The 115,343-nt window shown below is 34.5% G+C and carries 96 protein-coding genes, 2 tRNA genes and 1 pseudogene (1 of these 99 running past the window's edge); 32 read left to right on the forward strand and 67 right to left on the reverse strand.

The features are described from left to right. Positions 1–186 precede the first annotated feature (186 nt). The 4 genes from K5R64_RS15770 to mutS all read right to left on the reverse strand — a co-directional run bounded on the left by K5R64_RS15770 (position 187) and on the right by mutS (position 3,689). Positions 187–534 (reverse strand): DUF1508 domain-containing protein, encoded by a 348-nt coding sequence (locus K5R64_RS15770; RefSeq protein WP_220764821.1) that lies wholly within the window; start codon positions 532–534, stop codon positions 187–189. 115 nt (positions 535–649) lie between these two features. Then, positions 650–735, reverse strand: a tRNA-Leu gene (locus tag K5R64_RS15775). A 129-nt stretch (positions 736–864) separates the two neighbouring features. Beyond that, positions 865–937: transfer RNA gene (locus K5R64_RS15780), tRNA-Gly, on the reverse strand. A gap of 145 nt (positions 938–1,082) precedes the next feature. Next, the gene (gene mutS / locus K5R64_RS15785; RefSeq protein WP_220764822.1) at positions 1,083–3,689 is read right to left on the reverse strand and encodes a DNA mismatch repair protein MutS; all 2,607 of its coding nucleotides are present in this window, start codon (positions 3,687–3,689) and stop codon (positions 1,083–1,085) included. 166 nt (positions 3,690–3,855) lie between these two features. On the opposite strand from mutS, the gene K5R64_RS15790 reads away from it, so the two are divergent. Further along, a complete protein-coding gene (locus K5R64_RS15790) occupies positions 3,856–4,311 on the forward strand; it encodes a DUF1573 domain-containing protein (RefSeq protein WP_220764823.1) in 456 nt (151 codons plus the stop codon). Between the two features lie 66 nt (positions 4,312–4,377). Continuing rightward, entirely contained in the window at positions 4,378–4,911 is a 534-nt protein-coding gene (locus K5R64_RS15795; RefSeq protein WP_220764824.1) for an RNA methyltransferase, read from the forward strand. A 23-nt stretch (positions 4,912–4,934) separates the two neighbouring features. Here the strand turns inward: K5R64_RS15795 and folK are convergent, their stop codons facing one another. After that, positions 4,935–5,444 (reverse strand): 2-amino-4-hydroxy-6-hydroxymethyldihydropteridine diphosphokinase, encoded by a 510-nt coding sequence (gene folK, locus K5R64_RS15800; protein WP_220764825.1) that lies wholly within the window; start codon positions 5,442–5,444, stop codon positions 4,935–4,937. A gap of 133 nt (positions 5,445–5,577) precedes the next feature. On the opposite strand from folK, the gene sppA reads away from it, so the two are divergent. Both sppA and K5R64_RS15810 read left to right on the forward strand, forming a co-directional pair. Then, entirely contained in the window at positions 5,578–7,338 is a 1,761-nt protein-coding gene (gene sppA / locus K5R64_RS15805) for a signal peptide peptidase SppA (RefSeq protein ID WP_220764826.1), read from the forward strand. A gap of 142 nt (positions 7,339–7,480) precedes the next feature. Beyond that, positions 7,481–10,132: an AsmA-like C-terminal region-containing protein gene (locus K5R64_RS15810; RefSeq protein ID WP_220764827.1), complete on the forward strand. Its 2,652-nt coding sequence runs from the start codon at positions 7,481–7,483 to the stop codon at positions 10,130–10,132. A gap of 110 nt (positions 10,133–10,242) precedes the next feature. Here K5R64_RS15810 and K5R64_RS15815 read toward each other — a convergent pair whose 3' ends face one another. Next, on the reverse strand, positions 10,243–11,037 hold the full coding sequence (locus K5R64_RS15815; protein ID WP_220764828.1) for a DUF2797 domain-containing protein: 795 nt from the start codon (positions 11,035–11,037) through the stop codon (positions 10,243–10,245). A gap of 88 nt (positions 11,038–11,125) precedes the next feature. Here K5R64_RS15815 and K5R64_RS15820 point away from each other — a divergent pair, with 88 nt between their 5' ends. Beyond that, a complete protein-coding gene (locus K5R64_RS15820) occupies positions 11,126–12,652 on the forward strand; it encodes a GH3 auxin-responsive promoter family protein (RefSeq protein ID WP_220764829.1) in 1,527 nt (508 codons plus the stop codon). A gap of 352 nt (positions 12,653–13,004) precedes the next feature. Here K5R64_RS15820 and serB read toward each other — a convergent pair whose 3' ends face one another. The 4 genes from serB to K5R64_RS15840 form a co-directional block, all read right to left on the reverse strand. After that, on the reverse strand, positions 13,005–14,243 hold the full coding sequence (serB, locus tag K5R64_RS15825; protein WP_220764831.1) for a phosphoserine phosphatase SerB: 1,239 nt from the start codon (positions 14,241–14,243) through the stop codon (positions 13,005–13,007). 201 nt (positions 14,244–14,444) lie between these two features. Continuing rightward, positions 14,445–15,677: an ATP-dependent Clp protease ATP-binding subunit ClpX gene (gene clpX / locus K5R64_RS15830; RefSeq protein WP_220764832.1), complete on the reverse strand. Its 1,233-nt coding sequence runs from the start codon at positions 15,675–15,677 to the stop codon at positions 14,445–14,447. Positions 15,678–15,787: 110 nt separating this feature from the next. Then, positions 15,788–16,462 (reverse strand): ATP-dependent Clp endopeptidase proteolytic subunit ClpP, encoded by a 675-nt coding sequence (clpP, locus tag K5R64_RS15835; protein ID WP_220764834.1) that lies wholly within the window; start codon positions 16,460–16,462, stop codon positions 15,788–15,790. Between the two features lie 234 nt (positions 16,463–16,696). Next, positions 16,697–18,022 (reverse strand): trigger factor, encoded by a 1,326-nt coding sequence (locus tag K5R64_RS15840; RefSeq protein WP_220764835.1) that lies wholly within the window; start codon positions 18,020–18,022, stop codon positions 16,697–16,699. 370 nt (positions 18,023–18,392) lie between these two features. Here K5R64_RS15840 and K5R64_RS15845 point away from each other — a divergent pair, with 370 nt between their 5' ends. Further along, positions 18,393–20,804 (forward strand): PAS domain S-box protein, encoded by a 2,412-nt coding sequence (locus K5R64_RS15845; RefSeq protein ID WP_220764836.1) that lies wholly within the window; start codon positions 18,393–18,395, stop codon positions 20,802–20,804. Further along, entirely contained in the window at positions 20,791–21,183 is a 393-nt protein-coding gene (locus tag K5R64_RS15850; RefSeq protein ID WP_220764837.1) for a response regulator, read from the forward strand. The genes K5R64_RS15845 and K5R64_RS15850 overlap by 14 nt, the downstream gene beginning before the upstream one ends. 118 nt (positions 21,184–21,301) lie before the next feature. Here the strand turns inward: K5R64_RS15850 and K5R64_RS15855 are convergent, their stop codons facing one another. The 9 genes and pseudogenes from K5R64_RS15855 to K5R64_RS15895 all read right to left on the reverse strand — a co-directional run bounded on the left by K5R64_RS15855 (position 21,302) and on the right by K5R64_RS15895 (position 30,931). Then, positions 21,302–22,129, reverse strand: coding sequence for an MOSC domain-containing protein (locus K5R64_RS15855; protein WP_220764838.1), 828 nt, complete (start codon positions 22,127–22,129; stop codon positions 21,302–21,304). A 116-nt stretch (positions 22,130–22,245) separates the two neighbouring features. Beyond that, positions 22,246–24,570 (reverse strand): multicopper oxidase domain-containing protein, encoded by a 2,325-nt coding sequence (locus K5R64_RS15860; protein ID WP_220764839.1) that lies wholly within the window; start codon positions 24,568–24,570, stop codon positions 22,246–22,248. A 4-nt stretch (positions 24,571–24,574) separates the two neighbouring features. Further along, positions 24,575–27,061 (reverse strand): heavy metal translocating P-type ATPase, encoded by a 2,487-nt coding sequence (locus K5R64_RS15865; protein ID WP_220764840.1) that lies wholly within the window; start codon positions 27,059–27,061, stop codon positions 24,575–24,577. A 1-nt stretch (position 27,062) separates the two neighbouring features. Then, positions 27,063–27,872 carry a hypothetical protein gene (locus tag K5R64_RS15870; RefSeq protein ID WP_220764841.1) on the reverse strand — a complete coding sequence of 270 codons (810 nt, stop codon included), beginning with the start codon at positions 27,870–27,872 and terminating at the stop codon, positions 27,063–27,065. Beyond that, on the reverse strand, positions 27,872–28,384 hold the full coding sequence (locus K5R64_RS15875) for a heavy-metal-associated domain-containing protein (RefSeq protein WP_220764843.1): 513 nt from the start codon (positions 28,382–28,384) through the stop codon (positions 27,872–27,874). Before K5R64_RS15875 ends, K5R64_RS15870 begins: the two co-directional genes overlap by 1 nt. A gap of 268 nt (positions 28,385–28,652) precedes the next feature. Next, positions 28,653–29,003, reverse strand: a pseudogene (locus tag K5R64_RS17275) (heavy-metal-associated domain-containing protein); the annotation flags it as partial. A gap of 330 nt (positions 29,004–29,333) precedes the next feature. Next, entirely contained in the window at positions 29,334–29,708 is a 375-nt protein-coding gene (locus K5R64_RS15885) for a hypothetical protein (RefSeq protein WP_220764847.1), read from the reverse strand. Positions 29,709–29,780: 72 nt separating this feature from the next. Next, positions 29,781–30,122, reverse strand: coding sequence for a phage holin family protein (locus K5R64_RS15890; protein WP_220764849.1), 342 nt, complete (start codon positions 30,120–30,122; stop codon positions 29,781–29,783). 44 nt (positions 30,123–30,166) lie between these two features. Next, the gene (locus K5R64_RS15895) at positions 30,167–30,931 is read right to left on the reverse strand and encodes an alpha/beta fold hydrolase (RefSeq protein ID WP_220764852.1); all 765 of its coding nucleotides are present in this window, start codon (positions 30,929–30,931) and stop codon (positions 30,167–30,169) included. A 166-nt stretch (positions 30,932–31,097) separates the two neighbouring features. On the opposite strand from K5R64_RS15895, the gene K5R64_RS15900 reads away from it, so the two are divergent. Continuing rightward, complete coding sequence (locus tag K5R64_RS15900) at positions 31,098–32,423, forward strand: hypothetical protein (RefSeq protein WP_220764854.1); 1,326 nt, start codon at positions 31,098–31,100, stop codon at positions 32,421–32,423. Positions 32,424–32,467: 44 nt separating this feature from the next. On the opposite strand, the gene K5R64_RS15905 is transcribed toward K5R64_RS15900, so the two are convergent. The 3 genes from K5R64_RS15905 to K5R64_RS15915 form a co-directional block, all read right to left on the reverse strand. After that, the gene (locus K5R64_RS15905; RefSeq protein ID WP_220764856.1) at positions 32,468–33,316 is read right to left on the reverse strand and encodes a DUF4249 domain-containing protein; all 849 of its coding nucleotides are present in this window, start codon (positions 33,314–33,316) and stop codon (positions 32,468–32,470) included. Positions 33,317–33,319: 3 nt separating this feature from the next. After that, positions 33,320–35,503: a TonB-dependent siderophore receptor gene (locus K5R64_RS15910; protein ID WP_255580407.1), complete on the reverse strand. Its 2,184-nt coding sequence runs from the start codon at positions 35,501–35,503 to the stop codon at positions 33,320–33,322. A 497-nt stretch (positions 35,504–36,000) separates the two neighbouring features. Then, complete coding sequence (locus K5R64_RS15915; RefSeq protein WP_220764857.1) at positions 36,001–36,714, reverse strand: pyridoxine 5'-phosphate synthase; 714 nt, start codon at positions 36,712–36,714, stop codon at positions 36,001–36,003. Positions 36,715–36,925: 211 nt separating this feature from the next. Here K5R64_RS15915 and K5R64_RS15920 point away from each other — a divergent pair, with 211 nt between their 5' ends. The 8 genes from K5R64_RS15920 (at position 36,926) to murI (ending at position 45,482) form a co-directional block, all read left to right on the forward strand. Then, the gene (locus tag K5R64_RS15920; protein ID WP_220764858.1) at positions 36,926–37,582 is read left to right on the forward strand and encodes a CBS domain-containing protein; all 657 of its coding nucleotides are present in this window, start codon (positions 36,926–36,928) and stop codon (positions 37,580–37,582) included. A 56-nt stretch (positions 37,583–37,638) separates the two neighbouring features. Further along, positions 37,639–38,523: an NAD kinase gene (locus tag K5R64_RS15925; protein WP_220764859.1), complete on the forward strand. Its 885-nt coding sequence runs from the start codon at positions 37,639–37,641 to the stop codon at positions 38,521–38,523. 179 nt (positions 38,524–38,702) lie between these two features. Further along, a complete protein-coding gene (locus K5R64_RS15930; protein ID WP_220764947.1) occupies positions 38,703–39,386 on the forward strand; it encodes a DUF6089 family protein in 684 nt (227 codons plus the stop codon). A 3-nt stretch (positions 39,387–39,389) separates the two neighbouring features. Then, a complete protein-coding gene (locus K5R64_RS15935) occupies positions 39,390–40,130 on the forward strand; it encodes an isoprenyl transferase (RefSeq protein ID WP_220764860.1) in 741 nt (246 codons plus the stop codon). After that, positions 40,063–42,828 carry an outer membrane protein assembly factor gene (locus K5R64_RS15940; RefSeq protein WP_220764861.1) on the forward strand — a complete coding sequence of 922 codons (2,766 nt, stop codon included), beginning with the start codon at positions 40,063–40,065 and terminating at the stop codon, positions 42,826–42,828. Before K5R64_RS15935 ends, K5R64_RS15940 begins: the two co-directional genes overlap by 68 nt. Positions 42,829–42,856: 28 nt before the next feature. Beyond that, a complete protein-coding gene (locus tag K5R64_RS15945; RefSeq protein WP_220764862.1) occupies positions 42,857–44,065 on the forward strand; it encodes an OmpH family outer membrane protein in 1,209 nt (402 codons plus the stop codon). 25 nt (positions 44,066–44,090) lie between these two features. After that, positions 44,091–44,591 carry an OmpH family outer membrane protein gene (locus K5R64_RS15950; RefSeq protein WP_220764863.1) on the forward strand — a complete coding sequence of 167 codons (501 nt, stop codon included), beginning with the start codon at positions 44,091–44,093 and terminating at the stop codon, positions 44,589–44,591. Positions 44,592–44,699: 108 nt separating this feature from the next. Next, on the forward strand, positions 44,700–45,482 hold the full coding sequence (gene murI, locus K5R64_RS15955) for a glutamate racemase (RefSeq protein ID WP_220764864.1): 783 nt from the start codon (positions 44,700–44,702) through the stop codon (positions 45,480–45,482). Between the two features lie 14 nt (positions 45,483–45,496). Here the strand turns inward: murI and K5R64_RS15960 are convergent, their stop codons facing one another. Together K5R64_RS15960 and K5R64_RS15965 are read right to left on the reverse strand one after the other, a co-directional pair. Continuing rightward, entirely contained in the window at positions 45,497–46,012 is a 516-nt protein-coding gene (locus K5R64_RS15960; RefSeq protein ID WP_220764865.1) for a gamma carbonic anhydrase family protein, read from the reverse strand. Positions 46,013–46,027: 15 nt separating this feature from the next. Beyond that, a complete protein-coding gene (locus tag K5R64_RS15965; RefSeq protein WP_220764866.1) occupies positions 46,028–47,026 on the reverse strand; it encodes a type IX secretion system membrane protein PorP/SprF in 999 nt (332 codons plus the stop codon). A gap of 149 nt (positions 47,027–47,175) precedes the next feature. Between K5R64_RS15965 and K5R64_RS15970 the strand changes: the two genes are divergently transcribed. Then, on the forward strand, positions 47,176–48,069 hold the full coding sequence (locus K5R64_RS15970; protein ID WP_220764867.1) for a NifU family protein: 894 nt from the start codon (positions 47,176–47,178) through the stop codon (positions 48,067–48,069). A 125-nt stretch (positions 48,070–48,194) separates the two neighbouring features. After that, positions 48,195–49,022, forward strand: coding sequence for a mechanosensitive ion channel family protein (locus tag K5R64_RS15975; protein ID WP_220764868.1), 828 nt, complete (start codon positions 48,195–48,197; stop codon positions 49,020–49,022). Positions 49,023–49,025: 3 nt separating this feature from the next. Here the strand turns inward: K5R64_RS15975 and tsaB are convergent, their stop codons facing one another. The 3 genes from tsaB to K5R64_RS15990 are packed head-to-tail and all read right to left on the reverse strand — an operon-like array spanning position 49,026 to position 52,387. Next, positions 49,026–49,694, reverse strand: a complete 669-nt coding sequence (gene tsaB / locus K5R64_RS15980; RefSeq protein WP_220764869.1) for a tRNA (adenosine(37)-N6)-threonylcarbamoyltransferase complex dimerization subunit type 1 TsaB — start codon at positions 49,692–49,694, stop codon at positions 49,026–49,028. A 39-nt stretch (positions 49,695–49,733) separates the two neighbouring features. Further along, positions 49,734–51,011, reverse strand: coding sequence for an efflux RND transporter periplasmic adaptor subunit (locus tag K5R64_RS15985; protein ID WP_220764871.1), 1,278 nt, complete (start codon positions 51,009–51,011; stop codon positions 49,734–49,736). Between the two features lie 2 nt (positions 51,012–51,013). After that, positions 51,014–52,387 (reverse strand): TolC family protein, encoded by a 1,374-nt coding sequence (locus K5R64_RS15990; RefSeq protein ID WP_220764873.1) that lies wholly within the window; start codon positions 52,385–52,387, stop codon positions 51,014–51,016. Between the two features lie 614 nt (positions 52,388–53,001). Here K5R64_RS15990 and K5R64_RS15995 point away from each other — a divergent pair. Then, the gene (locus K5R64_RS15995; protein WP_220764874.1) at positions 53,002–54,399 is read left to right on the forward strand and encodes a DUF4403 family protein; all 1,398 of its coding nucleotides are present in this window, start codon (positions 53,002–53,004) and stop codon (positions 54,397–54,399) included. Positions 54,400–54,403: 4 nt separating this feature from the next. Here K5R64_RS15995 and K5R64_RS17295 read toward each other — a convergent pair whose 3' ends face one another. From K5R64_RS17295 to K5R64_RS16045, 10 genes are all read right to left on the reverse strand, one after another. After that, positions 54,404–54,550, reverse strand: a complete 147-nt coding sequence (locus K5R64_RS17295) for a hypothetical protein (protein ID WP_308443165.1) — start codon at positions 54,548–54,550, stop codon at positions 54,404–54,406. A gap of 106 nt (positions 54,551–54,656) precedes the next feature. After that, on the reverse strand, positions 54,657–55,199 hold the full coding sequence (locus K5R64_RS16005) for a DUF420 domain-containing protein (RefSeq protein ID WP_220764876.1): 543 nt from the start codon (positions 55,197–55,199) through the stop codon (positions 54,657–54,659). Between the two features lie 8 nt (positions 55,200–55,207). Further along, complete coding sequence (locus tag K5R64_RS16010; protein ID WP_220764877.1) at positions 55,208–55,894, reverse strand: SCO family protein; 687 nt, start codon at positions 55,892–55,894, stop codon at positions 55,208–55,210. A 1-nt stretch (position 55,895) separates the two neighbouring features. Further along, entirely contained in the window at positions 55,896–56,546 is a 651-nt protein-coding gene (locus K5R64_RS16015) for a hypothetical protein (protein WP_220764878.1), read from the reverse strand. A gap of 178 nt (positions 56,547–56,724) precedes the next feature. Next, positions 56,725–57,075, reverse strand: coding sequence for a cytochrome C oxidase subunit IV family protein (locus K5R64_RS16020; protein ID WP_220764879.1), 351 nt, complete (start codon positions 57,073–57,075; stop codon positions 56,725–56,727). A 22-nt stretch (positions 57,076–57,097) separates the two neighbouring features. Continuing rightward, positions 57,098–58,081 carry a cytochrome c oxidase subunit 3 gene (locus K5R64_RS16025; protein WP_220764880.1) on the reverse strand — a complete coding sequence of 328 codons (984 nt, stop codon included), beginning with the start codon at positions 58,079–58,081 and terminating at the stop codon, positions 57,098–57,100. A gap of 42 nt (positions 58,082–58,123) precedes the next feature. Beyond that, positions 58,124–58,711: a cytochrome c oxidase subunit 3 gene (locus K5R64_RS16030; protein ID WP_220764882.1), complete on the reverse strand. Its 588-nt coding sequence runs from the start codon at positions 58,709–58,711 to the stop codon at positions 58,124–58,126. A 2-nt stretch (positions 58,712–58,713) separates the two neighbouring features. Then, on the reverse strand, positions 58,714–59,616 hold the full coding sequence (gene cyoE, locus K5R64_RS16035) for a heme o synthase (RefSeq protein WP_220764948.1): 903 nt from the start codon (positions 59,614–59,616) through the stop codon (positions 58,714–58,716). Positions 59,617–60,307: 691 nt separating this feature from the next. Beyond that, positions 60,308–61,144, reverse strand: a complete 837-nt coding sequence (locus K5R64_RS16040; RefSeq protein ID WP_220764884.1) for a hypothetical protein — start codon at positions 61,142–61,144, stop codon at positions 60,308–60,310. A gap of 98 nt (positions 61,145–61,242) precedes the next feature. Beyond that, positions 61,243–62,256 carry a protein-glutamine glutaminase family protein gene (locus tag K5R64_RS16045; protein WP_220764885.1) on the reverse strand — a complete coding sequence of 338 codons (1,014 nt, stop codon included), beginning with the start codon at positions 62,254–62,256 and terminating at the stop codon, positions 61,243–61,245. Between the two features lie 258 nt (positions 62,257–62,514). On the opposite strand from K5R64_RS16045, the gene K5R64_RS16050 reads away from it, so the two are divergent. Beyond that, positions 62,515–63,045 carry a hypothetical protein gene (locus tag K5R64_RS16050; protein WP_220764886.1) on the forward strand — a complete coding sequence of 177 codons (531 nt, stop codon included), beginning with the start codon at positions 62,515–62,517 and terminating at the stop codon, positions 63,043–63,045. Between the two features lie 292 nt (positions 63,046–63,337). Here the strand turns inward: K5R64_RS16050 and K5R64_RS16055 are convergent, their stop codons facing one another. The 18 genes from K5R64_RS16055 to K5R64_RS16140 form a co-directional block, all read right to left on the reverse strand. After that, on the reverse strand, positions 63,338–64,141 hold the full coding sequence (locus K5R64_RS16055; RefSeq protein WP_220764887.1) for a DUF5677 domain-containing protein: 804 nt from the start codon (positions 64,139–64,141) through the stop codon (positions 63,338–63,340). Between the two features lie 351 nt (positions 64,142–64,492). Continuing rightward, positions 64,493–66,589: a gliding motility protein RemB gene (locus K5R64_RS16060; RefSeq protein WP_374758139.1), complete on the reverse strand. Its 2,097-nt coding sequence runs from the start codon at positions 66,587–66,589 to the stop codon at positions 64,493–64,495. A 106-nt stretch (positions 66,590–66,695) separates the two neighbouring features. Continuing rightward, positions 66,696–67,082, reverse strand: coding sequence for a VanZ family protein (locus tag K5R64_RS16065; protein ID WP_220764888.1), 387 nt, complete (start codon positions 67,080–67,082; stop codon positions 66,696–66,698). Continuing rightward, complete coding sequence (gene gcvH / locus K5R64_RS16070; RefSeq protein WP_220764889.1) at positions 67,075–67,455, reverse strand: glycine cleavage system protein GcvH; 381 nt, start codon at positions 67,453–67,455, stop codon at positions 67,075–67,077. Before gcvH ends, K5R64_RS16065 begins: the two co-directional genes overlap by 8 nt. Positions 67,456–68,360: 905 nt before the next feature. Further along, positions 68,361–75,539: a cell surface protein SprA gene (gene sprA, locus K5R64_RS16075; protein ID WP_220764890.1), complete on the reverse strand. Its 7,179-nt coding sequence runs from the start codon at positions 75,537–75,539 to the stop codon at positions 68,361–68,363. A gap of 22 nt (positions 75,540–75,561) precedes the next feature. Continuing rightward, positions 75,562–76,143 carry a Holliday junction branch migration protein RuvA gene (gene ruvA, locus K5R64_RS16080; RefSeq protein WP_220764892.1) on the reverse strand — a complete coding sequence of 194 codons (582 nt, stop codon included), beginning with the start codon at positions 76,141–76,143 and terminating at the stop codon, positions 75,562–75,564. A gap of 54 nt (positions 76,144–76,197) precedes the next feature. Continuing rightward, entirely contained in the window at positions 76,198–78,477 is a 2,280-nt protein-coding gene (locus K5R64_RS16085; protein ID WP_220764894.1) for an NADP-dependent malic enzyme, read from the reverse strand. A 150-nt stretch (positions 78,478–78,627) separates the two neighbouring features. Continuing rightward, a complete protein-coding gene (locus tag K5R64_RS16090) occupies positions 78,628–79,062 on the reverse strand; it encodes a CBS domain-containing protein (RefSeq protein WP_220764896.1) in 435 nt (144 codons plus the stop codon). 175 nt (positions 79,063–79,237) lie between these two features. Beyond that, a complete protein-coding gene (gene queG / locus K5R64_RS16095) occupies positions 79,238–80,161 on the reverse strand; it encodes a tRNA epoxyqueuosine(34) reductase QueG (protein WP_220764950.1) in 924 nt (307 codons plus the stop codon). A gap of 94 nt (positions 80,162–80,255) precedes the next feature. After that, positions 80,256–81,278 (reverse strand): Holliday junction branch migration DNA helicase RuvB, encoded by a 1,023-nt coding sequence (ruvB, locus tag K5R64_RS16100; protein WP_220764898.1) that lies wholly within the window; start codon positions 81,276–81,278, stop codon positions 80,256–80,258. A gap of 81 nt (positions 81,279–81,359) precedes the next feature. Further along, entirely contained in the window at positions 81,360–83,156 is a 1,797-nt protein-coding gene (locus tag K5R64_RS16105) for a cbb3-type cytochrome c oxidase subunit I (RefSeq protein WP_220764900.1), read from the reverse strand. Positions 83,157–83,186: 30 nt separating this feature from the next. After that, positions 83,187–84,335, reverse strand: coding sequence for a cytochrome c oxidase subunit II (locus K5R64_RS16110; RefSeq protein ID WP_220764902.1), 1,149 nt, complete (start codon positions 84,333–84,335; stop codon positions 83,187–83,189). A 19-nt stretch (positions 84,336–84,354) separates the two neighbouring features. Continuing rightward, positions 84,355–85,704: a quinol:cytochrome C oxidoreductase gene (locus K5R64_RS16115; RefSeq protein ID WP_220764903.1), complete on the reverse strand. Its 1,350-nt coding sequence runs from the start codon at positions 85,702–85,704 to the stop codon at positions 84,355–84,357. Between the two features lie 27 nt (positions 85,705–85,731). Next, positions 85,732–86,277 (reverse strand): cytochrome c, encoded by a 546-nt coding sequence (locus tag K5R64_RS16120; RefSeq protein WP_220764904.1) that lies wholly within the window; start codon positions 86,275–86,277, stop codon positions 85,732–85,734. Between the two features lie 7 nt (positions 86,278–86,284). Then, the gene (locus K5R64_RS16125; RefSeq protein WP_220764905.1) at positions 86,285–86,809 is read right to left on the reverse strand and encodes a DUF3341 domain-containing protein; all 525 of its coding nucleotides are present in this window, start codon (positions 86,807–86,809) and stop codon (positions 86,285–86,287) included. Then, positions 86,802–88,205 carry an NrfD/PsrC family molybdoenzyme membrane anchor subunit gene (gene nrfD, locus K5R64_RS16130; protein WP_220764906.1) on the reverse strand — a complete coding sequence of 468 codons (1,404 nt, stop codon included), beginning with the start codon at positions 88,203–88,205 and terminating at the stop codon, positions 86,802–86,804. Before nrfD ends, K5R64_RS16125 begins: the two co-directional genes overlap by 8 nt. 37 nt (positions 88,206–88,242) lie before the next feature. Then, complete coding sequence (locus tag K5R64_RS16135) at positions 88,243–91,299, reverse strand: TAT-variant-translocated molybdopterin oxidoreductase (RefSeq protein WP_220764907.1); 3,057 nt, start codon at positions 91,297–91,299, stop codon at positions 88,243–88,245. Between the two features lie 84 nt (positions 91,300–91,383). Beyond that, positions 91,384–92,706: a c-type cytochrome gene (locus K5R64_RS16140; RefSeq protein ID WP_220764908.1), complete on the reverse strand. Its 1,323-nt coding sequence runs from the start codon at positions 92,704–92,706 to the stop codon at positions 91,384–91,386. A 216-nt stretch (positions 92,707–92,922) separates the two neighbouring features. Between K5R64_RS16140 and K5R64_RS16145 the strand changes: the two genes are divergently transcribed. Then, a complete protein-coding gene (locus K5R64_RS16145) occupies positions 92,923–93,312 on the forward strand; it encodes an SPOR domain-containing protein (RefSeq protein ID WP_220764910.1) in 390 nt (129 codons plus the stop codon). Between the two features lie 57 nt (positions 93,313–93,369). Here the strand turns inward: K5R64_RS16145 and K5R64_RS16150 are convergent, their stop codons facing one another. The 3 genes from K5R64_RS16150 to K5R64_RS16160 are packed head-to-tail and all read right to left on the reverse strand — an operon-like array spanning position 93,370 to position 95,977. Then, a complete protein-coding gene (locus K5R64_RS16150) occupies positions 93,370–94,893 on the reverse strand; it encodes a glycosyltransferase family 39 protein (protein WP_220764912.1) in 1,524 nt (507 codons plus the stop codon). Between the two features lies 1 nt (position 94,894). Next, complete coding sequence (locus tag K5R64_RS16155; RefSeq protein WP_220764914.1) at positions 94,895–95,272, reverse strand: GtrA family protein; 378 nt, start codon at positions 95,270–95,272, stop codon at positions 94,895–94,897. Between the two features lie 9 nt (positions 95,273–95,281). Beyond that, a complete protein-coding gene (locus K5R64_RS16160) occupies positions 95,282–95,977 on the reverse strand; it encodes a phosphatase PAP2 family protein (protein ID WP_220764915.1) in 696 nt (231 codons plus the stop codon). A 245-nt stretch (positions 95,978–96,222) separates the two neighbouring features. On the opposite strand from K5R64_RS16160, the gene K5R64_RS16165 reads away from it, so the two are divergent. Then, complete coding sequence (locus K5R64_RS16165; protein ID WP_220764916.1) at positions 96,223–97,395, forward strand: MFS transporter; 1,173 nt, start codon at positions 96,223–96,225, stop codon at positions 97,393–97,395. Here the strand turns inward: K5R64_RS16165 and K5R64_RS16170 are convergent, their stop codons facing one another. From K5R64_RS16170 to K5R64_RS16190, 5 genes are all read right to left on the reverse strand, one after another. After that, a complete protein-coding gene (locus tag K5R64_RS16170) occupies positions 97,396–98,808 on the reverse strand; it encodes a metallophosphoesterase (RefSeq protein WP_220764917.1) in 1,413 nt (470 codons plus the stop codon). It lies immediately after the preceding gene. Then, positions 98,808–100,214 (reverse strand): YHYH protein, encoded by a 1,407-nt coding sequence (locus K5R64_RS16175; RefSeq protein ID WP_220764918.1) that lies wholly within the window; start codon positions 100,212–100,214, stop codon positions 98,808–98,810. Before K5R64_RS16175 ends, K5R64_RS16170 begins: the two co-directional genes overlap by 1 nt. 3 nt (positions 100,215–100,217) lie before the next feature. Then, entirely contained in the window at positions 100,218–100,763 is a 546-nt protein-coding gene (locus tag K5R64_RS16180; RefSeq protein WP_220764919.1) for a YbhB/YbcL family Raf kinase inhibitor-like protein, read from the reverse strand. Positions 100,764–100,941: 178 nt separating this feature from the next. Further along, positions 100,942–102,486, reverse strand: a complete 1,545-nt coding sequence (locus K5R64_RS16185; RefSeq protein WP_220764920.1) for a ribonuclease E/G — start codon at positions 102,484–102,486, stop codon at positions 100,942–100,944. A gap of 380 nt (positions 102,487–102,866) precedes the next feature. Beyond that, positions 102,867–103,157 carry an HU family DNA-binding protein gene (locus K5R64_RS16190; RefSeq protein WP_108739332.1) on the reverse strand — a complete coding sequence of 97 codons (291 nt, stop codon included), beginning with the start codon at positions 103,155–103,157 and terminating at the stop codon, positions 102,867–102,869. A gap of 134 nt (positions 103,158–103,291) precedes the next feature. Between K5R64_RS16190 and mutY the strand changes: the two genes are divergently transcribed. Genes mutY through gldD form a run of 4 tightly spaced genes read left to right on the forward strand, consistent with a single transcriptional unit; the run spans position 103,292 to position 106,723 of the window. Continuing rightward, complete coding sequence (gene mutY, locus K5R64_RS16195) at positions 103,292–104,326, forward strand: A/G-specific adenine glycosylase (protein ID WP_220764922.1); 1,035 nt, start codon at positions 103,292–103,294, stop codon at positions 104,324–104,326. Between the two features lie 49 nt (positions 104,327–104,375). Further along, the gene (locus K5R64_RS16200) at positions 104,376–104,816 is read left to right on the forward strand and encodes a single-stranded DNA-binding protein (RefSeq protein WP_220764924.1); all 441 of its coding nucleotides are present in this window, start codon (positions 104,376–104,378) and stop codon (positions 104,814–104,816) included. Between the two features lie 23 nt (positions 104,817–104,839). Continuing rightward, a complete protein-coding gene (locus K5R64_RS16205; RefSeq protein WP_220764926.1) occupies positions 104,840–106,135 on the forward strand; it encodes a gliding motility-associated protein GldE in 1,296 nt (431 codons plus the stop codon). Positions 106,136–106,159: 24 nt separating this feature from the next. After that, positions 106,160–106,723, forward strand: a complete 564-nt coding sequence (gene gldD, locus K5R64_RS16210; protein ID WP_220764927.1) for a gliding motility lipoprotein GldD — start codon at positions 106,160–106,162, stop codon at positions 106,721–106,723. Between the two features lie 73 nt (positions 106,724–106,796). Here gldD and K5R64_RS16215 read toward each other — a convergent pair whose 3' ends face one another. After that, positions 106,797–107,177 (reverse strand): heavy-metal-associated domain-containing protein, encoded by a 381-nt coding sequence (locus tag K5R64_RS16215; protein ID WP_220764928.1) that lies wholly within the window; start codon positions 107,175–107,177, stop codon positions 106,797–106,799. Positions 107,178–107,269: 92 nt separating this feature from the next. Here K5R64_RS16215 and K5R64_RS16220 point away from each other — a divergent pair, with 92 nt between their 5' ends. Continuing rightward, positions 107,270–108,139 carry a DMT family transporter gene (locus K5R64_RS16220; RefSeq protein WP_220764929.1) on the forward strand — a complete coding sequence of 290 codons (870 nt, stop codon included), beginning with the start codon at positions 107,270–107,272 and terminating at the stop codon, positions 108,137–108,139. 42 nt (positions 108,140–108,181) lie between these two features. Here the strand turns inward: K5R64_RS16220 and K5R64_RS16225 are convergent, their stop codons facing one another. Next, entirely contained in the window at positions 108,182–109,597 is a 1,416-nt protein-coding gene (locus K5R64_RS16225; protein WP_255580408.1) for a pitrilysin family protein, read from the reverse strand. Positions 109,598–109,608: 11 nt separating this feature from the next. Beyond that, positions 109,609–110,934, reverse strand: a complete 1,326-nt coding sequence (locus tag K5R64_RS16230) for a pitrilysin family protein (RefSeq protein ID WP_220764930.1) — start codon at positions 110,932–110,934, stop codon at positions 109,609–109,611. 245 nt (positions 110,935–111,179) lie between these two features. Between K5R64_RS16230 and rplU the strand changes: the two genes are divergently transcribed. Both rplU and rpmA read left to right on the forward strand, forming a co-directional pair. Then, positions 111,180–111,605: a 50S ribosomal protein L21 gene (rplU, locus tag K5R64_RS16235; RefSeq protein ID WP_220764931.1), complete on the forward strand. Its 426-nt coding sequence runs from the start codon at positions 111,180–111,182 to the stop codon at positions 111,603–111,605. Between the two features lie 24 nt (positions 111,606–111,629). Then, positions 111,630–111,896, forward strand: coding sequence for a 50S ribosomal protein L27 (gene rpmA / locus K5R64_RS16240; RefSeq protein ID WP_035656880.1), 267 nt, complete (start codon positions 111,630–111,632; stop codon positions 111,894–111,896). A gap of 191 nt (positions 111,897–112,087) precedes the next feature. Here the strand turns inward: rpmA and K5R64_RS16245 are convergent, their stop codons facing one another. Next, positions 112,088–113,227: an acyl-CoA dehydrogenase family protein gene (locus K5R64_RS16245; RefSeq protein ID WP_220764932.1), complete on the reverse strand. Its 1,140-nt coding sequence runs from the start codon at positions 113,225–113,227 to the stop codon at positions 112,088–112,090. A 159-nt stretch (positions 113,228–113,386) separates the two neighbouring features. Between K5R64_RS16245 and K5R64_RS16250 the strand changes: the two genes are divergently transcribed. The 3 genes from K5R64_RS16250 to K5R64_RS16260 all read left to right on the forward strand — a co-directional run. Beyond that, entirely contained in the window at positions 113,387–114,454 is a 1,068-nt protein-coding gene (locus tag K5R64_RS16250) for an anhydro-N-acetylmuramic acid kinase (protein ID WP_220764934.1), read from the forward strand. 138 nt (positions 114,455–114,592) lie between these two features. After that, positions 114,593–115,297, forward strand: coding sequence for a MotA/TolQ/ExbB proton channel family protein (locus K5R64_RS16255; protein WP_220764936.1), 705 nt, complete (start codon positions 114,593–114,595; stop codon positions 115,295–115,297). Positions 115,298–115,299: 2 nt separating this feature from the next. Further along, positions 115,300–115,343: the 5' end (the start) of a biopolymer transporter ExbD gene (locus tag K5R64_RS16260; protein WP_220764937.1), read on the forward strand. The gene runs 349 nt beyond the window's last position; the window shows 44 of its 393 coding nt (coding positions 1–44); the start codon lies at positions 115,300–115,302; its stop codon lies off the right edge, out of view.

A 115,343-nucleotide genomic window follows, 5' to 3' on the forward strand; every position in this document is an offset into this window, starting at 1 on the left:
TAGAGCGCAATTTAGAGGTGTTAGAAAAATTGATTTTTTCCTGTTTAGATTATCCAATCTTTTTGCCTAATCCCCAACTTTTGAACTTGATCCCCAATCTTTTTGCCTAATCCCCAACTTTTGAACTTGATCCCAAAAAAAAGAGAACCAAAGCCCTCTTCACATTACCCACCTCAACCCCATCTTTTAGTCATCAAACTCTACCTCATGAGCAGCAAAATCCAAAATCTCTGCTCTCGCACCATATTTCACAATTTCATCTATTCCTTTCTGCGCCATTAAAATCGTGCTATATTTACGACTTACCGCCATCAACGCATCATTCAATACCACTTTGAAGTAAAATTTACCTTTAGCGGTTTTATATTTCAAAAAAGAACAAGAATCAAACTTTGAACGCAACAATTCTGCATCAGCTTCACAATCCATTCGCAACTCATACGGTGCACTAGTAAAAATAGGCTTCCCTTTCCTTGAAGTATATTCAAACTTATAATCCCCACTAAAACGCTTACTTATCACAAAAGACCCCATAGACTAACATCATTATTTTTACAAACCTAAAAATACAACCTTTAATCAAAAACAGCACCCAAAAAGAAGCTTGAGTTATAAACAAAAAAAAGCCTCTTCAAAAGAAGAGGCTTTGTACTCAGAGCGGGACTTGAACCCGCACGAACATTGCTGTTCACTGGATTTTAAGTCCAGCGTGTCTACCAATTTCACCATCCGAGCGTTATGCTTTAAAAGTATGATTTTTAATTTTTTATAAAAAATTAATTAAACCAAACCTATCCGAGCGTTTTATTTTCAAAGATACTGTTTAATTTTCAAAAACAAAATCTTTCGAGCTTTTACGCTTAGAGCGAAAAACGGGGCTCGAACCCGCGACCTCGACCTTGGCAAGGTCGCGCTCTACCAACTGAGCTATTTTCGCATTTTCAATCCTTAAAAAGAACCGCGATACTTGTTCTGTATTGCGGATGCAAATTTAAGACATTTATTGAGTTAAACAAGCAGTTTTTAAATATTTTTTCAAATTATTTTATAACCTTCTGATAACCTAAACTTTAAATATGAAATTATTTTCTGGTCAGCATCCTTTTTAATTCATTTAACTTCATCAAAGCCTCAACAGGGGTTACCGAATTAATATCCAAACTCAATATCTCTTCTTTTATCTCCTCTAACAAAGGGTCATCAAGATTAAAAAAGCTCATTTGCATTTCTTCTTTTTCCGCTTTTATTCCATTCAACGCATCGCTTGAATGATCTTTCTCTAATTTTTTCAATAGCTTTTGAGCTTTCTGAATTACTATTTGAGGCATTCCAGCCATTTTGGCAACATGTATCCCAAAACTATGTGCGCTTCCTCCTTTAACTAATTTTCGAATAAACAAAACCGAATCCTTAAGCTCTTTTACAGAAACATTATAATTTTGTATTCGAGGCAACAATTCATTCATCTCATTCAATTCATGGTAATGGGTAGCAAAAAGCGTTTTGGGTTGCGTAGGGTGTTCATGCAAATATTCAGCAATAGCCCATGCAATAGAAATCCCGTCATAGGTACTCGTTCCACGACCAATCTCATCCAACAACACCAAACTTCTATCTGAAAGATTATTCAAAATAGAAGCCGTTTCATTCATTTCAACCATAAAAGTCGATTCACCCATCGAAATATTGTCGCTTGCCCCCACTCGAGTAAATATCTTATCGATAATTCCCATACGTACGCTGTCTGCAGGAACAAAACTACCCATTTGAGCCAATAACACAATCAAAGCCGTTTGACGCAAAATAGCCGACTTACCAGACATATTAGGCCCTGTTATCATAATCAATTGCTGTGTTACCCTATCCAGAAACACATCATTGGCAATATAAGGCGTTCCTACGGGCAATTGTTTTTCAATAACAGGATGGCGTCCATTTTTTATTTCGAGCTCAAAAGTCTCATCTAATTGTGGACAAACATATTGGTTTTCGATTGCCAGCTGCGTAAAAGAACACAAACAATCCAACTGAGCTACCAAATTAGCATTTAACTGTACCGGCTTAATATAAGTGGTTATCCAAGCTACTAATTGCTCAAAAAGCTCCGATTCGATTTTTTGAATCTTTTCTTCCGCTCCCAGAATTTTAGACTCGTATTCTTTTAATTCTTCTGTAATATAACGCTCGGCACTGACTAAAGTTTGCTTTCGAATCCATTCTGCTGGCACTTTGTCTTTATGTGTATTTCTTACTTCAATATAATACCCAAAAACATTATTGAAAGAAATTTTTAATGAAGAAATGCCCGTTCGTTCAGATTCCCTAGCTTCAATTCCTTCCAGAAATTCTTTTCCAGAGGTAGATATAGCACGCAACTCATCTAATTCATCGCTCACTCCTTTAGCAATTGCATTTCCTTTCGAAATAGCCACAGGTGCATCTTGATTTAAAGTAGTTTTGATTTTTTCTCGTAACAACTCACAACTATGCAAACTATCACCAATAACCTTCACTGCTTCTTGCGGACTTTCCAACGCTAAGGTTTTGATTGGAATAATCGCATCTAGCGATTCTTTCAAATACACCACTTCACGCGGAGAAACCTTTCCTGCCGCAATTTTCGAAATCAAACGTTCCAAATCTGAAATCTGCTTGATTTGATATTGCATTTTTTGCAACACTTCTTGATGTTCTTTCAAATAAGCTACTACCTGATGGCGATTTTTTATCTTATTAATATCTTTTAATGGCAATGCTAGCCAACGTTTCAACAAACGCCCTCCCATTGGGGATAACGTTCTATCCATCACATCTAACAAGGTAACTGCGTTTGGATTATAACTGTGATACAACTCCAAATTGCGAATGGTAAAACGATCCATCCATACGTAGGCATCCTCAGCAATTCGCTGAATCGATGTAATATGCTGTACTTTGTTGTGTTGGGTTTCAGACAAATAATATAAAATAGCCCCCGAAGCAATAATTCCTTCTTTCAACTCTTCAACTCCAAAACCCTTTAACGACACGGTTTGAAAGTGTTTTATTAAGGTTTCAAAGGCATAATCTTCCTTATAAATCCAGTCTTCTAAATAGAAACAATGAAAATCATCCCCAAAATGCTCTTTAAAATTATTTTTGTGTTGTTTTTGAATCAAAATTTCTGCCGGTCCAAAATTTTGCAACAACTTATCAATATACTCCCCATTTCCTTGTGCTGTCAAAAATTCACCCGTAGAAACATCTAAGAAAGACACTCCTATTGTTTTGGCAGCAAAATACACTGATGCCAAAAAGTTATTGGATTTTGAACTCAGCACTTCATCATTCATCGAAACACCGGGAGTTACTAATTCTGTAACGCCTCGTTTTACGATTGTTTTGGTCATTTTGGGATCTTCGAGTTGGTCACAAATAGCCACACGCAAACCCGCTTTTACTAATTTTGGCAAATAAGTATTTACAGAATGATGCGGAAAACCCGCCAATGCCGTTTCACTATCCGATCCAGCACCACGCTTAGTTAAGGTAATTCCTAAAATTTTAGAAGCCCTAATGGCGTCTTCCCCAAAAGTTTCGTAAAAATCCCCCACTCTAAACAACAAACAGGCATCTGGATACTTGCTCTTGATTTCGTTGTATTGCTTCATTAAGGGAGTCTCTTTTACTACTTTATCTTTAGTTGCCAAAATATATTTTTTTTATTTGTGATTAATTATGAAACCGAAGCGAATTTATAGATTTAAATGCTAAAATGGAATTAGTAAAAAAATAAACTTTACTTTTAAGGAAATTTTATAGTATTGGCATGATTTTTTCTTTAGATTTGTTTATCAATTTAAAAAATGGGAAAAAATGAAAAAAATAGTTTTACTTGCCTTATTAACCGTATTTGGAATTGCTAGTTCTAATGCACAAGAAACATCAAAAAAATCAAAAATAGCTCCAAAAACTGCAACTACAAAATTACCTAAAGTTGAAGGTGCAGGAATGGTATTTGAATCAGAAACAATTGACTATGGTACAATTGCACATAACTCAGATGGTAACCGTCAATTTGTATTCACTAATAATGGAACAAAACCATTAATTATCACAAACACTACAGGTTCTTGTGGCTGTACTGTACCTACCACTCCAAAAGAGCCTATCGCTCCAGGAGCTAAAGGAGTTATCGGAGTAAAATACGCGACTGACAGAGTGGGGCCATTTACTAAAACAGTAACCGTAACTTCAAATGCAGAAGGTCAACCAACAAAAACTTTAACAATTAAAGGAACAGTATTAGCTGATGATGCAAAAAAGAGCTAATTTTGACACCTAAAACATACTAAAGCTTCCATTTTGGAAGCTTTTTTTATATTTAATTTTTAAAAAATGAGAAAGCTTGCCAACAGTGAACTAGAACGAAAATCAGTGGAAGATTTTAAAAAATCAGAAAAAACACCTCTCATTTTGGTCTTAGATGATATTCGAAGCCTCCATAACATAGGCTCTGTTTTTCGTACTGCCGATGCTTTCTTAATAGAAAAAATCTACCTCTGTGGTATAACAGCCACCCCACCTAATAAAGAAATTCACAAAACAGCACTTGGCGCTACTGAAACAGTAGCATGGGAACATCATGAAAACGTTTTGGATGTTATTGCGAATCTAAAAAAAGAAAATATTCTCACACTCGCCATAGAACAAGTAGAAAGTGCCACCTTCTTACAAGATTTTCAAATCCAAAAAAACCAAAAGTACGCACTCGTATTTGGGAATGAAGTTTTTGGAGTTTCGCAAGATGCAGTAAAACTATGTGATGGCTGTATTGAAATTCCGCAATTGGGCACTAAACACTCCTTAAATATTTCGGTTAGCGCTGGTATTGTTGTTTGGGATTTATTTAAAAAAATCAACAATGACTAATGCTTACACTTTGAAGTAGAAAATTAAACAAAATCAATATCCTGAACCACAACACAATCGCTATTATCTACACATTTCTCTAGCATTTGTACTAGAGTTAACTTCAATATAGGATGTTCCCACTGCAAGTCTAAATCAGAAATAGGTAACAAAACAAACTTTCGATCCTGCATCAACGGATGAGGGATTTGAAGTTGCTCATTGTGAATAATTTCGTTTTCACAAAAAACCAAATCGATATCAATAATCCGTGATTGGTAACCTGACTGCTCAACCCGAACACGTCCCATTTCTTTCTCAATCAACAAAGCGTTATTTAAAACTTCGATAGGTCTTTGAGTTGTTACGACTTCCAAAGCACAGTTATAAAAAGCATCACCATCAAACCCCCAAGCAGGCGTTTCATACAACTTAGACACCTGAGTGACTGTTCCTATTTTTTCTTTTATCAATTGGATACAAAACAAAATGTTTCCCAATTTATCCCCTTGATTTGTTCCTAAGGACAAAACAACCTTATGACCTAACTCCATTTTTCGATTGATGTGTTTTAATTAACCCCAAATTAACTAAATCCTTTTTAGAATTAAGGATATATTTGCATAAATTAAAGTGCACAATCTGTATCATTGTATAATATTTCTTCTTCTTATAAAAAATAACAATATGAAATTTCTAGGAAATGTTGCCGCAACCATAGTAGGTTTATTTGTTTTTTGTTTACTATTCCTTTTTGGAATTGTTTTTATCTCCGCTGTTTTTAATGATGATTCCGAAAGCACCCTTGTCAAAAAAAATTCGGTTATCGAGCTTGATTTAGCCGAAATTGAAAATGATTACGGTGGCAAATACAAAGACCCTTTGATGACTTTTTTCTCAGACAACGATGAAATAGGACTAACAGATGTGTTAAACGCAATTACTAGCGCCAAGACAGATGAAAACATCAAAGGAATTTCAATTGTAAACAGCCATTCATTACTAGGCATGGCACAAAGTAAAACTTTGCGAGATGCTTTGGAAGATTTTAAAAAATCAGGCAAATTTATCATGGCCTATTCCAATTCGTATTCACAAAAAGAGTACTACCTCAATTCGGTAGCCCATACTATTTACCTCAATCCTGTGGGAAACATGGACTTCAAAGGTTTGTCATCCGAAATCCTGTTCTTCAAAGATTTACAAGAAAAATCAGGAATCAAAATGGAAGTGATTCGACATGGAAAATACAAAAGTGCCGTCGAACCCTTTTTGGACAACAAAATGAGTGAAGCCAATAGAGAACAGATAGAAGCGCTACTAACTTCTATTTGGAACACGGTTGTAACTGATATTTCCAAAAGCCGAAATATTGCTATTTCACAACTTAATACTATTGCCAATAACCTTCAGGCTAGAACTCCATTATTAGCAAAGCAAAACAAATTAATTGATGTAATTGCTTATGAAGACCAATACCACGATGCTGTTAAAAAAGCATTAAAAGTAAAAAAAGACGAAGACTACCACCGTATTTCCATCGAGAATTACACCAAAAAAATATTACTCGACAAAGAATTTGAAGAAACTGATGATGCGATTGCCATACTCTATGCGCAAGGCGAAATCCAGTCTGGGGAAGGTGACGTCAACACCATTGGCGAATTATCAATGAATCGTTCATTGCAAGAAGCCCGTAAAGACAAAAACATTAAAGCCATTGTGTTACGAATTGATAGCCCAGGAGGAAACGCCTTAACATCGGATTTAATTTGGAGGGAAATTGAACTGACCAAAAAAACAAAACCCGTAGTAGTATCCATGGGTAATTATGCCGCTTCTGGAGGCTATTATATTGCTTGTAATGCCAATCAAATTTTTGCCGAAAAAAACACCATCACCGGCTCCATAGGCGTTTTTGGAATTTTACCTAATTTCAATCAATTAGCCACTAAAATAGGCATTGATGCCGAACAAGTAAAAACCCATCCTAATGCATCAGAATACAGTCCTTTTGTTCCTCTTGACGATACTTTCAAGGCTGTAACCACCGAAAATGTAGAACACATTTACAACACCTTTGTCGCTCATGTAGCCCAAGGACGTAAAATGACATTTGCCCAAGTAGATGCCATAGCTCAAGGTCGCGTATGGACTGGGAGTGATGCACTTAAAATAGGTTTAATAGACAAAATAGGAAGCTTAGATGATGCTATCAAAGCCGCGGCAACACTAGCCAAAACAAAGAAGTATTCCACCAAAAGCTTCCCTGAATTTGAAAAAAGTTTTGATGCTATGTTTAACGAGCTACCTTTTGGTCAATCCAAAACAGCATTTATAAAAGAAGAAATTGGTATTGAGAACTACAAAATCATTCAACAAATCAAACGGATGCAAGCACGTAAGGGAATTCAAGCTATTTTACCTTATGAAATTTCCATCCAATAAATCCCTTAAAAATCCGTTTTTGAATTATTAGAAACGGATTTTTTTTATGCCTAACAACCATTTCAAACTGTAAATTCGTATATTCACTTATCAATTACGGCAGTATTTTTGATAGTATTGCTATAAAATAAAATTTCATGCTATGTTAAAAAAAATCGCACTCATAACTGGAGGATTCCTACTGCTGTTAGCCGGAAGTTTATTTGCTATCCCGTATTTTTTTAAAGACCAAATCCAAGCTAAAATCACAGCTGCTATCAATAAAAAAGTAGATGCCAAAGTGGCTTTTGCTAATGCCGATTTGAGTTTGTTCAAAAACTTCCCCAATGCCACAGTGACTATTGACTCATTGAGCATCATCAATAAAGCTCCATTTGAAGGTGATACGCTAATTGCTTTAGGTGAATTGCAATTAAAAATGTCCGTCAAAGAACTTTTTAAAGAAAAAAATGAATCGATCGCTATTCAGGGAATCACTTCAAAAAATGGCTTGATTAACATCATCTTTAACGAAGACGGCCTTGGAAATTATGATATCGCTTTGAAAGAAGACAACCCGCAAGACGATAATGGAAAGAGCGAGCCGTTAGCCTTAAAAATCCAAGAATACGCCATTGCTAATTTTCAATTTCGATATACGGACAAAGCCTCAAAAATCAAAATGGTTATTGACAGTTTAAACCATAAAGGTACAGGAGATTTTGCTACTTCAAAATTGGATTTAGACACTCATTCTACTGCTACCATTTCATTAGATATGGACAAAGTCAATTACATGAAAAATGTAGCATTGACTTTAGACGCAATTCTAGGAATTGATTTAGATCAGAACAAATATACCTTCAAAGAAAACAAAGCTTTAATCAATCAATTACCTTTAGAATTTGATGGTTTTATTCAGATGGTTGAAGCTGGTCAAGAATACGATTTGAAATTTAAAACTCCAACTTCGTCCTTCAAAAACTTTTTAGGCTTAATTCCTGCTGCTTACTCCTCTAGTCTAGACAATGTGAAAACGACAGGAGATTTTACTGTTGCTGGGTTTGCCAAAGGTACTTATACGGATACAACTGTTCCTCAATTCAATATTGAAATCGCTTCTAACAATGCATCCTTTCAGTATCCAAACTTACCTAAATCAGTTCAAAATATTATTATAGACACCCAAATTGTTAACACAACGGGAATTTTGAATGATACTTATGTCAATTTGGACAAATTATCCTTTACTATTGACCAAGATGTTTTCAATGCCAAAGCTACAATTCGCAATATTACTCAAAATGCATTGGTGGATGCCATGCTAAAAGGAACTATTAATCTCAGCAACTTATCCAAGGCCTACCCAATCAAGCTTGACAAACCTTTGGCAGGGATTTTAAAAGCGGATGTAGTTACTAATTTTGATATGGCTTCAGTTGAAAAAAGCGAATACCAAAACATCCGAAATTCAGGAACGATGAGTCTTTCTGGTTTCAAATATACTGATGAAAATGGCAAATCCATGAACATCAGTACGGCTTTGATACAATTCAACCCTAATCAAGTTAATTTAAAACAATTTAATGCGACTACTGGAAAAAGTGACCTTAGCATCACGGGAGTTCTGGATAACTTCTATGGTTTTATTTTCAAAAACCAAGAACTAAAAGGAAATTTCGCATTACAATCGAATCAATTGGCCGTTAATGACTTCATGACGGCAGAGGAACCTGTAAAAACAGCAAACGAAACTAAAAAACCCGCTGAGGCAATGAAAATCCCAGCCTATTTGAATTGTTCGCTTACCGCTAAAGCCAATACGGTTTTATACGATAATCTGACCTTAAAAGAAGTCTCGGGTAAACTCATTGTTAAAGACGAAAAAGTAACGATGGAGAATGTCAAAACTGCCATTTTTGGTGGAACTATCGGCTTGAATGGTTCTGTTTCCACCAAAGGAAAAACACCCGTTTTCGACATGAGTTTAGGATTAACTCAGGTAGATATTGCGCAATCCTTCACCCAATTAGACTTACTTAAAAAAATTGCTCCCATTGCAGGAATCATCAACGGAAAATTAAATTCTTCAATTAAACTCAACGGAAACCTAACTAATGACATGAGTCCCGATTTAAAAACCCTTACAGGTGACTTGATAGGACAATTGCTAACTTCCACTATTAATCCAGAAAAATCAACTTTATTAACCGCTTTAACTTCAAATATTAAATTCATTGACTTAGACAAAATCAATTTGAATGATTTAAAAGCTGCTATTAGTTTTGATGATGGTAAAGTTAACATCAGGCCTTTTGACATCAAATACAAAGACATTAAGGCGACTATTGGAGGTTCACATGGATTTGACCAAAGCATGAATTATAGTTTAAAATTTGATGTTCCTGCTAAATATCTAGGGGCGGAAGCTAATGCTCTAATTGCAAAATTAACACCAGCGGATGCAGCAAAATTGGAGAACATTCCAATTAATGCTATCATGACTGGAAATTTTTCAAACCCAAAAATTTCTACCGATATGAAAACCGCTGTGACTAATTTGACCAATCAATTAGTACAACAACAAAAGGCAGCTTTAATCAATAAAGGGACGTCAAAACTAACTGACCTCATCAATAAAAACAAACCCGCTGGAGACACCTCTAAAACCGTGGTACCAACTACTAAAGCGGAAGTACAAGAAAAAGCCAAAGAAGAGGTAAAAACTAAAGCAACCGACTTAATAAAAGGTTTTTTAAACAAGAAAAAACCAGCGGAAGAAGCTAAACCTACTGAAACCAAACCCGTTGAATAAGACACAAGAAGTGCCTAACACTTGGAAAGCATTCTCGTATTAAGCACTTCTTTTAAATTACATTATCAACAATTAACTAGATAAAAGTATCCAAAATCAAAGTCCCAATACTAAAGATTTATTTGTACCACATACCCTTCGGAACCACGAACATTAAAAACGGTTCCGTCTTCAAACATCAAGTATTGCCCTTTAACCCCTATTAATTTCCCTTTATAAGTTGGTGTTTTATCCAGACTTAAACTTTTTACTTTGTTAGGATAAACCAAAACAGGATATTCCATTTGATACAAATCGTATTTATCTAAAACAAAATAATCTTTAACCTCATCGGGAATTAGGGATTCTAATTTCATTCGTTCACCAACTAAATCAACAGGCTCAATGGCATTGGTCAACATTTTACGCCAATTGGTTTTATCTGCGTAATGGTCTTTGAGGGCAACCTCAGTAATTCCTGCCAAATAGCGATTTGGCACTTCTACAACAGCAATGGCTTCATTAGCCCCTTGATCAATCCAACGTGTGGGCACTTGTGATTTTCTCGTGACTCCTACCTTGATTTCGCTTGACAGCGCTAAATATACAATATGAGGTTGCAATTGTGCTTTTTGTTCATAAACCAAATCCCTATCAGCTATACCCAAATGCGCTGTACTCAATTCTGGTTTCATAATCCAATCCCCTACTGCAGCACTCGAATAAAAACAGTCGTAACAAAACCCTTGACGGAATATTTTTTTCTTCTTATTGCAATTTAAACATTGATACCCAATCAATTGAATTTCTAGTTCTTGATTCAACACTTGGTTCATATTGAGAAAACTATCTTCAAAAACTAAATAATATTGGATTGGATTGCCAAATTCAGTTTGCATTTTTGCTAGTACACCTTCGTATTGCATGGAATTATGGTTTGATATATGACTATTTTTTCTATTTTTGGTAAAGTTATCATTCGTAATGCATAATTCATAATACCATTTTTAAAAAATGCCACTAACTATTATCAATGCATTTGCTTCTTGGGTTTTAAAACAACGAATCCACCAAATAGAACTTTTCTTGAAATACCCTAACGAGGTACAAGAAGAGCTACTGATGAATTTGCTTCAATCAGCCAAATATACTGCTCTAGGAAAACAATACGGATTTGATTCTATCCTTTCATACAAAACCTTTTGCGAAAGGGTCCCTATCAGCAGTTATGAAGAAATTCAACCACTTATTGAACGGACACGAAATGGGGAACAAAATTTGTTTTGGAATACCACTATCAAATGGTTTGCTAAATCTAGTGGCACAACAAATGCCAAAAGCAAATTTATCCCCGTAAGTAATGAAGCGCTTGAAGACTGTCATTACAAAGGAAGTAAAGATTTATTGTGCATGTACCTCAACAACAACGAAGATTCGGAAATGTTTTTGGGCAAAAGTCTTAGACTTGGAGGTAGTTCTCAAATCTATGAAAACAACAACAGTTATTTTGGTGATTTATCAGCCATATTGATTGAAAACATGCCTATTTGGGCTGAGTTTAGTAGTACTCCCAGCAACAAAACCTCTTTAATGAGCCATTGGGAAACTAAAATTGCTGCCATTATCAATGAAACTAAAACAGAAAATGTGACCAGTTTTGCCGGTGTTCCTTCTTGGATGTTGGTTTTGATGAACAAAATGATGGAAGAAACAGGCAAAACCAATTTACTAGAAATCTGGCCTAATCTTGAGGTGTATTTTCACGGTGGCGTGAGTTTTGAGCCTTATCGCGAACAGTACCAATCAATTTTACCCAAAAAAGATTTTAAATATTACGAAATATACAACGCCTCCGAAGGTTTTTTTGCCATTCAAGACCTTAACTACTCCAATGATTTATTGTTGATGCTGGATTACGGCATCTTTTACGAATTCATTCCGATGGATGTCTTTGGCACCGAAAATCAATTTGCGATTCGGCTATCAGATGTTGAATTACATAAAAATTATGCCATTGTCATTACCACCAATTCGGGTTTATGGCGCTATCTTATAGGTGACACCGTACGTTTTACCTCATTAAATCCTTTCCGAATTAGAGTTACAGGTCGAACCAAACATCATATCAATGTTTTTGGTGAAGAATTAATGATTGAAAACACAGATAAAGCATTAGCCGAGGCATGTAAATTGACTCATGCTGAAGTAATTGATTATACCGTAGCGCCTATTTTCATGAAAGAAAAAGAAAAAGGAGCGCATGAGTGGATGATTGAATTTAAAACTATTCCAAATGACCTAGCTCTATTTGAGAAAATTCTAGATGAAACGTTGCAAAATATCAATTCTGACTACGAAGCCAAACGCTACAACAACATGACCCTTAATCCTTTGGTAATTAATATTGCGCGTAAGAATTTATTTTATGACTGGCTCAAAGACCGTGACAAACTTGGAGGGCAACACAAAATCCCAAGATTATCCAACAGTAGAGATTATTTAGAGCAATTGAAAAGCATGCAAGTTAAAATTATTGCCTGATGCCATTTTCTGTTTCGACCCCTTACAATCTTATGCGATTAAACACGTAAAGGTTGTGATGGCACGGAAGTATTGTACAAAAAAGAACCTGCTACCCATTCCATCTTACACTTGTTTAAAACATTTTTCCAAAGTAGAAACTTCAAATTTATTAAAATTTTTCAAAGACATTCCTATAAAAAAATAAGTCATACAATCACAGATTAATCAATTTTTAAATAAATTTTCATCTCTAATAACCCTCGTAAAGTGGAAGTAGTGCCAATTTATTCTTAGAATTATTAGTTTAAAAAATTGATGAATCTGTGGTTGTTTTTAATTTGTGCCTGGAAGATTTAAAACTGTTTAAATTTTAGATTTTTTCCATCATATCAATATGCCTGTCGTGGTAGCCTAGCAGGTACAAAACCCCGTCAAGACCAAGACTAGAGATAGAAGTTGCTGCACTTTCCTTCACCTTAGGTTTGGCATGGAAAGCAATTCCTAATCCTGCTAAATTTATCATTGGCAAATCATTAGCACCATCCCCAACAGCAATAGTTTGATTGATATTGATGCCTTCTTTATCCGCAATCGCTTGCAGGTATTCGGCTTTCTTCTTACCATCAACAATATCGCCTAAGTATTTACCCGTCAATTTACCATCTTTTATTTCTAATTGGTTGGCATGTACATAATCAATACCCAATTCTTTTTGCAAATATTCACCAAAATAGGTAAAGCCACCCGACAAGATTGCCGTTTTATAGCCATAATATTTCAACGCTTTCATCAATCGGTGCGCCCCCTTGGTGATAGGCAATCTCTTGGCTACATCTTGTAATACTTCTTCACTCAATCCTTCTAGCAATGCCATGCGTTGTTTAAAACTTTCGTTAAAATCAATTTCGCCATTCATTGCAGATTCAGTAATCGCACGAACCTGTTCTCCTACTCCATTTAACTCCGCCAATTCATCAATTACTTCCGTTTGAATCAAAGTCGAATCCATATCAAAACACACCAAACGACGGTTTCTTCTGTAAATAGTATCTTCTTGAAATGAAATATCAACGTCTAAGGTTCGGGAAATTTCCATAAAATGAGCGGTCATTGTTTTTTTATCAACAATATTTCCTGAAACAGATAATTGCACACAAGAACGAGGATACTCTTCTTTCTCCACGATAGATGTTCGGCCTGTTAATCGTTTTATAGAATCAATATTCAGTTGTTGGTCCGACATAATTTTAGTCACTGCAGCCAATTGCTTAGCTGCTAAAGTTTCGCCCAAAATATTGATGATATAACGCTGTTTGGATTGTGTTTTCACCCAGCTTTCATAATCATCGATTGAGATAGGAATGAACTTTACTTTGATGCCTAACTCATATCCTTTGAACAATAAATCTTTTAAAACAGGTGCTGAACATGAACCCGCTTCTATTTCGAACAAAATTCCTAATGACAATGTATCGTGAATATCTGCTTGACCTATGTCTAAAACGATGGCATTGTAATTTGCCAATACGGAGGTTAATCCAGCTGTCACCCCTGGTTTGTCTTGACCAGAAACTTTTAATAAAATAATCTCTTTATCTTCTATTGCCATTTTTAATTCTGTATTGATTTAGAAGCGACAAAAATCGGTAAACTATTGTTTATAAAAAAGGATATTGAGGGATTTTTTAAAAACATAACGCTCCCACTACACCTATCGGAAACAAACCTTAGATAGACCAAAAGAGCGTAACAAAAAAACCTGCTCAAATGATTTGAACAGGTTCTTATAATTTAACAGAAGAGCTAATTGTTACGAAGCAATTTCCAAACGCTTCAATAAATTTTTATTCAAGGTTTCGCTAGCGTAGTCTTTATCAATTTCTAAAACTTTTTCATCAGAACTTGGTAAGTCATACATGGCATCGGTTAAGATTGCCTCACATAACGAGCGCAATCCACGTGCTCCTAATTTGTACTCTAAAGCTTTATCCACAATGAAATCTAAAGCTTCATCAGTAATACTAAATTCAACCTCATCCATTAAGAACAACTTTTGGTATTGTTTGATTAACGCATTTTTGGGCTGGGTCAAAATCGCTCTTAACGTTTTTCTATCCAACGGATCCATATGGGTTAATACAGGCAAACGACCAATAATTTCAGGAATCAAACCAAAATCTTTAATGTCTTTAGGAATGATGTATTGCAATAAGTTATCCTTATCAATATTATCTGCATTTCTTGAAGTAGAGTACCCTACAGCCTGACGGTTCAAACGCTTTGAAATCACTTTTTCGATACCATCAAAAGCGCCACCTGCTATAAATAAAATATTTTGTGTATTAACCTCAACAAATTTTTGATCTGGGTGTTTACGACCTCCTTTGGGTGGTACATTCACTACTGTCCCTTCCAGCAATTTCAACAAAGCTTGTTGCACTCCTTCACCAGAAACATCACGTGTAATGGATGGATTATCACTCTTACGAGCAATCTTATCAATCTCGTCAATAAAAACGATTCCTCGTTCGGCTTTGGCTACATCATAATCGGCTGCTTGTAAAAGACGTGTCAAAATACTTTCTACATCTTCCCCTACATACCCTGCTTCTGTAAGTACCGTAGCATCAACAATTGCCAATGGCACATCAAGCATTTTTGCTATAGTCTTGGCCACTAAAGTCTTTCCTGTACCTGTTTGCCCAACCACGATGATATTGCTTTTTTCAATCTCAACTTCATCGTCTTCTTGCTGTTGCATCAAACGTTTGTAGTGATTGTAAACCGCTACAGACATTACTTTTTTTGTTTGGTCTTGTCCAATTACATATTGATCTAAAAAAGCTCGAATTTCTTTTGGCTTTTGTAAAATCAAATCTCCCACAACATTTGCGCCTTTACTTGATTTGATTTCCTCAAGTACAATTCCGTGTGCTTGCTCGATACACTTATCACAAATATGCGCATCAATCCCAGCAATTAACAAATTGGTTTCAGGCTTTTTTCGTCCACAAAATGAACATTCTAATTTTTCTTTTGCCATTCTTTTTTAGTGATCAGTAAACAGTATTTAGTAATCAGTTGCTCAGTTTGTGTGATAGGAAATACTTCCTAAAAACTGAACACTAAAAACCTGAACACTGGATACTTAATTTAACTTCTTCTCAACACTTCATCAATCATTCCGTATTCTTTTGCTTCATCAGCAATCATCCAATAATCACGCTCACTATCAGCATATACTTTATCAAATGGTTGACCTGAATGATGTGAAATAATTCGGTACAATTCATCTTTCAATTTTAACATTTCTCTCAAATTGATTTCCATGTCACTTGCTACCCCTTGTGCTCCTCCTGAAGGTTGGTGAATCATTACTCTTGAATGTGGTAACGCAGAACGTTTTCCTTCAGCGCCAGCACATAATAAAACAGCTCCCATAGAAGCCGCCATACCTGTACAAATGGTTGCTACATCAGGCTTAATATATTGCATGGTATCATAAATACCTAAACCTGCATATACACTTCCTCCTGGTGAATTCAAATAAATTTGAATATCCTTTGAAGCATCAGCACTTTCTAAGAAAAGCAGCTGTGCTTGAACGATATTTGCAATTTGATCATCAATACCTGTTCCTAGAAAAATAATACGATCCATCATCAATCTCGAAAAAACATCCAGTTGCGAAACATTCAATTGACGTTCTTCAATAATATATGGAGTCATATTAGTAGGATTCATAGCTGCAATGATTTTATCATAATACATTGCATTTACACCTTGGTGCTTTGTAGCAAATTTTTTAAATTCTTTCCCGTAATTCATTTTAAAAAAAGTTTAAAGTTTAAAAGTTCAAAGTTTAAGATTGTTCTAATGTGAATATAAAACCTTAAACTAAAAAAACAAAGAGCGTCAAAAAATCTTTCTGACGCTCAAATATACTTAATTTTTATTATTTAGTTTTAGTAATAAAATCATAAAGTTATTTTGTGTTTTTTGATTTTTTCAAATCAATCTAAATCAACACTTAACTTCTAACTTTCTACCTTTAACTTTAAATTATTCTCCGTAAGAAGCAGCAATAAATTCTTCGTAAGTTACTTCTTTAGTCGTTGGGTTTGCTTTTTCTTTGAACAACTCCAATAATTTCTCAGCAACTACTTGCTCTGAAAGTCTTTTCACTTCGTCTTGGTTAGACAATACTCTTGCAACAATACCTTGAACTTCCTCGTCAGAAGGATTAGTTTGTCCAAATTGCGCCATTTGCAAACGAATATTTTTAGCTGTAAAAGTCTTTAAATCTTCAAAAGTTATTTTGATATCAGATTGTGCCATAGCTTTACCTTCAATCAATTGAAAACGCAATCCTTTTTCAGAACGTGCATATTCTACTTCTGCTTCTTCTGGAGATAATTTTTTTTCTCCTACAGTTTGCAACCATTTTTTTAGGAATTCAGCAGGCAAATCGAATTTAGTGTTTTCGATTAAAAATTCAGTTACATCCCCTAATAATTTTTGATCGGCTTGTTGTGCAAACTGAGATTCAGCATCTTCTTTAATTTTTGCTTTCAACTCATCTAATGAAGCCACTTTACCTTCACCGAATAATTTATCAAACAATTCTTGATTTAATTCTGCAGGTTCAGAAGTTGTAATTTCTTCAATTGTAAAATCTACATCAACTGCTAAATCATGAACTACATCATGAGCTACTTTTAGGTAATCCATTAATTGGTGATCGTCTTCAAACAATCCTTTAGTATTTACTGTAACAACGTCACCTACTTTTTTACCAATAAATTTATCTGCAGTAGCTTTATCTTTGAAAACTGACAATGAAAGAGTAGTTGTATTTCCAATTCCTTCAGCCTCATTTGTAAAAATTCCTTTTACGTCAGCTCCTTCAACAACAGTTTCTTGAGGAATTGCTGTACCAAATTGTTTTTGAATACGCGCTACTTGTCCGTCAATTAATTTATCATCCGCAGTAACAACATATTTAACAATATCGTTTTTTGCATCCAAATCCAATTCGAAGTTAGGCACCAAACCAATTTCGAATTCAAATGTTAATTCTTCAGCATCCCAATCCAATTCTTCATTAGTAACCGGAAGTGGAGTTCCTAAAAGATTCAATCGCTCTGACTGAATATAACGCTCCAATGCCAAATCAACTACTTTTTTTACTTCTTCTTTCTTGATTTGCTTTCCATATTGTTTAGCAACAAGATCTTTAGGTACTTGTCCTTTTCTAAACCCTTTTACTTGTGCCAAAGGCATTTTTTCGTTGATTCTTTTCGCTACTTGACCTTTGTAATCCATGTGAACTACATTCATCACAATTTTCTCAGTCACAGTGTCTATTGCTACTCTTTTAATATCCATCTTCTTCTTTAATTTACGTAATAAAATTGGGTCGCAAAATTATAAAATTTTCACAAGCCAACCAAGCTTTTTTATTTATTGATTTACAGTATTTTAAGCTAAATTGATTTTTCTACTGGTTCACTTAACCCTACTACAATTACCCTACAGTTATTTATAGCATCGCTTATCTTAAAACCAGTAAGAATCAATTCCGCTTTTTAAACCTTACCAAACTACCAACTCCTTAATAAAAAACTTCAGAATCAAACATATTTTTCTTTGAAGAATTGGATTTACTCAATATTAATTCTATTTTTATAAAGTATTCCATCCGCTGTAAAAGTTAGAATTAACCTTTAACGCGCCCCCAAATACTAGCACATCCATTATGAAAAAACCCAACCTACCTCACAACGAAAGCGAACGATTAAAAGAACTAGAAACATACAAAATCATTGGAGAACTCGAAAGCATTGATTACGACTTCCTTACCCACATGGCGGCGGAAATTTGTGGCACAAAAATCTCCTTAATCAGTTTAATTACCGAAGACAAGCAATGGTTCCTTTCGCATCATGGTATTGATGCCAAAGAAACTCCTCGTGATTTTGCCTTTTGTGGACACGCTATAAATACACCTGACGAAATGTTCATAGTAGAAGATTCCACAAAAGACGACCGTTTTTTTGACAACCCATTGGTCACTGGTGCTCCCAAAGTAATTTTTTATGCAGGCATGCCTCTAGTAAATGAAAACGGTTTCCCATTAGGAACTTTATGCATTATAGACGATCACCCAAAAAAACTAACAGAGGAACAAATTAATTCGTTACGAATGCTTAGCAATCAAGTCATCAAACTACTTGATTTGCATCGCAAGACACTTACACTCAACAAACAAAATACTCGACTAAAGAAAATCACGGAACTTTTCAAAGAAAGCCAACGCATCAACCATGTAGGAGCATGGGAATTAGACTTAGAAACAGGCACGACCTTATGGACTGAGGAAGTATATGCTATTTATGAAGTAGATAATGATTTTGACCATAACAAAGAGAAAGCCATCAATTATTACCATCCTGAGGACCGACATATTATCATCAATGCCATAGAAAAAACCTTAGCTACTGAAGAGCCTTACGATGTAGTTTGTCGTTTTATTTCTGGAAAAAACAATTTAAAATGGGTTCGTTCTTCGGGTAGAGTTTGGAAAGAAAACGGAAAAACGACCAAATTGATTGGAATTTTTCAAGATATTACCGAACGGAAAAATACAGAAGACCAACTTCGTATTAGCGAACAAGCGTTTAGAGGAAACTTTGAACACGCGGCAATTGGAATGGCATTATTAGACGAAAAAGGACGATGGTTAAAAGTGAATAAAAAATTATGTGATATTCTTGGGTATTCAGATGAGGAATTCTTAAACCTCACCTTTCAAGATATCACACACCCTGAAGACTTAGCCTCCGACTTATATCTTCTCAAACAACTTATCCAAGGAAAAAGAGACAATTACACTCTTGAAAAACGCTATATTCATAAAAATGGAGCTATTGTTTACATAATTTTAGCGGTTTCGATAGTAAGAAACAAAGACAATGAAATTCTGTACTTTGTCTCTCAAATTGTAGATATCACTTCCTTAAAAACAACCGAATTAGAATTAGCAAATATTATTGCTTATAATGACGCCATTATGGATGCCAATACGCAGGTCGCCATTATTAGTACTGATACGAATGGTATTATCAAAACTTTCAACGAAGGTGCCGAAAATCTTTTGGGTTACGAAGCCGAAGAATTGATAGGTAAAGAAACACCCCAAATCATTCATCTCCCTGAAGAAATGCAAGCTTCCGCTCAGAAACACCTTTCAGAATCAGGAGAAAAAATTGAAGGCATTTCTATTTTTGTACACAATGCAAGAAACGGAAAAGCCGAAACCAAAGAGTGGACCTACAAACGTAAAGACGGCTCTACTTTCCCTGTCTTACTCTCTATTTCGGCCATCAAACAAAAAGGGGAAATCACTGGTTTTTTGGGGGTTGCCACTGATATTACCCAAATGAAACAAGTGGAAAAAGAAACCCAAGAGCTTTTGGAAATTGCCAATTCTCAAAACAATCGCTTAAAAAACTTTGCCTATATCGTATCACACAACCTACGTTCTCACTCAGGAGGAATTTCCTCCTTAGTCGAACTCATAGAGGCAGAAGAAACGGATTTTAGTCAAACTGAAATTTTTGAATATTTAAAAAAATCATCTGAAAACCTTACGGACACCATCAAACATCTTACAGAAGTTGTGCAAATCAATTTGTCTGACAAAGAAAAATTGACCCCTACTTTATTGCATCCCGTATTAGACAACAACATCAATAGCTTGATGACCCAAGCCAAAAAAGCCAATATTACCATCATCAACGAAGTGGACACTGCTACCATGGTAAAAGCAGTTCCTGCCTATTTAGACAGTATTGTCATGAACTTTATGACGAATGCTATCAAATACCGTTCAGAAGAACGAGAGAGTTATCTAAAAATTCAGACTGAAAAAAATCCAGAATATGTAATATTAAAATTCATCGACAATGGACAGGGAATCAACCTAGAAAAGCATGGGGATAAACTTTTTGGTATGTATAAAACATTCCATAACCATGCTGATTCCAGAGGAATTGGCTTATTTATAACTAAAAACCAAATTGAAGCCATGAATGGCAAAATTGAAGTCGAAAGCGAAATTAACGTGGGGACTACTTTTAAAATATACTTAGACTATGAAAAAAATTGACCAAGTTTGCATTATTGAAGACGACCCTACACATCTATTTATCACCAAAAAATATGTAGAATTATCTGGATTGGTGGAAAATATTATGATATACAAAAACGGAAAAGAAGCTTACGACAAACTAAAAGCCATCTTTATTTCTGCTCAAAAATTACCTGAGATTATCCTGTTAGACTTAAATATGCCTATATGGGACGGATGGCAATTTTTGGAAGAATTCTTAAAAATCCCTATTAAATCAAAAATAAACATTTTCATATTGACCAGTTCTGTCAGCAGTGAGGATCGAATTCAGGCCTCTAAATTTAATCTTAACGGAAAATACCTAGTAAAACCTATCACTTTTAGCGAAATAAAATCCATTTTAGCCGAAATTTAATTACCAAAAAACTTCTCTTTATATTTTTTTAAATAAGAGAAGTATTTTTACTTTAAAGAATTACTAAAAACTATTACCAAAGCAACCGAACAACTAACCAATCCCTTTTGAATGGCAACTAGACAAGTGATTCCTTTTTTTCAATCACTGAAATTTCGTCTCCAAGCTGTAAAATCCCCTCTTTTGGGGTTATCGCATTTTGTCCAAAAATAACCTTCTTCCCTACTTTTTTATATTTTGACAATGTAAACAACGGTTCTTTACCCGAAAAAATTCCTTTTTCAAAATCAACTGTAGTGACAACACAACGTCCACAAGGTTTTACACCGTAAAAAGTATGATTGTCAATGGTAAATTCTGTCCAATTTTCCTCTTCATAAGCTGAACCGCCAGTGAACACAAAATTTGGTCGGAATCGTTGTATTGAAATAGGATTTTCTAAACGAGCATTCAAATCATCTAGCGAAGCTTGCCCAATAATCAAAAAAGGAAATCCGTCTGAAAAGGACGTAATATCTTCTGAACTTACGGCATAATTAGCATCAACTTTTCGGTGGCTTTCTTCAGGCATAAAGACCAATCGAACACCAAATCCTAAAATTCGCGAAAACCAAGCCGAAATTGCAGTATCTACTTCTACTGCTTTTACAGTATCTTCCCAAACTAAAACCTCAATTTTTGGGCTGTTATTCTTTTGCGAAAGCGAAAATCGAACACTTCCCTTTATCGCATCACGATGACAAATAACAAGACTATCGTTTGCTATGCTGGGCTGAAATAAAGCCAACTCAGGATATTCTCTTTGGGTGATAAAAGTACCTTTTTCATCCACAAGCATCCAGCGCCGGTCGTATTCCAATCCGCGAAGGGTTACTTTAGCATGAGACAGGGCTATACCACCTAATGATTTTACAGGATAAATCCAGATTTCTGAAAGCTGAAGCATTATGTTTTTTTCTCAAAAATAAGAAAGTTTAATTAAACACAAACGAGTTTTCCGACAAGCAGGAAATACAAAAACCTCCATAATTCTCACCAGAAATAATCTTTTCTAAAAAAACTTTAATAATTCAAATTCAATCCAAAACCAATCCCCATATCACTATCATAATGAGTTGTAATTCCTAGGTTTTTACCAACTATATATTTAAAGCCTCCCATATATTCTTTATCAGTATTAACCATAAATACCATTCGTAAACGCTTGGAAACCGGAATATCTTCACGCATTAATTGAAAACGAACATTGCCATCATGAAAAACTTCGGCTTGAGCCACCACCAATAAAGGTAACGTATAATTGACTCCAAGACTCAACTGTAGCCTTTTGTCCTTGGTGCTGGTTTGACCAAATAAATTCTGCTCGATTTCACCATGAGCTAATTTTCGATAACGGGCATCAAAACCAATAAAAGGCATCAACCATTGATTTCTCCCAATATACCTTCCGATATGCGTTTCGGATTCGTAACCGTGATGGTCATTATAGCCTAATCGCCATTCGGTTCCAAAACTCCATCTAGTATTTTGCAACATCATCATACCGTCATTTCCATTCGTAGCAAAATCATTTTCGGCCATGAAATGCAATTGATTGCTCTCGGCTTGTAATTTCTTGTATGCTTTTTCCTTGTTAGGCAACAGTGGATTGGGTGCTGAATTCTCATAACTAAATACTCTGTTCATTCCAGCCATCATGTGATACAAAATATGACAATGAAAAAACCAATCGCCATCAGCATTGGCTGCAAACTCAATAACATCCGTCTCCATTGGCATTATATCCAAAACATTTTTGAGTGGCGCATAATCTCCTTGACCATTCAGGACTCTAAAGTCATGACCGTGCAAGTGCATCGGGTGACGCATCATCGAATTGTTGTACAATGTAATGCGAACATTTTCACCTTTTTTTATCAAGATTTTATCGCTTTCAGATAGAACAACATTATCCATACTCCAAACATATCGATTCATATTTCCCGTCAACTCAAAACGCAATTCTCGAATAGGAGCTTCTTTTGGAAGAGTGGTTTTCGTTGGTGATTTTAGCATCGAATAATTCAAGGTTACGATATCTGAACTTTTCTTTCCCATATCATGTCCTGAATGATCCATTTCACTACTCTTAGCCATTTTATCAGATTTCATATCCATCTTCGAATGATCCATTTTGGAATGATCCATTTTATCTGATTTCATATTCATTTTGAAATGATTCATGGCACCATCCATTTCCATTTTTGGACTTGCTGACAATTCGGGATACATCACTGCATTCATATCCATTTTTTGGAGACTCATATCCATTCCCATATCATCCATGGTGCCGTCCATATTCATCATGTTGTTCATCATCTTCATCCCCTCAAAATAGTTCAATTTCGGCAAAGGTGTTGCTGCTTTTTTAACTCCGTCCCCAATATATATCGAAGCAGATTTAGTTCTATCTTCAGGGGTTGCTAAAAATGCATACGAAGTATTTTTTTCAGGAATAGTAACAACCACATCATAGGTTTCAGAAACACCGATAATCAATCGATCAACTTCAACAGGTTCAACATCGTTTCCGTCATTGGCAACAACAGTCATTTTCCCTCCAGCATAGGTCAACCAGAAATAAGAAGACGCTCCCGCATTTGAAATTCGCAATCGCACTTTATCTCCAGCTTTGAATTGGGACAACTGACTCTCGTTCAATCCATTTATCAAGAACTTATCATAATAAACATCACTCACATCCATAGCCAACATTCGTTTCCATTCGTTAGTCAGTTTTGTTTTAAAATATCCCTGTTTTATTGCTTCCGCATAGCTTTGAGTCGTTCCTTTTTTGATAGCAAACCAATCCGATGCATTGTGCAACATTCGGTGTACATTTTCAGGCTTATAATTTGTCCATTCGCTTAAAACAATAGGAACTTGTGGGATATCATCAATCCCTTTTCTAAAGGTTTCATCTTCATTTTTTTTCTTTAAAATTAACGCCCCATACATTCCTATTTGCTCTTGCAAACCGCTATGACTATGATACCAATGGGTACCGTTTTGAATGATTGGAAAAGTATATTTATGTGTGGTTCCTGGCTTAATAGGCATTTGTGTTAAAAACGGAACGCCATCTTCTTTATTTGGTAAATACAATCCATGCCAGTGCAATGAAGTACTTTCTTTTAATTCGTTATGAACATAAATTTCCGCAATATCTCCTTCTGTAAAAGTCAAAGTAGGCATCGGAATTTGACCATTGACCGCAATCGCTCTTTTTTCTTTTCCTGAAAAATGGACTAAGGTGTCACGCACATACAAATCATACCGAACCACCTTTTGTGCTTGCATGCACGAAATGGACAACAACATAAAAACTATATAATAAGAATATTTCATGATTTTAAATTTTAATATTTCTCAATCGCAATGCATTTGCAATTACCGAAACCGAGCTAAAACTCATGGCTAAAGCGGCAATCATAGGCGATAACAACAAGCCAAAAAACGGGTACAAAACTCCGGCAGCGATAGGCACTCCCAATACATTGTAAAAGAAAGCGAAGAATAAATTTTCCTTAATGTTTTTCATCACGGCATGACTTAGCTGTTTGGCTTTTACAATGCCTTGCAAATCACCTTTGACTAAAGTGATTTTAGCACTTTCAATCGCCACATCAGTTCCAGTGCCCATGGCAATTCCAATATCCGCTTGTGCCAAAGCCGGCGCATCATTGATTCCGTCACCGGCCATGGCTACTATTTCGCCGTGGGATTGTAAACGTTTGATTTCGTCTAATTTGTCTTGTGGCAAACAACCCGCTTTATAGGAACTCAAATGCAGTTCTTGGGCGACTGCTTGGGCAGTGTTTTCATTATCACCTGTCATCATAATCACTTTGACTCCTTGTCGTTTCAATTCTTGAATGGCATTCAAACTGCTTTTCTTAATCGCATCAGTAATCGTAATATAACCAACAGCATGACTATTTATCGCGATATACGAAACCGTTTTTCCTAGTTTTTGTTCGGCAATCACTTCTTGTTCTAGAACTGAAAAATCTTGAATCCCTTCGTGCTCCAATAACTTTTTGTTTCCCAAACTTATTTTCACTTCACCCACAAAACCTATCACTCCTTTTCCTGTAACCGATTCAAATTTTTCTACTTTTGATAAAGCTATGTTTTTCGCTTTCGCAAAAGTGACTACGGCTGTTGCCAAAGGGTGTTCACTGCTCTGATTTACCGAAGCAATTTTGCTTAAAACATCATTTTCATCTCCATTTTTTACCACGATTTTCTCGACAGAAGGTTTTCCTTCCGTGATGGTTCCTGTTTTGTCGGTAATCAAAACGGTGATTTTATTCATGTTTTCTAGCGCTTCGGCATTTTTAATCAAAACACCTGACTGTGCGCCTTTTCCAACACCCACCATAACCGACATAGGAGTTGCTAATCCCAAAGCACAAGGACAAGCAATAATCAAAACGGCAATTGCATTGACAAACGCATAAATCAAAGCGGGTTCTGGTCCCCAATTGGCCCAAACAAAAAAAGTAAGCACTGAAACACCAACAACTATTGGCACAAAATATTTGGCAATACTATCGGCTAATTTTTGGATAGGCGCTCTGGAACGACTGGCATCATTGACCATTTGTACAATTTGAGAAAGCAAGGTTTCAGAACCTACTTTCTCCGCTTCCATCGTAAAGGATTGTGTTCCGTTTATCGTTCCTGCTATCACTTCATCCTCTGGTTTTTTATCCACTGGAATGGGTTCGCCCGAAATCATCGACTCGTCAATGGTGGTGTTTCCTTCGATAATTTTTCCGTCAACTGGAATTTTATCACCTGGTTTCACTCGCAATACATCGCCTTTTTTAATATCATGAATCGAGATTTTTTTGTCTTCTCCATCTTGAACTAAAGTTGCTTCGGTTGGCGCCAATTTCATGAGTTCTTTAATCGCGCCACTAGTTTGGCTGTGCGCTCTGGCTTCAAGCAATTGCCCCAACAATACCAAGGTCAAAATCACCGTGGTCGCCTCAAAATACAAACCTACCTCTCCCGAATGCGTTTTGAACTCCGCTGGAAAGATTTCTGGAAAAAACAGTCCTATGATACTAAACAAAAATGCCACCCCTGACCCAATTCCGATAAGCGTGAACATATTTAAGTTCCAAGTCACCAACGATTTCCAAGCTCGTTTAAAGAACATCCAACAAGCATAAAAAACGACAGGAAGCGACAAACCAAATTGCACCCAATTCCAAGTTCCATAATCCGCTATTTTCAATAAAGGATTATTCGGAATCATATCGGACATGGCGATGATAAAAATAGGCAGCGTAAACAAAACGGCTATTTTCATTTTATGAACCAAATCATCATAGGTTTTTGACTCTTCACTAGTTTCAATCATTGGCACCAAATCCATTCCGCAAATAGAACATGAATCGGGATGGTCTTCAACCACTTCAGGATGCATCGGACAAGTATATTGTGTACGTTGATTTAAGATGGGTTGTTGCACTAAATCCATTCCACAAACGGGACAATCACCCGCAGCATCATATTCTGTATCGCCTTCGCAATGCATCGGGCAATAATATTTACCCGCTGTGTGTTTGGACGGAGGTGCTTCTACAGTCTCTTCTATTTTTAATTTTATATCATTGGGATTAAAAACTTTAATAGAATAACTCCCCACCGCTGCAATCGCTTCTTGAAACTCATCAAGTTGAATGGGTTTTTGCATCGAAATAATCGCCTGTGGCGGATCTAAAGTCACCTCAGCCGTTACACCATCCATAACGTTAAGTGCCTTTTCTACTTTGGCACGACACGAATTACAATGCATTCCGTTTATTGTATAAGTATATTTCATCTTAATTGGTTACATTAAAAAAAGTATATTCAACATTCAAAGAAAATCCATTTGGCGAAAGCCTATCCATCGAACTCAACAACTGTCTTTTGTAACTCAAATCAATTCTCGCCTGACTATTGATAATGAATTGAAGTGAAGGAACAGCGTCTAAATAGGATTTTCCGTTCCCATTCAATGTTTGCCCAACAAACTCAAGCATTAAGTTGATATTCGTTTCTTTAAAATTAGTGTATTTTTTGGGGTACATCAATTTACCAAAAGACAAGGTATAATTGGTAGCATTATCACTTTGCATCACAGGAAAATTATGACGATTTCCATTATTAAATGCTTTTTCAAAACTCACTGAACTACTTATCGCGACTTTACCCAATAATTGCGTTGCCACCAATCCCAATTCATAGCCTGAATTATGACGCATCGTTTCAATTTGTTCTTGCGCAATCTCTGCATTATTGATACTATAACGCCCAAAACCCGCTACTCTAAAATGGCTATGCACATCATCTATCGAAAAAAAACGGTATTTGGCATAAATACTGGCTCCTTCGAATTGGAATGCATCGGTACGATTACTTGTAAAAAAGGAAGTATGAACCATCAAATCTTTATTTACTCCCCACATCAATTCGGACATTAAAAAATAATTACTCCCTGAGTTCAATTCTCTTTTATAAATCGCATTTGACAATCGAACACCTATAGACCCCGTAGGCATATTACTGGCAGGTTCTGTAGCGACAAACAATTCTTGTGCTTCCAGTTTTACAACAACAAAAAGCACCACTAAAACAATTAGTTTTTTCATTATCGTATCGTTTTAATATGATATACATCCATTGCAGGCTCTCCAATCTTCCAACTTGAAACATCCGATTTTAGATTTTTCTTGTACTCTTTGCTTGTAACAAAGCCTTTATCATACAATTTGACTTTTAATTGCGTATCGTTTATTTGAGCCACTTCATCCAGAAATACATACAAGGAATTTCCTTGCACCATTGTTTTCATATCTTTAATTTTTAAGGTATTCGCGGGTAGATACACAATTAACGAACCTATAAAAAAACCTGATTTTTCAACATTCTCTTTTAGATCATTTGGTGTTAACTGATTTCCTTTTTTTGGATAAACGGTAAATGTATTCGTGTTCAAATTGGTTTCTACGTTTTCAATTTCTGGATTTCGTAATAACTGTTTGTAAATCGCATTGGAACACATAGAACAGGTAAGCCCTGTTGCTACAATTTCGGCTTTATTAATTTGGGCAAATGCAGTATTGCAAATTGTCATCAATAAAAGCATTACTAGATTTTTCATGATTGTATTTTTTTAAATTAAAGAAACTACAGCATATTGACTGTATTGTTTCAAAACAATATGCCATAGATTCTGTATCAATAGATTATTTTCTTTAGATGGAACAACAAGCGTTTTTTACTTTGTCATTGGTACAGCAAGAAGATTTCCCCTTATCATTGCTACAACAAGTGTTTTTCCCCTTGTCACTCATACAGCAAGAAGTTTTCAACTTGTCATTCGCACAACAAGAGGCTTGCGATTTTCCATTTGTACAACAAGTTGATTTCTCTTGTTTCACCGCTCTATCGTACTGACAACATTTAGGCAATTGATTATAAGCCGTATTTGATGCTGGAAATTTGTCGCTATCATAACCCGCATTTGCAATTCGCTTTAGGATTTCATCTTGATTGGTTTTTGTAGCATCATAGTTAAGTGTTGCCATTTTAGTATCGACATTCCAGTTCACGGTTGCTACACCTTTTAGATTAGCGGCTTTTTCGATGGTTTTTTTACACATACCACAGTTTCCGTAAATTTTTACGGTTTCGGTTTTAGCATTTTTTATTTGTGCACTGGCAAAAGTTACAGATAGCAATAAGAACATAGCCATCATATTATTTATAAATGATTTCATTTTGTTATTTTTTTAATTGTTATAATAGGTCGTAGCATTTTCGAGTATAAGACAACGCAAATACCGAATACATTATAGACCGAGAAAAAAATTGATATTTAAAGTCGTACTGACTTAATTATTGAATAAAGACATTTGCATCCGTAGAAAATTACCGCAGATTCACAGATTTATTTAACCAATGAATAATGTTTCTGGATAAATTAATTTGCGCTAATTCCGCCTTAAGCGACTTATACAGTCAATTTTAAAAAAAATTGCGCATTAGCGGTAAAAACTTTTGTAAATGTCTTTATAACTTGACACAATTAGGGCTGTCAAGTCATCATTTTAGCCTATTTTAGGAATAAGCCAGATATCAGTATAGCCATCAGAAGTAAGCGATACTGAAGTGTAGAATTTTTGTTTTTCAGATGAAAAATTAAAACTGTTGATAGTCGTTTCAAAAGCTGTATTCAATAAAAAACTCAAACTAACAGAACTAGTCGAACAGATAGAGTGTCCACATTTTCCGTCACAGGATTTTTGCTTTTCATTTTTAGAACACGATTTTGTTCCGCAACAACTTTTCTTTGAATCTGATTTAGAAGTCATTTCCATTGAACAACTTCCCTTTGAGTCATTGGATTTCCCACAAGCCAAAACCGCATTAGGCATCAAAAAGACGCCTAACAACAGGATAATATAGATGTGGATTTTTTTCATTGAAAACCAAAGTTTGAAACAAAATTAACAAAAACATTTCGTTTCAAAGGTAAATTTATGTTAAAACCTATTTTAGTTTTTCCCCAAGATAGCAAAGGTAATAGACTGTGACAGAGATAAAATAATACTAAATAACAGCGCCACTAAGAATCCATCAACCACAAAACCACCTACAATTGCTGAACACAGTAAAATCATTACCGCATTAATCACAAGCAAAAACAAACCTAGGGTTACAATAGTTATAGGTAGGGTAAAAATCAATATCAACGGTTTTATAAAAGCATTTAACAAACTCAAAACAAAGGCCACAATTAATGCCGTTGTAAAACCTGCTACATGCACTCCTTTCATCACATGCGACAAAATAACTACCAATACGGCAGTGATAAGCATTCTAATAAGTAATTTCATAATCTTTAATTTTCAATAGCAAATATAAAGTTTTTCCAACTGCTTTATGACTTCAAAAAAGCAGTCGTTAATTCATAAAACAATTTTGGGTTTTCGGCATGAAGCCAATGTCCCGCATTGGGAATTGTTTCTAATTTCATTAATGGAAAATGAAGGGCAATATTTTCGATATCCGAATCCAAAATATAGTTTGAATTTCCTCCACGAATAAACAATGTAGGTTTATCAAATTGAGCGTCATCAGCTAATGCCACCCCAATTTCGCTAATTTTCTCATTAAAAACAGCCAAATTAAAACGGAACGCCAATTGCCCTGGTTCTTTCCAATACAAACTTTTCATCAAAAATTGTCGTGTACCAAAATCGGTGATGAAATCCCCAATGATTTCTTCAACTTCGTTACGGCTTGGTTTTTTTGAAAAATCAACAGCATTTAATCCCGCCAAAATGGTTTGGTGGTGTTGTGGATAAAATTTAGGCCCGATATCGGCAATAATTAATTTATCTACTAATTCAGGATAAGTGGCAGCAAAAAGCATAGCCGTTTTTCCTCCCATTGAATGACCGATGATGTCCACCTGACTCAGTTTGTTTGCTTGGCAATAATCGTAAATATCTTGCGCCATGAATTCATAACTAAAATCATCCGAATGAAAACTTCGTCCGTGGTTACGCATATCAAGCAGGTGCACTTGATAGCCATCAGCGGCAAATTGAGTACCTAGACTTTTCCAGTTATCCGACATCCCTAGAAATCCGTGTAGGATTAAAAGCGGCTTTCCTTCTCCTTCTATTTTTGAATGAAGCATAATTAAATTTTACAATAATAAATGCAAAGATAATAAAAACAAGTCCCGTACTAATCCGAAAATTCAAGTGAAAAATCACTAAAAGTAGGTATTGTTTTTTAGATTTAGATACAATTATTTTGTAATAAATATTTTATTCTTTTTAAAAATTTTTAAATCAAAACAAATGTTAAAAAAAACCATTCTAATCTCGTCAATAATCTCATTATTGACTGTATCATGCTCTACTAGTGATGATGGAAGTTCTTCAGAATTAAGTTTAAGCGAACAAATTGAAAAACTAGTTCAACAGCCCTACTCAAAACTGACTCCTTCAGAACAAAAAGTCAAATTAGAAGCTGAAGCAAATGCGATGTTAACTGATATGGACAAATCAAAAACTTCAAGCGCTATTGAAGCGATGCAAAATTTAGGAAATTTATTAGACATCAGTTCTATAGATATTTTTAATGGCAAAAACGACAATAAAATCGAAGACATTATTAATGTGTCAGGAGTTTACGGGGTGTACACTTGGAACAATACTACTCAAAAATGGACTAAAACAAGTTCTTCATCTGAGTTGAAATTTATTTTTCCAGCTAAAAAAGGAGGGACATCAAACAATGCTACTTTAACTTCAAATAGCACTTCGTCAAACATTAAAGTAAATATCATTGACACTTACGGCAACTGGAACTACAACACTAACTCCTACTCAAACGACATTAAAGACCAAGTGTTTTTACCATTATCTGTAAACTCTACCTTATCAATTGACAATAAAGAAGTAGCTAAAATTGAAAGCACTGCTAAATATGACAACAAAGAAGTTCCTACTGAAACTAGTTTAAAAATAAACTTGAATGATGGATACGCTTATGAAATGAGTAGCGCAAAAGGAAGTACTAACAGTGCTAAACTAGGTTTTTCATACAATGGAAAAAGCTTAATTAGTTTTACCGCTGGAAGCACAGCTCAAATTGACAAAATACTTGATGACAGTTCTGTAGCATCTTACCATGGTAAAGCAAATGCAATCATCCAAATAATGGATAATTTCATTATTCTTGAAGACATAAATATTGAAGGTACAACTAACGCTCAAAACGCATTAGACAAATCTGTTGTTTATCCTAATTACAACTCAAACACCTACCACAACGATCTAAACAAGTACTACAAAGCACAAGCTGAAGGAGAAGTGGCAATAACCAACAACAACACCAAATCAATTTTAGTATCAAAAAAAGACGGAACTAAAATTGCTGATTTAGTCCAAAGAGCTGAAAAAGGAGATAGTTATTATGAGTACTACACAAAATGGAATTCGACATATCGATATTGGGAATACAATGCTAGCAATCCTATTTTAATTCAACACTATGACACCGTTACATATTTACGCTTTAACGACAATACTGAGGTTGAAATTAGTGCGTATTTCTCATCTGGATTTGACGATTTAAATACTAGATTTGAAAATTTCTGGAAATCTTTTGAGAGAAAATAAAAATAAATTTATTTAGATTAGGAAGTGAAACAATGAAAATTGTTTCACTTTTTTGTTTGAATCGAAAGGACACTTTGACCGTATCCTGCCCAAATTCCTATTCCTCCTTTTATATTACTAGCCAAACTTGTATTCGATGGAAAAATAGGATTCCTCCCGTTTACAATTTCGTTTTGCCAATCATTCCAAAAATCATAAGAAGTTTTATTCATTGTCCTTAACTTGACATAAATTAAATCTCCATCAGTAAAATAGGGCTTAAATTTTGTTTTCGGAAACACTAAAACTCCACGATTGACTTGCATAGATACTACGGTAGAATTAAAAGTATCATCATTCAGATTACCATAAAATGCAGGAACAAAAATGGGTTCTTCGCCATCAATTCTAGTCGCAATTTGGTAATAATTTTTCTCAAGTACAGGATCGCTAAACTCAATAAAAACATAACCCGTAGTATCCGTTGCTACATTCTTAACATAAGTTGCTTTTTTCAACTCAACCGAACGGGGTATTACAGTCTCAGAAGTAACCACTCTATTTAAAAACTCTATTTTCAAGGTGTATGTCTTACCTGCCTGACCTAGCAAATCGCTTCCGTAATATATAAAAGGAGGAATTCTATCATTGTCTCTTTTTAATCGTAATACTTCTTGATTTTGACCATCAGAGACCGTTATCTTAGCCGATCTAATGGCATGACTTAAAATAGTCAAAGAGTCAACAGCACTGCTCACAGGAATACTGCTTGATAAAATTACTTCTGCATACTCACCTTCTTCAATCCAACCCTCCACCACTATTTTTGAATCTAGAGCTGTAGCCGTATCAAATCCTGTTTGATCACATGAAAACAGCAAAACAACGGATAAAAACAAAATTACTTTTTTCATTGTCTAAAATTTAAATCTCCAACTTATTGATGGTAAAATAGAATACAATTGTTTCCTTTCTGGCTTCACTTCAATTTTTTGTTTCTCTTTATCAATAGCAACATTCAATACAACATAAATAGGATTTTGAACATTAAAGGCATTAAAAACCGAAAAATTAAGCGTACTTTCTTTCTTTGAATTTTTTAAAAAAAAATAATTAACCGAAAAATCCGTACGGACATAAGTAGGCAACTGTGCATTATTATACGCTCCATACTCTTTAACTGGATTGTTATTAATAAAATACCAAGAGGTAGGAATGGTAAAACGATTTCCTGAACTCATCATTTGAGTGACGCCAAAATCCCATTTAGAATTCAAGGCATAGGTTGCTACGATAGCCAAATTATGCCTGCGATCATATTTAGCAAAGTAAGTTTCTCCATTATTTATTTCGTCAAATTTTCGAGTTGACCAACTCAGGGTATAGCTAATCCAACCTTTAAATTTACCTATCTCTTTTTGAAACATCCATTCCAAACCATAGGCTTGCCCGCTGCCCGTTTTAATATCTTCCTTAAAACTAGAAATTTCATTAAACTGTGTTATCCCAAAAGGATATTCTAATAAATTATTCATAGTCCTATAGTAGATACTAGAATTAATGATGTATTTAGAAAAAACGCGATACTTCCCACCCATTGAAAACTCATTAGAGCTTTGATCAGGAATGCCCTCAGCACTAGATACCCAAAAATCAGTAGGAATACCTACACTTGAGGTAGTTATTAAATTCAAATATTGATGCTGTTTAGTATAGGAAACATAAATTGATTTATCTGCATCTGGAACATAATTAATCTGAAGGCGAGGTTCAAAATGAAAATATTTTGCTTTCTTGTCATTTGAAAGATAATAATTAAGTCTCAAACCGATTTCAGCAAATAAAGACTTTGAAAACCGAGGCTTTGCACTTGTGAACAAAGATGCATTTTGCGACTTACTAACCTTACTTTTATTAACATCAGTATCCAAACTTAAATTAAAAACCTCAATTTTTTGAGGCTGTACGGTGTACGTTGCATATTGAAACCCTGACTCAAAAGGAATGTTTGCAATTGCATATTGAAAGGAATTCAAAAACCCAAAATCTTGTATAGTTGAACCCCCTTTTATTTGAGCTGTAGCTTGATTTAAAGATAAATCATTACCGTATCTACTCAAATAAACGGTGTTTTTCATTTTAACCGAAGAGGAAAATTTGTACTTCCAAGAAGAGGAAACAGAAAGATTATCCCAATATAGTTTAGCATTCAAAGATAAATCGTCATCTTTGATGCTTAATTTATCCCCACTCCAAAAAGCATCAAAAACGAACTGACTTTTAACATTTGGATTTGCTATCAAAGTATAATTAAGGTCTGAAAAGCTATAAGTTAAATCTTTAACATCACTATTATCTGCATTTTTTTTAGAATCAAACAATGGGGTAATAATTTCATCAATATAAGTTTTTCTGCCTGAGACATAAAACCCTACCTTTTTGCTCAAAGGTACCGCCAGTGTTAACTGTGAAGCCAAGATACCTGCAACACCACTGACTGAAAGTCCCTCAGGAATTTTTTCATTGGTTTCTATCCTAACGGCCGAACTCAATCTACCACCATTTTCAGGATTAGAATTGGTTTTATCAAATTGAACTTTTTGAATATGATTTGCATTAAAAAACGGGAAAACACCTAGCAAATGAGCTGTTCCATAAACAGGTGTATTGGAGTACAAGGTCAAATTATGTCCTGGATCACTACCTCTAACATAAAAATATCCGTTAGCATCACCTGAATTTTGCACTCCCGGTGTCAATTGCAAAAACTTCAACACATCTGTAGTCCCCATAATTGAAGGAACTGATTTCAAGCCTTTTGGCTTAAAGACAATAGTATTGGGATTAGAATCCAAGAACACTCGTTTTGTATCCGTAGCGATAATTACCTCATTAAGTTCCTCTGATTTTGAAGTTAAATAAAAATTTAAAACGGTGTTTTTAACGATGTCACGAACAAGATTTTGAGTTCTATATTCATTATGAGAAATTGAAATTTGGTACGCATCAAATGACAGAGAAATGCTATAAAATCCTAATGAATCAGTTACAGCAATTGAATAATTGCCGTTGTGTTCAAAATGCAAACTTCCATTACTCAATGGTTGGTTATTTTGATCATAAAGAAAACCACTAACTATAGCGTTCGATTGCGAGTAGGTGTGCAAGTGGACAAAAAAGATAAAATAAAAAAGCAGCTTTGTTTTCAAGAGAGATAATTTGAAAACCACAAAAATAACTGATTATTACTACAGTTTTATAATTTCTTAAATCTATTTGCGTACTTATACCATTTAGTCTTAGAATTTCCTGTAAAGAAAATTAAGATTTTTTTCTTTTATTGAAAAAGAAAATTCTAGCATAGCATCGCTACGGTATAATTTTATTTTGAAAAGAAAAGAGAAAAAGAAAATTTTATTGCGGTAAATTCTATGGCTAAATGGTATTATTATTCCTCAACAAAAAAACGTTCCTCATTGGCAGGGTTGCGCGTTAGGGATAGAGATGGTATCCTTTATGGCTCCGATTTTTTCGGAGTCATAAAGATATAGCCGAAAGCCCGACCCGCATTTTTCTTGCGGGTCCCGCCCAAATTATTTTACTTCAATTTTCTTAAATACATATTGACCACATTATCAAGTCCTAAATACAAGGCTTCGGCAATTAAGGCATGACCAATAGAAACTTCCAATAAGCCTGGAATATTTTGTTTAAAAAACTGAATGTTATCCAAACTCAAATCGTGTCCCGCATTGATTCCTAATCCCAATTCATTAGCTAAAACTGCTGCCTGTACATAAGGTTCAATACCTTTTTCGTTTCCTAAAGCGTATTGGTGTGCAAAAGCTTCGGTATATAATTCGATGCGGTCAGTTCCTGTTTTTTTAGCCCCTTCAATCATTTCCAAAACAGGATCAACAAAGATTGAAGTGCGAATCCCATGGCTTTGAAATTCTTGAATCATTTCAGTCAAATACGCTTGGTTTTTTACCGTATCCCATCCTGCTGAAGAGGTAATAGCTCCGATGGCATCAGGTACTAATGTAACCTGCTCAGGTTTGCATTCCAATACCAAATCTACAAAATTATGCTGTGGATTTCCTTCAATATTAAACTCTGTATGCACAATTGAACGCAAATCACGCGCATCTTGATACCGAATATGACGCTCATCAGGACGAGGATGAATGGTGATTCCTTGCCCCCCAAATTTTTGAATATCAATCGCCACTTTTAATAAATCAGGTACATTTCCCCCACGTGCGTTGCGTAAAGTTGCAATTTTATTAATATTTACACTTAACTTTGTCATTGAAATACGTTTTGTTTATCTTATCATACATTTTAACCGCGACAAAAATACGAAGTAATACGGATTTTGTTTTGAAAAAAGGACACTTTTGGTTTTAAATAAAAGAACTATTCCTTATTTGTACGCGAAATAATAAACATAATTGAGATAAAAGAGAACGCTTTTTGGCTTTTTTTGATTAATTTGCATAAAAATTGAGTATCTATTTACGATGGAAATTACAGACTACATCACAAACGACTTCAAAGCCATTGACTGTCACGAAACTATCGAGACGGTTAAAGATTTTTTTGCGGATTTACATTTTTCACATTTCCCCATTGTGGAAGATGGTATCTATATTGGTAGTATTGCCTCTGACGATATCGAAACCTTTGAAAACAATAAAAAAGTTAGTGATTATAAATATACCCTTGAAACTTTTTTCACCCGAACAAACGCTATTTGGCTCGAAGTATTAGAAATATTTGCTAAAAACCATAGCAATCTAATTCCTGTTTTGGACGAAGACAACAATTATGTAGGCTATTATGAAATTGAGGAAATCATGACTTTTTTCAATCAAACCCCTTTTTTAAAAGAACCAGGGAGAGTGATTAAGATTAAAAAAGGCGTTCTGGATTACTCTATGAGCCAAATAACTCAAATTGTAGAAAGCAATAACGGAAAATTGTTGGGTTTATTTATTTCTGAAGCAGATGTGAGTACGGTAGAAATCACCTTAAAAATTAGCCTTGGTGCTATCAATGAAATTGTACAATCATTTAGAAGGTACAATTACGAAATCACCTCTGAACATCATGAGGACACTTATATTAACAACCTAAAAGAACGTTCTGATTATTTAGACAAATACCTAAATATATAATATCGTTTCACCCTCTTAAAAGCCAACTCAAACTAAAACAAACGATTTAAGAACTAATGAAAATAGCCATTTACGGTCAATATTATCAGAACAGCACAGAACCTATTATTAAAGATATCTTAAGCTTTTTTTCTAGCAATAATATAGAAATGGTTTTTGAATCTCAGTATTTTGACATGCTTCTCGAAAAAAATATCGTCACTAAAGACTACCACACTTTTTCGTCCTACAGTGAAATTGATTCCAGTTTCTATATGCTAGTGAGCATTGGTGGGGATGGAACTATCTTGAGAGCAGCGACCTACATTAGAAATTCGGGAGTTCCTATTTTAGGGATTAATGCCGGTCGATTGGGATTTTTGGCCACGGTACAACAAGAAAATATTGCCGATTTTTTACAAATGGTGGTTGAAAAAAAACACAGCCTTTCCAAAAGGACACTTTTAAGTTTGTCCTGTACTCCAGCAAACGAAAGTTTGGAAGACATCAATTTTGCGATGAACGAAGTGTCTGTTAGCCGAAAGGATACCACTTCGATGATTACCATTGACACTTATTTGAATGGAGAATATTTGAATTCGTATTGGGCTGACGGCCTTATTATCTCTACCCCTACTGGCTCAACTGGTTATAATTTAAGTTGTGGAGGGCCTATCTTGACTCCTGATGTAAACAGTCTTGTCATTACTCCAATTTCTCCTCACAACCTTAATGCACGCCCCTTAGTGATTCCTGATGAAACAGAAATCCGACTAAAGGTATCTGGTAGAGAAGAAAATTATTTGGTTTCCCTAGACTCCCGAATAACCTCAGTAGGAAACGAATCCATTTTGACCATCAAAAAAACCCCTTTTCAAATCAATATGATTGAAATCCCAGAAGAGACTTTCTTAAAAACCCTTCGTTCCAAATTGCTTTGGGGAGAAGACAAAAGAAACTAATCCTTTCATTTTTTTTAACTACTATACGATTTTCAATAGTTTTCCGTTTTTATTTTGTTCTTATTTAAGACAAAAAACCAATTAAAAACACCTAAAAAGCAAATGAAAAACACAATTATCATATTCAACCACAATAAGAAATGATAATTGTTATATTTGCATGCTATTTTTAACTAATGATGACCAAAAAGATTAGCCTACTCATATCCTTTTTAGTAAGTACTGCCATGTATTCGCAGATTCATGAAGTGGGTGTTTTTCTGGGAGGAAGCAATTACATAGGAGACGTAGGCCCAACAACTTATATAGCTCCAAATGAACTTGCTTTAGGCTTGCTTTACAGATGGAATAAAAGCCCAAGACACAGTTACAGGATAAGTTACACACTGTCAAACCTATCCGCTAACGACCTTGATTCTGATGAAGGCAGTAGAAACCTAAGAGGATATCATTTTGAAAATAACATAAAAGAAGTATCTTTAGGCCTTGAATTCAATTTTTTTGATTTCAATCTCCATCAAATAGGAAACAAAACAACACCTTATGTGTATAGTGGAATAAGTTATACTCGTTACAGTAGTTTGTTTTTTAGCGGAGGTCAAGAAAGAACAGATTCAAGACGTGGAACGATTGCTATTCCTATGACAGTAGGAATCAAATCGAAATTAAACAGAAACTTCATTATAGGAATAGAAGTTGGCGCGAGATATACTATGGCAGATGATATTGATGGGAGCAATCCTAAAAATCAGAACCTAAGTCAGCTCCGTTTTGGAAATATAAATAATAATGATTGGTTTGTTTTCTCAGGCATTACATTAACCTATACCTTTGGAGAAAAACCGTGCTATTGTGCAGAATAAAAAATGAGTTTACGAGACAATATAGATAAAAACAGACTTCCTGAACACATTGCCATCATTATGGATGGCAACGGACGTTGGGCTAAAAAACAAGGACTTTTAAGAGCATTAGGTCATGAAAGAGGAAGTGAATCTGTAAAAGAAATCATCCGCACCTGCATTGAATTAGGCATACAAAACCTAACCTTGTATGCATTTTCAACCGAAAATTGGAATCGACCAAAGCTAGAAGTAGATACCTTAATGAAGATTTTAGTAAAACAATTAAGGAAAGAATTAGCAACTTTGGAAGACAAAAAAATAAGACTAAACACCATTGGCAGCTTTGACAAACTCCCTAGTTCTGTACAATCAGAATTAAATGCTGTCAAAGAAAAAACCAAAGACCACACCAAAATGACGCTTACACTAGCGCTGAGTTATGGTGCAAGAGAAGAAATTGTCAATGCAGTTAAAAACATTAGCGATAAAGTTAAAAATAGCATAATTTCAATTGACGCTATTGACGATTCAGTTATAAATGAGCATCTTTACACGCACAATTTACCTGATGTTGATTTATTAATTCGTACCAGTGGTGAACATAGAATAAGTAATTTCTTGTTGTGGCAAATCGCCTATTCAGAATTATATTTTACCGATATTTTATGGCCTGACTTTAAAGAAGAAGATTTATATGAGGCTATCATTAGTTATCAAAAAAGAGAACGCAGATTTGGAAAAACAAGTGAACAAATTAAATAATTTTTTAGTGTTGAATAAAAATATAAAAGCAGTATTAACCTTTTTAATTTTGATAAGTTTTTCACAAATCAAAGCGCAAAAAAGAGCCGATTTTGATAATGGAGAAAAATACATCATTGCCAAAGTTTCACTTACAAATAAAATAAGTTTTAACGACCAAACTGTAGTAACATTTGCAGGGCTCGAAAAAGGACAAACTATTACTGTTCCTGGAGAAGAGATAAGTAGCGCCATCAAAAAGCTAGGAAAACTAGGCCTTTTTGATGAAATTGCATTTTATGTCAACAAAATCGAAGGTGACAGCATTTACCTTGACCTGGACATTAAAGAATTACCTAAACTAAATCAAGTAAAATTTACTGGAATTAAAAACAGTAAAGTGGAGGGATTAATCAAAGATAATGGTCTCACACAAGGAAAAGTGGTAAACGAAAACTTAATTACCACCACCAAAAATTACATTGAAAACAAATATAAAAAGGACGGTTTTTTCAACACCAAAGTTTCCATTAATACTGTCCAAGATACCGCAGCAACCAACCAAGTAAATATGGTGGTAGCTATTGATAAAGGAGAAAAAATTAAAATCCAAGAAATTGATTTCATAGGCAACACCAAATTGTCTGATAAAACCTTGCGTGGCGCAATGAAAGATACAAAACAAAAAAATCCATTACGTATTTTCAAAGCATCTAAATTCATTAAATCAAAATACAAAGAAGATTTAGACAAGGTAATTGCATCTTATAAAGAAAAAGGATATCGTGACGCCCGAATTGTTTCGGATACAGTAATTTACAACAAAGAAAAAAATGCCTTAGCCATTAAAGTCAATGTTGAAGAAGGAAACAAATACTATTTTGGTAACATCAAATTCTTAGGAAACACAGTATATCCTGATCACTTTTTAAGCCGTATCGTAGGGGTTAAAAAAGGAGAAACGTACAACGGTGTACTGCTTGAGAAAAGAATTGCGGACAAGACAAAACCTGACGGAGAAGACATAACCAACTTGTATCAAAATAACGGATATTTATTCTCAACTATTAATGCTGTAGAAGTTAGAACTGCCAATGACAGTATCGATTTTGAAATTAGAATAACCGAAGGACCTCTAGCCTATTTCAACAAAATTACAGTTGTAGGAAACGATAAAACCAATGACCGTGTAATTTACAGAGAACTTAGAACCAAGCCAGGAGAAAAATACAGTAAAGAATTATTAGTAAGAACCATCCGTGAGATTGGCCAATTAGGATTCTTTGATCCTGAAGCCATCGACCCAAAGTTCAAAAACGTAGATGCAGCTGCTGGTACCGTAGATATTGAATACAACTTAGTTGAAAAAGGATCTAGCCAAATCGAACTCCAAGGAGGGTACGGAGGTGGTGGATTCATCGGAACATTAGGACTATCATTCAATAACTTTTCTGCTCGAAATTTAGGCAACAAAGAAGCCTACAAACCTTTACCCATGGGTGATGGACAAAAAGTTTCATTGCGATTACAGGCCAGTACTTATTTCCAAACTTATAGTTTATCTTTTTCTGAACCTTGGTTTGGACAAAAAAAACCAGTACAATTTAGTACCTCTTTATCGTACAGCAAACAATTTTTAACCAATTTCCTTTCAGCATCAGGTGTGGACAAGAGTAAAAGCTTCAACATCTTAACATTATCTGTTGGTTTGGCCAAGCGTTTAACAGTACCAGATGATTTTTTTGTACTATCTCAAAGTTTGAGTTACCAACATTATGACTTAAATAATTACAACACAGGATTATTTACTTTTGGAGACGGAACTTCTAGAAACGTAGCTTATACTATTGGAATTTCTCGTAACAACAAAGGAGTAAATCCTATATTCCCAACCTACGGTTCTGAATTTAGCCTTACAGGAAAATTCTCACTACCTTATTCATTACTTAACGGAATTGATTATGGTAGTTTAGGAGATAAGAAAGAAAATAAATACATTTACACAGGTACAGCATACGAAGGTACAAATGGTGAAATTGTTCAACCTGGTGATTATGTAGAAGAAATTCCTTCAACAACTAATCCAACACCAAACAAGGTTACAGATTACACAAAAGCGGCTGCTGACCCTGCCAAAGTGGATCAAAAGAAATTTAATTGGCTAGAATATTACAAAATTAAGTTCAAAGCGGATTGGTACACTAAAATTTATGGTAAATTAGTACTACGAACGTTATCAGAATTTGGCTTCTTAGGAGCTTATAATCAAGACCGAGGTGTTATTCCTTTTGAACGTTTTTATGTAGGAGGTGATGGATTAGCCAATTATTCTATGGACGGTAGAGAAACCATACAATTAAGAGGATATCAAAACAACTCATTGACCCCTATCATTGACGACACAAACGACAGCAGATTCGGACAACAAATTGGTGGTACTATTTACAACAAGTTCTCAATGGAATTGCGTTATCCAATTACGTTGAAAGCGGCAGCGTCTATTTACGCATTAGGTTTCTTGGAAGCAGGAAATTCATTTTCAAGTTTCAACACCTATAATCCATTTGATTTGAAACGTTCAGCAGGTTTAGGTTTGCGTATTTTCATGCCAGCGTTTGGATTATTAGGGATTGATTTTGGTCATGGATTTGACGCTGCGACAGGTCAAACCACAAAGAGTGGATGGCAAACCCATTTTATTATTGGGCAACAATTTTAATAAACTTATCATTTCTAATATTTAGGCTATGAGAAATTATTTTTTAGTTTTAGTTTTAGCAATAACCGTTACGATTCACTCCCAAACTAGAGGAACCAAAATCGGTTTTATTGACATGGAATACATTTTACAAAATGTGCCTAATTATACAGAAGCTAATACGCAACTAGAGCAAAAAGCCCAAAAATGGAAACAAGAAATTGAAATTAAAAAAAACGAAGTAAACAAACTCAAAGAATCGCTTAAAGCCGAAAAAGCATTACTTACAAAAAACTTAATTGAAGAAAGAGAAACTGAAATAAAATTTCTAGAAAATGAGGTTCTGGATTTACAGCAACTACGTTTTGGTCCCAACGGAAACCTTACTACGCAAAAAAATGATTTAATCAAGCCTATCCAAGACCAAGTTTTTACCGCCATTCAAGACATTGCAGAACAACAAAAATATGATTTCATTTTTGACAAAACATCTGATTTCACAATGATTTTTGCAGCAAAAAGATACGACATCAGTGATTTAGTATTGCGAATCATAAACCGCTCTAATAAGCGAGAACAATTGACTAAAAAACAACTTCAAGCGGAAATAGAAAAAGAGAAAAAAGAAGACGCTGTTGATGTCAATCCAAATCTTGCGGACAGACAACGAGCTTTGGAAGCCAAAAAAGCAGAAAGAGAAAAAATATTAGAAGAACGAAAACTAGCTGCTGAACAAAAGAAACAAGAAGCCGAAGACAGAAAAGCTCGATTAATGGAAGAAAGAGAAGCTCAAAAAGCAGGAACTTCTTCCGTAACTACTGCAAAACCTAACAATACAGACAAAAAAGACACTGCAGCCGAAATAGAAGCTAAAAAACAAGAACAAGCCGCAGCACGAGCTAAAATCTTAGAAGAACGCCAACAAGCTGTAGAAAACAGAAAAAAAGAAGCCGAAGCAAAAAGAGCACAATTATTAGAAGAAAGAGAAGCCAAAAAAACTGGCACGATTTCTGCCCTTACAAAAACAGAAGAGAAAAAAACGACCGCTACTGCTACAAAATCTGTAGTGCCTGCTAAAGAAGCAACCGCTAAAGAAGTTACAAAACAAGATACAATTGACCCTAAAACAAAAGCTTTAGAAGAAAGAAAAAAAATAATTGAAGAACGTAAACGAGAACTGGAAGAAAAAAGACTAAAAGCGCTACAAGTACGAGATTCTATTAAAAAAGCGAGAGAAATTCAATTAAAAAATAACTAATATAATTACTTAATATTTAAATCCGATGAAACAAATCAAAACTTTATTAATTGCTGCAATAGTATTTTTAGGAGCAAATCAAACCATCAACGCACAAGCAAAAACTGCTCATGTTGATGTAAGCGAAATCATGTCGAAGATGCCAGCAATGCTTGACGCACAAAAACAACTTGAAAAACTAAGCGGAACGTATGATGCAGACTATAAAAAAATGGTTGAAGAATATCAATCAAAATTAAAAAAATACGAAGCTGAATCGGCAACTGTAACAGAAGCAGTAAACGAAGATCGTTCTAAAGAAGTTCAAGACATGCAAAAAAGAATTGTTGACTTTAGAGATAATGCTCAAAAAGAATTACAACAAAAAGAATCTGATATTGTAAAACCATTAATGGAAAAAGTAAGAGCTTCTATCCAAAAAATTGGAAAAGCTAAAGGTTACCAATATGTATTAGATGGTTCTGCTTTATTATTAGCTGATGGCCCAAACATTACAGCTGATGTAAAAAAAGATCTAGGTTTCTAATAAAAACCAAAAAAACACTTAAAGCGTTCTATTTCATGAGTTGAAATAGAACGCTTTTTTTTACTAACAATTTAGGAAAATTAATTCAGAGCGATTAACTTTGTTTTGATGAACAATAACAAACCTATAGGCATATTCGATTCTGGAATTGGAGGGACTTCAATATGGAAGGCTATTCATCATTTGTTACCCCAAGAAAAAACCATCTATTTAGCCGATAGTAAAAATGCACCATACGGACAAAAATCCAAGGAGGAAATCATCGCTTTATGCATGAAAAACACCGATTTATTACTCCAAATGGATTGCAAATTAATCGTTGTTGCCTGCAATACTGCAACGACCAATGCCATTAAGGAATTAAGAGCAAACTATGCTGTCCCATTCATTGGTATTGAGCCAGCTATAAAGCCAGCTGCTTTAAATTCCAAAACACAAAAAATTGGGATTCTCGCAACACAAGGTACGCTCATTAGCGAACTATTCAATAAAACTGCCGAAAAGTTCCAGACCACTAAAATTCTAGAACAGGTAGGTCACGGCTTAGTTCAATTAATCGAAAAAGGACAAATCAATTCCCCTGAAATGACTGCATTATTGGAATCCTATTTACGCCCAATGATTGAAGCAGATATTGATTATTTGGTTTTAGGATGTAGTCATTACCCCTACCTCATCCCACAAATTAAAAAAATTCTACCTGACCATATCCACATTATTGATTCAGGAGAAGCCGTTGCGAGACAAACACAAAACCTTTTAAAAAACGGAGTTGGATTTACAGATTTAACCAACAACAAACCTGTATTTTATACGAACACTAATCCAACCGTTTTAAAAGAAATTTTAGAAGGTGATTATGAAGTTGAAGTTATTGAAAAAGATTTTTAAGCATAATAAACGCATCATACTTCCTTAAACCAACTGGAATACAATACATAATTATTTGCTATGCGTTCTATCTCACCAGCAAATTCAGATTCACTTATATCTTTCACTTTTTTGGCTGGGACACCTGCCCAAATGGAACCAGCAGTCACCACGGTATTTTGAGTTATTACCGCACCTGCTGCAATTATTGAATGACTTTCGACTACACAATTGTCCATCACAATGGCCCCCATACCAATGAGTACATTATCCTTAATCGTACAACCATGTACAATGGCATTGTGTCCTATTGAAACGTTATTCCCAATAATGGTAGGGTGTTTTTGATACGTACAATGAATTACAGCACCATCTTGAATATTGACTTTATTACCAATCTTAATAAAATTGACATCTCCACGTACTACGGCATTAAACCAAACACTACAGGAATCACCAAAACTAACATCACCTACAATTGTAGCATTCTCAGCTACATAACAATCTGATGGGATTTGCGGCGCTATTCCATTGACAGTTTTAATCAACATACTAAAAAATGATTTTTAATTAATTGCAGGACATTTACATTCGTATTTTGCTCTTTTACAAAATAAGTTTAGCCCTAAGGTAATTTGGTGATACCCTCCATTATCAAACTTTACAGCTCCTGACAAATGCGAATAGGTGTAGGCAAACATAAAATTATTATAATTCACACCCACTATTGGAGTAATGTATTGAAGATGCTGAGTCGATACAGAGCTTCCATTTGAATATTGAGCGCCATCGATACTACGACGATAAGACAATCCCCCCCATAAAGTCCCAAAATCCATCGCTTTATAAGCTTTAATATTCAAATCAAAAGACCTTTCCTGAGTGCGGCTAACGGATTGAAATAATACGGAAGGCTCCCATAAAATGCCACTTTCATTTCCAAAAATATACCCTACACTCAAAAGGTATTTTCTCAAATTATCGCTTTCAAATTCAGAATAAATATCTCTTCTGGTTTCCATGAGGTTTTTCACTGTGGCATGAGCATAAAAATCTAAATAATTATAAGATACTCCTACGTCAAAATTAGGATAGGAGTCCTTTTGAACAATCGTTCCATTTACCAAAGGATCAAAATTACCAGATTGTCTAAACTGTGTTTCATCCAACTGACTTTGAATCAACCCTGCACTAATACCAAATGACAGTTGGTTTAAATCAACTTCATCTCTTGAAAACATCAAATGATAGGCATATCCTAATTTGATTCCTTTTTGAGAATGATAACCATTTTTATCACTAAACAATATTACTCCAGCGCCTGCTTTTTCACTTATTCTCCCATTAAAGCTCAATGTACTCAACTGAGGTGCATCATCCTGACCAAACCATTGTTTTCTCGAAGTCAATCGCACCTTTGCACAATTTGCAGCACCTGCCATAGAGGGATGAATCAAATAATAATTATCCGATAAATAATCCGAATACACCGCAATACCTTCCTGAGCAAAAGAGAAAGTTGAAACAAGTGCACAAACCAGCAGGAGTCTAAATTTTACAAACATTGGAATGGTTTAAAATAATCATTTAAAAATACGCATAATAGACACAATAACCACAAACATTTAAAATAAAGTTAATTTATCCATTAATATATCAAATATAGTTAATCATAGAAAATAACTTTAGTAAATTTGTAAAAATTTAAATAATCATGACAAAAGTTCTTATCAAAGAAACACAAAAACCTACTATATTAAAATTTGAATTTGAAGATTTCATCACAAAAAATGAAAGCTTTGAATTTAAAAATATTGATGAAGCAAAAGCATCCCCTCTTGCGCAACAATTGTTTTACCTTCCTTTTGTTAAAACTGTTTACATCTCAGGTAATTTTATTGCCATTGAAAAATTCAGTATTGTAGAATGGGATGATGTAAAAGAAGCCGTTGCAGAACAAATCGAAACCTTTATTTCAAATGGCGGAACGATTATCAATATCGACGAAAACAAAACAAAAAAACAACCAGTTACAGTATATGGTGAAACTACACCAAACCCTGCAGCATTAAAATTTGTGGTAAGCAAAATGCTAACCAAAAATGCCGTTGAATTCAAAAATATTGACCAAACGGCTGCTTCACCACTTGCCCAAGAATTATTCAAATTCCCTTACGTAAAAGAAGTTTTTATTGATGAAAATTATGTTTCGGTCACTAAATATGAATTGAACAGTTGGGATGAAATCACTCTCGAATTAAGAACGTTTATCAAACAATACATTGAGAATGGTGGGACCGTTCTAGACGAAAATTTTATTCCAAATAGTCTAAAAGACGAAGCAACTAAGGACGCTAATTTTGATTCACTTGACGAAACTTCTCAAAAAATCATCAACATTCTTGAAGAATATGTACGACCTGCAGTAGCAGCTGATGGTGGAAATATTGCTTTTGATTCATTTGACGAAGCCACAAGAACAGTTAAAGTTATTTTGCAGGGCGCTTGTAATGGATGTCCTTCTTCAACATTTACCTTAAAAAGTGGTATCGAAAACATGTTGAAAAGCATGCTAAACGACGAAAAAATAAATGTTGAAGCAGTTTAAGTTTTACAAACAAAACTATAAAAAACGGATAACCCAAGTAACAAATATAAAACAGAAACAATTAGTACTTTTGTATCCCAAACCCAAAACCTTCTCTTGTAGAGGGTTTTTTATTATTTTTTATTATGAATTTAGATCCAAAATACATCACGCAATACGGCAATAATTTAATCCAAGAAATTCTAGCCTACTCCCCAAGAGTCATCTCGGCTTTCTTAATTCTATTCATCGGACTTTACGCTATAAGAGTCATCAATCGTTTGGTTCGAAAAATAATGCTGAAAAGAAAATTTGAAGTAACGCTAACCCAATTTTTAGGAGACATTTTACTTTGGGGATTGCGCATTTTGTTGTTTGTTACCTTTATTTCTAAATTAGGCATTGAGACCTCTTCTTTTGTTGCCATATTAGGAGCTATGGGCCTTGCAGTAGGCTTATCTTTACAAGGGTCGTTATCCAATTTTGCAGGCGGAATGTTGATTATTCTTTTCAAACCTTTCAAAGATGGTGACTTGATAGAAGCCCAAGGAATGGTTGCTACAGTGAGTGAAATCCAAATTTTTGTAACCAAATTGATTACCGCTAATAACCAAGTCGTTTTTATACCGAATGGCATTTTATCCAACGGGATTATTACTAATTATTCTATGCTAGGAAATCGAAGAGCAGATCTCACTTTTTCAATATCTTATGATTCTGACATCAAACGCGCCAAGGAAATTATTATAGAATTACTAAACGACAACCCCAAAGTACTCCAAAACCCTAAACCAGAAGTTTTTGTCAGAAATCTAACAGATAGCGCTATTGAACTAGCTGTAAGACCGTGGGCCACTAATGAAAACTTTGGAAGTGTATTTACCGAAGTGTTAGAAAATTGCAAAACCGCTTTTGACAAAGCAGGAATTGTAATTCAACCTTATGTCAAAGAAAAATCAGCTGATAAAGATTAGCTATTATTTTTTTGAGGCCGTCACAATAAAATCTTTTAGGTAAAATGGCTCAAAATAAGCCACATCAACAAATTCCTTTTTTTGGAAAGCATCAAAACTTAATGCACTCATTTCATTTGCTGATGGAAAAAAACTGTTCTCTAAAAAAATAAAATTGTACTGCTGTAGCAAGGGTTTGCATTTAGCAGCACAATCTCCTACAAAATAAACAGGCATTGTACAATCAGCAAAGGAATTATCAGTAATGATTTCTGCTTGGGTTTCACGCAAACGCTTTCCATCCGCTGAGAAAATAGCACTGTAAACTTCCATCCTACGCGCATCAAGCATGGGAATTACTATACCTTCAGTAATTTTGGCTTGGGATGCAAGAGATTGTAAGGTGTCAATTGCTAGCAACGGGATATTTAAGGCATAACACAACCCTTTGGCTGCTGAAACTCCAATGCGCAATCCCGTATAAGAACCAGGACCTTGGCTTACAGCAATCGCCACCAAATCATGAAAAGTTATGCCTGCTTTTTGTAAAACCTGCTCTATCAAAACATGTAGTTTTTCGGCATGAGAATAACCTTCTTCTGCAACTTCAAGACAAACGATGGTTTGACCGTCTTTAGCAAGAGCAACTGAGCAATTTTTAGTAGCTGTTTCAATATTTAAAATAAAACTCATCTTGATTTTTTTTTTACAAATAGCACTGCAAATATAATTCTATTTACTTTCTTTCTCCTTTTTAACAACTACTTTGTCTCCTGAATTCAACTCTTTAGAAACCGTTGTATAAGGACCTGTGATTATGTTATCATTTTTAGAAAGACCACTAATAATTTCGATATTCGAATCGTCTTGGATTCCTGTTTTCACAATTTTAATTTTAGCTTTATCTCCCACTTTTACAAACACACATTCCCATTTTTTATCTCTTTTGACCAAATTTTCAACTTCTACATCTTCTTTTTCAGTAGTTCTAGCAGTATCTGCCTTTACAACTATCGCACTGATAGGCACATTTAGGACATTGGATTTCGTTTTGGTAATGATATCCACAGTCGCCGTCATTCCTGGTCTGAAAGGAGAATAATTAGCTGGTTTACCTACAAGCAAATCTTGATAGGATTCTTTTAAGATACGCACCTTGACCTTAAAATTAGTAACCTGATCGGCTTGCAACTCATTACTTGCTGAATTTGAGATACTAGTCACAATTCCTTTAAATTTCTTTTTTAAATAAGCATCAACTTCAATTGTCGCCCCATCTCCTTCCTTAATTTTAACAATATCATTTTCGTTTACATCAACCTCTACTTCCATCTGATTTAAGTTGGCTATTCGCAAAATCTCGGTTCCAGCCATTTGTTGCGTACCCAAAACCCGCTCTCCTAATTCAACATTCAATGCCGAAATGGTTCCTCCAGCAGGAGCATATATCAAGGTACGACCCAAGTTGTCCTGAGCTTCATTCACAGATGCTAAAGCACTTTGAACATTAAAATAAGAAGCTTGTCTTGCGGCCTTAGCTACTTCAAAAGCAGCTACAGACTTGTCCCAATCAGCTTTTGAAATAATACCTTTTTCAAATAGGGTTTTATTTCGTTCATAGTTCAATTTAGACTCTTTAAACTGTGCTTCGGCTTGAGCCAAATTAAATTTAGAACTTGACAATCCGGCCTTAGTGCGGTCTAAATTAGAAGTGTATAAATCCGGATTGATTCTTACTAACAAATCTCCTTTTTGAACCACTTGCCCTTCTTTTACAGGTAAGGCCGTAATTTCACCCGATACCATTGACGCAATTTTCACCTCAATTTCAGGTTGAATTTTTCCAGTAGCCGAAACAGTTTCTACAATAGTACTTTGCCTTACCATAGCCACTTCAACTTCCTTACCTTCATTGCGATTGCCTAGCACGCCTTTTTTAACAAGCACTAGCAAAACGCCAATCAACACTAAAGCAAGAGCTACTAAATAATAAGTTCTTTTATTTGACATATTTATTTCTGTTTAACAATTGGAATCCCAAAATAAAATTCCAATATCTTAATTTTAAAAATAGCATCATATTTAGTACGCAAAACCTCGGATTGCGCATTCGATAACAAAAGTTGCGACTGACTTAAATCGAAAGAATTCATCAAACCCACTTCAAATTTTTCCTTGGCATAACGGTAGGATTCCTCTCTTGCGAATAAGGATTCTAAAGCAGACTCGTACGCTTGCAAGGCTCCTTTGGCATCAGTAAACGCAGTATATACATTGCGTTCCAAATCTAAATTTTGTTGCTCCAGAGCAATTTTGGATTTTTCAAATTCCACTTTCGAACGGCTGATGGCATTACGAGCCGAAAACCCGTTAAAAATGGGAATGTTCAATTGTGCGCCAAAAGACTGCCCTTTGTTATCATTAAATTGTTCCCAAAATGGTGGCGCGCCTTGCACCCCTATTACAGCACCATTTGAATCCCTAAGCGCAATATCGGCATAGGAAATTCGGGTATTAAAATTGTAAAAACCTCTTAAGCTAGGCTGCAGATTGCCTTTGGCGATTTGAATATTTTTTTCAGCAATTTCCAGATTAGTTTGAGCTAATTTTAGTTCGACACGTTGTTGCTTTGCCACCTCCAAAACGGATTCAGGAGTTTCTTTCAACACTTCTGATTGTAAACTCATCGGAGCTTCAGCAGCTATTTCAAAATTTTTAAAGTCGGTTAATTGTAAAAGCTGAGCCAAACTCAATTTTGAAATTTCCAACAAATTGGTAGCATTCACAATTTTTTGACCATCCAAAGCCAGTGTTGCTTTACTATCCAACAAATCTCCTCGAGGAATGGTTCCTGCCTTAACCAATTCCTGAGTTCGCGCATATTGTTGCTCATCAATTTTCAATTGCTCTTTTTGAACCTTAACATTTTCAATATTAAAAAGCACCTGCAAATAAGCATTGGCGACATTTAAAGCCACATCTTCTTTCATTTTTTGCAGTTGATAGCGTGCAGCTACTTTAGCGAGATTCGCTTTGCGCAAAGCATTTTGATTTTGTAATCCTTTATATAAGTCAACCCCAATAGTTCCACTTGCTGAACTAAACTGAGTTGTTTTGTTCTGCAAAATCCCAGTGGTAATATCTTGATTCAAACCTATATTCCAGGAATGAGAACTGGCAGCATTGACTGTTGGCAAAAAATTCCCAAAAGCTTGTTTGGTATCAATGGCAGCGGCTTGTGTTTCTAAAGCAGATAATTGAATCGAAATATTTTTCTGCATGGCATAACGCACACAATCTTCCAAAGTCCACTTTTTGACTTGAGCGGTCGCCCAATGGCTTAGAAAAACAAAATAAAAGAAAGTAACACCTATTACTATTTTCATAAAATACAATCAAAAGGAACTAAGGTTTCCTTACAAAAGTAACGATTTTAGATGGGAGAAATTTAGGTTAAGTAAAATTTTAACCTATACAATTCCCATTTCAGATAGAAGTCAAAAAAAAACTTCCGCACTAACAATGCGGAAGTTAAAACCAATTAAACATTCTTTAGTTTAAAATAACAAACAGAACATTTAATGCTTACTAATTCAAAATGGTTTTAAAATATTTAGAAGCGCTAATAAAAAACACAGCAGCTATTATATACAAAAAAATATAAATAATCGAGCATATCTAATCCCTTTTGATGAAGAAAAATAAGACAAAGATTAACAATCCTTTCCTTAAACACAAATTAAATTTTGAAAGAAAAACCGTCTTAATCGACAAAAAATTACTTTTAATCGACCAATAACAAAAAACCAATATTAAACACCTTAAAATCAACAAAACCAATATGTTTTGTTATAAAATAAAAAGAAATGCTTTTTTAGAAAACATGAGAATTTACCTTAACAACATTTTCAACCCTTCCATTAAATAGCGACAAATAGTTTCCCAATTAACACCACAATAAAAGCAATAAATAATTACTTTTGTTTCAAATTATTTATAGATGTTCCCAAAAAATTACCATTACTTCATCATCATTGCGACACTAACTTTCACTTCTTGTAGCAACCTACAACAAATAAATGCTTTAAAACCAGAAGCTGATGATGCCTCCCCGATAGTGTACGAAACCAGCCCCTCGTTCCTCAACTTACCTGTCACTATCCAAATGCAAGACATCGAAAACAAAACCAATGCACTACTAAACGAACTCATTTATGATGATGCTACAATTGAAGATGACGATATCGAAATGAAAATTTGGAAATTGGCTCCTATTAAAGTTCGGAACGAAAACAACAAAATTATTACTGTTTTACCTTTAAAAACATTCATAAAGTATCGAATAGGCACAAAGAAAATGGGAATTGAAATGTATGATGTTCGTGAATTTCACCTCAACGGCATTTTGACGCTATCCAGTAATTTTTCGTTAAGCAATTGGAAATTCAAAACCAAAACCGAAATAAAGTCATTGGATTGGAACGAATCACCCACCATGCTTATTATGGGACGTAACCTACCAATAACGTACGTCATAAATCCTGCTATAAAATTATTTAAATCCAAAATTGAAACTAAAATTGATGAAGCCATCGAAAAATCAACGGATTTTAAACCAAATGTTTTGACTGCATTAGAAAAAATAAGTCAACCTTTTCAAATCAATGAAGCTTACGAAAGTTGGCTCCGCATCAATCCTGTAGAATTGTATGCCAGCGATTTAAAATTAAAGAAAGAAAGTGTTCAAATTGACATGGGCTTAAAATGCCTGATGGAAACACATATTGGCACACGACCAGAATCTATTTTCGATTCCCATAAAATAGTTCTTAAACCCGTTACTAAAATACCCAACCAAATCACAACAAACATTATTGCGGTTTCAAGTTATCATAGTGCTTCAAAAATCATCACTAAAAATTTCCAAGGACAAGAGTTTGGTTCAGGAAGTAAAAAAATAAAAGTACAAAATGTAACACTTTGGCATAAAAACAACAAAATGGTCATTGCCTTAGACACACAAGGTGCTGTTAATGGGACTATTTATTTGACTGGATTTCCAAAATACGACGAACAGAAAAAAGAAATCTATTTTGATGATTTAAATTACGTTTTGGACACCAAAAGTCGCTTGATGAGAACTGCCAATTGGCTAGCACAAGGCCTAATATTAAAGAGAATTCAAGAAAATTGCAGGTACTCTATCAAACCTAATTTAGACGAAGGCAAAAAAACAATTCTGAATTACTTAACAAATTATTCGCCTATACCAGGTGTGTTCGTTAATGGTAAAATAGGCACTATGAGTTTCGAAAAAATTCAACTAACAAACAACGCTATTTTGGCAAATTTAAAAATCAATGGCACAGTAGAAGTAACTATTAATGGGTTAAAATAAAATGCTATTTTTTCCCTTTACGCATTTTGTAAATCACATAACCAATACCTGCAACTAACAAATACGGAATAACCATCAAATAGACGATTCCGTCATTTACAGCCTCGGCTTGCGCTTTATTTGCATCTCCACCTAAAGAAGCTCTACACATGGCGCATTGGGCACTAACTCCGACCGAAAATAGAAAACAGAAAATAAAAAATAGAATCTTAACTATGCCCTTTTCAGTTCTAATTCCTGACTTTTGACTTCTAACTTTAGTGCACATAATACGGAGCTATCATTAAATAAACTATTACTCCTGTAACGGCCACATACAACCATATTGGAAAGGTAATTTTGGCTATTTTTTTATGCTTGTCAAAAACTTTTGCCAAAGCTCTTACATAAGTTATAAGTACCAATGGAATGATAGCAATAGACAAAATAATGTGTGTAATCAAAATAAAATAATACAGATATTTAATAAATCCTTCTCCTCCAAATTTAGTAGAATCCGAAGTCATGTGATAGGCTACATACATTCCCAAAAAGGCTATTGAGCATCCTATAGCTGTTTTCATCAAATTTTCATGTAATCCTACCTTTCCATTTTTTATAGCCATTACAGCCGCTATTAAAAGGATAGCTGTAAACCCATTGATAGTCGCGTAAATAGGTGGCAGAAATGAAAGAGGCTCAACATCAAAGCCTAGTTTACGCAAATTAACTCCAAACAATAAAGCTACTACTAACGGAATGGCAACAGAGAGGATGACAATCCACTTATTGTATTTTTGTTCTAAATCTTGATTTTTCATTTTAATTTCTATTCTCGTAAAAGGATACTAATATCTTGTTGCAAATCTCTTATTCCATTTTTATCTAAACCGTCATAATACAATATGGGATTACCAAATTCGTCTTTTCTACAACGAATCATTCCGTTTTTGTCTATCAAAGCAAAAAGCCCTGAATGCTCAAAACCACCTGCAATTTTTTCATTCTCGGCAGCATACAGATTAAAACCTTTATTTGCCAAAGCCATAATAGCTTCTTTATCCCCAGTCAAAAAATGCCAATTGGAAGATTGAATACCCAGCAATTCATAATGATTTTTTAAAACAGCAACCGTATCATGTGAGGGATCAATCGTAATTGAAGCAATACCAAAATTGGGATTACCAAAAAACTTTTTTTCGATAAGCATCATATTTTGATTCATTTTGGGACAAATCGAAGGACAGGTGGTAAAGAAAAATTCCAACACGTACACTTTTCCTTTATAGCTTTCATTAGAAATAGGAACATTGTTTTGATTGACCAAATCGAATTTTGGCGCAGGACCTATAGCTACCAATTTTTCATCAGCATTTGACGTTGTGTCAACTTTATCCAAACGACCACCTTTGACAACACCACCTGTTTGAAGGCGTTCTACAATCTTTGGCACAGCGTAAATACCAAAAATCAAAATAATGAATGAAATTCCAATATAGGATTTGTTTTTAAACATACTATTGCTTTAAAAGTGGCTTAGAAGCGTTATTATTCTTTTTCAGGGCAGCACGGTACTCATAAAGAATTACTTTAAAATCGTCTAACATTTCGTTACTCAAATCAGCTGGATGAAAAGTATTGTACCCCTCCTTGTATTCCTCAGCATCTTTTCTACCCCTAATATTTCTTGCTTTGTCAACGATATACACATTTGGCGTACCGGCATACTTATCCAAACTTCCTTTTAAATGCAATTGATTGTAATAATTATGAATATTCTCCGGAGTGGTGAACAAAAAATTCCAATGAGACACATCTGTAAATTCATCCAGAGCATCCATTATTTTCTTCACATCCTCTTCGGTTCCTAATGGGCAAATCATTACAAATTGCAAATCCTCAAAAGTATGGTAGCGTTGGTAAATTTTTTCGTTTAGATTAAAAAGATTTCCTCTATTCTTCAAAATCTCACTTCCACCAAAACCCAAAATAGTTATTTTGTTTTCCAATTTTACTTGCTCACCAGTTAATGAAGTCCAATTGCCAAAATCAGGAACAGCAGGACTCACCACAGGCAATTTAGTAAAACTATTAACTCCCGAAGCAAAAAAAAGGTAGGCTACAATTGGTAAAATAAAAAGTGTAAAAAGAACTAAGTTTTTTTTCATTGAAAGTAATCTTTAAAAAGGGAGAAAGTAACAGTTCAAAAACATGAGTTAAAAAATCCAAACACAGATTGCTCCGCCAATTCACAGCTATAAAAGCTTTTGCATTTGCCACGACAAAAGTAAGCAAAAAAAAAGGTATCCGAAAAAACGAATACCTTTAGTTTGAATTAATATAGTGTTAAAAATTCCACTTAATGGTAGAATCCTTAAAAACCCCATAAATATAATCCCCTTCAGTCAAAAGGATAAAAAGTAAATACAAAACCAGAAAAATCAAAGGGATTACTACTGAATTTCTCAACCATGACGTTTCACCTTCCATGTGCATAAATGACCATACAATGTAATAAGCCTTAAAAACAGTAAGAATATAGAAAATCCAGTTTAAAAGATTTAATCCTAAGAAGTGAGAAAAATATAAACCATCAGGTTTGTAAATACCCAAAATCACCTCTATAATAGTTACAACAGACAATATCCCGAAAACTTTCCAGATTTTCCCTGTATTAGATTCATGTGCGTGTGACATAATATTATTTTTTTTGATAAAATTAAACTAGATAGAAAACTGTAAATACAAATACCCAAACTAAATCTACGAAGTGCCAGTACAATCCAACTTTTTCTACCATTTCATAGCTCTTACGTTTTTCATAAGTTCCTAACAATACATTAAAGAAAATGATAATGTTAATAACAACTCCTGAGAATACGTGGAAACCGTGGAAACCAGTAATAAAGAAGAAGAAATCCGCGAACAATTTACTTCCGTACTCATTTCTAATTAAGTTTGCTCCCTCAACTACATATTTAGCTTGAGCCAAACGAGCTTCAGATTCAGCTCTTGTAAGAACTACTTTTTGTTTTGTTTCAGGATTGATAAGCTCTGTTCTAATCAATAAATTAGGATTTGCTTTAAATCCAGCTTGAACCTCAGCAACTGAATAAGAAGGCAAACTTCCTTCACTCATAAACCAAGTTGCTTTATTGCGTTTTAATTCTTCTCTGTCTTCTTTTAAATTCGCTGCAAAATCAGCTAGAGCAACACGTTTACCGTCTTTGTCAACAAACTGCAATATGCTTCCACCAGTTGTTTCAACAGCACCATATTCCCCTTTGATAAAGTTTTTCCATTCCCAAGCTTGTGAACCTACGAATATCAAACCACCAATAATGGTTAAAAACATATAAATAGCCACTTTAGTCTTTTTCATTTGATGACCTGCATCAACAGCCAAAACCATTGTTACAGAAGAGAAAATCAAAATAAAAGTCATTAATGCTACATAATACATAGGAGCAGATACTCCATGCATAAATGGAAAGTGTGTAAACACCTCATCGGCCAATGGCCAAGTTTCAATAAATTTAAATCTAGAAAAACCGTAGGCACCTAAAAATCCAGAAAAAGTTAAAGCATCTGATAGGATGAAAAACCACATCATTAATTTACCATAACTGGCTCCCATTGGCTCATTTGCGCCGCCTCCCCAAGTTTTGTCTTGACTATTTGCAGTAGTAACTGTCGCTTCCATAAAAGTTATTCGTTAAAAAGTTTCCAAATTTACGTTTTTTTCTTATTTAAAGAAATATAAAAATACAAATAAACACACCCACAATAAATCTAAAAAATGCCAATACATCGCAGCTAGTTCTATTCCAAGAGTTTGAGTTGAATTGTACTTTTGTTTAAAATGATTATAAATTACAATTAATAATGAAATTACACCACCTGCAAGGTGTAGCAAATGCACAACCGCAATAACATACAAAAAAGTTGTAGTAATCACGCTTGAAGCTCCCGTAGGATAATACCCCATAGCGATTAATTGTGAAAACCCAGCAAATTGCAACACAACAAACAACAATCCTAATACTAATGTTGCACACAAATAAGCCGTAGTGTGTGCTCGGTTGTTTTTTTGAATGGCTTTTTTAGCCAAATGAATGGCAATACTACACGCCACAATCACGGCAGTACTCGCAAAAAAAGCAGATGGAAAATTAAAATCTTTTAACCAATCTACTCTAGACTTACTTACAATAAAAGCACTGGTAAGTCCGGCAAACATCATCACCATACTAATGATTGCAAACAACAAAATCATTTTTTGTGAACGCGCAGTTCTCAACTGATGTTCTTCTCTTGTCATTGACATTTCCATAACTATCTTAAAAATTTATCTAATATATATACTAATTGCAACAACGAAATATAAGAAACACTTACTAACATTAAGGTTCTAGCAGCTTTGGCAGTTCTTAACTTATACAATCGAACAGCGTAATATAGCATCCAAAAACCCAACAAAAACACAATTATAGTAGCAAACAACCCGATATACAATTGTCCTGTGTAACCTAATGCAGGCAATAAGGAAGCTATCAACAACCAAACGGTATATAAAATAACTTGCAAAGCAGTACCTTTATCTTTTTTACCTGTAGGCAACATAAAAATACCTGCTTTTTCATAGTCTTCATACAAAAACCAACCGATAGCCCAAAAATGCGGAAATTGCCAAAAAAACTGAATCAAGAACAAAGTCCCCGCTTCAATGCCAAAATCACCCGTAGCCGCTACCCAGCCCAACATAAACGGAATCGCTCCTGGAAAAGCTCCCACAAAAACCGACAACGAAGTCACAGTTTTCAAAGGTGTATAAACACTGGTATATAAAAAAATTGAAATCGCACCAAACATAGCCGACTTTGGATTAATCATATACAACAATGACAAACCTATCAAAGTAAGCAAAGTAGCGAGAATCAAAGCGTTTCTTGAAGACATTCTTCCCGAAGGAACTGGACGATTTTTAGTTCGATCCATTAATTTGTCAATATCCTTTTCAATCACCTGATTGTAAGCATTGGAAGCCCCCACCATACAGTAACCACCAATGCAAAGCATAATCAAAACCGACCATTGAAAAGGATGCTCTTCATTGAATCCCAAAAGATAACCCGCAATCGAAGAAAACAAAACACTAATAGCCAATCCTGCTTTAGTGATTTCTTTAAAATCCGTAAAAACCGTTTTAAGGGAAAATGTATTTGTAGCCGTATTCAATGCCGTTTTCATTAAGTTTTATAAAACTGGTGCAAAAGTAACTTAACAAAAGGGATTTGGCAAAAAACTATTCATAAAAAATGTTTTTTAATAAAAATCAAAAAAAACTAGACGAAAGGAATGATTAAAATGAGAATTGGCAATCTAGTCTAAAAAATTTACATTAGTAACGACGTTTATTTTCATTTCAATCGCGTTTCAAACGCTACAATTTGTTTTCCATTTATAAGTAGGTACTAGTTGTAGATGAGCATCAGATGCCATTAAGTTAAGAAAAAAACATCCCGTTTTGTCATTCCGACGAAGGAGGAATCACAGTAGTTGCTCACGTTATGTGATTTCTCCTTCGTCGAAATGACACAAAAAACGCTTAACTTAATGACATTGAGTGCTAGCTAGGGGCAACCTTGACCTACAATTTGAAGAAATGCCTGAAATTAATCAGCCGAAAAACGAAAATAAAAGCTGGAGTTATAAGTGAACTACAAGTAAAAGTACCAACCTCTCTAAAAACTGCTTTCTATAACTTGAAATACTCGAATTTAAGCCTCTCATTTTTTAAAGCCTCTAACTTACAAACAAAAATAAACCTCGTTTAAATGTGTTTAAACGAGGTTGTTTTTTATGATTCTTATGAAAATTTATTTCTTTGAAAGGGTTGTGCAACGGTTACGTGTGTTAGGCACAGTTTTTATTTGCTATAAGTTAATTTAAAATACCCTAAATCATCTATTGTTTTTATTGAACAAAAAGAATAGCCTCCAGAAATATAAAATTGATTAAAAATGTGTACGCTACCTTCAATGGTTGATGAATATAAAAAGTTATTCGGTTTGGTACCATCTGCGGAAATGAAAAAATTATCATAATCAGAACTACTATTGTAAAGTGCTTGACCAAATAATTTTATTTGAGTCAGTCCAGCAAGGTTTGTGTCATTTGGATTACCAAAAAGAGGAACTAAAAAGCGAATTTCTGAAGCAAGTTGACCTGAATGCAAATAAACATTTTTTGTGCCTGAATTTTTAGAACTTTCTGTTAGTTTATAACCTCCTTTTAAATCAATTTGTAATCCTCTAGTTTGATAATCTGTTTCTTTATTAAAGTACCAAGTTTTAGAAAAATACGAGTTTAATAATCCACCATACAAACTTTGTAATTCGTTACCTAAATTTTTTATTGAATCTGATGGACTTGCTGAAATAGTAGGAATAGATGATAGGATATAAAAATCAATAAATTTGTTTTTCCCAACTTTTGCATAAAGTTTAACAGCTTTGATACTTATTCTGGGAACTGTATTAGTGAGATTTAAACCAAGTTGTTGGAAAAATTCAGCACCTGATCCAAGTTCATCTGTCTTTGTTTTTTCATCATCAGAGTTAAAAAGAAAATTTAAACCTTTTTTTTCTTTATTTAAAGAATCTGTAGTGTTGACATAATTTATTCTTCTTGCTTTCTCGAAACCTTGTCCAAAGGAGAAATTGAATATTAGACTACTCAATAAAATATAATAAAAAGTTTTCATAAAATTATTAGTTTTAGTTATTCAATGTTTAATTTACTACGCTTGTAACCATTAAGTCAAAGTGAAGTATTTGCTATGAGTTATTTCTATTTGCTGTTTTACTTTATTAAGTCGTCTATATGTCTTTGTATTTTAATTGTCAAATCTGCCAATTGATTTTTGTATGATTCAGGGAGTTGGAGGTTGTTATAATCTGCAATTGGACTAGTTAAAGAAAGCCGTCTTTCTTTTATTGCAATACCTGATTCTTTTCTTGATCTTGTAATTTCTTCTTCAATTTCTTGTTCATTTTTTCCTTTCGCTTTTAACTTTATTCGTATTTGAGGTTCTTTTTGGGATTGCGCACTTACCATTTGGTTAATTAGATTATCTTCTAAAACAATTTCATTATAATATTTCATTACAACTATGTCGGTTGCTAATGATAAAGCTAATAATCCATTTTTTTGAACCACAAAATTGTCATCCCAAAATCTACCTGCAAAAATATTGTAAGAATTTATAAGTTTTTCAAATTGACCCGATTGGTTATTTTGGATGCCAGCAACGATTGATTCAAAATTACAGAATTTTTTGTCGGTAAAAGTATAGTATGAATTTGTTTGATTTTGTGATGCTAACCAATATTTTAGAGGTATAGCTTCTCTATCATTGTTAGGTAAATCAATAATAAGTGTATCTATCGTTGTTTGATTTTTTACGCTTTTGGAAACTAGAACCCCAACTGCAACGTGAAAACCCCAATTAACTTTTCCACTCTCCGTCAATTTATTAGGATCATCAACAATAAGTCTTTCATTAGAACCGGAATAGTAATAATTACTTTTGGAAAAATTCCAAACCTTAAAAGTTTCTATATTTAATTTTTTCTTGAGCCAAATGCTTAGATAATGTGATTTAAAATTACAACCAGAATTTAAGTAATGATAGTCAAAATACTCACTTGATTTTACGCTTTCAATGGCTGAATTTATTTGACTTTGATTATATACAGGATATTTTTTTAAATCAACTTTATATTCATTTACATTAAAAAGTGTTTGGGATTTTACATTTTGTGTTATAAAAAAAGAAACCAAAATTAAAATTGAATGTGCTATTGTTTTTTTCATTTTTATGTTATTAAATATTTGTTGATAGTAAATTCTCCCGATTTGTGTCAAAATTGCGCCTAACGTTCTGACGCTACACGAAGGTGGCGCAATTGAGCCTTATGTTTGCTGACTGTTAATAATTTTGTTTTTGCGCCAAATCTTTTCAAGTACAAAACCATCCGCCACTTTTGTGTAACTGCTGTTATATGATGGCTTTTTTATCTATTCCGCAATTTATAAATTTTTTTCTTACTTTTGGTTTTCAATTTTCTATTTATGTTCAAGATAATACCAGTTTTTAAATTTTCAACAAAGTTCCCGTTTTTATTAATACGTTGGTTTGCATTAGACGAAGAAAAGTTTTTGTTTTCTGATGATATATTAAATCAATTAGCGAAAGAACCTGAATTTCAAAATGAAGATTATGTCGCTCCAATAGTTTGTAATAATTTAGTAGATATTGAAATTTTTGGTAAAATCTACACACCTAAAGATTTTATCCCAAAAGATAAAGAACGCCTGTATTTTAGAAATGCGACACTATATTTAGAAAGTAAAAATCTCATTATTGTTGATAGAACTAATCCCATTAATCCAAAATATCTCATTTCTTATGAGGGTCTTATTTTAGTAAAAAACGGAGGTATAATCAAAGACTTAAGAAATACACATATAAAAGATTTTCTTCAAAAAGCTGTTTGGTTTGTTGCTATTTTGACTTTTTTCGTCTCCACCCTTTTATCTCTGTTCCATCAAGATTCCAATAAGTGCGATTGCCATATTCATCTTTCCGTATCACATAAGTAGGGGAGTTGTCAATAAATATTACAAGCCGCACAGCTAAAAATATAATAGCCACCATTATCAAAACAAAGTCAATAAATAAATATCCTGTTATCATTTTATTTTCATATATTTTTCTCGCTTCTACTTTAGCTGTCTCTTTGGATATGCTATCATATAACGTTCTGGCGCTTGGCGAGGTTGGGGGATAAGGAAGCCTTATTTTTCGGTTAAACACAGATTTTTCAAGCACAAAACCAACTTTCCATTCAGCCTAAAACCCCAATCTCGCCAAACGGCTGTTATAGGCAGTTTTTTATTCAATCACTTTCTCCAATAATTTAAATTCCAATTTACTATTCTCAAAATCAGTTATTTTTTTGATTAATTCAGGTTTTACTTCAATATCGGAAAGCATAGAAGATACTTTTACTAACCAAAAATAAAAACCTATGCAATCGCTTAGTAATCTAACTTCGTGAAGATTTATTAAAGCTTCTCTTTGTTCTGCTGTTCTATTATTTTCTCTATCTAAAATTACTCCTAAAGCAGTTTCATCTGCGTGAATTAAATGACTTGATTGAGTAAAATTTCTTGCTAATCCTAATATTTCTTTGAAGTCATAATTGACTGAAATAGTTTTTATCATTTCATTATATGACCAAGGTTGTTCTTTTCTCTGTCGAGTTTGTTTTGTCCATTTTTCCGCCAAAAGTATTTCGTCGTTATCGTTTAAAACAATGTCTGTTAAAAAAGTAGAATCAATATTGGTCAATTCAATAATCTGTTTTGCTTGTTTCGATTGTTTTAGTTTATTTATTTCTGCTAAATCTTCCCAAAATTCACGAACTTTTTCAATTCTGGTAGTTTCGTCAAAAGAAGAAACATAAGCAAATTTTACGGTGCATTCAGCAATTGGTCTTAAAATAATATCTGCGTCCCAAAGACAATCATTTTGAACAAGTAAGAATAAAGTTTGAGTTCGTGAATGTATAAATGAGTAGTATGACTGAAGTAATTTATAAAATTCATCATTCTTTTTCAATGTCAATTCACAAATTGACACATGAAGTGAATCATGAGTATCTTTGAATATTTTTCTAAATTCCTTTGTTGGCATAAGTTTCTTTAAAATTGCCTATAACTATTTTATAGGCGCATAAACTATACTAGTTTTATTCTAAAATGGGATGTTATGCGCAATTTTTTGTATTTATAATTGCATATTATTTATAATTTCAAATATATTCTTTTTTTCTTACAACGAAGCACAATAAAACAGTATTTGTAAGATATTTTGCTAAACGATATTATGAAAATAAAAACGTGATTTTTAGCCCTGATCGCAGCGGCATCCTCTTGTATGGTGATAGCCAATACAAGAGATATAGCGAAGAGCAGGACGAAACGCTATTAAGATAACGATTCATCCTGCTCCTTAAAAAATTTCATAACCTATAAATTCTATTTTCTAATAATCAAAATACCAATTGAACACATCAGCACGTAATCCTATGCTAAACCAATTGGTGGTTTCTTTGAATACTGTTGTGGTATTTTGCGCAGGTTTGAAATCTCTAAAAATATAACTGGCAAATAACTTTAAGTTGGTTGCTGGATTCACCAAATAACCCGCTTGTAGGTCAGCAATAAAAACGGAGGTCTTGTTTCCCTGCCCTACTTTGACCCCTGAATTAGCAAAACGCTCTAAATCGTAGTCCCTGTAAATATCTCCTCCATAGTTTGAATTGGCTCCTGTAGTAGCAAAATCAAATCCACGAGTTCCCATGGTGAACTTGGCATCAGCAAAATAACGTTCTTTATGATAACGAGCGATTGCAATAAATTCACCAAAGTTCCCACCCCATTGATGACCGATACTTTGATTGTTGTGTCCGTAATTCGTAATAGGATCACTATGCGAATACACATACGGACGCACATGGTTGTACTCTAATTGCAACAACAAATTATCAATATGGAACGCGTTGTAATATTTGGCACCTAATTGGTATCCGTATTTATTTCGCCAGCTGTTATTCCCCTCTTTGATATCGCTTAAAGCAAACTCATCTAACAGAAATTGTCCGTACAAATTGATGCTGTTGTTCCATTTGTATTTGGCCGTCAATCCTAACAAAGCATTTCCTGTCCTTGCCGAAGAAGCAAACTCTACCGAGCGATAAAACACTATTGGATTTACAAAACTCATATCAAAACCTCTGTCATTGGTATTGGTCCAAATCACCGATTCGAAAAAACCTAGATTCAATCGGTTCGACACGTTCCAACTCAAATAATGATTCGCCATGAATTTAGTGGCATAGGTACGCTCGACAGTCACCTCAGGACGCACATCTTTGAGCCACATATAGGTATTGGTGTATTTTATTTTCCAAAATTTGGTGTTGATTTTAAAATACGGATACGGACTTGCCCCGTCGGTTTCCATCAAAGAGCGATAACCGTCACCAATAAAATTGCGCCCATAGCCCAATTGCAAATCGATAAATTTATTAGGTGTAAAAGTCAAATTGGCTTCTGCCAAAGGAAAATCATAGGAATCTGTTTTAAAATCTTTTGCAATTCCGATTCCCGGAATAATAGCTGGGTTCCCTCCCGCCGGTTTTATCGATTCGGCATAACGATTGAAATAATCCGCAAAACGTCCTTGACTTTCAAAAATGGTAGCGGTAAAATTCAACTGACTACCCAGTCCTCCTCTAAAGTTAATTGCTCTTGTATTTACATAAGTGTATGACGTTTCACTCTTACTGTCTTTACCCAATTGCAAATCCAAAATAGGATTCACTGTGAACCAATAATCCTCACCTTGAATGGCCACCATGTTTTCGTTCCACAGTTTTCTTGCCCACCAACCCGAAGCTTTTTTCTGCAACTTTTCATTGGCTTCTTTTAGATTGTAATATTTAGCAACCTCTGCATAGGTATAAGGTTTGGATGCGGTATGGCTGTTGCTCCCCACCTGATTCATCGCGCCATCAAAATGTGCATAATAACTATGTGAAAACGGAATATTCAAATGACTTTCATATTCAGGATTTGAATATTTTTGATAGACTAAATTATCTAACTCTGAAGCTGTTTTTATTGGAGTTGAAGCAGGCTGTGCCACTACTGCCTTCGCTACTGCTTCTTTTTGCAATGGAATGGAAAGTGCTATCGTATATTTGGAATAAGTAGCATTGCCATTGTAAGTAGCAGGCTGAATTTTAGGAAACTGACCAAAAACCCTTTTTGTTTCCTTGATTAATTCTGGGTCGGCCGCATTTACGTAAATCACTTTAAAAATTCCGTTGGCATCCACTTCAAAAAGAACTTCTACTGTACCAGAAAATTGATTCGCCACTAAATAAGAAGGCACTTTAAATTGATGAAATAAAAGCTCTTGCACTTTTGAATAAAAACACGCTTCAACTTCTTTATCGGTTAGATTTTTACAGGTTTCAAAAACAGGAAAACGCTCTTGAACCGTAGTATTCTGAATTTGGCCCACCGATACCATTGACACCAATAACAAAGAAATAAAAAAAACTTTTTTCATCATGAGACCTATTCTAATTTTAGACCATACTAATTACAATTCAAAACGTTTCAAATCTAATGATTCCCACGCACATCTAAAATAAAAATCCCACCAAGGTGGGATATTATTAACTTATTTTTTTTAAGACCTTCCAACTGTCTAAGGTGTAAAACAAACCTACCGCCAGGGTAGCTCCAAGCATGTTGGCCAGCACATCCATCACATCAGCTGAACGGCTTTGTGTACAGTACTTTTGTAGTAGTTCAATCAAAACACCAAAACTTACAGACAACAAAAAAGCCACAATAAAAGGCTTGAATCTATTTTTCTTTTTAAAATGCAATTTGAAAAACAAAAACCAAAGCATGGTAAAAACAAAATGAAAAATACTGTGAATGTATTTATCTAAATTGACAACATTAAGTTGCGGAGTATTGTCTAAGCGTATTAAGCACAATACTAACACGACCGAGGTCCACAAACTGGCTGCCACAAAAAATAGTTTCTTAAGCACCGATTAAGGCTTTATATTCTGCATCAGAAAGCAAAGAATCATACGCAGCAACATCAGATACTTTTACTTTGATCATCCACCCTGCACCATAAGGATCAGCATTAACCGCTTCAGGAGTATCTTCTAAAGCCTCATTGAATTCAATCACTTCTCCTGACATAGGAAGAAACAAATCAGAAACTGTTTTTACTGCTTCAACAGTACCAAAAACCTCGTCTTTTTCAAGAACTTGATCTAAAGTTTCTACTTCTACATATACAATATCACCTAGTTCTTTTTGTGCAAAATGGGTAATACCAACTGTTGCGATATCTCCTTCTAAACTAACCCATTCGTGATCTTTTGTGTACTTTAAATTTGATGGTATATTCATTTTAACCTTATTGATAATTGATAATTGAATTTTTATTTTGCAAATGTAACAATCTTATATTGCAGTACAACGCAAGATTTTAAAAATCCACCGCAGATTCTCAAATTATATTCCAAAACCTAACTTTAGAGGGTGTCGGAAATTAATTTGTGCTAATTCCAATTCACAATGACAAATTAAAATCTGCGAATTTGTGGTAAGACAAAACATAGAAAATCCACCGCAGATTCGCAAATTACAGTCCAAAACCTAACTTTAGAGGGGGTCGAAAATTAATTTGCACTAATTCCAATTTAGGAATGTAAAATTAAATTCTGCGAATTTGTGGTAAGACAAAGCATAGAAAATCCACCGCAGATTCGCAAATTACAGTCCAAACCTAACTTTAGAGGGTGTCGAAAATTAATTTGTGCTAATTCCAATTCACAATGACAAATTAAAATCTGCGAATTTGTGGTAAAACAAAACATAGAAAATCCACCGCAGATTCGCAAATTACAGTCCAAACCTAACTTTAGAGGGTATAGAAAATTAATTTGGGCTAATTCCAATTCACAATGACAACTTAAAATCTGCGAATTTGTGGTAAAACAAAACACAGAAAATCCACCGCAGATTCGCAAATTATATTCCAAAACCTAACTTTAGAGGGTGTCGGAAATTAATTTGTACTAATTCCAATTCACAATGACAAATTAAAATCTGCGAATTTGTGGTAAAACAAAACATAGAAAATCCACCGCAGATTCACAGATTTATACGCTAAGTTCTATTGAATAATTTCATCCTAATTAGTTTGCGTTAATTCCGCTTAAAAGGGATTTTTTACAATCAAAAATTAAACAATCTGCGAATTTGCGGTGAAAAAATCATGAGATTATATTGTTTCTTTTATTGTTCTAAAATTAATTTCCAAAATTATAACGCAACGTAAATCCTGAACGAATGTTTGTCAACGGGAATGACGTTGAAATCACTGCCTTAGAGAAGGAATGATCATAATAGAAAATGGCAGTTAGATTTTTACTAAACGAATAATCAGCCGTGAATTTCAATGACCAAATATTTTGACCTGCCGCTAGTTGATTGTTATCGTAATTTAAATAACGTACGATAGTTTGGTTATTACGATAAGACAAATCGGCTTTCAAATTAATATCTCCTTTAATTATACCTGTAGGGTTATCTGCCAAACGAGAGGAGAAAATAACATCTTTGAAACGATAGCCCAAACCTACAATATATTCAACCCCTTTTACTTCAGTCAACAAATTGTTATCAAAACTCATGGACAAAGCCCTGTCTTTTTTAATTTCAGTAAGGAATTTAAAAGCATTTTTTAATTCGAAATCAACTCGCATCAATGGACTAAATTGCTCTACTAAGTTAATATTAGAAATCAACATTTTATTATAAAAGTTTCCGCTATCATCGATTCCGTTAGGATTTTCATCGTATTTAAAATTAGAACGGTATTGATTAATGGTATAGGATGCTCGGTAATTGTGTTGCAATGAAAAGCGCTTAAAGTTCTTTTTGAATACTTCATAACGCATCAAACCATTGTACTTCACAGACCAGTTAGGAATTGGGAAATTTCTAAAAGCTCCCAAAGACACATCAGAAGCATCACCACCAGTATAAGCCGCAAGGAAAGCTGGAATTAATACTGCTTGATTGTTTTTTCCAAAACCGACAGGAAAACCATCGGCATCAATATTGGCCGAATTGCTTAAATCAATCCCTTTGGCAGTTGCCAGCCTATTGGCTACAACCAGCCTATTGGCTCTAAATTCATCAAATGCTTCAGAGAAATTCTCATTACTTGTTGAAAATGCCGATTTAATCATCACTGTAGAAATCGAGAACATCCCATAAGTATAAGGCGAACGAGAATTATAAGTCCCGTCAGGCGATACATCATACTGTTCAGAAAAATTCTCTGAATAGGTTCTGTCCATATTCAAATCGATTTTTAAATCAGGAAACAAATCCATATTAGCAGTTCCTTTGAATGCTTTGTTATGCACCTGCGTAAAGTTTTGGTTGAAATCCTGATAATTAGTCAACCAACCATTTTTGGCAGCCTCAAAACGAATATCATCTTGACTACCAAATACAAATCCCAATGACGGCTTAGACGACCCGAAGAAACCTAAACCTGGTAAAAAACCTGGCAATACCGTTCCGCTATTATCAGTATAGTTCAACTGGATGTTTTTGACACTTGTCAACACCCCAATCATGCCTTCCACAAATGGACTACGGCTCGATTCAGGTTTAGCAGCGACAATATTAACGACTTTTTCTCCTGGTTTTGGTAGCGTTTTAGGCTTCATCAATTGCTTTCCTCCTACCGTATTCGCCTTAGTCAATCCAAGATATTTATAAAGCATATCCATATTGAAACTACCATTCAAGGCATGCGCTCTAGCATTTTGCACCGTGTTTCCTAAATTATAGGAGGTTCCTTCAATTTCCAAGTCCGATAAGAACGTAGAAGCACGTTGCCAACTATAATTTCCTGTGTAGGTATAATTTGCTTTTACGAAACTAAACAAAGGAATTTTATGGATTGGCAATTCATAATTCACCACCAATTGTTGGGTGTGATTAAATGGATCTCCACTATCCCAATAGCCGTCCCAGATAGAAAAATCTGCTATCGGCTCATTGGCTTCATTCAAATAATTCTTCACAATATTAGCAGATGATGCTGTGTAGTTTAATTTTAAAGATTTAGTCAAATTATAATTAAACCCGTATTGATAATTAAAAGCAAAGTTCCTTCTATAAAGTGGATCAAGTCCAATTCCTTCTACCTCCACCTGTCTGAATTGTTGGCGATTGTACTGTCTGTTGATATTGGTATTAAAAGTAATATTAGAAGGCAAATAATTGAAATTGAAATCGCTCAATAGCTTCCAGTATGAGCTTTTCTTCATGAATTTCGTTTTCTTAAAAGGCTCAATTGATTTAGGTTGAAAACTATACGAATAATCAACCGCAGTAGTGGCTTGCTGGTCTAAATAATCTTCAATCTCGTAATCGTGTCGTTCTACCTTATTAATTGATTGTGAGAATGTGAAATTCTCGGGGTCATACACATGTTGTTTTTGCTCAGGACTTCGTTGCTTTCTAACACCTATGAAATTAATACTGGTGCGCTTGGTGTAATCCACAGCACGATTCACAATATTATCTTTTTCGGCTTGGCTAGAAGTGTTTTCTAATAATTCTTTGATTTTGATATCCGCATTAAAAGGGTCGTACAAAGGTGTAATAGTCTCTTCGCCTACTGAGTAATTAAACGGCAAATTAATTCCCCATTTGTTTGGCAGCAATTTTCCTAAATTGATATTGGTTACAATATTGTATTGTTGGATATCCTCACGGCTACGTTCATTTGCCCCTTGTTCAATAGCTCCAAATCCTACCGTACTTTTTCTTCCGGTAGCTGATACCGTTGCTAAATCGGCCATGTTAGTATCTACATTAAGCAAAGCGGCCATTCCGCCTGCATTATCCATTTCAGACAAACGCAACTCATTAAACCAAACTTCTCCTTTGATTTTACCTTCGGCAGTTTCGGCATCACTTTTCACCCCTACCATTAACGTTCTAACCAACCCAAAGTTCGGATTTCCTTTTACACCTAAACGAAGCTTGTTGATTTTTGAACTTGCGGAACCATCTAAATCTTCTTCGTTCTGATAATAAATCCCATCCAAAGGCAAGGTCGAAGGATCCACATTCATCGACTGAATTTTTAATTTAGTCAACAAAGACAAGGCTAAGTCAATCTGATTGCTTTCAGGCCAAACGAGTTCAGCACTCAACGGACTACAATTAGAAGGCTGGGTTACTTTTAACGGAATCTCAATTTGATAAAAGTTTTGATTAAAATCGTTACCAAAACGGATAAAACCTACCATTTTATCATCCCCTAACAAAGCTTGATTGGGCAATGATTCAGCATGTAAAAACATTTTTAGTTTTTTATACTGACGCATATCAATACTTACATTTTTGTAAACGGCACGTGCATCTTTAGGCTCCAATCCTTCGCCCGAAATCCTCAATGATAATGCCTGCTCGTTTTGATTGATAATGGTATTGTTATTATACAATTGCTCTCTCACCACTCCTGGAGGCTGGATATAATTAATTGGGCAACGTGTATTATTTTCTTGAATATTAACTGCGATTACATCTAGATCAGTACCATCGTCAGCAGGATTGGTGTCGTTAAAATCGAGGGTACTAGTATATCTTCTCCAATCACCTCTAACCAAATCTAACGCTCCAAAACGCAAGGTTACCTCTTCACTGAACCCTGTCATGAACATTCTCATAAAACGGATGGATCTAAAATCATTGATATCCCCTATTTTATTTTGCGGTTGTTGAACAGGAATTTTAAACTGAATCCATCTAGCAGGAGTTACCTCACCATTAGGCAATGTCACTTGGGTTTCTCTAATATCCGTAATGTAATTTTCACCCACCTCCATGTTCTTCTTGATATCTACGCTGTATTCATAATAAGCGTTAATCGTATTCATGGTGTTGTCTCTGTTGACATCTTCGACATCAGGAACTGCTGTTGAAGCTCTGTTAGCATCTGTAATATTAACAGCTGAATTCCCTTGAACTCCATTGTAGTTTTTATACCTATCAATTATACTTCCATTGGTATTCAAATAAAAAGTATAATCATCCGCTGCGGGGTCAGATTCCGAAGCAAAATTGGTATAAACTTCGGCTTCTTTCCCATTTGGCAAACCATCTAAACCTAAATCTTGATTGGCACGATTATTTACATCCGTATCAAAAGCATAAATCAATGATTGCGAAGCAGGCACATCTCCCCATAAAGGTCTTGGATTAGTCAAAATTTGGTCTGGACCTAAACCATTTTCAAATTGTTTCCTTCCGTCTTTCAAAATATCTTCTGAAATTTCTCCTAGGTTAAAATACAATTTCCCTGAATTAGCTGCAGATACTTCGCCCTTTCCTACATACGGATCTTGTACCCAAAACTGGATGTACTCCACATTTCCTTGTTCAAAATTGGTTGAATTAATCGCTCGCATAATTCCCCCATAATTTTCTTGTGGATTTAATGCAAAATTAGGATTGTTGTTGTAAGGGCCTCTCTCGGATGGAAAATAAGTCAAATCCAACGTGCTCACCACTTGTGTTTGTCCCAAAGCGATATCAGTTAGTGGATAGAGCTCTTCACTGTATATTCTTCGTGTTTTGTTAAATGACAAATCATTATTAGATACCCCATCAGGCTTAGAGGTATAAAAAATAGGGTCGATGGAGTACCAAGCTAGTTTGGCGCGTTTGAATCCATAAGTCAAATCATTGGCATTGGCACCAAAATTATAGGTACTTGTAGCATTTCTATCTGGTGTTGAAGACAAACTCCAAGCATAAGGCGAACGCATGTCTATTGTAGATTGCGAACCTTCAAAATCATCCACATAAATAGTAGATTCTCCATTAAAACTATCAATTTTAGAAGCATTTGGTCTTAAAAAAGCAACCTCACCACGAACCGATAAATTCGAAGGAACATCTGTATCTACATTCGGTAATTTGTTGACCAAACGGGTAAAAAAAGGAACTTCGGTTGAAAAATTAGTATTCAAACCAAAAATGGTATTGTTAATGGACTCTTGCCCATAGTTAGACTTTGTGGTAAACGGTCTTTCGCTCATTTTCAACAAAGTAGCCCCCACAACAAACTTGTCCGAGATTTTATGCTCTACATTTACACCCATGAAACGAGTAGTTTGTTGTCCAAAAATCGAATTGTTTTCTAAGGAAACATTGATTGGAGTATTTGAGGCTTGTAAGGATGCATCTAAGATTTGCACACGCCCTAATTGATAATTCACACTATAATCTACGCCTTCCACTAATTTTCGTCCACCCGCAGTTACAACCACAGAACCTTGCGGTACGTTGAAAGCACCGATCGGAATCCCGTCGCTACTAGTGGATTTAAATTTACCTCTTAAAAGAAATTTATTTTTGTCACTGTCCTCTAATGAACCTGCTTGCGTGTTGCGATACATGTTTCTAAAAACATATTTCTTTTGATTATCATTATAACTCGTTGGATCATTATAAACACTCACGTCCGAAGGATTGTTATAATCTTTTAATTTACTAAAAAGCAACTCTCCAAAAGGTTCTTTGGTCGTAAAAATGATGCGCCCATTTTGAGAATCCATTGTTAAGCCTTCCATAAAATCAAAAAAACCATCTCCACCGGCTTGTGGATCATTATTATAATTCAGCTTATCCAAGTTGAATACTTTTAACAATGGAGTTTCAGCCACTTTATTTTCTGGTGAAGGATTAGACGGAAATGGCACAGGGGTTCCTGCAGCAGTTTTCGCCTCGGTAATATAATTTAATGGTGAAGGATCGGTGTATAAAATATTGAATCTAAAATCCTCCTGCTTTACTTGATATGCCCCTGGAATTTGATAAATATTTTTCATCATCAAATTCCAAATCGGATTTTTAACATTTGTCAAATTACTTTTGAGCATTTTCAAAATCAATGCTTGTGTAATTACCGCTTGATTAGAATTAGAAGCACCTGTAACAACTGTAGATTCCACACCATCATTACCAAATTCTCCCACTTGATACACCTTATCTCCAATAGTATATTCATAGGCTACAGCCAAAACTTCATCATTGGAAAGTCTTTGTTGTAAAGAGATATACCCCAATTGTGGGTGGTAGGTAAACTCATTAGAAGTTAATTTTCTAGCATTTTCTAACTTGGAATAATCTTGACCTTCACGAGCTGTATAGGCATTAAAACCTGAATCAGCTGTTGCCATTTCACGAATATTATTATTCAACAAACCCGAACTTGCTTGAATACGATTGGGATCATACCCATTATTTTTATTATCCGTAGGTGAATCAACTGGGTTGTAAAACATCCCTGTTGACGGATCTCTTACCACAATTTCATTGTCTGGAATTCCTGAAATTTGGGCTTCTCCCAAATCTTGCAACGCAATAATATTTCTTAAATTATTGGAGTTGGTTGTTATTCTATTTTGTTTGTTTGTTACCCAAACTTCAATTCGTGTAATCTGAACTCTACTATCTATAAAAGGATAATTTTTAAGTGCCGAATCGTATTTATTTCTAAAATATTGAGACAAGAAAAAATGCCTGTCGTTGTCATAATCCAATGCAAAAACATCAAAATTTTGAATGGTTCCTCCTCCTTGCACGACTACACTTTTGGTTTGTGATTTTTGTTCAGAAAACACCCCTGTCACAGTCGTTTTTCCAAATTGTAATTGCGCCTTAACCCCAAATAAACTTTGAGCCCCGCGAATCAAAGAGCTATTCAATGGCATGTTTACATTACCAATTTCAATTTTTTGAATGATGTCGTCTTCAGTAGGAGTATAATCTAATTTTAATAAATTTTGAAATGCAAAGGTGGATTGTGTATCATAGTTTGCATTAACGTTTACCCTTGTCCCTACTTTCCCCATTAAACTCATACTGATCCTTTGATTGAAATCAAATGCGAGATTAGACCTGTTTCTTGGAGAAAAAGAGGGGTTGTCTTGTTTAGAATAACGTGCTCCCAAATCCATTTCTACGGATCCAGTAGGTTTTACATCAATCGTGTTTCCTCCAAAAATAGATTCAAAAAAACCAGAATTTACATAGTATTTAGGCAATAAATCTTTTTTTGCTTCTTCACTTCCTTCTTTCTTTCCATCAATAGCATCCGATTTTTGTTTAAAATAATCCCTCATGGATTCTTTCATCACTAATTTTTCGTACTCTTTAGGTGTCAAAATGATAGGATAACTGATAGAAAATCCTTCTACGGAATTGGTATAAATATAGCGATCAGTTACAGGGTCATAAGTGTATGCAGAGAGAATGCTTTGAGGACTTTTAAGTTGAACTTTTCCAAGAGAATAACCTGTTTTTACTGTGTCTTGTGCCACTTGATTTTCTTGAGCCAGTGTTACAAAACCACAAAATAAAACTAGCAAAAATGTATAAATCCTACACATATAATTCGTGTTTTTTATTTTTTTATAAATTTTTTAAAGCCTGCTTAATGATTGATTCTACGGTTGCGGCTGGGTCTTCTTTTAAAATTTTCTCAATTACTTTTTCAGAAGCTTTACGCACAAACCCCAATACTTCTAGCGCAGATAACGCTTCATCTCTATTTGTATTGCTCTGTGAAATAGAAACTTCGTCAATATCATAGAGTTTTAGCATTTTTTCTTTTAAATCCAAAATCACTCTTTGAGCTGTTTTACTCCCTATACCTTTAATGGATTGAATAGTTCCTACATCTCCAGAGGCAATGGCATTAATAATCTGTTTTGGATGCAAAGAAGACAACATTGTTCTGGCCGTACTCGCTCCAATTCCAGAAACAGAGAGTAATAATTTAAAAATTTCTCTTTCTGATTTTTCAAAAAAACCGAAAAGCGTATGCGCATCCTCTTTTACTTGTAAAAAAGTAAATAATTTTATAAAATCTGATTCTGGCAATAAGGAATAGGTATGCAAAGAAATATTAACTTGATATCCTACGCCGTTACAATCAATCACCACATCGGTTGGTGTTTTTTCAACTAATTTTCCCTGTAAATGTGCTATCATTTATTCTTTACTTTGACTGCCAAAGAAACACTTGTCACGGCAGTTAAAACCAATTTATTTTTTCTTTCTTTCTTTTTCTTGGGCATCTAACACAGCAATAGTTGCCATATTCACCATTTCCTCTACGCTTGCTCCTAATTGAAATATATGAACAGGCTTGCCCATTCCCATCATAATAGGACCAATTGATTCTACTTTATACAATTCTTTTAAAAGTTTATAGGTAATATTAGCAGCATCTAAATTGGGGAAAATCATGACATTTACTTTCTTTCCAACCAATTTAGAAAAAGGAAATTTCTCTTCTAACATTTCTGGATTCAATGCAAAATCGGATTGAATTTCCCCATCAACTACTAAATCTGGATGATGCTCATGTAGATAGGCTACAGCTTCTCTAACTTTTGAAGCTCTAGCATTTGTTGAAGAACCATAATTAGCATACGAAACCATGGCTATTACTGGTTCAACACCAAACATTCTGGCTGTTTTAGCGGTCATCAAAGCTATCTTAGCCAATTCTTCAGCTGAAGGATCGATGTTTATAGCAGTATCCGACAAAAACATAGGACCTCTTGAAGTCATCATCATATTGGTAGTCGCCACAATTGAAGCCCCAGGCGCTTTTTCAATCAATTGAAACATCGGACGCAAAACGGTAGCATAACCTCGGGAATGTCCTGTTACTAATCCATCAGCCTCCCCTTCATTTACCATCATGGCGGCAAAATAATTTCGTTCACGCATTAATCGTTGTGCGTCGTACAATACGATTCCTCTCCGTTTTCTTGATTCCCAATAAGCTGTTGCAAATCGATTCCTTCTTCCTTCTTCTTCTTTTTCTTTAGGGTCTATAATTTCTACGGGAGCATCAAATCCTAATTCTTCTTTTAATTCCAAAATTATTTCTTTGGAACCAAGTAAAATCGGAATCCCCACACCCTCTTCGTAAACTATCTGTGCCGCTTTTAGAACATTGAGATGCTCAGCTTCTGCAAAAACAATTCGTTTGGGATTCATTTTTGCCTTATTAGAAATCAATCGAAGCATTTTATTATCGTTCCCCAAACGGTCTAACAAATCCTCTTCGTACTTCTCCCAGTCTGTTATAGGATTTTGTGCCACACCAGATTCCATAGCAGCCCTAGCAACAGCAGGAGCTACGATAGCAATTAATCGAGGATCAAAAGGTTTCGGGATGATGTACTCTTTACCAAAAATTAATTTGGTCGCCCCATAAGCAACATTGACTTGCTCCGGAACGGATTCTTTTGCCAAAGAAGCTAGTGCTTTCACTGCCGCCATTTTCATGGCTTCATTAATTTTAGTAGCACGTACATCTAAAGCTCCTCTAAAAATATAGGGAAAGCCAAGAACATTATTCACTTGATTAGGATGGTCAGACCTTCCTGTCGCCATGATAACATCTTTTCGTGTTTGAATTGCTAAATTATAATCAATTTCGGGATTGGGGTTGGCCATAGCAAAAACAATAGGATTATCTGCCATAGACAAGAGCATTTGGGCGCTCATCACATCACGAGAGGACAACCCAATGAATACATCAGCATCTACTAGCGCTTCTTCCAAACTGATTGGTTCCATATCTCTTGCGTACTTTTGTTGCAATTCGGATAGAGAAGGATTGTTTTTTGTCAACAGCCCTTTGCTGTTGAACATATAAATATTTTCGAATTGAACTCCTAAAAGACGGTACAAATCGGCACAAGCTAAAGCTGCTGATCCAGCACCTGACACAATTACTTTTACATCTTCAGGTTTTTTATTGGCTAATTCAAGTGCATTGATTAAAGCCGCTGCAGAAATTATTGCGGTACCATGTTGGTCATCATGCATCACTGGAATATTCAATTCCTCCACTAATCTTCTTTCGATTTCAAAAGATTCAGGAGCTTTGATATCTTCAAGGTTTATCCCTCCAAAAGTGGGAGCGATGTTTTTTACGGTTTGGATAAATTCTTCAACATTTTTAGTATCTACTTCAATGTCAAAAACATCAATATCAGCAAAGATTTTGAATAACAACCCTTTACCTTCCATAACAGGCTTAGAAGCTTCAGGACCAATATCCCCTAACCCTAAGACAGCCGTTCCGTTAGAAATTACAGCGACTAAATTACCTTTAGCGGTATATTTATAAACGTTATCAATATCCCTTGCTATTTCTAAACAAGGTTCAGCCACACCAGGCGAGTAAGCCAAAGACAAATCACGTTGTGTTGCATATTTTTTAGTAGGAACTACTTGTATTTTTCCTGGAGTGGGTTTTGCATGATACAATAACGCTTCCCTTCTTTTGTTATCCTTGTTCATTTGATTGTTTTTATCCTAATTTACAAAGATATAAGTCTTGATTAAAAATAGAAGCTTTTATCTTAATCTTTTATTAAAAAACAATTTGGTTTTAAATAACAAAAAAAAGGCTACAGCAAAATATTGATTTGAAGTTAATCTATCTAAGGATTAAAGTTGAGTTCCGTTGATGTACGCATCTAAATGGTGAATGGTTTCTTTTTGCTCTTCAATAATCGCTTTTACGACATCACCTATCGACACCAAACCTAAAATCACACCATTATCCACTACGGGTAAATGTCGGATTCTTTTTCCACTCATTAAACCCATACAATAATTGATATCATCAGTAGGTTTTACAGTAATAATTTCAGTTCCCATGATTTCACTTACCAAAGTCCCTTTGGATGTTTTATCCTTTAAAACAATTTTACGAGCATAATCTCTTTCGGATAGAATCCCCACAATTTCATTATCATCAATAACTAAAAGTGCCCCTACATTTTTTTCTCCCATCACCTTTAGTCCTTCATACACTGATATGGAAGAAACAATGGAAAAAACCTGGTTCCCTTTAACGCTTAACATTTGATTTACAGTCATAACTAAAATTTTTTAAGACTCTAAATTTAAAAAAAATATACCGAAGAAACTTCAAAAAAATTAGAATAATCATATAAAATAAATAGCGATAAGCAAATTTTAACCTATTATTGCTATAAAATAATGAATTTAACTGACAAAATAACAACTAAGCCCACCCATAGAAAGGCGGGTTTTATTCGGATTTTAAAAAACTTATGTTTCTTTTTAAACCTTCGAATTTGGTCCGTTTTAAAGGCGAATTTTTGAATACTGCCCTAAAAGTTTCTTCTGTAATTTCTTCCCATTCTTTTTTGGATATAGAAAGAATTTGTGGATTAGAAGTTAATAACGGTTCATTATGGGGGTTTGAAAATCGATTCCACGGACAAACATCTTGACAAACATCACATCCAAAAGCCCAATCATCAAACTGACCTTTCATCTCCAATGGAATGCTTTCTTTTAATTCAATTGTAAAATAGGAAATACATTTGCTACCGTCCACCACGTAAGGAGCAACAATAGCTTGAGTGGGACAAGCATCTAAACAAGCCGTACAAGTACCACAATGATCCGTTGTAGGTGTATCATAATCTAATTCAAGATCAATAATCAATTCGGCTATAAAATAAAACGAACCGACTTTTTGAGTAATTAAATTGCTATTCTTTCCTATCCACCCCAAACCCGACTTTGCAGCCCACGCCTTGTCTAAAACAGGAGCAGAATCTACAAAAGCTCTTCCAGAAACCTCCCCGATTGTATTTTGAATTGAAAACAACAATTCTTTTAATTTTTCTTTTATAACAAAATGATAATCGGCACCGTAAGCATATTTAGAAATTTTATAACTATCGGCAACCTGAGTATTAGAAGGAAAATAATTCAACAAAAGTGACACCACACTTTTACTACCCTCAACGAGTTTAGTAGGATCAAGCCGTTTGTCAAAATGATTTTCCATATAGGACATTTGTCCGTTATGATTTTTGTTCAACCAAGATTCTAAACGAGGTGCCTCTTGTTCTAAAAAACCTGCTTTAGCAATACCACATGATAAAAAACCAAGGCGCTTTGCCTCGTCTTTAATAAATTGAGTATGTTCTTTTTTAGTAATAACGCAAGTAGTAAAATGTTAAACACAGAATATATACCACACCATTTTTCTTTTCTATACAAATAATAGGAAGTACCTGTTTTACTTTTGGAATTTAAAACAAGCCCCCTTGACTATTTGTTCTAATTTTACCTAGATGCTTATAAGCCTTATCGGTAACTTCTCGTCCTCTTGGTGTACGCATAATAAATCCTTCTTGAATCAAAAAAGGCTCATACACCTCCTCTATGGTCTCACTACTTTCAGAAACCGCAGTAGCTAATGTAGATAACCCAACAGGACCGCCTTTGAATTTATCAATGATGGTATTCAAAATTTTATTATCCATCTCATCCAATCCATTTGCATCTACATTAAGAGCCTTAAGACTGTACCGAGCAATTTCGATATCAATAGTCCCGTTGCCTTTAATTTGAGCAAAATCACGCACACGACGTAATAAAGCATTAGCAATACGAGGAGTACCACGACTGCGACCTGCAATTTCTATAGCTGCCTCAAGCGAAATAGGCATTTTTAATATGGAAGCCGAACGCTCAACAATAGAAGTTAACAGTTCAGTTGTATAATATTGCAAACGTGAAGATATTCCAAAGCGAGCACGCATAGGTGCCGTTAAAAGTCCAGAACGTGTCGTAGCACCAATAAGTGTAAATGGATTCAAATTAATCTGAACAGTTCTTGCATTAGGCCCCGATTCAATCATGATATCAATTTTGAAATCCTCCATAGCCGAATACAAATATTCCTCAACCACAGGGCTCAAACGATGAATTTCGTCAATAAACAAAACATCTCGTTCCTCTAAATTCGTCAACAATCCAGCTAAATCACCTGGTTTATCCAAAACAGGACCAGAAGTAATTTTAATTCCAACATTCAATTCGTTAGCTAAAATATTAGCCAGCGTTGTTTTACCCAAACCAGGAGGTCCATGAAAAAGAGCATGGTCTAAAGCTTCATTTCTTTGATTAGCCGCAGCAACAAATACTTTCAAATTTTCCAAAACCTGGTCTTGACCGGCAAAATCGTCAAAAGATAATGGACGTAATTTTTTTTCTAAATCGAATTCTTCAGCACCAAAATTATTGGTAGTAGGGTCTAAGTTTTCATTCATACCACAAAGATATAACAAGTTAGAATAAAAAAATAATGCCTTTCTAAAAACAGAAAGGCATTACTTTAATTTATTAATATCCTAGTGATGTAAAACTTCTTCACCTGGCTTCATTGGTACATTTTGAGGAACATAGTCTTCATCATGACCTGGATTAGAATAATCATAAGGCCATCTATGAACTTCAGGAATTTCACCTGGCCAGTTTCCGTGAATATGCTCCACTGGAGCAGTCCATTCTAACGTATTCGATTTCCAAGGATTTTGCTCTGCTTTCTTACCGTAGAAAATACTAACAAAGAAGTTGTACAAGAATACCAATTGGAATGCTCCTCCAATTAAAGCAAAAGTTGTAATCAATACATTTACATTTTGCAAATCATCAAACAGAGGGAAGTTGGTATTAGTGTAGTAACGTCTTGGTAAACCAGCTAAACCTATAAAGTGCATTGGGAAAAATACTCCATAAGCACATACAGCTGTAATCCAGAAGTGAACATACCCTAAGTTTTTGTTCAACATTCTACCAAACATTCTTGGGAACCAATGATAGATACCTGCAAACATTCCATATAAAGCAGATATACCCATTACTAAGTGGAAGTGAGCCACAACAAAATAAGTATCATGTACATTAATATCAAGAGTACTATCACCCAAAATAATTCCTGTTAAACCACCTGTGATAAAAGTAGAAACCAAACCGATAGAAAACAACATCGCAGGGTTCATTTGTAAATTACCTTTCCAAAGAGTTGTGATGTAGTTAAATGCTTTTACCGCTGAAGGAATAGCAATTAATAGAGTTGTAAAAGTAAACACAGACCCTAAAAACGGATTCATACCAGAGATAAACATGTGGTGACCCCATACAATCGTTGATAAGAAAGCAATTGCTAAGATAGACATAATCATCGCACGGTAACCAAAAATAGGTTTACGTGAATTCGTCGCAATAATTTCAGAAGTGATACCTAATGCTGGCAATAATACAATATATACCTCAGGGTGTCCTAAGAACCAAAACAAGTGCTCAAACAATACAGGAGAACCTCCTTGGTAGTGTAAAACTTCACCAGCGATATAAATATCTGACAAGAAGAATGATGTTCCAAAACTTCTATCAAAAATCAACAACAACGCTGCCGATAATAATACTGGGAAAGAAACAATACCAATAATTGCAGTTACAAAAAATGCCCAAATTGTCAAAGGCAATCTAGTCATAGACATTCCCTTTGTTCTCAAGTTAATAACCGTTACAACATAATTCAAAGACCCCATCAAAGAAGAAGCAATGAAGATAGCCATAGAAACCAACCATAAAGTCATCCCCGTACCAGAACCTGGAATGGCTTGTGGCAAAGCACTCAAAGGTGGATAAATTGTCCATCCAGCTGAAGCTGGTCCAGCCTCTACAAACAAAGAGCAAACCATGATTACACTTGATAAAAAGAACAACCAATATGAAATCATGTTCATAAATCCTGAAGCCATATCACGAGCACCAATTTGAAGTGGAATTAGTAAGTTACTAAAAGTACCACTCAAACCTGCGGTGAGCACAAAGAATACCATTATCGTACCATGTATCGTAACTAATGCTAAGTAAATATCATTAGCCATTACCCCATCAGGAGCAAATTTATCACCTAATAAAATATTAAATATTTTAAAAGATTCTTCTGGCCATGCTAATTGCATTCTAAAAAGCATAGACATACCTACACCAATAACCCCCATAATAATACCTGTAATAAGATATTGCTTGGCAATCATTTTGTGATCAATACTAAAAATGTATTTAGTAATGAATGTGTCTTTATGGTGATGTTCGTGTTCGTGATCGTGTCCGTGATCGTGACCTACTGCTGACATAAATGTTTACTTTAAATTTTCTTAATAATATTATTTAACTGCTGCCACATTAGCAACTACTACAGTATCCTTAGCATTAGCATCAGTTTCTGTTGCAGCTTCAGCAGGAGCATTAGCTTCTTTAATTTGTTGAGATAAAACAACTTGTTCCTTCAACCACTTTTTGTAATCTTCTGGAGTATCTACAACAATCTTCATTTGCATATTGTAGTGAGATGCTCCACAAATTTTGTTACAAATAAGGACATAGTCAAATGTATAAGGATCTAATCCTGTTTCCCCTTTTGCAATTAACTCAGCTGATTTTTTAGCTCTCAATTCATTAATGTGAGCAACTTTTTCTACCATATAAGGCAATTCTCTGTATTCTGCTGTAGTGTAAATTGGCTCAAAAGCAAATTCAGTAACCATACCTGGAACACAGTTCATTTGTGCTCTAAAGTGTGGCATATAGGCTGAGTGCAATACATCTTGAGATCTCATCTTGAAATGAACCTTTTTACCTTTAGGGATATGCAATTCAGAAACAACAATATCATCTTGTGCATTTGGATCTGATAAGTCAACACCCAAAGCATTAACACCTTCAATAAATCTTACATTAGCTTTACCAAGAACATTGTCTTCACCAGCATAACGAGCAGACCATTTAAACTGTTGTGCATATAATTCGATTACTACAGTATCTTCTTCTTCATCAATAAACATGATGTTAGTCCAAGCATACAATCCGTATAAAATTAATCCAGCCAAAACGACTGCAGGAATAATACTCCAGATCGCCTCTAATTTATTATTATCAGCAAAATATAACGCTTTTTGACCTTGTTTTCCTCTATATTTAAAAGAAAAATAGTGAAGTAAAACTTGAGTAATCGCCTGAACAGTAAACAATAAAACCCATGAAATATTCATTAAGTTATCAACTTGTCCACCATGAGCCGAAGCAGGAGTATGAAGTGCTAAACCTCCCCATTTCAATAATCCATAAATAGTAAAGATATAAATGAAAGCTAAAAAACCAAACATTAAATATCCCTGAAGATTATTATCTTTATCAGTAGCAACTTGTGAATTGTCCGCATTTGAACCCACTTGCGTAAGATCAAAAATCTTGGTCAATTGCCACAAAGCAACTGCTAATAAAACTAAAACTATAATTACCAACAAACTTGTCATCTGTTTATCTCTTTAAATATTAATAATGAAAATGCTTACTTTCTTCTATAAATGGATTTCTTTTTGGTAACAAAGGCGCTTTAGTCAATGCAGAGAAAACAGCAAATATAAACAAACCAAAGAAGAAAAGAACTGATGAAACTTCAGATACTCCAATAAACCAGCGATCCCCTACAGTACCTGGCATAATCATATTGAAGAAATCAATATAGTGACCAGCTAAAATAACAACACCTGCCATTACAATAATCCAAGATAATCTCTTGAAATCAGTATTTAAAAGAATCAATAATGGGAAAACAAAATTCATAACTACAGCTCCAAAAAATGGCAAGTTGTATTCTTGAATTCGTGTAACGAAATAGGTAATTTCCTCAGGGATATCAGCGTACCATATCAACATAAACTGAGAGAACCATAAATAAGTCCAAAAGATACTGATACCAAACATGAATTTAGCTAAATCATGTATATGACTTGTATTTACATATTCTAAAAATCCTTTAGATTTTAAGTAGATAGTTACCAAAGCAATTGTAGTAATACCACTTACAAAGAAACTAGCAAAAACATACCAAGCAAATAATGTACTGAACCAGTGTGGATCTACAGACATAATCCAATCCCAAGCCATAATAGATTCTGATACGATAAAGAATACTAAAAATCCTGCTGACATTTTGAAATTCTTTTTGTAGAAAGAATCATCATTCGCTTCATCTTGCGCCACACAATTTTTAGCAGAATAATATCTATATAAATTCCAACCAGCTAAAAATATAGCAGCTCTTACAATCCAAAATGGAAAATTTAAATACCCCGCTTTGTTTGCAATTAACTCATCATGAGCAACTACTTCTGGATCCAACCAAACAAACAAATGATTAAAATGCAAACCACATAAAATCAAAAGAATAAAGAAGATCACAGAACCATAAGGCAAATAAGCTGTGATTCCTTGCATTACTCTAAACAAAACTGGAGACCAACCCGCTTGTGCAACTTGTTGAATAGCATAAAAAGCCAAAACACCCATTGAAAGCAACATAAAGAAAATACAAGCTACATATAAGGCAGCCCAAGGTTTATTTTGCAATTGGTGCAATACATGATTTAAGTGCTCTGTGTGTTCAGCATCATGATGCGCATCGGCAGCTTTATCATGATGAGCATCACCATGTGCTTCGGTAGCAGCTTTAGTTTCTTCATGATGTACAGCACCATGTCCATCATGACTCTCTGCAGCAAGAAGTGTTTCAACTTCTTGAATGTCTTTAGGTGCATTCAAAAAACCATATCCTATCCCCAAGATACCAACGGCCATAAGGATAAAAGAAAAAGTTTTTAATTTACTTGAAAATGTATACATATCTATTACGATCAGTTTGTTCAACAATTATAATTGGCTTTTAAGTTTAAGAACATAGTCAGCAACTAACCAACGTTCATGTGCACTTAATTGATTAGCATGAGAACCCATTGCATTTAAACCATAAGTTTCAACATGAAAAATACTACCTTCAGTAATTTCTCTATCTGCATAACTAGGTACACCCAGGAATTTTTCTCTTTCAACCAATTTACCTTTACCGTTACCAGATGCACCATGACAACTGATACAATAAATTTCATAAAGCTCTTTCCCTTTATCTGAATTTCTATCCAAAGAATCCAAAGGTGATTTTAAATTTGCTTTTGCCAATTCATAACCAGCTGTAGAATTCTCATATTCATAAGGCTCAAAACCTCTCTTAATAGTACCATCTACTGGTAATTGACCCACTTTTCCGTTCTTGAATGCATCTGACTCACCATAAGTTTCATACCCTGCTGATTCATACATATTTGGAAAGTATTGATAATTCGGTGCTTTTTTATTTTGACATGATGCCACTAAAATAGTGATGCCTAATAAAAGTGCTATTTTATATACCCTTTTCATATCTTTATTAATGCTTTTCAATTACTTTAACTTCTACAGCTCCTGTACTTTGAAAGAAAGAAACTAATTCTTCTTCGTTATCATTTACAGCCACTTCCATTAAGAAATGATCATCTGTAGTTCTTACATCTGGATTTTCTGCTTCCTTAAATGGCCATAATCTACTTCTCATATAAAAAGTAATAACCATAAGGTGTGCCGCAAAAAATACAGTCATCTCAAACATAATAGGCACAAAAGAGGGCATATTTTGAATGTAACTAAAACTTGGTTTTCCACCAATATCTTGTGGCCAATCTTGAATCATGATAAAATTCATCATTGCAGTTGCTACCGAAATACCAACACATCCATATAAGAAAGCACAAATCGCTAATCTAGTAGGAGCTATTCCCATAGCTTTATCCAATCCGTGAACAGGGAATGGAGAAAAAACATCTTCAATATGATGATGAGCAGCACGTGTTTTTTTAACTGCAGACATCAAAATATCATCGTCATTATAAATGGCGTGTATTACTTTATTACTCATGGTGTGAATCTTTATTTGCTTCTCTTTCTCTAATATAATTATCTCCAGTTGCTTTTAATATTGTTTTAACTTCTGCTTGAGCAATCACAGGGAAAGTTCTAGAGTATAACAAAAACAATACAAAGAAGAAACCAATTGTTCCAATGAAAATTCCAATGTCAACAAATGTTGGAGAGAACATAGTCCAAGAAGACGGTAAATAATCTCTATGCAAAGAAGTAACGATAATTACGAATCTTTCAAACCACATTCCAATATTTACAACAATCGAAATAATGAAAGAAAACATAATACTTGTTCTTAATTTTTTGAACCACATAAACTGAGGTGAAAACACATTACACGTCATCATCGACCAGTATGCCCACCAGTAAGGCCCTGTAGCTCTGTTTAAGAAAGCATATTGTTCGTATTCAACTCCTGAATACCAAGCAATAAACAACTCAGTAATATAAGCCACACCTACTATCGAACCTGTAATCATGATAATGATATTCATCAATTCGATATGTTGTAATGTAATATATGCTTCTAAGTTTGATACTTTTCTCATAATGATAAGCAAAGTATTTACCATTGCGAATCCAGAGAATACCGCACCAGCAACAAAGTAAGGAGGGAAAATTGTTGTATGCCAACCTGGTATTACCGATGTAGCAAAGTCCATCGATACAATTGTGTGTACTGAAAGTACAAGTGGAGTTGCCAAACCAGCAAGAACTAAAGATACTTCTTCAAAACGTTGCCAATCTTTTACTCTACCACTCCATCCAAAACTTAAAATAGAATAGATTCTTTTATTGAAAGGAGTAATTGCTCTATCTCTCAACATTGCAAAATCAGGCAATAAACCAGTCCACCAGAAAACTAATGACACAGATAAATAAGTAGAAATTGCAAATACGTCCCAAAGTAAAGGTGAGTTAAAGTTAACCCAAAGTGAACCAAACTGATTTGGTATAGGCAATACCCAGTAAGCTAACCATGGACGTCCCATGTGGATAATTGGAAATAAACCTGCTTGAATAACTGAGAAAATTGTCATCGCCTCAGCAGAACGGTTAATCGCCATTCTCCATCTTTGACGGAATAACAACAATACTGCCGAAATAAGAGTTCCTGCATGACCAATACCTACCCACCAAACGAAGTTAGTAATATCCCAAGCCCATCCAACTGTTTTATTTAATCCCCATGTTCCAATACCTGTAGACACGGTGTAAATGATACAACCTAACCCCCAAAGGAAAGCTGTTAATGCGATTGTGAATACAATCCACCAATGTTTATTAGCTTCTCCCTCAACAGGTGCAGCTACATCAACTGTTACATCGTGATAGCTTCTATCACCTATAACTAAAGGTTTTCTAATGCTAGAGTCATATATATGAGACATATTCCTTTATCTGTTTCTTAATTAATAATTATTTTTACTAGCTATTTCTAACTTTAACGTGATAAACCACATTTGGTTTTGTTCCGATATGCTCTAATAAATGATACGATCTTTCGTCTTCTACTAATTTAGCAACTTGACTTTCTTTATCATTTACATCACCAAAAATCATAGCACCACTTGAACAAGCACTAGAACAAGCTGTTTGGAATTCACCATCAACAACAGCTCTTCCTTCTCTCTTCGCTTTCAAAATAGTCGCTTGAGTCATTTGGATACACATAGAACATTTCTCCATAACTCCACGAGAACGAACATTTACATCAGGATTTAATACCATACGGCCTAAATCATCATTCATGTGGTAATCAAACTCACTATTTCCGTTATACAAGAACCAGTTAAAACGACGCACTTTATAAGGACAGTTGTTCGCACAGTAACGAGTACCCACACATCTATTATAAGCCATGTGGTTTTGACCTTGACGTCCATGAGAAGTTGCAGCAACAGGACAAACAGTCTCACATGGAGCGTGATTACAATGTTGACACATTACCGGTTGGAAAGCAACTTGTGGATTATCTCCAGCTTTTTCCATTTCATTAAAAGTTGATAACGAACTAGATAATCCAGCAATACCTTCTTTTCTTTCGTTATCACCTTCAAAAGTACTTTCAGATGAATAATATCTATCAATACGCAACCAGTGCATATCTCTACTTCTTCTTACTTCAGATTTACCTACAACTGGAACGTTGTTCTCAGCGTGACATGCAATCACACAAGCACCACAACCAGTACAAGCATTTAAATCAATTGATAGGTTGAAGTGATGTCCAACAGAACGATCAAAAGAATCCCATAAATCTACAGTTGTAGATTCTACTTCTTTATGATCCAATGACACCATCGGAACTGGATTCCATTCTTTAGCATCTTTAGTATTGAAGATTTCCAAAGAAGTTTCTTTGATAATATCTCCTCTACCCATTAAGGTTTTTTGCCCTTGAACACAAGCAAATTCGTGTTCTCCATTAGCCTTAACTAATGAAACAGATTGCACCTCATTGAAACCTTTATATAAAGCATAGGCATTAACACCTACTTGCATTTCTTCTTTTAAAGCTGCTTTACGACCATAACCTAATGCTAAACCAATTGTCCCTACAGCTTGTCCAGGTTGAACAATAACAGGAACATTTTCTAATTTAACACCGTCAGCAGTAGTAATAGTAGCATAACTACCATTCAAGCCACCGTTAGCTACAATTTCATTAGACAATTCTAATTGTTTAGCATCAGCATTGGAAACTGTCACATAGTTATCCCAAGAAACTCTAGTAATAGGATCTGGGAATTCTTGCAACCAAGGGTTATTTGCTTGCTGTCCATCACCTAAACCAGTTTTAGTATATAAAACCAATTCGAAACCTTCAACAGCTTTAGCTTTAGCCAAAGTAGCGGCAGCACTATTAAAATCAGCTCCAGCAGCCGATAAAGATTGGGAACTTCCTATAAAAACTCCGTCATGCAATACTTTATTCCAAGCTGCTCCACCAGTAAAACCAGCAGCAGTAGCTTTTACATAATCATAGTACGTTCCACCTACCCCGTTCAATACCATCAAAACTTCTTGAAATTGTTTTGTATCAAACAATGGACGAATAGTTGGTTGAGTCAAACTATAAGTACCTTTAGTCAAACTTAAATCCCCCCAAGATTCTAAATAATGAGGAACCGCAGCCGCTACTGTACTTATTGAAGCCGTTTCGTCTTCTTTTAAAGAAAAAGCAACCGAAGTCTTTACTTTTTTAAGTCCATCAACAAAAGAAGCTGAATCAGCTAATGTATAAACAGGATTAACGCCACTCATTAATAATGTATGAACACTACCTGCCTTCATATCATTTATTAATTGAGCTACTTTTTCATTAGATCCTTTTCTTATTTGTCTTGTACCCGCAGTTACAAATGCTTCACTTGCCAAAGCATTGTTAATTGCCAATACTAATAATTGAGCATTTTTATCTTGAATCCCTGAAACTAAAACTCCTTGAGCTCCAGCCATCTTTAATTGCTTAGCAGCTTTAGTTACTTCTTCTTTTAATTTAGCATCTAAATTTACAGCTACAGAAGAACCTGTTACTACATTATATATATGTACTAAAGCTTGTTTTTGATTCGCAATAGTCATTGGCAAACGTTTGTCAGCGGCAGCTCCAGACAAAGTCATGTTCGCTTCCAATTGGAAGTGACGAGACATTTTTCCGTTTTTAGGAATTCTTCCTTGAGCATAACCTGCATCATAGCCACCACCTTGCCAGTCACCTAAAAAGTCAGCACCAACAGAAACAATTAGAGAAGCTTTTGAAAAATCATAATCTACCAAGGCTCTTTCTCCGTACACAGTTTCAAAAGCATCTAAAGCTTCAGAAGAAGAAACTGCATCATAAACCACATGCTTAGCATTAGGATTTTTTGATATGAACTCAGCGATTAATTTTTCAGTTGAAGGACTTGCCAATGTATTAGTCAAAACTACTACTTGACCACCTTTAGCTTTTGCATCAACAAGACTTGACTTAATTTTTGCTTCTACCGCAGCCCAAGTTGCAGATTTACCTTCAATCTTTGGCTCTTTCAAACGCAAATTATCATATAATGATAAAACAGACGCATGAACCCTTGCATTCGCAGCAAATTTAGCCCCGGAAATGGTGTTATTTTCTATTTTAATAGGACGCCCTTCACGTGTTTTAACAAGAAGATTTGCAAAATCAAAACCATCAAACATAGAAGTTGCATAATAATCTGCAATCCCAGGAATGATTTGTTCTGGTTGTAATACATAAGGAATCGACTTGTGTACAGGACCTTCACATGCAACCAAAGTAGCAGCTGCTGTACTAAATCCAACGTACTTTAAAAAATCACGACGTGATGTTGAACCAGAAGACAAAGCTTCATTATTACCTAAGAATTCATCTGTAGGAATCGCTTCAACAAATTCGTTATTTTTAAGCGCCTCAACAATAGAACTATTTCCGTCTAGTTCCTCAACACTTTTCCAGTATTTTTTGTTTGATGACATTTTATATAAATATTAGAATCTTAATTATTATTTTCTTTAATCAGTGACTTGAAATTCAGTTCATCTTAAACCGAAGATTCAAATCTAGTAATGACATTTACCACACTCTAAACCTCCCATTTGAGCAGCAGTTAATTTCTCAACTCCATACTTTTTAGAAAGCTCAGCATGTATTTTAGTATAATATTCATTACCCTCCATTTTAACATCAGTTTTTCTGTGACAATCCACACACCAACCCATTGTTAATGGAGCAAATTGTTTTTGAATTTCATAAGTCTCAACGGGACCGTGACAAGTTTGACATTCAATACCTGCAACAGTAACGTGTTGAGAGTGATTAAAGTAAACAAAATCAGGTAAATTATGAATACGCACCCATTTAACTGGCTGTGTCTTGCCAGTATAAGTTTGAGTTGTCTTATCCCAACCTACAGCATCGTATAATTTTTGGATTTGTGCGTCATAGAAGGCTTTACTGTACTCAGGAGTCGCAGTAGATTCAGCTACTTCAGAAATATTTTTATGACAATTCATACATACATTCAAAGAAGGAATACCTGCATTTTTACTTACTCTTGCAGCAGAGTGACAGTATTTACAGTTGATTTCATTATCACCCGCGTGTATTTTGTGAGAATAATGAATTGGCTGAATTGGCTCATAATCTTTATCAACACCTACTTGCATCAAGTACCCATAGACAAAGTAACCACTTGCCAACAATAAAAATATAGCAGTAACTAAAACTAAAAATTGATTTTTAACAAAAGCCTTCCATACAGAAACTCCTTTCTCTTTTTCAACAACTTTAATTCCGTTTGCATTAGCAACTTTAGTCAACACTTTATTAACCATGAACAACATCACAACTAATATTGCCATAACAAGTGCTAAAGCTCCAAGAATAACATTATTTGAAATTCCAGCTTCTTGAGAAGCAGTAGCCCCTCCTTGAGCAGCACCAGCCACGACAGGCGCATCAGCTTTAACCTCAGAAGTATAAGCTATAATATTATCAATGTCACTATCTGACAACTGAGGAAAAGACGTCATCACCGCCTTATTATTCTCCTCAAATAATTTTACAGCAGCAGCATCTCCTGACTTAATCATTTCAGAACTATTACGAACCCACTTGTAAAGCCAAGCCATATCATGCTTACTAGCAACACCTCTAAGTGCAGGACCAGTAGATTTAGCATCCAATTTATGACATGCCGCACAGTTTGAATTAAAAAGTTCTTTCCCTTTTACAGGATCGCCACCTTGCGAGGCCGCAGGAGCTTCAGTTGCAGCTGCAGGCGCAGCATCTTGAGCAATTGAAGTTAAGGAAAAAGCTAGCGTTAAAGCAAAACTTAAAAATAATTTCCTTGAGATCGAATTATGGTTACCCACCTTTTTCATATAGTATAATGATTATCTACTAAAAATTGGCATAGTTTTTTATAATTATTACATAAAAAAGCTACCCCTTTATTATAAATTTCGACAAAAATACGACTTATGAACTATTCTCAAAACCATAAGATAACGTTAATTCCAATTTATATTCATTCTAAATAAATATTCGCTTTCACAATCTTTTATTAAATACTATTTTTGCCTAAAAACCATCATATTATGAAAATAACAACTCGCAAAACCCTCAAAATACTTAACATAATAATAGGCCTAACCACAACAATAACACTTGCACAACAACAAAATACAAACTTGCAGCAAGATGATACTTTTGAACAATTATTGAATGAAAAAAGAAAAATAAATAGCGCAATCATTGTAAATCAGCGCTATAAAATTCAGGTTTTTAGTGGAAGTAGTGATGGTGCAAAAAAAACATTAGCAGAATGCAAACAAGATTTTAAGGATCTCGACGGGACAATCATATTCAACACCCCCAATTACAAAGTTTGGATTGGGAATTTCAGAACCAGAATTGAAGCTGAACGTCTGATGGTAGAAATAAAAAGAAAATATCCTAACGCCCTATTGATAAAACCAGAAAAATAAATCCTAAAAAAGGTTTTTAAGATTAATTACTCACTAAATCCTCAAAAATGCTTTAATTTATTTTGAGCCTTTGTAATTCCGCATTAAATAGACATACATATTTCTAACAGGCTTCCCTCCTCTTACTTGCTCTATAATTACAGGAGCGTTAATTTTTTCAAATAAACCTCCATAAAGCTCATGGGGATTTTTAAAATAATTTGAAAAAGTCACAAAATAAGCATCATCCCCTTCTTTTAGCTTAGGCCTGTATTGATTCAACCAATAATAGGTATGGATATCATTCAACTCACCAATAGCTACAAATTGCAAATTTAATGGCTCCGCAATATAATTATCAATATGCGCACCTGGAAACCATTTATTATTAACCACAAACCTAGTATTTGCTATCCCCATAATATTATTTTTGTGAAGCAAATCCTCAAAATTATCCTTAAAATAACTCCAATCATACATATCTAAAGTCACATCTTTTTTCCCTAAAAACTTAACATCATTACTACCTAAAGTTCCTGGATAAAAATTAATAACCCAAACTCCAATCCCAGCAATTAGAATAACTAAAAAATTAGCCCACTTAGCCCAACGAAAAGAAAAATTTTTGTTTTCCTCATCAGCAAGAAAACAAGAAACTAAAATCATCAAGGTAACATAAGCTGGACCAGACCAATGAGGCAATGTATCTCTAAAAACCGAAATCATTAACAACACTACAATCAAAGGCAAACTCAACAAAAATAACAAACGAGTGAATGGAGTACTGATTTGATTCTTTTTCTTAAAAAAAGAAATCAACCCCAGAATCACCAAAAAATAATTAATTGGATTATTATACAAAATACCCCCAACCAATTCTCTAAAAAAACTATTAAAATTAACTCCCTGATTAATTACCACTCTATCACTATGAAATTGATAAGTAATGAAATCATTCGCAATATTCCAGAATAAAATAGGAGAAACCACCACTAGAGTAAGAAGTAGAGCACAATAAAAAAAGGGATTTTTCAACAAAATCCTTTTATACCACAAAACATACATTATAAATCCGAACCATAAAAAAACACCATGAACTTTACTCATAATGCATAGTCCTGCAACGAGTCCAAAAAACAACAAATTGGCATTCACAGTAGTAATTGTACTATTTTCGTCGACTACCTTAATCAAAATCCACAAACTTAGAATCCAAAAAAACAATTGCGGACTATCTGGCATAATAAAAAGACCCGAAATGATACTAGAATACACAGAAGCGGTATAGAGTAATGCTGCCAATAAACCTGCTTGTTCATTTTTTAGCTTTTTCCCAATAGTAAAAACCAAATAAGTATTAATGGCCGCTAAAACAATTGGCCCTAATCGGATAAAAAACTCCGAAGTAAATTGCATATTAAAAGTTGACAGCCTAATCAATAAAGCCACCATAGGAGGATGATCAAAATAATTCCATTGCAGGTGGCGCGCATACGTTAAATAATACACTTCGTCATTCCCTAAATCAATAGAAAAAGCCAAAAAGCAACGAATCATCGTTGCTAATAAAAGCACAGCAAAAATTTTATTTCTTGAAAACATTTTAGAACTTGAATGTATAAAAGGAGTTGGCTCCAAAATTCCAGAAAAACACAATAATAGTCACCAGAATTTTACTAGCATAAAAATTAATAGAGGTCTTTTTTTGTAACGAATACAACACCGAAGTATTAATACTAAAACCAACAATTGCAATAATCAGAAAACTTAAAAACTGTAAGCCAATTTCAGGATTATGATTATCAAATGTAAAATACTTATTTAAAAAATAATTATTAGTAACCCCAAATAAAAAACCAGCACTATTAGCTACATATCTATTCCATTTTAGTTTCTCTTTACAAAACCAAGTAACACCAAAATCTATTAGCAAACCTGTAAAACCAACTAAACCAAATTTGAAAAATTTTAAAAAATCCATACTCCTTAATTAGTTTAAAGAATGATTGGGCTCTAATGCTTCAAAAAACTTTCGAGTACGCAGTTTATTAATTACTTGAGGAGTTGCTAAAATTGTCTTATACCAAACTAATGACAAAACTCCAAAAACCAACCCGATAATAGCCCCCACACAAACATCAATTAAAAAATGATGTGCCAAATAAACCCTAGAATATCCTACCATCATACTCAATATTAACAAGCACCAACAAATGTATCTCTTCTTGAAATAACCAGACAACACTGTTGCTAAGGCAAAAAAAGAAGCGGTATGACCTGATGGAAAACTTTTAAATCCAATGCGACTATGAGCGAATGTATCTAAATAATATTGATGATGGTACATTCGAAAATATACACTTGGTCTTGGAGCTATAATCATATTTTTAATTAGTTGTGCAAAAAGACCTGAACTCAAATAGGAAAGAATAATTATGAATGCCAGATTACGAGTCTTTTTAAAGAAAAATAAAACTAAGGCTGTTACTATAATAAACAAACCATCACCCAAGAAAGTAATGGCTTCAAAGACCAAATTTAAACTTTTCGTATGGAATTGATTTAACCATATAAACCCCTCTGCTCTTGTAAACAAAATCAAAAAAAACAGCACAAAAACAATCAACACCAAATTAAGAGTATAAAATAATTTATTTTGCATTATTTCACTAACGACTGCTTTCATTATTACGTCAATTAAAATTTTTGGTGTAAAAATAAAAGAAGCATGTTTTTATAATATGAAGTCGGCTTTGTGATAACAAAATCAAATCATTAAGTGTACGTTATTAACATCAACGAATCGTTACTAGTTTATATTTAGTTACAATCTGTGGCAACGCCTACCCTTTTAAACGAATAAAAGAACCAAAATCAGCCTCCCTTTTGCTCGTTTATAAGTAAGTTTGCAATGCATGAAATAAAAAATAAATGAAAAAAAGCCTAATCTCCCTTTCTTTTGGTGGTTTAACAATTGGAATAACCGAGTTTGTCATGATGGGAATACTTCCTGACATTGCCAACAACCTCAATGTTAGTATCCCCGTAGCAGGATATTTAATATCCGCTTATGCCTTAGGAGTGGTAATTGGAGCCCCTTTATTGGTTATTTTTACACGGAACACCCCTCCAAAAAGAACATTATTAATTCTTGCAGCATTACTGACTCTTTTTAATTCATTAGCCATCATTGCCCCTAATTACAACCTCTTATTTCTATCACGGTTCCTTTCAGGACTGCCACACGGTGCTTTTTTTGGAATAGGAGCTGTTGTTGCAAGTCGGTTAGCCGACAAAGGAAAAGAGGCGCAGGCCATTTCTATTATGTTTCTTGGATTAACCATCGCTAATGTCGTAGGTGTACCAATAGGAACCTACATTGGTCACCATTTTAGCTGGAGGTACACTTTTATTATTATTGGAATTATTGGTAGTATCACTTTTACTGCAATTCATTTTTGGATGCCCGAAATCCAAAATAAATCTGAGGAAACCATTGGCAAACAATTACAATTTTTCAAAAAACCTGAAGCTTGGCTTGTCATTTTAATAACAGCAATTGGCTCTGGAGGATTATTTTGCTGGATAAGTTATATCGCACCCTTACTAACTGAAATTTCAGGATTTGAAGCTGCCAATGTACCTTACATTTTAATACTGGCAGGACTAGGGATGGTTACTGGTAATATACTTGGCGGAAAATTAGCCGACAAATTCTCAGCCGAAAAAACGATTATTTGTTTGTTGCTAACAATTGCTCTAGATTTAATTTTAGTATTCTTCTTTTCCTCAAATCCTTACATTAGTTTATTTCTCGTATTTACTTCGGGATGTTTCTCATTTGCATTAGCTGCACCAGTACAAATGTTAATGATAAAAACAGCTGTGGGAGCTGAAATGATTGCCTCTGCCAGCATTCAAGCGGCATTTAATATCGGAAACGCACTGGGAGCCTTTTTAGGTGGTTTACCATTAGTAGTTGGATTCAACTATGCTTCACCTAATTTAGTTGGTGCAATAATGTCTATTTTTGGAGTATTATTTACGATTGTATTTTTACAAAGAAAACAAAGAGAACTCAAATTGGAAACCTTAAAAACCTAGCTATTCTTTTGGCAAAATACTATATGAATAAAGATTTTCTTTGTTTTTATATTTTCCATCTAGACTAGTTTGAAAATAATCAACTATAGCTTTTTCACCTTCTATAGTAACCCTTAGATAACCTGGAGCATTCTTAATCACACCATTTAAATAACCATATTCTTTGGCCGAGTTAATATTACCATATCGGGTTGACCCTGGTTGTGGTACTAGCTGATAAACAATTCCATCTAGGTCTTGTTTAGCAAAAAAATGATCATGACCATGAAAGACTGTATTTACTTTATATTTCACAAACAAATCATGTATTGAATTACCCCAACCTGGACGATTTGAAGCAAAACCACTAGTGTTATCCGAATTCAAACCACCCCATTCGAAAAATTTAGCAGCTTCTGCCCCACCACGTGCAATTCCTTTATTATCTGCACCACCAACTAAATTATGAACAAATACAAATCTAAATTTAGCTTTACTATTTTGCAAGGTTGATTCCAGCCATCTATATTGCGTTTCTCCCAAAGTTCTTTGCCAAGGCTCCTTGTGCGTTTTAGTAAGAGCAAAAGGATCAAGCACAATAAACAAAGCATCACCCCACTCCCAAGCATAATAATTTTCAACTTTAGCCTTATTGCCCGTATAAAAACCATTAGGCAAAGGATTTGAATAATATTTTTTTCGTGTAGTTGTAGCCCATTCATTCATATTTCCTTCAGTTCCGTTTTTTGTTTTCTTTGCATACTCACCATCATGATTTCCAAGTGTTAAAAAAAGAGGAGCTGATTTACATAGTGTTCCAAAATAATATCGTTGTGCAATATATTGCTTTTCCGACTCTTTAAAATCATTCGTATATTTATCTGTCATCCAAGTATCACCAAGATCAATTAAAAAATCTGGAGAATCAGTAGCCATATTATTCAATGTTTTAAGATACATTTCAGTACTTACATTTTCATCCAAATGAGAATCAGCCTGAATTGTAAAGGTAAAACTACTACCAGATTTTCTTTGCGTATGAAAAAAATTAACCTCAGAGGATTCCTCTTTTGTAGTAGGCCCCAGTTTATAATTAAACTGATAATAATATTTTGTATTAGCTTTCAATTTATTTAGCTCTATCACCATTGGCTGACCTTTTTCAAAAGAAACCTCCTTAGTCTTAAATTCAAGTTGATTAGCTATGACACCATAAGAAATACAACCAGTAAGATTTTCATTAGCCATTAAACTCACTGAAATTGCATTATCAGTAGGCCTTGCCAAAATAATATCATACAAATGAACTGGAGTTTGGTTATAAAAAAAACCTTTTTCCTTATCTCTCGAACCCTTGTTCTTGTTATTTTCATTGTTTTGAGCAATAGAAAAAATTGGAACTAACAACAGACATAAAAATGGAATTGCTTTCATTATTTTTTCTTGTTTTTTTGTTGGTAAATTGTCGTTTTTTTATTCCCCATGTGATCCGTAAAAATAAATTGATATTCACTATCCGTAATTTTTTTATACTCAACATACCCAAAATCACTTCCAACTTGATAAGTAAGTTTATAAGCATTTAAAATTGGGGATTCAAATGAAGTTATTTTAGCACCTCGTAAACCTTTTTCAGCTGGTCGTAAAGGCGTAGCAAAAGCTTGCGGCAAAATTTGATTTTCAGGAGCAGTTGTTCTTGGATCTGAATTTACAACTCCTTTGAAAGCACCTACAACATATGGATACTTAAAAGTTCCATGATAATGATAGACCTCATTTTTATAAAAATGACCGTGACATTCATCTAGTGACTCCATAGCGCTACCATCTGGTTCTTTATCTCCATAAACAGGAAATCCATCTAAAGCAAAAGCAATTGGCATTAATCCTGAAGTAGTTTTAAGATGTAAAGGAGCAACATGATAATGATAATCATCAGCTCTCCCACAATGACCTCCCCATTTATCAAGTTCACCCACCAGATATGCATCTTCCCCCCGATTATTTAGAGCATTAAATATAGGAACCCCATTGACAGCAATAGCAATGGCTCCTTTCATAAAATTATTTTTTGTACTCAGTGGTACATCAGCATAAACTGGTTGCAAAGGAATAGCCCAACTGTTTGCTCCTGTATAATTTTGCGGTATGGGAACTTGTTGTTGCCAACTTGTAATTCCTTCCATCATATTGTGTTGAGGAATACCAGAGGATGAAACATAAAAATATTTAGCATCCCAACTAGTAGCTACCGTTGCGCTGTAGGGCTTAAAAACGGTTTCAAGAAATTTTGTTGATGTTTTAGCAATTTTCTCAATATCTAAATTTGTATTTATCGAAAAAGAAAAAAGCCCGATACTCAAAAACAATAAAACTACTACTCTTAAAAACTTATAATAACTCATCCCGCAAGACGAATTGAAATAATTATTACAGAAATAAAACAAAAGAATAAACACACTTAACAAACTAAATAGCATACAAAGGAATGGCTGAATCCTAAAAGAATTACCAGCCGTTTCCGTGCTTTCAAAATTATTTAACTGACTTATTTTATTTATTTCGGAACGAACTTTTGTTTGCCCTTCTAAATTCAATGCTCTAATAGGTAGTTTTATTCTCTTACCATTTACTTGTTCCAGAATTAAATAATCATTTGTACCAGAAGAAAAATCACCATAAATAAGCGCTCCTGATTTTAAAGTCCAAACAGACAAAACATCCCGGGAGTTATGATGAGAATGCCCACCAACATGAGCATAAACCTGACTATCACAAACCATTAAAAAACACACGACCAAACTTTGAAGCAAAAAAGCTCTTTTTAAAATATTTTTCATAATTTATCGGCTATAAATCACATTCATAGAAGAAGTCCCAAGTATATTATCTTTAATATTATCCAACAAAACATCCATTGTCACGTCGTTATTAAGCAACGGTTCTCGCGTTTTTTCAGAAAGCGCATAAATAGTAATCACATATTGCTTTGCGCCTGGACCTTTTGAACATGGAGGCGCGTAACTAGGAATCTTATTAACGGTATTCATTCCAAATACCCCTACACCTTTAACATTCTCAGGAATTGATAAAATGTCTGATGGAATATCATACAATACCAAATAAACATGTTTATCACCATCTTTTGCAAAATGATGCATTGTGACAGCAAATGCCTTAGTATTTACAGGCACATTCGACCAATTCAAAGTAGGAGAAACCGCAGTACTATCACAGGTATATAATTTTGGAAAAATTCCATTATCGCTAAAAGTGGAACTTGAAAGCATGAATTTCTGAGAGTATTCAGTTTTTACTTTATGAACTTGTTGTGAGAAAGAAGCAATCCAATTCAACATGACAACCAGCAATAAAAGTTTCATTCTCATACTATATTCTTTTTATAATTAACTATTATATAACTGAGTTATAAGACCACTATGATTCAAAAAGGTTTAAACTTTAAACAACACGTTAATCTACCGAAGATTCAAAACATTCAGCACTCTCAATTCATTAACAACAAGACACAAAAAAACCGCCAATCTTACGAAAGGCGGTTTTTGTTTATTCTTTTATAGCATTTCCTTTTTTATCAAAGAAATGATATTCTAAATACGTGTAAGCGTCACGCGGTATGATTTTCACCCATTTCTTATGTTCAAGAAACCATCTTGAACGTAATGATGGAAAACCTTTACTGAGGTATGCAGCCACAAACGGATGTACATTAAGCACAACATTTTTATGGTTTTTTAATACTCTTTCTAAATCAGCATTAATCTTATCAATGATTAAAATAGGCGCTTCAATTTCGCCATTTCCATTGTTAGGATCTTCTTCTCTAGTTTTGATATTTACTTCTGGTCTTACCCTTTGTCTCGTAATTTGGACCAACCCAAATTTACTTGGAGGCAGTATCTTATGTTTGGCTTTATCATCGCTCATTTCTTCACGAAGAAAATCAAACAAAACCTTACGATTTTCAGGATTAGACATATCGATAAAATCAACTACAATGATACCGCCCATATCTCGCAAACGCAATTGTCTAGCGATTTCAGCTGCAGCAATCATATTTACTTCCATTGCGGTATCCTCTTGATTCGTAGCTTTATTAGAACGGTTACCGCTATTAACATCTATAACGTGTAATGCTTCGGTGTGTTCTATAATTAAATAAGCTCCTTTACTCATCGAAACCGTTTTTCCAAAAGAAGTTTTGATTTGTCTCTCTATGTTGAATTTCTCAAAAATTGGCGTGTCTTTTGATTGATAAAACTTAACAATAGATTGTTTAGAAGGTGCAATTTCTTGCAAATAATCCTTTGTTTGGTGGTACAACTCTTCATCATCAATCTGAATACTACTAAAAGTATCATTAAATACATCTCTTAATATTGAAGAAGCTCTATTGAGCTCTCCTAATACTTTGGATGGATGATGAGCAGTTGGTAATTTTTTACACATTGCAGTCCATCTGTCTAACAGGTTCTGCAAATCTTTTTCTAATTCGGCTGTATTTTTGCCTTCGGCTACTGTTCTAACAATAACACCAAATCCTTTTGGTTTGATAGATTGTACAAGTTTTTTCAAACGGTCTTTTTCTTTTTTGTTTTCTATTTTTTGAGAAATAGAAACACGGTCAGAAAAAGGAACCAGAACAATAAATCTTCCAGCCAACGAAAGCTCAGCGCTAATCCTTGGTCCTTTGGTTGATATTGGCTCTTTGACTACTTGAACTAAGACAGACTGATTGGCACTTATTACATTTGTAATAGCCCCATCTTTTTCTATCTCTTTTTCAAACTGAAAGTTTTTTAGGGAGAAATCTTTTAATTTACCTGCGCTTACAAGTTTTATGAATTTCAATTGGGAAGATAAATTAGGGCCCAAATCATGATAATGTAAAAAGGCATCTTTTTCAAAGCCTACATTTACAAAAGCAGCATTGAGTCCAGCAACGGGTTTTCTTATTTTGGCAATAAAAATATCACCTACTTGAAAGTTGCTTTTTTCTTCTTCCTTATGTAATTCAATTAGTTTTCCATCTTTTAATAAGGCAAAATCTACGAAATCAGAACTAGATCGAATGATTAATTCTTTATTCATTTGTAAATTTTTATCCGAACTGTCAATTCGGGATTTGGGATTTGGGATTTGGGATTTTTGAATCCTAAATCTAAAAATCCTAATTCCTAAATTAATAATAGGGATGGATTAAACAATAATTTAACAGGTATTGTACCCGGTGAAAACTAGCTGGCAGTTTGCAGTAATAAGTCATCAGTAAACTGAGGACTAAAAACTGAGTACTGAATGCTAATTTTCGATTTCAATGAACGTTTAAAAAGAAAAAAGTAGTTATAAACTACTTTTTCTTTTTATGACGGTTAGCTCTCGCTCTTTTTTTACGTTTGTGAGTAGCTACCTTATGTCTTTTTCTTTTTTTACCACTTGGCATAATCGTTTAGATTTTATGATTAATAATATTATTTTGCTTCGTTATTTGTTTTTACTCCTTCTACAAAAACTTTTGCAGGTTTGAAAGCAGGAATGTTGTGTGCAGGGATTTTGATTGTAGTGTTCTTAGAAATATTTCTTCCTGTTTTCTCTGCTCTCGTTTTAACGATAAAGCTTCCAAAACCTCTTAAATAAACGTTATCACCAGTTTCTAAAGAATTTTTTACTTCTTCCATAAAAGTTTCAACTGTTGCTTGAACATCACCTTTTTCAAGTCCTAGTTTTTCTGAAATTTTCGCTACGATATCTGCTTTCGTCATTTTCTTTCCTATTTATTATTTTGTAATAATTTTTTTTGAGTGTGCAAATATAGGAATTTAAAAAACAATATATCAAGCTAATTCGTTAAATTTTAATCATATAAACTTTTACTTTTGTTGACAAATTTTTTACAATGACTTTTCATAACTCACTAATAGCATGGTATTTACAAAACAAGCGTGATTTACCATGGCGAAACACCACTAATCCATACCCAATTTGGCTCTCAGAAATCATGCTACAACAGACTCGAGTAGCGCAAGGAACACCCTATTTTTTATCTTTTGTTGAGGCTTTTCCAACTGTTTTTGACTTAGCCAATGCAAATGAAGAACAAGTACTAAAATTATGGCAGGGACTAGGGTACTATTCACGAGCTAGAAACCTACACCAAACCGCAAAACATATTGCTTTTGACCTTAACGGCCAATTTCCAAATAATTATAAAGCCCTTCTCAAACTAAAAGGTATTGGTGAATACACTGCAGCTGCTATTGCTTCGTTCTCATTTAACGAGGCTGTACCTGTTGTAGATGGGAATGTATTTAGAGTCTTAGCTCGATATTTTGACATTGAAAGCGACATCGCCTTGGCTACAACAAAAAAAGAATTCACTGCTTTAGCCTCTGAATTAATCCCTAAAAATAATCCTGCCTTATTTAACCAAGCCATAATGGAATTTGGCGCTCTTCAATGTGTTCCAAAAAATCCTGATTGCTCCCAATGCATTTTCCGCAATAGTTGCGCTGCTCTACAAAAAAAGAAAGTACACATACTCCCTATTAAATCCAAGAAACTCAAAGTAAAAAACCGTTTTTTCAACTATCTCGTTGCGCAAGACGAAGAAAAACAAACACTGATTCAAAAAAGAACACATAAAGGAATCTGGCACAACCTATATGAATTCCCTTTGATTGAAACTGAAAAAGAAGAAGGTTTTGACTATATGGCTAACAATATTAGAAATCATTTTTTTAAAGAAAACACCATTACCAATATTTTAGAATTCAATCCTAAAAGCATCATTCATAAATTATCGCACCAACATTTACATATTAAGTTTTGGGAAATAACTATTAAAGGAAAAATTGAAAAAGGAATCAACAAAGAAGATCTTAAAAAATATCCTTTCCCGATTGTGATTCATAATTTTATTGAAAAGGATTGAAAAGCGCACCAAAAAAATGTATCTTTGAGATAAATACCACAACTATAATATGAACGGAACCTTAAATAAAGTAATGTTAATAGGTCACCTTGGCGACGATGTCAAGATGCATTATTTTGATGGTGGAAATTGCATAGGCCGATTTTCTTTAGCCACTAATGAAGTGTACATCAATAAAACCACAAATGAAAAAATCACTTCAACAGAGTGGCATAATTTAGTAGTAAGAAATAAAGCCGCCGAAATTTGCGAGAAATATTTATCCAAAGGAGATAAAATATATGTTGAAGGACGCATCAAATCACGTCAATGGCAAACCGATGATGGCACTATAAAATACACTACTGAAATTCAAGTAACCGAATTCACTTTTTTATCTACAAAAAAAGACACCGAAAACAACAAACAGAATCCATCAACTGAATCGACAAAAAACACTAACTTTGACCCCAACAATAACGACTTACCAATAAATGATTTGCCGTTTTAAATGTTTAACTAATCTTTTATAATTTGGACCCAGAGCCCAGTTTGAATATAATACACACAATAGACACTGAACTATTGTTTGGCATCATCGGAATACTAGCATTGCTATTTTGTTCTGCAATAATTTCGGGTGCTGAAGTCGCCTTGTTTTCGCTCTCACAAAAAGACATAGATGAAAGCCTTCAAGAAAACAATTCGAAAGGTAAAATCATTACCGATTTATTAAACCGTCCCAAAAAATTACTTGCAACCTTACTAGTAGCTAACAACTTTATCAATATTGGGGTGGTTATCTTATTTTCTTTCATTGGTGGCAATTTATTTGCCAGCATCCACTCACCTATCATTAAGTTCTTACTTGAAGTAATTGTAGTCACCTTTTTATTATTGCTGTTTGGGGAAGTACTCCCAAAAGTTTATGCCAGTCGCAACAATATTAAATTTGCACAATTTATTGCCTTACCCATTTCTGTCCTTGACAATGTCCTGACACCAATAAGCGTCCCTATGCGATCCACAACCGTTTATTTACAACACAAATTAGGCAAACAAAAAACCAATTTCTCTGTAGATCAATTGTCGCAAGCTTTAGAATTAACTTCATCCGAAGATACCTCATCTGAGGAACAAAAAATATTAGAAGGAATTGTTACCTTTGGAAATACTGATACCAAACAAGTCATGAGCCCAAGAATCGATGTATTTGCGCTCGAAATTACCGAAACCTTCGAAGAAGTTTGCCCTAAATTAATCGAAAAAGGATATTCCAGAATTCCTGTTTATCGTGACAATATCGACCAAATAGAAGGTGTATTGTTTGTAAAAGACCTATTACCTCACATAAACAAAAAAGATTTCGATTGGACCACATTAATACGAGAACCTTTTTTTGTCCCCGAAAATAAAAAACTTGATGATTTACTCAAAGATTTTCAAAACATGAAAAATCACTTAGCCATCGTTGTGGACGAGTACGGAGGAACTTCAGGACTAGTATCACTTGAAGATGTTATTGAGGAAATCGTAGGCGATATTAGCGACGAATTTGACGACGAGGATGTGAATTTCTCACAATTAGACGATAAAAACTTTGTATTTGAAGGCAAAATCAATCTAAAAGACTTTTATCGAATTCTTGATGTAGATGAAGAACTTTTTGAATCTAAAAAAGGGGAAGCAGAGACACTAGCAGGCTTCCTGCTTGAAATTGTTGGGAATTTCCCCAAAAAAGGACAAAAAATCATTTATGAAAACTGCACTTTCAAAGTTGAGACAGTTGACAACAAACGCATCAAGCAAATCAAAGTTACAATTGACTAATTTTTATTAAAAAAAACAAATAGGATGTTTCATAAAAAAACAATTTCCTTTTTTCTATTCACTATTCCGTTGCTATTACTGAGCTGTAAAGACAACGTATTACCTAAACCTTCGAGTTATTTGAGATTAGATTATCCCGAAGCACGTTATGCAAATTTTGAAAACAATTGCCCTTTTAGTTTTGAAATTAACGAAAAAGCAACTATTAAGGCTGACAAAAATTGCGGATTCAGCATTACCTATCCCAAAATGAAAGCCACCATTTATCTCACTTACAAACCCATAAATAACAACATCAATAATCTTTTGCGTGACGCTCAAAAACTTACGTATGAACACGTGATCAAAGCGGATGACATCCTAGAACAACCTTATATTAACCCTGACAAAAAAGTATATGGTATGTTTTACCAAGTAAATGGAGATGCCGCTACCAACTCACAATTCTATGTAACAGATAGTACTCGACATTTCATTACTGGCTCAGTTTATTTTTATGCCAAACCTAATTTTGATTCCATTATGCCTGCAGCAAGTTATATTAAAAACGACATGCAACGCCTAATGGAAACATTAAAATGGAAATAAACTCCTTCAAGCATAAAAAAAACCATTAAGAAACTAATCCTTAATGGTTTATATTTTTCTGAATAAATAGTAATTACTTAAATTCAGACACCTTATAAGTAGCACCATCGCCTGTAGCCTGCACTACTTGAGTTAGAGATTCTTGATTTTGGATCGTTTTATCAAAAGTCACCACAGCCAATTTTTTATCAAAATCAACTTCAGCAGTCTGTACACCATCTAAATTGGATAATTCATCTTGTATCGTTTTAGCACAGCCTACAGCACAAGTCATTCCTTCAATTTTAAAACTCGCTGATTGTAAATTCTCAGCTACTATTTCTTTTTTAACTTTCAAAGAAGCAGTTTCTTCTTTGTGAGGAATAATTTTTTCAGCTTCGGCGTTATTTTGCTTACAGCTAGTTAAAACCAAACCAGCAAAAAACAGTAAAGCAATCGATTTTATGATTTTCATAATGCTATTGTTTAAAAAATATTTACAAAAATACTCATTTCGACACGGTTAATTCATAAAATAATTACAATTTTGGGTTAAAATACAAACCTATGGAGTCAAAACAAATCAAATGGAACTACCTAATTGTGCTAGCACTTATCTGGGGAAGTTCATTTATATTAATTAAACGTGGCTTAATAGGACTGAGCGCTATTCAAGTAGGCTCCTTACGAATAATTTTTGCTTCCTTATTCTTAATAAGTATTGGGTTTAAAAGTCTTTTCAAAATACCCATCAACAAATGGAAATACATAGGACTTACGGCAGTATGTGGTACATTTTTACCCGCTTATCTCTTTGCTATTTCACAAACCGAATTAGATAGTGCTGTAACGGCGATACTCAACTCATTAACTCCATTAAACACTTTACTAATTGGAGTAATAGCTTTTAGAGTAGGATTTCAAAAACGCCAACTTTGGGGTGTCATCATTGGATTGATAGGCAGCCTATTGCTCGTTTTTAATGGCGCCATAAACCACCCCGAACAAAATTATTACTATGCTATCTTAGTTATCTCTGCCTCGATTTGTTATGCCATCAATGTTAATTTGATAAAAAAATACCTAACAGACCTTAGCCCATTAAGCATTACCACAGGAAATTTTACCGTGTTGTTTATCCCTGCACTATACATACTTTTTTCCTCAGGATATACTGAAATCATTGCCATTGAAAAAGTACAAAAAGCCACGATTTACATTCTAATACTAGGGATTATTGGGACAGGAATTGCCAACATTCTCTTTTTTAAATTAATCCAGATTGCTTCCCCGGTGTTTGCGGCTTCAGTAACCTATCTCATTCCACTTGTTGCCTTCTTTTGGGGATTATTAGATCATGAATCCTTAACTGCTATTCAGTTCATTGGTGCATTTATTATTTTAATAGGAGTATATCTTTCTTCCAAAAAACAATAAAGCCAATAAAATTATTGGCTTTAAGTTATAAAAGATATTGATTTACTTCACATAAACAGGTTTTGATGTAGGATTTCCGTACTTATCATAATAATAAATTGGAATGTTTAATTTCTCTAAACCTGGCAACACTTCCTCGCCTTTTCCCACTATAACAATACGACTATTATCAATCAAAAAATAATTATTAGCTGCTTGAACAATATCTTCTGGCGTTACTGCTGTAATGGTTTTGATATAATTTTCATAAAAATCTTTAGGCAACTGTTCGATTTCAGTATTCAATGCGTAACGAGCTACAGACTGCGGTTTTTGTGCCTGCATTACAAACCTACCTATAAAACCTGCTTTTACAGCATTCAAGCGCTCTTCTGTCACCTTCTCAGTACGCATGCGTTTAATCTCCTTTACAATCTCGACAGTAGCACTGTCCGTAACGGCATTTCTTACAGCCGAATATGAACGTACTTTTGTAACATATTTTCCGGCTCCAATAGAACAATTGGCGCCGTAAGTCCATCCATGTTTCTCACGCAAATTCATATTCAAATAACTATTAAACTCACCTCCTAAAATTGTTGAAGCTAAAACTGCTGGAAAAAAATCTTTATGATTCATTTTTAACAGCATGGTATTTACCACTGATATTTCGGATTGAACTGCATTGGGAACATCAACAAAATTAATTTGCGTAGCTGTCACATTTTGAGGATTTGGATAAACCAACTTAGGGACAACACTTTTTTTCCAGGGACCAAAAAGCTTTTCTACCCATGGTTTAATTTGTGCAAATTTAACATCTCCAACAATAACTAAATAGGCATTTTCAGGACTAAAATAAGTTGCATACAAATCCTTAACATCCTTTAAAGTAACATTGTTCAATGTTTCAGGAGTAACAAATTCGCCTGAAGGATGATTCACCCCAAAAGCCAAAGCATCCACAACACGATTAGCGATGGCCGGAACACTTTTCTCCTCTGATTTTAAGCTTTCCAAGATTTTAGCTTTCTCTTTATCAAATTCTTCTTGAGTGAATTCAGGATACAAAGCCCCAAAAGACATTAACTCTAACACTCTAACTCCATAGCGAGACAAACTGTTAGCTCTAGCGCCATGAGATGTAAAACTGATAGAAGCCCCCATGAAATCGATTTCTTCATTCAAATCATCTTTGGAAATTTTAGAACTTCCATTACCTATGAGACTACTACACAAATCATCAACCCCTTTTTTATTTCCTTCAGCAAATGGCGGATTGTCAATGGTAAGATTAAAAGTAACTTTGGGCAATTTATGATTTTCTACTACCATAACTTTCAAACCATTTGGCAATTGAAAAGTTTGTGGTTTTTTTAAATGAACTACTGGAGGTGTTCCAGGTTTAGGCTGCGTTCTATCTTGTGCGTACATATTTCCTGCAACAATCAATAGGATTAATAATAATGTTTTTTTCATAATCAAGAAAACTAATTTTGATTCACTTCTTTCGCAGGAATATAATCCAAAATTAATCGTTGGTTTGGATTTAAATATTTCTGAGCGACTGTTCTAATTTCCTCTCGAGTTATCGAACGATAAATATCCTTTTCATTATTAATTAAATGAATATCTCCATAAAGCAAATAATAACGCGCCAAATTTTCAGCTATACCTTCAAGACTAGAGTTGTCATTTACATACTGATTTTCAAATTGATTCTGTAACTTCAAATAATCTTTTTCGGAAATCAATTCAGTTTGTATTTTAATAATTTCTTCATCAATTTCCTGTAATAAATCTTCAGCTGTAAAGCCTTGCATAGGTAATCCATAGACAATATACATTCCATAATCCTCTTGACTAAAACCTACAGCTCCTATTTGCAACGCTTTTTTCTTATCATCTACAATTTTCTTATACAACTTTGAACTTTTCCCATCACTTAAATAGGCTGAAATTAAATCCAACACCCTTGCATCCCTACTTTTCATTGATGGCGTACGATAAGAGGTGACCAACATTGGAATTTGAATATTTGGATCTTCATAAGTGGCTTTGATAGTTTTAGTTATTGGTTCTTCAACAAAAGTTTTCCTTTTGATAGGGGTTCCTGACGGGATTACGCCAAAATATTTCTGTATCCATTCTTTGGCTTGTTTTTTTTCGAAATCACCAGCAACAACTAAAACTGCATTATTAGGAATGTAAAATTTAGTATTAAAATCTTTAAAATCATCCAAAGTAGCCGAATTAAGGTGCTCCACCGATCCAATTGTTGTCCATCGATAAGGATGCTTTTCAAAAAGATTTTCTTTCACCTTAGCGATAATCATTCCGTAGGGTTGATTATCGTATCTAGTGTTTTTTTCTTCAATAATTACTTTTGTTTGGGTATCAACTCCCACCTGATTAATCACGGGATGCAACAATCTTTCCGACTCCATCCAAAGTCCTAATTCAAGGTTATTAGATGGAAAAACCTCGTAATAATAGGTTCTATCATCAGAAGTATTAGCATTATTCACACCTCCATTAGAAGAAACAATTTTAAACCACTCCCCTCTTCCAATGTTTTTAGTTCCTTCGAACAATAAATGCTCAAAAAAATGGGCAAAACCAGTTTTATTTGGATTTTCGTCTTTTGAACCTACATGATACATTACAGATGTAACTACTACAGGTGCATCATGATCCTGATGCAATACAACATGTAACCCATTATCAAGTGTATATTCTTCAAAAGCTATGGTTTGAGCCGAAGTGGTACCTCCAACCAAAAGGGCAGTACTTATTGCCATTAGATATTTTTTCATAAGGATTAATAAAAAACTGTATTTACAATACGCACAAAGAATCTTCAGTAGGTCAAAAATACTTTTTTTTATTTATCATCCACACAAAAACCTATTTTTTACTATAAAATCTTCACAACATACAACCACCTTAAAACACTATAAAACAAAGCATAAACTAAAAAAAATATTTTTTCAACAGAGTAATTGGATAGTAAAATTATAATTGTATATTTGCATCCTTAAAAATTTATAAATAAATCAGTATGTATGCAATCGTAGAGATAGCAGGGCAACAGTTCAAAGTAAGCAAAGACTTAAAGGTTTATGTTCACCGTTTGGCTAACGAAGAAGGTTCAAAAGTATCTTTTGACAAAGTTCTTTTATTAGATGACAACGGAAATGTAACTTTAGGCGCCCCAGCTATAGAAGGTGCTTCTGTAGAAGCTAAAGTGTTACAACACTTAAAAGGAGACAAAGTTATCGTTTTCAAAAAGAAAAGAAGAAAAGGATACAAAAAGAGAAACGGTCACAGACAATTTCTTACTCAAATTGTAATTGAAGGAATTACTGCAACAGGTGCTAAAAAAGCAACAGCTAAAAAAGCCGTAGCAGCAGAAGCAACTACTGAAGAAGCAGCTCCTAAAGCTAAGAAAGCTACAAAAGCTAAAAAAGAAGATACTCAAGAATAATAACAATATTAAAACTAATACGTCATGGCTCACAAGAAAGGTGTCGGTAGTTCCAAGAATGGTAGAGAATCAGAATCAAAACGTTTAGGTGTTAAGATTTATGGAGGACAAGCTGCTATCGCAGGGAACATCATCGTAAGACAAAGAGGTTCTAAACACAATCCAGGTGAAAACGTTTACATCAGTAAAGATCACACTCTACACGCTAAAGTAGATGGAATTGTGAAATTCCAAAAGAAAAGAGACAACAAATCATACGTTTCAATCCTTCCATTTGAAGTTGAAGCTTAATTAATTTTGTCTATAAACAAATTAAAACCACTCTTTTGAGTGGTTTTTTTTTGCTTTCCACCCAACCTATTATTTTTTTCAAACAAGACCAAACGCTAATCATAGTTCAAGAGCATTTTATTTTCACCCCCCAAACTTTTAACCATTAAAAAACAACGTTTACAAATCACCAAAACCACAAAACCCGTATTTTACGAGAGCAAAGTCCTAGAAATTACAATTTTTTGAATTTCAGAGGTACCTTCATAAATCTGTGTTATCTTAGCATCTCGCATCATCCGTTCCACATGATATTCCGATACATACCCATTTCCACCATGAATTTGAACAGCCTCAATAGTAACATCCATAGCTGTTTGTGAAGCAAACAACTTCGCCATCGCACCAGATTGAGTTATGTCTTGCCCCAAATCTTTTTCGGTCGCGGCCTTATAACATAACATTTTGGCCGCCATAATTTGAGTAGCCATATCTGTCAACTTGAAAGCAATTGCTTGATGTTTAAAAATTTCCTTCCCAAAAGCTTTTCGTTCTTGAGAATATTTCAAAGCCAGTTCATAAGCCCCAGTTGCAATCCCTAAGGCTTGAGCAGCAATTCCTATTCGACCTCCATTTAAAACCTCCATAGCAAATTGAAATCCAAAACCATCCGGTCCAATTCTATTTTCCTTTGGCACTTTCACATCATTAAATAATAACGAATGGGTATCCGAGCCACGAATTCCCATTTTTTTTTCTTTAGGACCAATATCAAAACCTGCCCAACCTTTTTCAACAATAAACGCATTAATCCCTTTGTGTCCTTTTTCGACATCTGTTTGCGCCATTACTAAATACGTAGAAGCCGAAGAACCATTCGTAATCCAATTTTTAGTTCCATTCAACAAATAATAATCCCCTTTATCGATAGCCGTTGTCTTTTGCGAGGTAGCATCGGAACCCGCTTCAGGTTCTGACAAACAAAATGCACCAAGAACCTCACCTTTAGCTAAAGGCACTAAATACTTTTGTTTTTGGTGTTCGCTACAATACTTTTCCATTCCAGCGCAAACCAACGAATTATTAACTGACATAATCACAGCAGTCGAAGCATCCACTTTAGCTAATTCGACTAAAGCCAATACATAGGACAAATTATCCAAACCCGCGCCCCCGTATTCTGGCGCCACTACCATTCCTAAAAAACCCAATTCAGCTAATTTCTTAACTTGTTCCGTTGGAAATTCCGAAAACTCATCTCTTGCGACCACTCCTGGTAATAATTCATTTTGAGCAAAATCTCTAGCAGCTTGTTGAATCATTAACTGCTCTTCTGATAAATTGAAATCCATACTTGACTATTTTTTTGTGGTTGCACGCTACTATCAAAATAAAATTAATGTTTCTTACTTAGAATTATTAATTTTACCTGTTAGAAAATTAGCCTATTTATTTGACTTTATCTAATTATAGAAAAAGTTTTTTTTAGGAGAAATCAAAAAAACTCTTGTATGAACAAACAAAAATACCACGTCATTGGAGTTATGTCTGGCACCTCATTGGATGGTGTGGACTTAGCTCAAATTCAGTTTACAATCCAAAATAACCAATGGAGTTTTAAAATCATTAAAAGCGAAACCATTCCTTATAATGGCTCTTGGGTTTCAATTCTTAAAAATGCTGTTACTTTTTCACACGACCAATTACAGGAATTAAACCGTGATTACACTTTATTACTTTCTACAATAATTAATGAATTTGTACAAAAACACCAGATTAAAGATTTAGACGCTATTTGTTCACATGGACACACAATTTTACACCAACCCCAAGATGCCTTTACATTACAAATCGGAAATTTACCCGAAATAGCCACCTTATTACAACAAACAGTGGTGTGCGATTTTAGAGTGCAAGATGTACAACTAGGAGGTCAAGGAGCACCATTGGTACCAATAGGAGATCAAATCCTTTTTTCGAACTATGATTATTGCATGAATCTAGGGGGATTTTCAAATGTATCTTTTGAAGAAAACGGAAGTCGTATTGCTTTTGATATTTCGCCTGTCAATACTATATTAAACTATTACGCTAACCAACACGGGTTAGCCTACGACAACAAAGGAACAATAGCCAGTTCAGGCACCATTCATCCTGATTTACTTAACCAACTTAACACCTTAGCCTTTTACCAACAAAAACAGCCCAAATCACTAGGATTTGAATTTGTCAAAGAAGAAGTTTTACCCATAATTGAAAGCTACAACATCCCCGTTAAAGACAAACTAGCCACTTTTGTAGAACATATCGCGATACAAACCGCTTTGGCCTTACCTACTCAAAAAGGTTCTCTTTTAGCAACTGGCGGCGGAGCTTATAATGAATTCTTAATTAAAAGAATCCAATCTCACATTCCTGAAATGCAAATTATTATTCCCGAAAGTCAAATTTTAGAATACAAAGAAGCTCTAATATTCGCCCTTTTAGGTGTTTTAAAGTTGCGAAACGAAATTAATGTTTTAAGCAGCGTTACAGGCGCAACCAAAGACCATAGTTCTGGCATAGTTTATGTGATGTAGAAAGGATATTTTTGAAAATTAAAAAATTAAATCTTTGAAGGCAGATTATAAAAAACGCACATTGATTTGTTTTGGAATTTAATCCACAACTTACAATTTTTATAATATCTTAGCGTTTCAATAAAAAAAGAAAAACACATGAGTTTATTGTTACAAGCAGACACTTTAGCTGTTACAGAAGAAAATTTAGCCGAAGCGGTTCCAGTTGAAAAAACCTTATCGATTATGGAATTACTAACTAGCGGAGGGCTTGCTGGTCAAATTATTATGACAGCTCTTTTTTTAATGTTTTTTGTAGCGCTCTATCTCTATTTTGAGCGATTGATGGCCATAAATGAAGCCTCCAAAATGGACAATAGTTTTATGGGGCAAATAAGAGATAATATCAGAAATGGCCGTATCGACAATGCAAAAATCGCTTGTGCTCATACGAAGTCACCAGTTGCACGTTTAATCGAAAAAGGAATCTCTAGAATAGGAAAACCTCTAGACGACATTAACACCGCAATCGAAAACGCGGGTAAACTCGAAATTTACAAACTCGAAAAAAACGTAAGCATCCTTGCAACCATCTCTGGAGCAGGCCCTATGACAGGATTTTTAGGAACTGTAGTTGGGATGATTCAAGCTTTCCATAAAATGGCAACTTCAGGAGGACAAATTGAAGTAGGCGCTTTATCCGAAGGAATTTATACCGCAATGACCACTACCGTAGTAGGACTTGTAGTAGGACTAATTGCATACATAGGCTACAACCATTTAGTAGTAAAGACCGATAAAATTGTCCACCAAATGGAGGCTAATGCAGTAGATTTCTTAGATTTATTAAATGACCCAGCTTAACTATGAACATCCGAGGACGAAATAAAGTAAGTGCTGAATTCAATAT

The organism is Flavobacterium sp. UMI-01, assembly GCF_019656315.1.
GTDB lineage: Bacteria > Bacteroidota > Bacteroidia > Flavobacteriales > Flavobacteriaceae > Flavobacterium.

Coding starts and splice junctions, on each gene's coding strand:
- K5R64_RS16175 (WP_220764918.1), bottom strand. CDS start 100,214: ATGAAAAATATTTTAAAAAGAGCTTTTTTGCTTCAAAGTTTGGTCGTG.
- K5R64_RS15840 (WP_220764835.1), bottom strand. CDS start 18,022: ATGGATATTAAAAGAGTAGCAATAGACACTGTGACTGAGAAAATTGTG.
- K5R64_RS15985 (WP_220764871.1), bottom strand. CDS start 51,011: ATGTCAAATAAAAGAACTTATTATTTAGTAGCTCTTGCTTTAGTGTTG.
- mutY (WP_220764922.1), top strand. CDS start 103,292: ATGACTTTTCATAACTCACTAATAGCATGGTATTTACAAAACAAGCGT.
- K5R64_RS15815 (WP_220764828.1), bottom strand. CDS start 11,037: ATGCAATACGAAGGTGTACTAGCAAAAATGCAAACTGAATTTGGCAAT.
- K5R64_RS16060 (WP_374758139.1), bottom strand. CDS start 66,589: ATGATGAAAAAAGTTTTTTTTATTTCTTTGTTATTGGTGTCAATGGTA.
- ruvB (WP_220764898.1), bottom strand. CDS start 81,278: ATGAATGAAAACTTAGACCCTACTACCAATAATTTTGGTGCTGAAGAA.
- K5R64_RS15895 (WP_220764852.1), bottom strand. CDS start 30,931: ATGCTTCATTCAAAAATAGAAGGAGAAGGAAAGCCGCTTTTAATCCTA.
- K5R64_RS15945 (WP_220764862.1), top strand. CDS start 42,857: ATGAGAAATTATTTTTTAGTTTTAGTTTTAGCAATAACCGTTACGATT.
- K5R64_RS15990 (WP_220764873.1), bottom strand. CDS start 52,387: ATGAAAATAGTAATAGGTGTTACTTTCTTTTATTTTGTTTTTCTAAGC.
- K5R64_RS16190 (WP_108739332.1), bottom strand. CDS start 103,157: ATGACGAAAGCAGATATCGTAGCGAAAATTTCAGAAAAACTAGGACTT.
- K5R64_RS15875 (WP_220764843.1), bottom strand. CDS start 28,384: ATGAAAAATCTAGTAATGCTTTTATTGATGACAATTTGCAATACTGCA.
- K5R64_RS16180 (WP_220764919.1), bottom strand. CDS start 100,763: ATGAGAATGAAACTTTTATTGCTGGTTGTCATGTTGAATTGGATTGCT.
- K5R64_RS16090 (WP_220764896.1), bottom strand. CDS start 79,062: ATGACTGTAAATCAAATGTTAAGCGTTAAAGGGAACCAGGTTTTTTCC.
- K5R64_RS15920 (WP_220764858.1), top strand. CDS start 36,926: ATGGAAATTACAGACTACATCACAAACGACTTCAAAGCCATTGACTGT.
- K5R64_RS16010 (WP_220764877.1), bottom strand. CDS start 55,894: ATGTTTAAAAACAAATCCTATATTGGAATTTCATTCATTATTTTGATT.
- K5R64_RS15900 (WP_220764854.1), top strand. CDS start 31,098: ATGTTAAAAAAAACCATTCTAATCTCGTCAATAATCTCATTATTGACT.
- K5R64_RS15930 (WP_220764947.1), top strand. CDS start 38,703: ATGACCAAAAAGATTAGCCTACTCATATCCTTTTTAGTAAGTACTGCC.
- rpmA (WP_035656880.1), top strand. CDS start 111,630: ATGGCTCACAAGAAAGGTGTCGGTAGTTCCAAGAATGGTAGAGAATCA.
- K5R64_RS15850 (WP_220764837.1), top strand. CDS start 20,791: ATGAAAAAAATTGACCAAGTTTGCATTATTGAAGACGACCCTACACAT.
- K5R64_RS16165 (WP_220764916.1), top strand. CDS start 96,223: ATGAAAAAAAGCCTAATCTCCCTTTCTTTTGGTGGTTTAACAATTGGA.
- nrfD (WP_220764906.1), bottom strand. CDS start 88,205: ATGTCTCATATATATGACTCTAGCATTAGAAAACCTTTAGTTATAGGT.
- K5R64_RS17295 (WP_308443165.1), bottom strand. CDS start 54,550: ATGTGTAGAGCTTCTTTAGGTGGAGATGCAAATAAAGCGCAAGCCGAG.
- folK (WP_220764825.1), bottom strand. CDS start 5,444: ATGGAGTTAGGTCATAAGGTTGTTTTGTCCTTAGGAACAAATCAAGGG.
- K5R64_RS15935 (WP_220764860.1), top strand. CDS start 39,390: ATGAGTTTACGAGACAATATAGATAAAAACAGACTTCCTGAACACATT.
- K5R64_RS15905 (WP_220764856.1), bottom strand. CDS start 33,316: ATGAAAAAAGTAATTTTGTTTTTATCCGTTGTTTTGCTGTTTTCATGT.
- K5R64_RS15940 (WP_220764861.1), top strand. CDS start 40,063: ATGAGGCTATCATTAGTTATCAAAAAAGAGAACGCAGATTTGGAAAAA.
- K5R64_RS15820 (WP_220764829.1), top strand. CDS start 11,126: ATGCCACTAACTATTATCAATGCATTTGCTTCTTGGGTTTTAAAACAA.
- K5R64_RS16030 (WP_220764882.1), bottom strand. CDS start 58,711: ATGGAAATGTCAATGACAAGAGAAGAACATCAGTTGAGAACTGCGCGT.
- K5R64_RS16050 (WP_220764886.1), top strand. CDS start 62,515: ATGTTCAAGATAATACCAGTTTTTAAATTTTCAACAAAGTTCCCGTTT.
- sprA (WP_220764890.1), bottom strand. CDS start 75,539: ATGTGTAGGATTTATACATTTTTGCTAGTTTTATTTTGTGGTTTTGTA.
- K5R64_RS16120 (WP_220764904.1), bottom strand. CDS start 86,277: ATGAAAAGGGTATATAAAATAGCACTTTTATTAGGCATCACTATTTTA.
- K5R64_RS16085 (WP_220764894.1), bottom strand. CDS start 78,477: ATGAACAAGGATAACAAAAGAAGGGAAGCGTTATTGTATCATGCAAAA.
- ruvA (WP_220764892.1), bottom strand. CDS start 76,143: ATGATAGCACATTTACAGGGAAAATTAGTTGAAAAAACACCAACCGAT.
- K5R64_RS16220 (WP_220764929.1), top strand. CDS start 107,270: ATGGAGTCAAAACAAATCAAATGGAACTACCTAATTGTGCTAGCACTT.
- K5R64_RS15975 (WP_220764868.1), top strand. CDS start 48,195: ATGAATTTAGATCCAAAATACATCACGCAATACGGCAATAATTTAATC.
- K5R64_RS15950 (WP_220764863.1), top strand. CDS start 44,091: ATGAAACAAATCAAAACTTTATTAATTGCTGCAATAGTATTTTTAGGA.
- K5R64_RS15855 (WP_220764838.1), bottom strand. CDS start 22,129: ATGCTTCAGCTTTCAGAAATCTGGATTTATCCTGTAAAATCATTAGGT.
- murI (WP_220764864.1), top strand. CDS start 44,700: ATGAACAATAACAAACCTATAGGCATATTCGATTCTGGAATTGGAGGG.
- K5R64_RS15890 (WP_220764849.1), bottom strand. CDS start 30,122: ATGAAATTACTTATTAGAATGCTTATCACTGCCGTATTGGTAGTTATT.
- K5R64_RS15965 (WP_220764866.1), bottom strand. CDS start 47,026: ATGTTTGTAAAATTTAGACTCCTGCTGGTTTGTGCACTTGTTTCAACT.
- K5R64_RS16145 (WP_220764910.1), top strand. CDS start 92,923: ATGAAAATAACAACTCGCAAAACCCTCAAAATACTTAACATAATAATA.
- K5R64_RS16045 (WP_220764885.1), bottom strand. CDS start 62,256: ATGAAAAAAACAATAGCACATTCAATTTTAATTTTGGTTTCTTTTTTT.
- K5R64_RS16155 (WP_220764914.1), bottom strand. CDS start 95,272: ATGGATTTTTTAAAATTTTTCAAATTTGGTTTAGTTGGTTTTACAGGT.
- K5R64_RS16020 (WP_220764879.1), bottom strand. CDS start 57,075: ATGTCACACGCACATGAATCTAATACAGGGAAAATCTGGAAAGTTTTC.
- K5R64_RS15870 (WP_220764841.1), bottom strand. CDS start 27,872: ATGAAAAAACTAATTGTTTTAGTGGTGCTTTTTGTTGTTGTAAAACTG.
- K5R64_RS15845 (WP_220764836.1), top strand. CDS start 18,393: ATGAAAAAACCCAACCTACCTCACAACGAAAGCGAACGATTAAAAGAA.
- sppA (WP_220764826.1), top strand. CDS start 5,578: ATGAAATTTCTAGGAAATGTTGCCGCAACCATAGTAGGTTTATTTGTT.
- clpP (WP_220764834.1), bottom strand. CDS start 16,462: ATGAATTACGGGAAAGAATTTAAAAAATTTGCTACAAAGCACCAAGGT.
- K5R64_RS16160 (WP_220764915.1), bottom strand. CDS start 95,977: ATGAAAGCAGTCGTTAGTGAAATAATGCAAAATAAATTATTTTATACT.
- K5R64_RS16055 (WP_220764887.1), bottom strand. CDS start 64,141: ATGCCAACAAAGGAATTTAGAAAAATATTCAAAGATACTCATGATTCA.
- K5R64_RS15995 (WP_220764874.1), top strand. CDS start 53,002: ATGTTCCCAAAAAATTACCATTACTTCATCATCATTGCGACACTAACT.
- K5R64_RS15795 (WP_220764824.1), top strand. CDS start 4,378: ATGAGAAAGCTTGCCAACAGTGAACTAGAACGAAAATCAGTGGAAGAT.
- K5R64_RS16170 (WP_220764917.1), bottom strand. CDS start 98,808: ATGAAAGCAATTCCATTTTTATGTCTGTTGTTAGTTCCAATTTTTTCT.
- K5R64_RS16025 (WP_220764880.1), bottom strand. CDS start 58,081: ATGGAAGCGACAGTTACTACTGCAAATAGTCAAGACAAAACTTGGGGA.
- K5R64_RS15790 (WP_220764823.1), top strand. CDS start 3,856: ATGAAAAAAATAGTTTTACTTGCCTTATTAACCGTATTTGGAATTGCT.
- K5R64_RS16185 (WP_220764920.1), bottom strand. CDS start 102,486: ATGAATAAAGAATTAATCATTCGATCTAGTTCTGATTTCGTAGATTTT.
- K5R64_RS16150 (WP_220764912.1), bottom strand. CDS start 94,893: ATGTTTTCAAGAAATAAAATTTTTGCTGTGCTTTTATTAGCAACGATG.
- K5R64_RS16015 (WP_220764878.1), bottom strand. CDS start 56,546: ATGAAAAAAAACTTAGTTCTTTTTACACTTTTTATTTTACCAATTGTA.
- K5R64_RS16110 (WP_220764902.1), bottom strand. CDS start 84,335: ATGACAAGTTTGTTGGTAATTATAGTTTTAGTTTTATTAGCAGTTGCT.
- K5R64_RS16105 (WP_220764900.1), bottom strand. CDS start 83,156: ATGTCAGCAGTAGGTCACGATCACGGACACGATCACGAACACGAACAT.
- K5R64_RS15885 (WP_220764847.1), bottom strand. CDS start 29,708: ATGAAAAAAATCCACATCTATATTATCCTGTTGTTAGGCGTCTTTTTG.
- K5R64_RS15925 (WP_220764859.1), top strand. CDS start 37,639: ATGAAAATAGCCATTTACGGTCAATATTATCAGAACAGCACAGAACCT.
- K5R64_RS15915 (WP_220764857.1), bottom strand. CDS start 36,714: ATGACAAAGTTAAGTGTAAATATTAATAAAATTGCAACTTTACGCAAC.
- K5R64_RS16140 (WP_220764908.1), bottom strand. CDS start 92,706: ATGAAAAAGGTGGGTAACCATAATTCGATCTCAAGGAAATTATTTTTA.
- K5R64_RS16230 (WP_220764930.1), bottom strand. CDS start 110,934: ATGAAAAAATATCTAATGGCAATAAGTACTGCCCTTTTGGTTGGAGGT.
- clpX (WP_220764832.1), bottom strand. CDS start 15,677: ATGGCAAAAGAAAAATTAGAATGTTCATTTTGTGGACGAAAAAAGCCT.
- K5R64_RS15960 (WP_220764865.1), bottom strand. CDS start 46,012: ATGTTGATTAAAACTGTCAATGGAATAGCGCCGCAAATCCCATCAGAT.
- K5R64_RS16250 (WP_220764934.1), top strand. CDS start 113,387: ATGAACAAACAAAAATACCACGTCATTGGAGTTATGTCTGGCACCTCA.
- K5R64_RS16215 (WP_220764928.1), bottom strand. CDS start 107,177: ATGAAAATCATAAAATCGATTGCTTTACTGTTTTTTGCTGGTTTGGTT.
- K5R64_RS16115 (WP_220764903.1), bottom strand. CDS start 85,704: ATGTATACATTTTCAAGTAAATTAAAAACTTTTTCTTTTATCCTTATG.
- K5R64_RS15865 (WP_220764840.1), bottom strand. CDS start 27,061: ATGAAATATACTTATACAATAAACGGAATGCATTGTAATTCGTGTCGT.
- K5R64_RS15860 (WP_220764839.1), bottom strand. CDS start 24,570: ATGAAATATTCTTATTATATAGTTTTTATGTTGTTGTCCATTTCGTGC.
- K5R64_RS16040 (WP_220764884.1), bottom strand. CDS start 61,144: ATGAAAACTTTTTATTATATTTTATTGAGTAGTCTAATATTCAATTTC.
- K5R64_RS16135 (WP_220764907.1), bottom strand. CDS start 91,299: ATGTCATCAAACAAAAAATACTGGAAAAGTGTTGAGGAACTAGACGGA.
- K5R64_RS15810 (WP_220764827.1), top strand. CDS start 7,481: ATGTTAAAAAAAATCGCACTCATAACTGGAGGATTCCTACTGCTGTTA.
- gcvH (WP_220764889.1), bottom strand. CDS start 67,455: ATGAATATACCATCAAATTTAAAGTACACAAAAGATCACGAATGGGTT.
- K5R64_RS15970 (WP_220764867.1), top strand. CDS start 47,176: ATGACAAAAGTTCTTATCAAAGAAACACAAAAACCTACTATATTAAAA.
- K5R64_RS16245 (WP_220764932.1), bottom strand. CDS start 113,227: ATGGATTTCAATTTATCAGAAGAGCAGTTAATGATTCAACAAGCTGCT.
- tsaB (WP_220764869.1), bottom strand. CDS start 49,694: ATGAGTTTTATTTTAAATATTGAAACAGCTACTAAAAATTGCTCAGTT.
- K5R64_RS15770 (WP_220764821.1), bottom strand. CDS start 534: ATGGGGTCTTTTGTGATAAGTAAGCGTTTTAGTGGGGATTATAAGTTT.
- K5R64_RS16005 (WP_220764876.1), bottom strand. CDS start 55,199: ATGAAAAATCAAGATTTAGAACAAAAATACAATAAGTGGATTGTCATC.
- gldD (WP_220764927.1), top strand. CDS start 106,160: ATGTTTCATAAAAAAACAATTTCCTTTTTTCTATTCACTATTCCGTTG.
- rplU (WP_220764931.1), top strand. CDS start 111,180: ATGTATGCAATCGTAGAGATAGCAGGGCAACAGTTCAAAGTAAGCAAA.
- K5R64_RS16255 (WP_220764936.1), top strand. CDS start 114,593: ATGAGTTTATTGTTACAAGCAGACACTTTAGCTGTTACAGAAGAAAAT.
- serB (WP_220764831.1), bottom strand. CDS start 14,243: ATGGCAATAGAAGATAAAGAGATTATTTTATTAAAAGTTTCTGGTCAA.
- K5R64_RS16225 (WP_255580408.1), bottom strand. CDS start 109,597: ATGAAAAAAACATTATTATTAATCCTATTGATTGTTGCAGGAAATATG.
- K5R64_RS16200 (WP_220764924.1), top strand. CDS start 104,376: ATGAACGGAACCTTAAATAAAGTAATGTTAATAGGTCACCTTGGCGAC.
- K5R64_RS16125 (WP_220764905.1), bottom strand. CDS start 86,809: ATGAGTAATAAAGTAATACACGCCATTTATAATGACGATGATATTTTG.